Origin of the sequence: Cupriavidus sp. 2TAF22 (genome assembly GCF_052115045.1) — a bacterium.
Taxonomy (GTDB): Bacteria; Pseudomonadota; Gammaproteobacteria; order Burkholderiales; family Burkholderiaceae; genus Cupriavidus.
This window is the reverse complement of the sequence record NZ_JBFRFX010000001.1, coordinates 226,589-340,206: the sequence shown is the minus strand read 5'-3', so window position 1 is coordinate 340,206 and position 113,618 is coordinate 226,589. Positions and strand designations below refer to the sequence as shown.

Genomic DNA, 113,618 nt, shown 5'->3' with positions numbered 1-113,618 from the left:
ACCCAGGCGCCCGCCACCAGTTGCGGGTGCATCAGGATGAACCAGCCGTCGGCGTTGTCCTGCGTGGTGCCGGTCTTGCCCGCCACGTCGGCGCGGATGCCAAAGCGCGTGCGGATGCTGCTGCCGGTGCCGCGATCGATCACGCCGCGCATGACATCGAGCAGCGTCTGCACGGTGGCGACCGGCAGCGCCTGCTCGGGCGAAGCGTGGCGGAAGGTCTCGAGCACTTCGCCCTTGCGGTCTTCGATGCGGGTGACCATCACCGGCTCTAGATAGGCGCCCTGGTTGGCGATGGTGCCGTAGGCCGCGACCATTTCCTTGAGCGTGACGGGGCTGGTACCGAGCGCCAGCGACGGCACGGTTTCGAGCCGGCTTTGCCGCACGCCCATGGCGCGCGCGAGCCTGGCCACCTTGTCCGGCCCGACGGTCTGCATCAGTTGCGCGGTGATGGTGTTCTTGGAGTACACCAGGCCGTCGCGCAGGCTCATGGCGCGCCCGCTCGGCGGGCCGTCGTCGGAGGGCCGCCACACTTCGCCGCCGGCCAGCGGGATTGCCACGGCCTGGTCGACAAAGGTGTCGTCGGGGCTGGCGCCCTGCTGGAAGGCTGCGCCGTAGACGAAGGGCTTGAAGGTGGAGCCCGGCTGGCGCTGGGCCTGCTGCACGTGGTCGAAGGCGTCCTGGCTGAAATCGCGGCTGCCCACCCAGGCCTTGATCTCGCCGCTGCGCGGGTCCAGCGCCAGGAAACCGGCCTGGACGCGGGTCTTGGTCTGGCGCAGCGCCTGCATGAACGCGCTGTCCGCCAACAGGGTCTTCATGGCCGCGTCGGCGGGCTGCCCGGCCTCGCGCGCGGCGCGGTATTCCGGCGTTTCGCGCACGAAGGCCTGCACCAGCTCGCGGTTGGCGGCCCAGCCCGAGCGGGGCGCCCAGGCGGCATCGGCGATGCCCTGCAGCTGGTTGCCCTGGCGCGTCACGGCCTGGCTGGCCAGCGCCTGCAGGCGCGAATCGATGGTGGTGCGCACCACCAGCCCGTCGGTATAGATGTTGTAGTCGTTGCGGTCGGCCCAGTTGATCAGCCATTTGCGCAGCTGCTGGGCGAAGTGCGGGGCCGGGCCGGGCGGCTCGGTCTGCCGTTCGAAATCGATGCGCAGCGGCCGCTTCTTCAGCTGCTCGAACCGGGCCGGCTCCAGCTTCTCGTACTTGACCATCTGCGCCAGCACGATATTGCGCCGCTGCAGCGCCCGCTCGGGATTGATGACCGGGTTGTAGTAGCTATTGCCCTTGAGCATGCCGATCAGCGTGGCGCTTTCCAGCACGTCGAGCTTGCCCGCCGACTTGTCGAAATACGTGCGCGCCGCCATCTCGATGCCGTAGGCGTTGTAGAGAAACGGCACGGTGTTGAGATAGGTCTCGAGGATCTCGTCCTTGGTATAGAGGGCTTCGATCTTCAGCGCGGTGACGGCTTCCTTGAGCTTGCGCGTGAGCGTGGGGGCACGGCCGATCTCGTCGGGATAGAGATTGCGCGCGAGCTGCTGGGTGATGGTGGAGCCGCCCTGGCGGTCGCCGGAGAACGTGTGCAGCGCGGCCGAGCCGAGCCGCCGCCAGTCCAGCCCGAAATGCTGGTAGAAGCGATGATCCTCGGTGGCGATCAGCGCGGTGGTCACATTGGGCGAGATATCGGCCAGGCGGACCCATTCGCGGTTGGCCCACCGGTACACGGCCAGCTCCTTGCCATCGGCGGACAGCACCTGCGCGGGCTGGTCGGACTTGGCCTTGCGGATATCGCTGATGCCCGGCGTGAACGGCACCAGCACCAGCACGTACAACAGGAACAGCAGCGGCACGGCGGCAATTGCCTTGAGCACGCCGCGCCGCGTGGGGCGGCGCAGTCGGGCAAGGCGCTCGGCGGCAAAGGTTTTGATCTGGTCCGGATTCATGAAGCAAGCAGCATTGGACGGCGGCGCGGCCCGGCGCGCGGCCGGCCCGCCGTCAATGGAAAGGCCTGCATCCTACCAAAAACGCATGGCGCCGCAGCGGCGTGGCGTTGGCGGCGCATGGCGCCGGCGTGCCGCTCAGTCGAAACGATGATCGAGCAGCACCAGGCTTTCGTCCACCTTGTCCCAGCGCGCCACGTAGCTGGCATCGAAGCGCACCACGCGCTTGAGCTCGGGCGCATACCACGCCACCGCCGTGTAGGGCACCGAACTTTGCGAGCCGCCGCCGGAGAAACCGTAGAAGGGGCGCATCACGTACCCCTTGTAATCAATGCGCAGCACGCGGAAGCTGCCCGCGGGCACGGTGATGGTGGACTCGCCGGTGGCTTCGCCGCTGAGCTCCGTGGGCAGGTCGGTGCCGGGCTGCTTGTAGCTGTACTTCCAGCGCATGCCCGGCTTGACGTTCTCCGGCACCCAGCCGCGCGGCGGCGAGACGGCATCGAAGTCGCCGCCGGCAGGCGTGGCGATCTCGACGCGGCCATCCCGGCTCTCGATGCGCGCGCCCTGGTTGAAGCTCACGCGCTCGGCCTCGACCTTGTCGACGCGGTAGACCACCGGGCGGCGCTTGTGGGTCAGCTTGTCGACCAGCTCGTAGCGCCAGACCTCGCCCACCGCCGGCGACTRTTTCCCGGCTGCGATCCCACCTGCCTCGTCGGTGGCAACGGGAGCCGCGGCTGCGGGCGCGGGTGCGGCTGCCGGCGCCAGCAGCGATGGCTTGTAGCTGGCCATCGCCGCCGTGCCGCGTTCCCTGGCTGCCGCGATCCAGTTCGCGGGCACAGCCTTGAGCAGCTTGTCGCCCGCATCGGCGCGTCCCGCCAGCACGCCCACCAGCCGGCCGCTGTCGTCGAAGACGCCGCCGCCGCTGGCCGCGCTCGGCATCTGCACCGTGATCTCGATGCGGTCCAGCTTGCCGTCCGCGCCGGCGCGCAGGCCCGCCACGCTGCCTTCCTGCAGCGCGACGCCCGCGGCTTCCGGGCTGGCGGCGGCCACGATCTTCTGGCCGAAGGATGGCGCCGCCGCGGCGGTTATGACCACCGCCGGCGCGCTGAAATTGGCCACGCGCAGCAGGCACAGGTCGCGCTCGACGTCGGGCGCTTCCAGCGTGGCGTCATAGCTCACGTTGTCGCGCCGCACGGCGATGCCGCTCGCGCCGGCCAGCACGTGGCAGGCCGTGACGAGCTGCCCGCGGCCCCGACCACTACGGCCGAGCCCGAAGACAGCGGCGCGTTGTTCTGGCCCATCGTGCGCACGCCGTAGACGCTGGGCGTGATCTTGGCGAGCAGCTGTGCGCTGTCGAGCGCGTGGGCGCTGGCGGCGGCGAGTGCAAAGGCCGCGGGAAACGCGGACAGCACGGTACGGCGCATGCGGTGCGATGGCGTGGTCATAGGGTGGGACTGGAAGTGGAAAGCAGGGATACCCGGATGCGGGAAAGCCGGGATGCACGGACAGGGAGCGTGGCGATTGCCTCGGCGCGGCCGCATCGGACAGCGTGCGGCTGCAACCGGGCGCCGCACCGCTGCGCCTGCAAGGCAGCCGCAAGCCCGGCCGGCAAGCCCTGTGATTCCCATCCCTGTAACCCCGCCCGTTCTTGTTGTCTGTCTTCGTTGTGGCCGTATTCTGCAGTGGCCATGCGGATTGGACAAGGGCGCGGTGCCGGCGGCCTTCAGCCGCCCTGTTGCTCCCGCGCATCCGCGAACGCGGCTTCGGCGCGCTGCCGGAGATAATCGCGCAGGTCGGCCGGCCACAAGGCGACCAGTTCGTCGAAGCGCGCGCGCTCTCCCGCGAACAAGGCACGTGCCACCTCTTCGAAGTTGGCGCCGCCGCCGGCCGCCGCCGCCATGAAGCGGTAGCTTGCCTCCTGCGCCCTGCGGATACGGTCCTTGCCCGCGCCGGCCCTGCGCGCGTCCTCCACCAGCTTGCGCAGCGCCACCGACGCCCCGCCGGGTTGCGCGGCAAGCCAGTCCCAGTGGCGCGGCAGCAGCGTGACCTCGCGCGCCACCACGCCCAGCCGCGGCCGGCCGGGACCGCGCGGCGTTTCGGCTTCGGGCGCCTGCTGCGCGTCGGGGAAGGGCGCGGCCTGCTCCATGGCGGCGATGCGCGCGGCCACCTCGTCGGCCGTGCCGCGGAAATCGACCTCCACCTGATGGCAGTCGTCATCGCCGAAGATCAGCACGCCGGCGACGGGCTCGTCGGCAAAGCGCTCCCTGACCTGCCGCGCCACCAGCGCGAGCGCGCCCGCGGCGATGCGCCTGCTGCCTTCGAAGGCGGTGTATTGCGCTGGCTGGATCTCACTCATGACGGTCTGGCGTTGCCGCGAAAGATGAACAATGACGCCGATAATACCCGGGTAAAATAGCCCAGTCAATATTACCCGGGTAAAAATGCGGCGGCCCGTCCGGGACCGGCGGACGAAACATCACAGGCGGCGGAGCGCCCGCTGTGGCCTTACCTATACTGGAAGCCTCGGTCCTGGCGCCGGCTTGCATCCCGGAGCCCGCCGCGAGGCCACGTAACCGAAGACCTGAAGATCCGCTGGGGGGACTGCCATGCAACGTTCCATCGTCGTCGCGCTCTTGCTGCCGCTTATGCTGGCCGGTTGCATATCGTTCAGCAGCAGCGACCCCAATCCGCCCAACAAGACGCCCGTGGTAGTGCCGCCGCCCGGCTCCTCCGTCTACTGCAGCCCCGCGCCCTGCTAACGGCGCGCGGCCGGCTACGGCGCGTCCCTGCCCTGCGCGGCAGCGGCTGCGCGCGCCTGCCGCATGATGCCGCCCGCGAATAACGCGCCGCCCACGGGCAACCCGGCGGACCGCAAGGCGTCCGCCGTCCACGTATTGCAGGTATAGAGGCCGTCGTAGGAGCCGGTCGCGCCGAAGAACAGGCTGCCCGGATAGGGCCCCTGGCCGAGCCTCACAGGCAAGCCCGCGCCGTCCTTCTCCACCGCATCGCGCAGATAGCCGCGCAGGCCCCGCAGGCCGGCTTCGTCCACCCCGAGGCTGACCACGTCGCCGGCGCCGAACGCGGCCGCCGGCGTGTCGCGCAGCACCGTCATCAACAGCGCGCCCGGGCCCGGGAACATGGCCGAGAACATCGCTGTCCAGCTATGGTCGTGCGTGATGACGTAGCGCCGGTCGCCAAAGCCGAAGCAGAGGAAGCGCGCGCCATCGAAACCCCGCGCCAGCGCGCCCACCCACTCGCCGGCATCCTCGCTGCGCAGGCAGATATCGGTATGCCAGCCGCGCGCCACCACGGCGATGGCGGTAACGGCCGGACCCGGCGGCTTGCCCGCGGGCGCGGGCGTGGTGGCGCAGCCGGCCAGCACGAACGGCAAGAGCAGCGCCGCGGCGCGGGCCGGGATACTTGATCGGGGGCAGGGCAAGGGCGGATACCGGGACTCACTGGATCCGCGCCGCGGCGTGCGGCGAGGAAATCGCACTCTTGATGGTAGGCGACGGCCGGCGTGGCGCCGGCCGCATAGACGCGCAAGCGCACAAAACCGGCACCGCGCGTGACGCGCACTGCCTTTGGCCGCGCTGCTGTGTGCTCGCCGCCAGTTGCCGGCAGCGATATTCAAAATAATTCAACAACTTATTGATTTTGCGGCCACTCGCGCGCGCTCGCACTGCCTAAACTTGCTTTCACAGGCAGGCACTGAAGCCAACCAAAGCAAGACTCCCAAGATTCAAAATTTCGCAATCATCGAGGAAAACATCATGCACGCCACCGCCACCCAGCTCGCCATCGTCTACCACAGCGGCTACGGCCACACCGCCAGGCAAGCGCAGGCCGTCGCCCGCGGCGCCGCCAGCGTGGACGGCGTGGAAAGCCTGCTGATCAGCGTCGACGAGATCGATCAGCACTGGGACACGCTGGAAAACGTCGACGGCATCATCTTCGGCGCGCCCACCTACATGGGCAGCGCGTCGGCGCAGTTCAAGGGCTTCATGGATGCCACCTCGCGCAACGTCTTCGCCAAGGGCGGCAAGTGGGCCAACAAGGTGGCGGCAGGCTTCACCAACGCCGCCTCGCGCTCCGGCGACAAGCTGGCCACCCTGCAGCAGATGGCGATCTTCGCCGCGCAGCACGGCATGCACTGGGTGAACCTGGGCCTGCCCCCGGGCCACAACAACTCCAAGTCGACCGAAGACTCGCTGAACCGCCACGGCTTCTTCCTGGGCGCGGCCGCGCAATCGAACGCCGATGAAAGCGCCGAGGTGGTGCCGCCGCTGGCCGATCTGCGCACCGCCGAACACCTGGGCGCGCGCGTGGCCGAAGTCGCGCACCAGCTGGCCGCCGGGCGCCGCGCGCTGGCTACGCTCAAGCAGGCGGCCTGAGGCCGGGCAAGCCCGGCTGCCCCGCATCCGGGGCAGCTGGCCCGAGGCAACCATGCAACGACGCAGCCGCGAGGCTGCGTCATCGCATTTCAGCGCACCAGGAAGCCCGCGCCGACCGGGTCGTCGCGGTCGATCATCCAGCGCGCCGTGCCCAGGATGCTGGCGGTGCCCTTGACGGTCGGGCGCACCGCGCGCGTGCCGTTCAGGTCCACCTCGCCCAGCAGGCAGCCTTCGAAGGTACCGCTGCCCAGCAGCCCTTCGGACAGGATGGGCTGGTTCAGGCCCAGCTTCCCGCGCGCCTCGAACATCGCCATCATGGCGCTGGTGCCGGTGCCGCCGGGCGAGCGGTCGAGCTGCCCCGCGCTGAACACGTGCACGTTCTTGTAGAACGCGCCCTCGATGGTGGGCTGGTGCCAGAACGTGATGAAGTTCAGGTTGTTGATATGCGCCTCGGTCGGATGCTGGATGCGCATCTGCTGCCTGATCTGGTCGCGCACCATCACGCCGAGCCGCGACAGCTCACTGCCGTTGTCCGGCGAGATGCGCAGCGCGCAATCGCTCAGGTCGACGATGCCGAAGTAGTTGCCGCCCCACACCAGGTCGGCCTTGAGGTCGCCGTAGCCGGGCAGATGCACCGGGATATCGCGCGCGGCAACGTAGGCCGGCACGTTCTCGAAGCGCGTCCACAGCACGTTGTCGCCTTCGGAGGCCACTTCCGAGACCACCAGGCCCGCGGTGGTCTCGAAGCGGATGCGGGTCATGCCGTTGCTGCCTCGCGGCACCAGGCCCAGCGCCACCATCGCCATGCTCACGGCAATCGTGCCATGGCCGCACATATGCGAATACTCGGTGCCGTCGATGTAGATCAGGCCGGCATCGTATTCCGGGCTGGACGGCGGCGTGAGGAACACCCCGAACATGTCCTTGTGGCCACGCGGCTCGCGCATCAGCGCCATGCGCAGCCAGTCATAGTGCTGCTCCAGAAAGGCGCGCTTCTCCAGGATGGTGGACCCGGGGGGATAGGGAATCCCGCTGTGCACGATGCAAAGCGGCTCCCCTTCGGTGTGGGTGTAGATGACGTCGAACGCGTCTTGCTTGCGCATGGCTGGAGCTCCTTGCTGAAGGGTTGCGGAGTGGGTCATTTGCGGTCGGACAGCATGTCCAGGCCGATGGTCAAATCGAGGATCGCGATGGCCACCACGGCCACCACGATGGTCGCGCCCGAGACTGCGGCGATGGTCGGGTCGATGGTGTACTGCACGTAGTTGAAGAGCTTGACCGGGATTGTGTTGAGGTCCGCCGTGGTGTTGAAGATGGACAGCTCGACATTGATCCACGAGGAAATGAAGGCAAAGATGGCGCCCGTGACGATGCCCGGGCGGATCTGCGGCAGCACCACCAGGAAGAACGTGGTCCAGGGATTGGCGCCGAGGTCGTAGGACGCTTCTTCCAGCGCGCGCTGCTCGGGCGTCATCAGCGACAGCGTCGACCTCAGCACGAAGGGCGCGATGATGACGGTGTGCCCGATCAGCAGGGACAGGAAGCTGCGCGTGAGGCCGAAATAGCCGCCGAACTGCAGCAGCGCCGCGCCCAGCACGATGTGCGGCAGCACCAGCGGCGACATCAGCACGGCCGCGATGGCGCGCTTGCCGGGAAAGTCATGGCGCCCCAACGCCAGTGCCGCGGGCACGGTCAGCAGCAGCGCGCCGAGCGTGGCGGCCAGCGCGAGCGCCGTGCTGGTCGAGAACGCCGACACGTAGCTCGGATCGGACAGCATCGTGCGGTACCACTGCAGCGTCCAGCCCTGCGGCGGGAAGGCGAGGAAAGAGGAGGCCGTCAGCGAGCTGCCCAGGATCACCGCCAGCGGCAGCACCAGGTAGGCGAGCACGGCCCACGACACCAGCCGGATCAGGGTCCTGGCGATCATCGCCCACCTCCGCGGATTTCCCCGGCGCGGCCGGCAAGCGCGACCATGGCGAGGGTGAAGACCAGCAGGACGATGCTGAGCGCGCCGCCGTAGTGGACATCGAAGGTCGAGCTGTATTGCTGGAAGATCAGCATGGAGAGCACCGAGATGCGGCCGCCGGACAGCAGCGCCGGCGTGACGTAGGCGCTGACCGCCAGCGTGAAGACCATGATCGCGCCGGCCACCACGCCCGGCAGCGTGAGCGGGAAGGTGACATGGCGGAAGGTCGCGGCGGGGCCTGCGCCGAGGTCCGCCGAGGCCTGTTCGCAGCCGGGATCGACCCGCGCCAGCGCGTTGCCCACCGCCAGCACCACGAACGGCAGCAGCACATAGACCATGCCGATGATGATGCCGAGCTCGGTGCCGAGAAAACGCACCGGACGCTCCGCCAGGCCCGTCGCCAGCAGGCTCTGGTTGACCAGCCCGTTGCGCCCGAGCAGCACCATCCAGCCAAATGAACGCACGATATTGCTGGTGAACATCGGCACCACCAGCAGGATCACGCACACCCGGCGCCACGCACGCCAGCGCACCATGCGCACCAGGTACCAGGCCAGCGGATAGCCCAGCGCGACGCAGGCAAGCGTGGTCACGCAGGCAATGCGGAAGGTGACCAGGATCACGTCCCAGTGGTAGCTGTCCGCCAGCACGCGCACATAGTTGGCCAGCGTCCAGGCGTGAGGCTCGCCACTGGCAAGGCTCGCGGTCAGCACCACGGCCAGGGGCGCAAGGAAGAATGCCGCGAAGAACGCCAGCGGCGCCGCCAGCATCAGCCCGAGCATCGCGTGCGGGTGCCTCATGCCGGCTCCCCGATCAGATGCAGGTGCGCGGGATGAAAGCCCAGCCGCACCTCGCCGCCCGGGCGCAGGCCCGCGGCGGGCAAGCCCGCTGCGCGCGCCACCATGAGATGCCCGCCCACATCGGCGCGGATCATGGTGTGGCTGCCCACGCTGGCGACATCGGCCAGCACGCCGGACCAGGCGCACAGTTGCGCATCGCCGGCGCCGGTGCCGTCCAGCAATTGCAGATGCTCGGGGCGCAGCACGGCCACGCCGCGCGGCGCCATGCCCGGCTGCATGGCGGGCACGGTGCGCCCGGCCACGGCAAGCCGGATCTCCTGGCTGCCGGAGGCCTCGTAGCCGATCAGGTTGGCGTCGCCGATGAACTCGGCGACGAAGCGCGTGGCGGGCGCGCGGTAGATCTCGGTGCCGGCGCCGATCTGCTCGATGCGCCCCGCGTGCATGACCACGATGCGGTCGGCCATGGTCATGGCTTCTTCCTGGTCATGCGTGACGAACACGAAGGCGATGCCCAGCTTTTCCTGGAGCTGCTTGAGCTCCAGCTGCATATGCTTGCGCAGCTTCATGTCCAGCGCGGAGAGCGGCTCGTCGAGCAGCAGCAGCTTGGGCCGGTTGACGATGGCGCGCGCCAGCGCCACGCGTTGCTGCTGCCCGCCGGACATCTCGCGCGGATAGCGCTCGCCGAGCGCCGCCAGGCCCACCATCTCCAGGGCCTGCATGGCGCGCGTGCGCGCCTCGGCGCGCGGCGCGCCCTGGCGGCGCGGGCCGTAGGCCACGTTGTCCAGCACGCTCATGTGCGGGAACAGCGCATAGTTCTGGAACACCGTGTTGAGCGGGCGCCGGTAAGGCGGCAGCTGCGTGACGTCCTGGCCATCGATCAGGATGCGCCCGCTGTCCGGCGCCAGGAAGCCCGCGATGGAGCGCAGCAGCGTGGTCTTGCCGCAGCCGCTGGGGCCCAGCAGGGCGACGAACTCGCCCTGCCGGATATCCAGGCGGATATGGTCCAGCGCCGTATAGGCGCCGAAGCGCTTGCAGACGGCATCGATGCTCAGCAGATCAGACATCACTCGCTCCCACCCTAGCGCTTGCGCGCGACCTGCCGGTTCCACGCATCGGTGATCTCGGCGCGCCGCGCGTTGATGACGCTCCAGTCGAACAGGCTCAGGCTGTCCACCGAACCGTTGACGCCCCACGGCAGCTTGCGCGCCACGTCGGCCGGTACCGTGACGCCCTGCACGGCCGGTCCCAGATAGAGCTTGGTCGCCAGGCAGGTAGCCGCTTGCGGCGTCAGCGCGGTGTCGATGAACTTCTCGGCGGCGACCTTGTTGCGCGAGCCCTTGACCAGGTGCAGGCGCGCATCGGTTGCCCATGCGCCCTCCTTCGGCACCACGAAGCCGATGGGCACGCCCTTGTCGATCAGGTCCCAGGCGCCTACGTTGAAATGCGCGCCGATCACGGCTTCGCCGCTCTGGAAGGCATTGGTGGCCGCGCCCGAGCTGTCGAAGAACAGGGCGGTATCGAGCGCCGCCAGCTTGGCGTAGACCGGCGCCAGGTTGGCCGCGTCCGCGCCCCACACCTTCGCCATGAACACCACGAACGGCACCCCGGACGAATTGGCCGGCGACGGCACGGCCACCGCGCCCGCGTACTCCGGCTTCCACATGTCCTTCCAGCTGGTGGGTGCCGGCCTGACCGACTTGGTGCTGTAGGTCAGTCCCAGCGAGTAGTAGCCGGAGCCCACGGCATAGCTGGTGCCGCCGTTGCGATACACAGCCTTGGGCAGCACGTTCTTCAGGTTGGGGATCGCCGCGGGATCGAGGTTGTCCAGCACGCCGGCCTGGTAGGCCAGCTCACTGATGCCGCCGTCCATCCACGCGACATCGATGGCGGGCGCGGCCTTTTGCTGCTGCAGCTTGGCCAGGGTCGTGGTGGAGGTGCCGATCTCCGGCGTCACCGCGATCCCGGTGGCCTTCGTAAATGGCTCCGCCACGCAGCTGCGGAACGCGTCGCCCCAGTTGCCGCCGTACATGGCGACGGTCAGTTTCGCCGGCTGCGCGGCCGCGCCCGGCGACCACGCCGTGGCGGTTGCCGCTGCGGCGACGGCCAGCGCGGCGCGGATGGTACGGTAGGTCTCGGATCCCATGTCATGTCCCCAGAAAGGTTCTTGCGTTGCGACCACAGATGCATGTTGCGCGTTGGCAGCCCGTCCGAGCTTGCAAGCCGTGGCCATAAAGTTGAATAATTGCGTCATGCCAATCCCGCCTTCCGCCAGTACCGGCGCCAGCACCGGCGCCAGCACCGGCCCACACGAACCGGATCCCCCCGCGCCCGTCGGGCAAGGGGGTAAACCCGAGCTGAACGTCGGCTTCGTCCTGCTGCACCAGTTCACGCTCGCGGCCTTCTCCGGACTGATCGACGTGCTGCGCCTGGCCGCCGACCACGGCGGGCGCAGCCGCCAGATCCACACCAGCTGGCGCGTGATGAGCATGGACGGCCTGCCGCGCACCTCGAGCGCCGGCGTGACCGTGCAGGTCAACGGCGCCCTCAGCGCCGACCCCGGCGAGTTCGACTACGTGGCGGTATGCGGCGGCAACGACTACCCCAACACCTACATGCCGCCCGCGCTGCGCGACTGGCTGCGGCTGGCGGCGGCCAGCCGGGTGCGCATGCTGGGCATCTGTACCGGGACATTCGCGCTGGCGCAGGCCGACCTGATCGGATCGCGCTCGGTCTGCGTGCACTGGAACGTGCTCGACGCCTTTCGCGATCGCTATCCGCGCACGCGCGCCGTGGTGGACCATCTCTTCGTCGATGAGGGCGACCTGATCACCTGCGCCGGCTCGACCGCCGCGATCGATCTCGGGCTGTACCTCGTATCCCGCCATTGCGGCAGGGAGAAGACCCAGCAGGCGGTGCGCCACATGATGCTGCAGGGCATGCGGCCGGCCAAGCTGCCGCAGGCGCATTTCTATGCCGACCTGGCGCACATCAAGGACATCCGCGTACGCCAGGCCGCCCACTATATCGAGCAGCGCATCGACAACCCGCCTTCGCTGGATGCCATCGCCCGCTACGTGGGCGTGGGGCGGCGGCAGCTCGAACGCGCCTTCCACGAGGCCATCGGCGTCTCGCCGATGGCGTTCCAGCGCACGCTGCGGCTGGAGTATGGCAGCTGGCTGCTGCGCAACAACCCGGCCAGCATCACGCAGATCGCACTGGATTGCGGCTTCGCCGACGGCGCGCATTTCTCGCGCGACTTCCGCGCGCGGTTTGGCGTCTCGCCGCGCCAGTTCCTGCAGCAGGGGCAGGACGGCGCAGCGCCGGCGCCGGCGCTCGCCGAGCCCGGCATATGAAACGTTTCAGGCGAGTGCCGCACTGTCGCGGGCAGGACACCGGCCGCGCGATTCGCGTGCGCATGGCGGCGCCCTTCGTGTGCGCGCCGGGCAGGGGCAAGATCCTCCGCGGGCGGGCGTGTTTCGGCCAGGGCGCGAAGCCGCGTTCGCCGGGCCTGGCGACGGCCTGAGATTCCCGCGGCCCCTCGCCGCTGGCGGGCGAGGGGCAGCCAGCATCAGCGATGCGGGCGTTGCGGGCAGGCCGGGCGCGCGCGCCGCAATGGCTTTCAGAACAGCTTGGTAAACACCCAGAACAAAGACCCCGACAGCAAGATCGCCGCCGGCAGCGTCAGCACCCAGGCCATCGCCAGGTTGCGGATGGTGGACATCTGCAAACCCGAGCGGTTTGCCGCCATGGTGCCGGCCACGCCTGACGAAAGCACGTGAGTGGTGGACACCGGCAGGCCGAAGGCGTCGGCCGCGCCGATGGTGGCCATGGCCACGAGTTCGGCGCAAGCCCCCTGCGCATAGGTCAGGTGGGTCTTGCCGATCTTCTCGCCCACGGTGACCACGATGCGCTTCCACCCGACCATGGTGCCGAGGCCGAGCGCGATGGCCACGGCCACCTTGACCCACAGCGGGATGAACTTGGTGGCGGTGTCGATTTCCCGCTTGAAGGCGCCCAGGTTTTCCCTGGTGGCGGCATCGAACCTCACCGTGCTTTCCTTCTCCAGCAGACGGATGGCTTCGGACGCGAGGTACATTTCGTTGCGGACGTTGGCCACCGAGGTCGCCGGCACGCCAGCCAGGCTGTCGTGCGCGCGCACCTGGTCGCCGATCTTGCCGGCGATGCTGGCGAGGGCGGGCACCACGTCGGCGTTGAATGCGCGCGTACGCAGGTAGTCCGACAGCACGCCATGCGGATCGGCGGGTGCCGCCACCGGTGCCGGCAAGCTGCGTTGCAGGGCGTCGCTGGTGACCTGCGCCACTGCCGCGAAACGGGTGGTCTCGTCCACGGGCATGGCGCGGTTCAGGGCATAGGAGATCGGCACGGTGCCGACCAGGATCAGCATGATCAGGCCCATGCCCTTCTGTCCATCGTTGGAGCCGTGCGCGAACGACACGCCGGTGCAGGTGAGCACCAGCAAGCCACGGATCCACCAGGGCGGAGCCTTGTTGCCCTGGGGCTCGGCGTACAACTCAGGGCGCCTGACCAGCGCGCGCAGCAGCAGCAACAGCAGTGCCGCGCAGCCGAAGCCGACCAGCGGCGAGAGCAGCAACGAATAGCCTACCTTGATGGCCTGCGGCCAGTCCACGCCGCTGGTGCCGTCCCGCCCGTGCATCAGCGCATTGGCCACGCCCACGCCGATGATGGAGCCGATCAGCGTATGGGACGACGAAGCCGGCAGGCCGAGCCACCATGTGCCGAGGTTCCAGATGATGGCGGCGATCAGTAACGCGAACACCATCGCGAAACCGGCCGAGGAACCCACCTGCAATATCAGTTCCACCGGCAGCAGCGAGATGATGCCGAACGCCACCGCGCCGCTCGACACCAGCACGCCGAGGAAATTGAACAAGCCGGACCACACCACCGCGAAGTGCGGCGGCAGGGAGTTGGTGTAGATCACGGTGGCCACGGCGTTGGCCGTGTCGTGGAAGCCGTTGACGAACTCGAAGCCCAGGGCGATCAGCAAGGCCACGCCGAGCAGCAGGATAGGCAGCCAGGTCGACGGCATGGACTGCGCCGAGGACACATCGTGCACCAGGCTCACGCCCGTGTAGGCGATGCCTCCCGCCAGCAGCAACAGGAAAGCCAGGCCGGCGAGCTTGCCGGGGCGGTGGTCCAGGTTGGGGCGCAGGCGCCGGGCGCCGGCATCGGGCGTCGCTTCGATGTTGTTCATGTTCCGCTCCCTCAAGGACGAAGCGCCATCGTCCTGCCGGAACATGACATTTCCGTGACACGAGTCACGCACGAATCACAAAGCCACCGGACAATTTCGCGCCACGCCGGGCACGCGGATGCCAGCGCGGGCGCCTAGGATTCCAGCGCCAGGCGCAGACGCTCCAGCGCGTGATCCCATTGGCGCGCGATCAGTTCGAGCGAGCGGCGCGCGGCTTCGATCTGTGCCGGATCGAAGGCCCACTGGCGCTCGCGCCCGACCTTGATGTCGTGGACCAGGCCCACCTGCGCCAGCGCGTGCAGGTGCTTGGTGATGGCCTGCCGCGAGATGTCGCTGCCGGCGGTCAGCTGGGCGATGGACATGGCGCCGCCGGCACACRGCGCGGCCACTAGGCGCAGGCGGGTTTCGTCGCCGAGCGCGGCGAAGACCGACGCGGACTTGCGCAAGTCCGCGCCCACCGCGCCCACCGCGCTGACGTCACTGCGCGGCAACATGCTTTTCGATATTGCGCATCTGTCCCTCCCAGCCGTTGCTGTTCATACGGAACGCTTCCAGGCGGCGCCCCGGCGGCACGTTATCGAAGCCCGATTCCACCACGCGCAGCAGCGTGCCACCTGGCACGGGCTCCAGTTCGAAGACGACCAGCGTGGTCGGCTCCGCCGAGTAATCGCGCCCCGCTTCCACCGCGGCCGGATGCCAGCGCCAGGCAAACAGGCGCTCAGGCTCCATGCGCTCGATCCAGGCTTCGAACACCACATGCTCGAAGCCCGGGTAAGTGATCTGGCCCCGCACCGGCTGCCCGACGACAAAGGACTTGCCGCGCAGGTCCACGCAGAACCACTTGCCGAATTCCTCGGCATCGGACAAGGCTTGCCAGACGCGCGCGGGCGACGCCTTGAGCAGGATCTGACGTTCAATGCGATCAGTGGATGAGTCCATCATGCAATCTCCGATTGGGCCGGCCCGGGCGCCAGGYGGACATCCGCCGTATCCGCGAATGGTTGCGGATAACCGCCCTCATGCAACCCAGTGGTTGCATATTAGGTGACGCCCACGCAAAGCGCAATCGAACGGCTGCATTTCTCGCAGCGTGGACTTACATCGGCTCGAGCACCGACAGGATATTGCCGGCCGGGTCCTTGAACCAGGCGATGACCGGGCCGCCCTCGCCACGCGAGATGCCGCGCGCGTCGGTCTTGACGCCGGGCAGGTCGTAGCTCTCGAACCGCACGCCGCGCTGGGCGAGCTTGTCCACTGCGCGCTCCACGCTCTCCACGGGGAAGTTGAGCACGGTGAAGGTCGCCGCCACATGGCCGGGCTTCGGGTAGAGCAGCACGGAGTTGCCACCCGCCAGGTTCAAGGTCAGCAGGCCGCCGGATTGGGACACCTCGAGTCCGAGCACGCCACCGTAGAAATCCACGGCCTTGGCAATGTCGTCGACGGAATACCCGCTGAATGCATGGCTGTCTCGCAGCATGGTCCGCTCCTTGGAGAACACCCTTGGCCCAGTATTGTTCAATGCGGCAGCGGACTCAAGGCGCGCCGGTGGCGCGAAGGCGGCGATAGAATGCGGCTTCTCAACGAAGGGACGCGAGGAGCGCGACGATGTCATCTGCCCTGCTGGTAATCGACGTTCAGGAAGGCCTGTTCGGGCCTGCGCCGCAGCCGGCGTCGGCCGACGCTGTCATCGGCAATATCAACGCGCTGATCGCGCGTGCGCGCGGCAAGGACGTCCCGGTCATATTCATCCAGCACGAAACCCGCGAGGACGAGCTGCGCTTCGATACGCCGGGGTGGCAGCTTGTGGCGGCGCTCGATGCGCGGGCTCACGATCATTTCATCCGCAAGACCACGCCGGATTCCTTCCTTCGCACCGAACTGGGCGCCTTGCTGTCCACGCTGGCGGTTTCGCACGTGGTGCTGTGCGGCTATGCCACGGAGTTCTGCGTCGACACCACGGCGCGACGCGCCGCGGCGCTGGGTCTCGATGTCACGCTGGCGGCGGACGCGCACACGACCCACGACAAGCCGCATGCGAGCGCGGAGATGATCCGCGTGCACCACAACGCCACGCTACCGTCGATTTCCAGCTTCGGCAGCAAGATCGCCGCGCACGCGGCGGCGCAAGTGGATCTTCGCGCCTGAGCGGCGGCGCGCCGCCGCTCAGGGTTTTGCCAGCAACCGGATCAGCGCGTCGATCTCGCCCGCGCAGGCCTTGGCGGCGAGCGTCTCGGCGGCCCGGTAGAGGCGGACCACGTCCTCTCCCACGGGAGTCAGCACCGTGCCGCCGCCCTGCGAGCCGCCGTGCTCGGAATCCACGGCGGGCTGCGCCAGCGCGCGGTTGATCTCGTTGAGCAGGTCCCAGGCCCGCTTGTAGGACATGTCCAGGCGCCTGGCGGCGGCGGAGATGGAGCCGCATTCGCGGATCGCCTCGAGCAAGGCGATCTTGCCGGGGCCGATGGCGATGGTGTCGCCCAGCATGATGCGCATGCGCAGGAGTGCCTGCGGTTTGTCCGGGCTGACGGATGTGCGGGAGCGGGCAAGTTTGACCATGGCGGCATGGTAACTCGCCCGGGCCTTGCGGCGAAACAGGCGCGTGGCGCGAGTCCATCCGCTCGCGCCCCCCGGACTGCCTTCGCCGCAACCAGCCGGACCTGATCGCCTATGAGATGGATGGCGCGCCGCTGGGCGCCAGCGGCTTTGCCCGACTGGTGGTGCCTAATGCCTAATGACGGCAAGGCCGGCCGCTACGTCTCCAGGCTGACCAGCCTGGAGGTGTTCGCGGCGCCGCCCGCCCGCTGACGCTGCGCGCCGGCGGTCTCAGGCGCGCGTGGCCAGCAGCACGCTGGAAGCCTTGAAGATGGCGACGGCTGCGCCGCCCTGCTTCAGGCCGAGGCTGGTGACGCTGTCGTTGGTGATGATGGCCACGATCTCGCCGCCCTGCGGCAGGCCGATGGCAACCTCGGAATTGACGGCGCCGGTCTTGATGCCCGACACCGTGCCCGCGAGCTGGTTGCGGGCGGACAGCAGCATGCCCGGATCGGCCACGCCGACGATCACGGACGAAGCCTTGATCAGGGCGATGGCCTCCTTGCCGACGGCCAGGCCCAGCCGCTTGGTGCTCGCCCCGGTGATGGTGGCGACGATGCGTACCCCGCCGGCGACCTCCAGTTCGATTTCGTCGTTGACCGCACCATTGTGAATGGCGCTGACCTTGCCGCTCAGCTGGTTTCTTGCGCTGGTGTTCATATTCACCTCTCTCTTCGCATTGTTATGACGGCCGCGCCGGGGCGCTGGCGGGGAGCGCGCACTCCACCTTGCCGATCATACCGCCTTTGCAAACGCGATCTGCCGCCACGCAATGCTCGTTATATTCAATGGTATATTTCGCCGATACGGCAGTGTTTCCGCGCCTGGCTGGCGGCGCGGCACCCGGCCTTTCTTCTTCCACGCGAGGTTCCGCATGCACGCTCCCCCGTTTCGCCTGGCCCGCGCCAATGGCATCGAGGCGGCGCTCGGCAACAAGCCAGCCGCCGCCTGCTGCACGCCGTCGGCGCCGCACGCGGCTGGCGGAACTGGACTCGCACCTGCACTGCTCGATCATCGGCACCTGCATGACCACCGGCGAGCTGCGCAAGCTGGTGCCGCGCTTTGCCGCGCTGGAGCGCCAGCGCACGACCGACCTGGAGATCCATCACGAGGCGGTCAAGCTCGCCGGCGCCGGCGGCGAGGGCTGCAAGGCCCTGCAAAAGGCACTGGACGAGCGCTATGCGCTGGCGCTGCGCCGCTTCAGCGCCGCCAGGGGTGCCCAGGCCGTGCTGGGACTCTGGCAGGATGCGGTGGCCAGCGGCGATATTCCGCCGGCCTACTGGGCCGTGATGACCCATCCGGAGGCCAGCGTCGCGGTGCGCCAGGCCGCCTTCGGCGAGGTGCATATGCTGTCGCACCTGGTGGGCGCCGCCAACCGCGCCGATATCCGGCGGCTGATGGCGCTGGAAGCGGAGAACGGGGCGCTGCGCGACAAGCTCGAGCGCCAGCAGGAACGCCTGCAGGAGATGAGCGCACGGCACGATGCGGCAACGCGCCAGACCGCCGAGCTTGGCGACAGGCTCACCCAGCTGGCCGCGCGCGAGCCGGCGCATGCCGAACTCCACGCGCTGCGTGAAACGCTGGCCGCGCGCGCAGACGATGCCGCGCTGCAGGCCAGCCGCCGCGAAGCCGCGGAGCAACGCGTGCTGCAAGAGCAGGACGCGGCGCGGGAGCTGCGCGCGCAGCTCGAAGACGCGCTGGCCCAGCTCAAGATCAGCCGCGCCGAGGCGCTGGCCATGGAACATGCCGTGCTGTCGGCCGATGGCAACGGCGAGCAGGCGCAGGATCGCCATCCGGGACTGCGCCTGCTGCAAGGCAAGCGCATCGTCTACGTGGGCGGGCGCCCCGGCTCCAACAACACACTGAAATCGCTGGTGGAATCGACCGGCGGCCAGCTGGTGCTGCACGACGGCGGCATCGAAGACCGCAAGGGCCTGCTGGCCGCGACGGTAGCGCGCGCCGACATGGTGGTGTTCCCGGTCGACTGTATCGACCACGATTCCATGAGCACGATCAAGCGTGTCTGCGACCGCCATCAGGTCGCCTACTATCCCCTGCGCACCGCCAGCGTCGCCAGCTTCGTGGAACTGGCGAGCCGCGTGGCAATGCCGCCATCCGGCCTTCCGGATGCGGCCGCCACCGCGCGCATGCCGTCGCCGGTGCCAGAGCGGGCAGCGTAGCCGCGGCCGCCTGCCGGCGGCACCGCCTTCCTGCGTTCCTAAGCCTTGCGCTTCCTGCCTTGCGCGGCAGATCCCATGTCGAGTTCCACCCAGGCCGGCGCATGGTCGCTTGCCTGCGGCTCGCCGCGCACCCAGCGGTCTACGCCCGCCGCGCGCAAGCGCGGCGCGAGGCCGGCACTGAGCAAGAGATGATCGATGCGCAGTCCCGAGTCGGTCTGCCAGTGCTGGCGAAAGTAATCCCAGAACGTATAGACCCGCGTCTCGCCGAAGTACGCGCGCAGGGCGTCGGTCCAGCCTTGCTCCAGCAGGCGCTGGTAGCAGGCGCGGGTCTGCGGCTGCAGCAAGGCATCCTTGCGCCATGAGCGCGGATTGTAGATGTCCGCGTCGGTCGGCACCACGTTGAAGTCGCCGGCGATGACCACCGGCAGGCCGCTCTCATGGAGGCTGGCCGCATGGGTGATCAGGCGCTCGAACCAGGCGAGCTTGTAGTCGAACTTCGGTCCAGGCTGCGGGTTGCCGTTGGGCAGGTACAGACAGGCCACCAGTACGCCCTGCACCGCGGCTTCCAGGTAGCGGCTGTGGGCGTCGTCAGCATCGCCGGGCAAGCCGCGCCGGCATTCGACGGGATCTACGCCCCTGGCAAGGATCGCTACGCCGTTCCACGATTTCTGGCCATGCCAGACCGCGCCGTACCCCGCCGCATGGATCTCGCCGACCGGGAATGCCGCGTCGTCCGCCTTCAGCTCCTGCAGGCAGGCCACGTCCGGCGCCTCGCGCGCCAGCCACGCCAGCAAGGCGGGGAGCCGGGCGCGGATGCCATTGATGTTGAAGGTGGCGATCGTGAGCCGGGCCATCGGATGAACCTCCGCACAGGCTGTGCAAGGGCGCGCTGCGCCATGCTTTCTTCGTGCCTGGCGGCCTCAGAAAATTCCTACGCGCGTTCGATCTGTTTGGGAAATTTCCCCACTTACATTGGGAAATTTCCCAAAATCATGCGGGAAAAGGCGGGATAAAGTCCAGCCTGTTATCAGCAAGTTCCACCCAGAATCGTTCGCGCTTTTTGTTGGCGCCTCCCCGCATGACAACCCACCCACGCCTGACCGCGCCAGGCCGCCGCAAGGCACGGCGCGGGTCTCCGGCATGCCCGTCCGCCCAGGCCCGGCCGGATGGGCAAGCCAGCCTCGCATGATCAACCGGGGGCGCGCCAGGGACCGCCCCGGAATTTCGCCAGCACCTTGTACCGTCCCGGCCACGTCATTGCCGCCGGCTGTGACGCGATTGCCCGGATGCGCCGTCGACACGAGCACATAACCGCACCTGAAACAACACAATGCGAATAGATCGACGCTTCCGGCTGCTTGCCGCCTTTATCTTCGCCACCACGGTAGGGCTCGCGGGTTACCTGCTGCTGCTGGGATGGCAGAGCTATAACGCCGCGCAAGAGACCGAACCGGTGCTGAACCTGTTCAACTCGGTGCTGGTCGCGGCAGAAAAGGCTTCTGCGGAGCGCGGGCCTTCGAACGCCGTGATGGGCAGCGATTCGCCCGTGCCGGCCAGCAAGCAGGAAGCGCTCACCCGTGCACGCGCGGAGACCGACCGCGCGCTGGGCGCCGCGGTCTCGCATCTCGACGCCATGCCGTGCGCGCACTGCCCGGCCAGCGCCAAGCTCCTGAGGGAGATCCACGCGCAACTGCGCGACGCGCGCGCGGGTGTCGACCGGATTGCGCAGACGCCGCGCCCGGGACGCACCACCGACGGACTGTGCACCGTGCTGGGCACCATGTTCACCGCCACCGCCGACATCATGCGGATTTCCGACGAAGTCATGTTCGACCTGATCCGCGCGGAGCCGCTGACCGCCGAGCACGCAGGCATTGCGCGCCTGTCCGCCGAGCTGCGCGAGCAGGCCGGACGCGCCGGCTCCGTGTTCACTCCGGCACTCACCGCGCACCGGGCGCTGTCCGCGGAGGAGCGGCGCGAACTGTGGACCGAGACTGGCAGGATTCGCGCGCTGGGCGAGCTGATCACGATGCGCGCCCGCGACGACAAGGCCACGCGCCGCCCCTCCGTGATGGCCATCCACGAAATGGCATCGAGCTACTTCACCGACGGCGTTGCCTATCTCAACGAGGTCGCCGCGCTGCCGCCGCACGACCTGCGCTACCCGTCGACCGCGGCCTTTGCCGAGCGCTACGTCCCGACCATGGCCGCCATCATCCGCGTGCGCGATGCGGAGATCGCCTCCGCCATGCATATCGTGCGCCAGCAGGAAGCCGCCGCCGGCGCCAAGCTGCGCCTGCTGTGCGGCATCATCGGCATGGCGCTGCTGGCGCTCGGCGTCATCATCGTCATGTTCGCGCGCCGCATCATCCGCCCGCTGTCCGGGGCCACGGAGGCCATACGAAGCATCGCCGGGGGCGACTACAACCTCACGCTGCCGTCGGCGCGGCGCGGCACCCAGATCGGCGCCCTGCTGCATTCCGTGCAGGTGCTGCGGCGCGCGGCGATCGCCAGGGAGGAACTGGAGGCCGACCGCAACCTGCTGATCAGGCAGTTGCAGGACGCCGCCGCGCAGGAGCGCGCCCAGGCCGAGGCCCTGATGCAGGCCAGGGATGCCGCGGAGGCGGCGCTACACGCCAAGGACAGTTTCCTGGCCATGATGAGCCATGAGATCCGCACGCCGATGCACGGCATGCTGGGCCTGCTGGAGATGCTGATCGATACCGGGCTGGACGACCACCAGCGGCATCTGGCCCAGGTGGCCAACAGCTCCGGCGAGGCCCTGCTGCAGATCCTCAACGACATCCTCGACTATGCCAAGATCGGCGCCGGCAAGATGAAGATCGTCGAGACCGGGACCGATCTGCGCGAGCTGATCGAGGGCGCGGTATTCCTGCTGTCCGGCAACGCCTGCGAGAAGGGCCTGCGGATGAACATCTGCATCGATTCCGGCATCGCGGCACGCTATCTCGCCGATGCCGTGCGCATCCGCCAGATCCTGCTCAACCTGATCTCCAACGCCATCAAGTTCACGGTGCAAGGCAGCATCAGCGTGAGCGCCGCGCAGGTGGAAAGCGCGCACGGGCACGAGATGATCGAGATCACCGTGAGCGACACCGGCATCGGCATCCCGGCCGGGGCGCTGCACATGCTGTTCGAGCCGTTCGAGCAGGTCGACGGCCACTCGACCCGGCGCTTCAGCGGCACCGGGCTCGGGCTGACGATCTGCCGGCAACTGGCCGAACTCATGGGCGGCCAGCTCGAGATCAGCAGCACCGAAGGCAACGGCACCTCGGTGACGCTGCGGCTGACGATGCAGGTGGATTGCGACAACTACGAGTTCCCGCAACTGGCCAACAGGAAGATTGCGATTGCCGTGGACGAGCCCGCCGCGGTGATGGCGCTCAAGCACTACGCCCGCGCCGCCGGCATGCGCCCCTTCGTGGTGGGCGCCCAGGACGAATACCATGCGCCGCTGCGCATCGTGGGGGCGGCCGGAGCGCATCATCCCGGCGATATCCTGCTGGTGCGCAAGGGCGGCCGGCCGGCCGGCACGGGTAGCGGCAGCCCGGTCGTGCTGCACGACAATCCCATCGCCTGGAGCGCCTTCATCGGCGCCTGCCAGGAGGCGCTGCCGAGCGGCCACGGCGGCAATCCCGGCGCGGAGGTCGCACCGTCCGGCGAGCCGGCGCCGGCGGACAGGAAGGCGGCGCGCATCGTGGTGGCGGAGGATCACCGCGTCAACCAGCTGCTGCTCAAGACCCAGCTGCGGCAGCTCGGCTACGACAACGTGGTGATCTGCGACAACGGCGAAGGCGCCTGGAAGGCGCTGCACGCGGCGCCGACGGACCTGCTGATCACCGACCTCTACATGCCGGGCATGGATGGCTTTGCCCTGGCCAGGCAGTTGCGCGCGAGCAAGGATGGCAGGCACACCCCGATCATCGCGGTGTCGGCATCGACGCTCGCCGAAGAGGAGCATCGCAGCCGCGCCGCGGGCATCGACGTCTTCCTGGGCAAGCCCGCGTCGATGCAGGAGCTCAAGCAGGCACTGCGGCAGGTCCTGGCGCAGCGCTGAGGCCCGCGCCTCCGTGCGGCCGGCCTACTCCTGCTGCGTCGCGGTGCCGGACAGGCTTGCCGGCCGGATCCAGCGTTCCAGGCACGCCTGCAATATGTGCAGCTGCGCGGGCTTGAACAGGCATTCGTCCATGCCGGCGTCCAGGCAACGCTGCATTTCCGCGGCTTCGGTGCTTGCGGTGATGGCGACGATCGGCAGATGGGGCCGCCCCTTGCCGGCTTCGCCCGCTCTCGCGGCCTCCCGCGCACGCACTTGCGCAGCCAGTTCGTAGCCGTTCATCACCGGCATGTGGCAATCCGTGATCAGCAGGGCGTAGTCCGTCTCGCCCAGCGCCGCCAGCGCCTGGCCGCCATCGACGACAGCGTCGCTGGCATAGCCGAGCACCTTGAGCTGGCGCTGCAGCAGGATGCGGTTGGTGGGATGATCCTCGGCGACCAGGATCAGCCGTCCTTGGGCAAGCGCCGCCTCGCGCGAGAGCGCCGGCACGCCGGCCGGCCCTGTGGTGGCGCGCTCGGCGCCGCGCGCGGCGCTCCCGCCCGGCGCGGCCAGCGAGGCCGCCTTGAGGCCCCGCCAGGTCAGCGGATTGACGCTCAGGCGCACATCGCCTCGCGTCAGGCGGTAGCCGGCCAGCTTGGGCTTGTCGGTGATGTGGATCACCGCGGGCGCGGCGGCGCCAGCCTGTACGGGTAGCGGCGCGCCGTCGTCGAGGAAGAGCAGGTCAAAACCCGCGCGCGCTTGCCTGCCCGTCGGTTGCGCGCCGCTAACCGGGTCGCTATCCGGGCCGCTATCCGGGTCGCTATCCGGGCCGCTATCAGCGCTGTTATCCGCACCGTTATCCGCATCCGCGCCGGCCGCCCGCAGCAGATGCGCCAGGGCATGCGCGACCCCGGCATCGCTCACCCGGATCGCGGCGCGGCGCCCGGCCAGCGGGCGGTCCGCATAGGCCTTTTCCCTGACCGGCAGCGTCAGCCGGACTTCCACCTGCGTGCCGACGCCCGGCTCGCTCTCCAGCGTGATCTCGCCGTGCATCAGCACCAGCAGCCTGCGGCAGATCGACAGCCCCAGGCCGGTGCCGCCGAAACGCCGCGTGGTGGAGGAGTCCGCCTGCATGAAGGGCTCGAACAGCCGCGCCCGCTGGTCCGGCGCGATGCCGACGCCGGTGTCGCTGATGCGGCAGACGATGGTCTGCGCGCCATTGCGCTCGCCGGCTACCTCGACGGCGAAACTGACCGTGCCGCGCTCGGTGAACTTGATCGCATTGCTGAGCAGGTTGAAGAATATCTGGCGCAGGCGCACGCTGTCGCCGAGCACCACGGCGGCCACATCCTCGCTAACATCGAGCCGCATCAGCAGGCCCTTGTCGTGCGCGCGCGTGGCAAGCAGTCCCAGCGCATTGTCGCAAAGCTCGCGCAGGTCCAGCGGCAGCCACTCGATGTCGATGCGGCCGGCTTCGATCTTGGAGTAGTCGAGGATATCGTCCAGGATCTGCAGCAAGGCCCCGGCCGAGTCCTCGATCATGCCGACGGTGGACGCCTGTTCACGGCTCAGCTCGGTATGGCCGAGCAGTTCGACCAGCCCCAGCACCCCGCTCATGGGCGTGCGGATCTCGTGGCTCATCATGGCCAGGAAGTTGTCCTTGGCGCGGGAAGCCGCCTCGGCGGTGTCGCGCGCGCTGCCCAGCGCGGCGGCGCGCGCGTGTTCTTCGGTGGTGTCGGTCCAGTAGCCGTTCCACAACGTGCTGCCGTCGTCCTCGCGGCGTGGCACCGCGTGCAGCCGCGCCCACTGCAAGCCGCCCCTGCCAAGCAGGCGCACCTCGTGATTGACCGGCTGCAGGATCTCGCCCGCGCGGGTGACCGCTTCGCGCAGGGGCCCGGCGTGCTCCGGATGGATGCAGGCCCGCACGCGCGCGGTGTCGGCAACGATTTCCTCGGCATCGAGCCCGAACAGCTCCTGCGTATTGCCGCTGACCCACACGAAGGCAAAGTCCTCGCCCTGTGCCTGGCGCATCTGGAACACCGTGGCCGGCAGGTGCCGCGTGACGTCGATCAGCCGCGCTTCGGCCTTGCGCGCCTTGAGCTCGGCCAGGCGGATCTCCGAAACCTCCACCGCCGAGCAGATGATGCCGCCGGCATCCGCCTCGTTCGGGGCGAATGGCTGCAGCCAGCAAATAAAGTGCCGCGCGTGCCCGGCCGTGCCCTGGAAATCGAGCGCGATATGGCGCATCTCCCCGGCCAGCAATGCTTCGCGGATCGCGCGGTCCAGCGTCGCGCTGATCTCGGCGCCCCACACCTCGGCCTCGTTCTGCAGGCGGCCGACCAGATCCTCCTGCTTCACGTCCAGCAAGGACGCAAACGCCGCATTGACCGCCAGGTAGCGGCCCTGCTTGTCCATCACCGCAAGGGGCACGGGCACGGCATCGATCAGCGTCGACTGGAAGCGCTGCTGCACGGAGACCTTGCGCTCGACTTCGCGCCGGCCCGCCACCTCCCTGCGCAACAGGTACTGCGAGCGCAGGAGGATGGCGACAACGCACAGCAGCGCCGCGAACGGCAGCCCGGCACGCTCCAGTATCTGCCGCCACGATGGCTCGAGCACGTAGCTGGCCGCCATGTAGCGCTGCTGGATATCGAGCCGGCGCTGGTCCGGCAGCGCCGAGAGGGCCCGGTTGACCAGCGGCAGCAGGCGTGCCGACAGCGCCGGCGACACGGCGAAGCCGATATCCAGCAGACGCTCCCCGGAGCCGATGACGCGCAACTTGCCGGCGAAACTGCGCTGCAGCTCGACATCGGCCGAGGCCAGGTCGTCGACATAGACATCGGCATTGCCGCTCGCCACGCTGTCCAGGGCCGCATGGACGCTCGCGGCCGTCGACAGGCGCGCGCCGGGGACTTCCGTGCGGACCATGTCGCCCACGCCGCCCGCGGCGGTGACGACAACGCGCAGCCCTTCGATGTCCTTGAGATGCCCGATCGCCGGCGCCGACTGCCGGCCCACGATCACCACGGGAAATGCCGCATACGGACGCGAAACCGGCAGAGCGCGCAAGCCGGAATCGTGCGGGGCGGCCACGGCCATCAGGTCCAGGCCACCGCTGTGCATGGCCTCCACGGTCTTGCCGAAGCTCGCCGAAGGCACACGCTGGAAGCGCAGGCCAAGCGCCTCGCCCAGGTAGCCCAGGTAGTCGAGCGCAATCCCGCTTGGACGGCCGCTTTCATCGAGATAACTGTACGGCGCCAGCCCGACGTCGAAGCCTACCCGCAGGGGCGGCAGCGCGCTCAGGAAGGCGCGTTCCTCGGGCGCCAGGAAAAACTGTTCCGCGGGCTCCTGCTGCACCAGCCGCGCATTGATCCATCTGGCCAGCAGCGCCAGGCGGCGCTCGCTGCTTATCCGCGCCAGCCCAGCATTCACCTGGGCCCGGAAGGCGGTGGATGCGGGCGGGAATGCGAAATACACCTCGCTGCCGGGCTCGCGGTAGGTATTGACCACCGAGAGCGTGTCGAACTCGCGCCTGGCAAGCGTGTATTCCGCCACCGGCTGCAATGCCGAATAGAAATCCGCCCTGCCCGTTGCGACGGCGCGCAGGCCGTCCGTGACGTCGCCCGCCGGCACCAGCGTGGCGCGGGGATACCTGGCACGCACCACGCCTTCCATATAGAAGCCCGGTTCGACGGCGAAGCGGGCGCCCGTGGAGCCGGGCGACAGCGTCCCGGCCACCTGATCCGCGCGGCGCCCCACCACGACCGTGTCGCCGTTGAAGTAGGGCTCGGAATAGATCAGGCAATTCTTGCGCGCATCCGTCTTCGCCATGCTGATCAGGATGTCGATCTCGCCCTTGCAGGTGGCCGCGATCAAGGCAGGAATGTCGGGATACTCGCGCTCCGTGAAGCGCGTCGTCGCGCCGCCGAGCGCTTCGCGCAGCATGTCGATGCCGTATCCGCTAGGCTGCGGCCCCCGCGCGAACAGAAATGGCGGCAACCCCTGCTTCACGATGCCGATCCTGATGACGACCGGTGCGGACGCCGCCGCCACAGGTGACGCCTGCCCCGCCCCGGCAGGCAGCGCGCCGGCGCAAAAGAGCAGCAATGCGAGATGAACCAGCCACCCTTGCCAGGCCTCGCGCGAGGTCCAGGTTTTGCTCATGAGTCGGTTGTCCTATGTCGCTGCGATACGTTGCGTTCCGGCGCGGCCGCCCGCTGCCTGCGTTCGGTGCCGGCGCATTGTGCAACGCGCGCTGGCTGCCGGGCGCCCGGTGTTCGATGGCTGAGCATGATAGCGCCTCCACGGCCAGGCTGGCTGTCCTCTGCCGCACCGCGCGGCGTGTCGTCGTGCCGCTTGCGCAACGCCGGCGCGGGTGCCCCCCCCTCCCGCCAATTGATCTGGCGCAAAACGCGGGGGCGAAACCGAAGTATTCCGTCTTTCTTGGGGAATTTTCCCGGTTCCGGCAGGGGGCGTTGGGGCTATGTTGTATTTCCGCTCGCCAGGCGTCGTCACGCATCGATGCCACTTGCGCGCGGACAGACTCTGAGGTCGATCTATGAAAGTCGCATTACTGGATGCCAACCCGGCGAGTTCCCTGTCGGTCGCCGATCTCGTCACCGGCGCCGGGTTCCCTTGCCATCGTTACGCCGCGCGCGCCGGGCTGCTGCGCGACCTGCGCGAGCAGGTCTTCGACATGATCCTGATTGCCGGCGACCAGCCGGACGGACAAGGCGCCGAGGTAGTCAGGATGATCCGCTGCACGTTCGCATTCCAGACCCCCGTCATCGTGGTGTCCGCCAAGGCAAATCACCATGAAATCATGGAGGCGTTCGCCGCGGGCGCCGACGACCATTGCTCGACGTTGCGCCCGGCCGAACTGCTGGCGCGGATGGTGTCGCATTGCCGCCGTCACGACACTGCCCCGACCGCACGCCGGCGCCTGATCCACCTCGGCGCCTATGTGCTGAACGTCGACAGGTACTGCGCCAGCCTGCACGGCAGGGATATCCATCTTACGCCCAAGGAATTCAGCCTGGCCTGGCTGCTGTTCTCGTCGCCGTCGCAGGTACTGCCCCGCAACCATATCGAAATCATGGTGTGGGGCCGGGTGCTGCCCGCCATGTCGCGCGCGCTCGCCGCGCTGATTGCCCGCCTGCGGCGCGTGCTGGAGCTGCGGCCCGTCAATGGCATCACCATCGCGTCGATCCACGCGCTTGGCTATCGCCTGGACGTCCAGGAGACGCCGCGCGCCGACTGGCCCGCGGAGGCACGCACAGAACGGCTCCCGGCCGACGGGGTGCCGCTGCGGATGCACCTTCCGGCAATCGCCGCCGACGAGTGCGCGGTCCCCGCGGACCTCGGCATGTCCCGGTAGCGGGCGGGCGCTCGCCAGGTTTCACCCTGGGCGAGGGAAAGACCAGAATTTCTTAACCGAGGAAATCAGATATGAAGAAGACAATGGTTGCATCAGCTGCCCTGATCCTGGCGAGCGGCGCCTGGGCGCAAAGCGCCGTCACCCTGTACGGCGTGGCGGATGCCGGACTGGAATTCGTCAACAGGCAGCCCGGCAACGGCGACAAGGTCTATCGCATGCAGTCCGGTGGCGGGCTGACCGGCTCGCGCTGGGGCCTGCGCGGCGTCGAGGACCTCGGCGGCGGGCTGAAAGGCATCTTTGTGCTGGAAAGCGGATTTTCCATCGACGATGGCAAGACCGATGGGCGCCTGTTCGGCCGGCAGTCATACGTCGGGCTGGAAACGCCGGGAGGTACCGTGACGCTTGGCCGCCAACAGACGCCGATGTACGATTTCGCGCTGCGGTATGATCCGATGGCCACCGCGAGCAGCTACTCCATCTATGCAATGGACAATGATTTCGGCTCGCGCGCCGACAACGCCATCAAGTACCGCGGAAGCTTCGGCGGCCTGACCGCGTCCGGGCTCTACAGCTTCGGTCATGACGGTGTCAGCGGAACGAATGGAGAAGTCCCGGGACAATGGAAGGTCGGCCGCGAATATGCATTCGGCCTGAACTACGCCACGGGCGCATTCGCGGTCGGTGCTGTCTTCGACCAGAAGAACGGCGACACCATTGCCAGCCGCAACCGCCATGACCAGCGCGCCAGCATCGCCGGCAGCTACGCCTTCGGACCCGCCAAGGTCTTCGGCGGCTATCGCTGGCAACACCTGGGCTTCACGCCCGCCACGGGCAGCGGCATCGCTCACCTGGGCTGGGCCGGCATTAGCTATCAGCTGACGGCCGCGACCTCGTTCAGTGGCGCCCTGTACTACCAGGACTACCGGGGCACCAGCGCGGATCCGTGGCTGTTCTCGCTCGGCGCCAACTACGCCGTGTCCAAGCGCACCGAACTCTATATGAACATGGCCTATGCGCTGAACAAGACCGACAACGCGCGCGGTTTCATGTCGCAGACCAGCGTGAACGGCGATGGCCAGGTGTTGCCCGGCGAAAACCAGTTTGGCGCCAGCGTCGGCATGCGTCACCGCTTCTGACAATCCCTGCCCGGCCGGCACTTTCCGGCTTGTCGGGCTTGCCGCGGATGTCCCGGTGCAAGGTGCAAGCCTGCACCGGGGCATCCGCTTTTTATTCCCGGCCGGGCCCGCTATCGGGCCTCCAGGCAATTGTTCAGACGCTCCACGGTCGGCTCGAACAGCGCCAGCAGCGCGCTGACACCGTCGGCGTCGCGCGCGCGGGCCGCCGCTTCCAGGCGCGCGCAGAGCGCAACCACCGAACTGCACTCCAGGATCCTGGCCGCGCCCTTGAAACGGTGTGCCAGCGAGGCCGCCTCGTCCCAGTCGGCGGCAGCACAGGCATTGCGCAGGAGCACGAGATCCGCGCGGTTGGTATCGACCAGGCTGGCAACCAGTTCCGCGATCATGTCGGGATCGCCATCGGACAGTGTTTCGATGGCCGGCCAGAATGCCGCTTCCTCCTGCGCGCTGATCGGCAGGACGCCATGCCGAGCAAGCTCCCGCGCCAGGTCATGCTCGCGTACCGGCTCCGTCAGCATGCCACCGAAGCGCGTGTCCACGGAAGCCGCGGTAGCGGATGAAACCGCGAGCCACAGCGTCGGCCCGGCGCCGTCGGAATCCGGCACCACCCTGGCCGGCAGTGCGCCGTCTGCCGGAAGCCGCACAAGCACCAGGCGCCAGCCTCGCCCCGGCGCCCCGGGCGATTCCACCGCATGTGCCGTCGCCTCGAAGCCCAGGCCCTCCAGCAGCGCGGCGACGCCGCTGTCTTCGGCCCAGTCCGCGGTGTCACCGATGATCAATGCGCGATGCATGATTGTTGTCCTCCGGACGATTCACAATGAAGATTCTGCCGCCGTCACGGCGCGATATGGCAGCGACGGGCAAAGTCTACCAACTCCACCAGCGTGGCGACGCCGAGCTTGGCCATGATGTGGATCTTATGACTACTCACCGTCTTGTTGCTGATGAATTGCAGCTTGCCGATGGCTGCATTGGACATCCCTCTGGCCAGCATCTGCAGGATAACGATCTCCCTGTCGGTCAGCCGCCGGAGCCGGTCTCTGTCGTCGCGCATGTCAGGAGGCACCGACTCGGCGTCGCCGACTTCGGGCGGGAACAGCGTGTAGCCGGCCATCACCGCGTCCACGCAGCGCATGATCTCGCCCATTTCCTGCTGCTTGCTTACGAAGCCCCGCGCGCCAAGCTGCATGGCACGGGGCGCGAACGTCAGCGTATCCTGGCCGGACAGCACCAGGATCCGCACTTGCGGCTGCATCATCCGCAGCCGGGGAATGACTTCCAGTCCATTGACCTTGGGCAGGTCGAGGTCCAGGATGACCAGGTCGGCCGGACACTCGTTCATGATGTCCAGCGCTGACTGACCATTGCCGGCTTCGAGGACGCGGCTTACGCCGAGCACCTGCAACAACCGCGTGCGCATGACCATGCGCATCGCCGGATGATCGTCAACTATCAACACCGTTGTCATTTTTGCGCAGCCTCCATCTGAAAATATTGCGCCATTTGCTGCTAGCGCGCGCGGGGCGCGATTTCTGTTCCGGGATTCTCCGATAGTTCCCTCGTGGCGCGCATGGGAAAGCCCTGAATTGGCCGCGGAAAGGTCGCCATTACCGATGGCGCCATGGCATTCGTCCTGCCGACCCGGGACGCCACCGGCGCAAGTCAGGATGCGGGCAATGCCATCACGGCCGCCGCGCAGAATCCGCCGCAATCGGCTCGGGAAAAGTCCGCATCCGCCCGGGCGCGCACGGCGCCATACTTCTTGCCTCTACTTTTCACCGCTACGGCGTCGCCCTGCCCCGGCACCACCACCGGGCGTCCGCCGGCCAACAGGATCAGGAGCGAGATGAAAAAGAACAAACGCATCATGCCGGCAAGCTCTGGCGCCGATCCGCTCCATGCCGTCAGCGACAGCCTTTCCCACCCGCGCATGGTGGTGACGCTGCGTGCCGATCAGGAAATGACCATAAACAGCCTGGCCGACGCCCTGCGGCACAACGGCGAATGGCTGGCGCGCGCCAATATCTGCCTGGCCGCGCTGCGCGATGAGGGCGCCACTCCGGTCCGGGCGGTGGTTTCGGATGTCAGGAAAAGCGCGGTCGCGCTCGACTTCTATATCAGCGACGATATCGCGAGCTGTGCCCGGCTCACGCACACGATCCACGCCGTGCTTGCCAGGGAATTCAACCGGGTGCTGCCGCCATCGCTGCTGGTCGCGGTGCGGCCGCTGCAGGCGGCCGCACCCGAGCGGCGGCGTACGCGCAGCCGCCCGGACGAGCTCGCGGCATCCGCGGTCATGCTGGCCGAATCGGCCTCCGAGGCCAACCGGCGCATGTCGGCCATCTGCGCCTACCTGGTGGCGTTTCATGAAGCCAGGCAGGTCGGCGAGATCGCCTGCCCGCCGCACCAGAACCTGCTCGCCGACCATCACGAAGCGGTGGACTGGCGGCTACGCCTGCATCAGTCCGAACAGGCACGCTCGCTGGCCGAGTCGCTGGCATTCCTGCAACGCACCTACAACGATGCGGCCTTCGATCTCGACACGCCGTTCCGCGAGTATCAGTCCTTGCTGCAGAAGGAGGTCATGCTGACCTTCCGCCAGGAACTCGCGACGTTCTGCGCAGAGCACGAGGCGTAACGCGTATCGGCCTGGCCGTGCAAGCGGCTTCGATCGCCGCAATCCGATCGCTGGCGGCCACCCGCCCTTCCAGCCCGTCGACGACGCCACCGCCAGTGCCGACTTCGGCGAGCAGCGCCTCGAGATGACGCGGTTCATCCAGCGCCAGCCTCACGGCGGATTCCCTGGCGTCTCCTCCTGCCTGCGCCGGAAGCAGATGCCCCCTCGCCGCGCCACTCCCGCGCCCGGATTTTACTGGCCACGCCCGCGATCGCACTTGCGCCGCACGAGCCACTACGACGCGCCCGCACGGTACCTGCATCACTTTCGTACTTGTCCTATCTATTCGCCATGAATTTCGTTCAGGTCAGATAGAAACAAAAAAGGGTTTACCCGAAACTTGCTTCTGAAGCCTGCATCAACACAGCAGCACTTCGAAAGTAGCAACCCCCTCCAACTACTGCTATCTGAATCATGAAAAAGAACCTGATCGCTTCCGCCATCGCCACCGCTGCCTGCGCTGCCGCTTTCGCGCCCGCCGCGCACGCCGCTGACGGCACCATCGAATTCACCGGCAGCGTGGTCGCCACGACCTGCACGATCAATGGCGGCGGTGGCGCCAACATGATGACCGTGGCGCTGCCGCCGGTCTCGACGTCGGCCCTGAGCCAACCAGGCGCCGTCGCGGGTCGCACGCCCTTCACCATCAAGCTGGACGGCTGCGCGGGTTCGAGCACCAAGGTTGCCACCGCATTCGAGGCCGGCTCGACCGTCAATTCCGAAGGTCGCCTGACCGTGGACGCCGGCGGCGCCTCGGGCGTCGATATCCGCCTGCTGAACGCCAGCTACAACCCGATCAAGGCCGGCGCCGCGCAGAACGACCAGAACTCGCCCGCCGTGGATCTCGTCACGGGCGGTATCACCACCCTGCACTACTACGCTGAGTACGTGTCGACCGGCACGGTCCAGGCCGGCGCCGCCAACTCGCGCGTCCAGTACTCGCTGGTCTATCAATAAGCGCTTCGCGGGAGACGGCTCCGCCCGAGCCGCTCCCGCAGCGATGCGCAGCCTTCCAAGCCGTTTCTGCGTTTTCGAGACGGCTTCCGAGGAAACGCAATCTCCCAGGAATCCAACGCATCGGAAGTGAAGATGAAACACACCATTCTCAAGCCGCTCATGGCGGTGGCCTTCGTGGCCAGTCTGCTTGCGGCCCAGGCACACGCGAGCGTCGTCATCGCCGGCACCCGGATCATCTTTCCGGCGCAGGAGCGCGAAGTCACGGTCAGCCTCACCAACGACGGCCAGACGCCGGCGCTGGTCCAGACCTGGCTCGACAAGGGCGACGCCAACGAGTCGCCCGAGAAGATCGACGTGCCGTTCACGCTGACGCCCGCGATGTTCCGCCTCGAACCCGGCAAGGGCCAGATGCTGCGCGTGATCTATAGCAAGGAGCCGATGCCACAGGACAAGGAATCCCTGTTCTGGCTCAATGTGCTCGAAGTCCCGCCGAAGGCCGAGATCGGTGAAGATGCCAACCGCCTGCAACTCGCCTTCCGTACCCGCATCAAGATGATGTTCCGCCCGCCAGCCCTGCCCGGCCGCGCCGACGAAGCGCCCGCGAAGATCGTGTGGGAAATCGTCCAGGCCGACAGCGGCAAGGGATATGCGCTGAAGGCAAGCAACCCTACCCCCTTTGTCGTGAACCTGGGCAGCATCGCGCTGAAGGTCGAAGGCAAGAACTTCAATGCCGGCATGGGCTACGTACTGCCCGGCACCTCGCATCTGTTCCCGATCGAAGGCCTCGCGTCCGCGCCGGCATCGGCCGCGCAAGTCGACTTCAGCAGCATCAACGACTGGGGCGGCATCGTGCAAGGCAAGCCTGTCGCCCCCTTCAAGCCGGGAGGCTGATCGTAGCAACAGGGTAGCAGCGCCATGGCCCCTGAGCGCGGCACCCTGGGCAATCACCCGCCCCCACGCCGTTCCTTCCCGAATCCAGTACAGGTCCCCATCCGCTTCGCCAGCCTGAGGCTTTCCTGAAAAGCCTTGCGCCGGGAAGCGTGTGGCCAGGTCCCCCGGCGGGACGCTGGAGGACCCCGTTCGGCCTCGCATCCGCCATGCGCGGATGTCCCGGCAGCCCATAACAAGGAGCAACCCGCAATGACCCCGGCCCAACGTCCGGCCCAGGATGGCAACCCTCTTTTCCGCCTCAAGCCGTTGTGTGCGCTGGTGCTGTCGAGCCTGGCCGCCTGGCAGTCCGAGGCATTGGCCGAGGCGGCCGCGCCCGCAACCAGGCAGGTCGCGCAAGTCGAGTTCGACAGCGGATTCCTGGCAACGGGCAGCAGCCGGCGCGTGGACCTGTCGCGTTTCGAGCGGGGCAATGTCGTTCTGCCCGGCACCTACAACATCGATATGTACGTCAATGGCAACCGGGTCAGCCGCACCGACGTGCCGTTCCGGGCTCTCGGCGCGGATGACAGCGACGCACAGGCGTGCTTCGACGCCGGACTGCTGCAAAAGGCCGGCGTCGATCTCCGGAAGCTGGCACCCGGGATGGCTACGCGGCTTGCGGCCTCAGGCGAATGCCTGCCCATCACCGAGGTGATTCCCGGGGCAAGCGCGAGTTTCGATTTCGGCGACCAGCGCCTGGAACTTGGCATCCCGCAGGTTTCCCTGAGCCGCAGCGCACGCGGCTCCGTGAGTCCCGAACTGCTGGACTCCGGCGTGACGACGGGCATCCTCGGCTACCAGTTCAATGTCTACAGCTTCAAGGGCCACGGCAGCAATGGCGTGCAGACGCAGGGCTACCTTGGCCTGAACGCCGGCTTCAACGCGGGCGACTGGCATTTCCGCCACAACGGCTCGTACAACTGGAGCGGGAGCGGCCACAGCGATTACCAGAACATCTCGACTTACGTTCAGCGCGACCTGCTCAAGCTGGCTTCTCAGCTAACCCTGGGCGAAGCGTACACAAGCGGTGAACTGTTCGATTCGACGGCCTTCCGCGGCGTGCGCCTGGCCACCGACGACCGCATGCTTCCCGATTCGCTGCGCGGCTATGCGCCCACGGTGCGCGGCGTCGCCACCAGCAACGCAAGGGTGACGATCCGCCAGGCCGGCATGACGATCTACGAGACCACGGTGGCGCCCGGGGCGTTCGAGATCGACGACCTCTACGCCACCGGATATGGCGGCGACCTGAACGTCACGGTAACCGAGGCGGATGGCACCGTGCGCTCGTTCTCGGTGCCGTATGCCGCCGTGCCGCTGTCCCTGCGGCCCGGCGTCAACCGCTACAGCGTCGTGGCCGGCGCGGTGCGCGATGCCCAGAACAGCAAGAACCCGCTGTTCGTCCAGGGTACCTGGCAGCGCGGCCTCAACAACCTGGTCACCGGCTATGGTGGCGTGACGCTGGCGCAAGGCTATGCTTCGGCCATGCTCGGCGGCGCCTTCAACACGCCGGTCGGCGCGGTCGGCGCGGACGTGACGCAGGCCCACACCTCGGTGTCGGGCGTCGGGACCTTCAACGGCACCAGTACGCGGCTCAGCTACTCCAAGTCGGTCCTGCAAACCGGAACCGATCTGTCGATCGCCGCCTACCGCTATTCCACCGGCGGCTACTTCGGTCTCAACGAAGCCATGCGCGCACGCGCACAGGCGGATCAAGGCCACACCATCGACAGCGTATGGCGCCAGCGCAACCGCGCATCGGTCACGCTCGGCCAGCGGCTCGGCGAACGGGGCGGGCGGCTCAACGTCACCGCCTCCACGGCCAACTACTGGAACCGCGACGGCTCGGACATCAACTATTCGGTCGGCTACAACAACGTCTACAAGAATATTTCCTTCGGTGTCTCGGCCACGCGCCAGCGCGGCGCCGACGGCCGTATGGGCACGATGTACTTCGCGAGCGTCACGATCCCGCTGGGCAAGCAGAACCCGCTGACCCTGACCGGCAACGTCTCGCGCAACAGCAATGGCAGCATGCAGGCGCAGACCACCTTGTCGGGCTCCGCGGGGGCCGACAACGAACTCTCCTACAGCCTGAGCGCGAACCACACCTCGGGTGCCGGACAAAGCAGCACCGACGGCGGCGCCAACGTGCTGTACCGCAGCCCGTATGCGGATCTCAACGCCAGCGTGAGCGGCGGCTCCGACTACCAGCAAGCCGCGATCGGCGTGCGCGGCGCGGCGGTCTTGCACCGCGGCGGCGTCACGCTGTCGCAGCCGCTGTCCGACACCTTCGCGATTGTCGAGGCGCCCAACGCCGAGGGCGCGCGCGTGACCAATGCGTCGGGCGTGCGTATCGACAGCCGCGGCTATGCGGTCGTGCCGTACCTGACGCCGTACAGCATGAATACGGTGTCGCTGGATCCCAAGGGCCTGTCCACCGACGTGGAACTGCGCGAGACCAGCCAGCAAGTCGCCCCGCGCGCCGGCTCGGTGCCGATGCTCAAGTTCGAGACCGTCTCGGGACGCTCGGCAATGATCCGGGCGCGCCGGTCCAACGACATGGCGCTGCCGTTCGGCGCGGCGGTCCACGACGAGGGTGGGCAGGAAGTCGGCGTGGTCGGCCAGGCCAGCAAGATCTTTGCGCGCGGCCTCCAGGACAAGGGCGAACTGAAGGTGACCTGGGGCAACGACGAAGCCTCGGCCTGCCGCATCGCGTACGAGTTGCCGGAACGCAAGAAGGCAGGAAAGGGCAGCGGCTATCAACAGATCGAGGCCATCTGCGCGCCCGTCACGAACGTGACCACCGGCTTGCCGCAGGCCCCGGGGATGAGCATGCAGAGATCTCCCTCCCCCGGTCCGGTGCATATCGGGCCGGGCTTGTGAACGGTTCACCATCTTCCCGGCTTGTCATATTCCAAACCTTGGCAAAATGATCATGCGAAAACTAATCCTGTTATTGGCGTTGCTGGCTTCCACTCCGGCGCTGGCCAGTTGCGACCAGTTCCCGACCACCGACGGCAAGCCGTTCCGCTACAGGCTGACCGGCTTCAACCCACCAACGTTCAATCCGCTTGTGGCAGACGGCACCGTTCTCTACTCCGGGGATTTCATCTTTCACGCCGAAAACAGCGGGCCCGTAGACTACCAGTGCCAGCCCTTCATGCTGATCGTTGGCAGGCTCGAGGCGCCGGGTCCGTACCACACCATGTCAACTCCCATCAACGGCGTGGGGATCAGGATGCAATACACCGACAACCCGGGCTGGTGGCCGTGGAGCCATTTCAGTATGGCTGTTTCGGTCCAGGAAGCCACGGAGCTGCGGCTGACCATTCAACTCGTCAAGACCGGACCGATTACCGCAGGTGGCATCCTGAGCGGCGAGGTGGCCGCCAAATGGTATCGGGGCGGCGAGCTGAAATCCACGCAGTACATGATCGACGGCATGTTGGCCATCAAGCCGCTTGTTCCTACCTGCAAGCTGTCGAGCGCCCACATCTCGGTGCCGATGAGGAATGTCCCCATCGGCGACTTCAAGGGGGTGGGGTCGACAGCGAACGAAAACCCGTTCGAAGTCGCGCTTTCCTGCGCGGACGGGATCTCGGGCGCCACGACCAACGTCTATGCGACCTTGACCGACATGACAGATCCGGCCAATCGCGGGGACGTACTCACGCTTTCGCCGGGTTCGACCGCCCAAGGCGTCGGGATCCAGGTGCTCAAGGATTCGACACCGCTCAGGTACGGTGCCGATTCCAGTGCTGCCGGCAACCTGAACCAGTGGTTTGCCGGTTCCGCGTCAAATGGCTTGTTCAATATTCCACTGCGCGCGCGGTATGTGCAGACCCTGCCTGACGTCGCGGCAGGCACGGCGAACGGGCGCGCGACGATCACGATGAGTTACCAATGAACCCAGCAGGGCTGGCGAGGTCCCCCGGTGCGCGCCGCCCGGGGCGCCGGCTTGCCGGTGCGCAACGACACCGCGGTGGCCCGGCGCGGCGGCTCTCCCGGATCGCCTGGCATGCCGGCCTGACAGTCAACGGCATACGCCCTGCTCCCCTGGCCGCGCGCTGAGTGCAAGGGCTTGCGCCATTGCACCCGGCGACGAGCACACGCGCACGACATTCACTATGAGCCCCCAATAGCTGCGATGTCACCATGAAGAAACCCGATACGAACACACGTTCTTCACGCCAGGCCCGCCGGCTCTTGCTTGAATTCGCTGAGCTGAGCCACATGGATCAACAATGCTTCATTGCATTGATGAACGACTTCCTGCTGACATCGCCCCAGCAGCGGCGGCGCCTTCTCGCGCAATGGGAAAGCGCGCTCGACTCCGCGTCCGACCCCGTTGCGGCGATGCCGGGAAGCAGGCCTGCCGGCTGAATGCAGAAGCGCCCGAACAACAGTGCCACACAAAGCACATTTCCATGAATAGGACGGCGCGCGCGGCGACACCTTTCTGCGCGCAGGCGAGGACTCCCACCCCAACTGAAGCCAGATTGTTTCTGCTCCGATCTGTCGGTATGATTTTCCATCCGGAATCCAGAATTCTCTGTTTCTTGCAAGGCATTCGCTTAAGATTTTTCCTGGTTGCTCACCCCCTTGTCGAGCGCCAACCCTGCGCCTGAATTCAAGCCCGTTCTTCTGCCGCGTTTCCGCGCCGTGCCCGGCCGGGCCAAGGAGTGAAGCAAGATGAAAGAGTTTTCGATGCGCGTGATCGTTGCCGACGACCACCCGGCCGTCGCGCTGGGCATCACCTACGAACTGCGCAAGCTCGACGCCGCGGAAATCGTCGCCACGGTCGGCAATTCGACGGAACTGATCGCGGCGCTCGACACGCACGCCTGCGACGTGCTGGTATCGGACTATGTGATGCCGGGGGGGCAATACGGCGACGGGCTGACGCTGGTGTCGTTCCTGCAGCGGCGCTATCCCGGGCTGCGGCTCGTGATTCTCACCATGATGGACAATCCCGGCGTCGTCCGCGCGATCCATCAGCAAGGCGTGAACTCCATCCTGAGCAAGTCGGATGCCATGTCGCACCTGCTGGCGGCTGTCCACGCTGCCTATGCGAACGGCAAGTATTTCTCGCCCACCATCAAGCGCATCCTGGACGAGAGCAAGCCCGCCGCGTCCATCCGGCCGCTGACCGCGCGCGAGGCCGAAGTCGTGCGGCTGTTCGGCTCGGGACAAACGGTCAACGAGATCGCCGCGCAATTGCATCGCAGCAAGCAGACGGTCAGTTCGCAAAAGGCCAGTGCGATGCGAAAGCTCGGCATCACGCGCGATGCCGACCTGATCCTCTATGCCTCCGACGGCAGCCTGGCCGGCCCGGGGAGCGCACTGGCGGGATAGACGGCACTGGCACGCCGGCGCTTTGCCCGCCCGGCGCGTGGCACTGCAACGCTCTAGTCCGCGGCCGGCTTGCCGGGCTTGTCGCGGAATCTGAAGGCAGGCTTGGCCGCCGCGGTGCAACGGCTCAGCGTGCTGGCGAAGGAAGCCGGAGCCGGGATACTGTTGGCCGCCGGGAATGGCGCGGGCGAGTGAGGGCCCGCGCCGCCGGGGCGGCGCGCCGTGACCGGGACTAGCCCGCCAGGGCCCGCCCGACGATCAGCGGATCGGTCGTGCCGATGGCCTCGACTTCACGGTTGGCGTAGGGAAAGCGCAGCAACACGTGCCGCATCGCGTTCAGGCGCGCCCGTTTCTTGCAATCGGAGCGGATCACGGTCCAGGGCGAATCGGCGGTGTCCGTGCGCGCGAACATCGTTTCCTTGGCCCGCGTATAGGCGTCCCACTTGTCGAGCGATGCGACGTCGACCGGGCTGAGCTTCCATTGCTTGAGTGGATGGATCTCGCGCTCGCGGAAACGCCGGCGCTGCTCCTTCTGGCTGACCGAGAACCAGAACTTGAACAGGTGGATGCCGCTGCGCACCAGGTGCCGCTCGAATTCCGGCACCTGCTGCAGGAAGTCCTGGTACTCCTGCGGCGTGCAGAACCCCATCACATGCTCCACCCCGGCGCGGTTGTACCAGGAGCGGTCGAACAGCACGATCTCGCCGGCCGAGGGCAGATGCTGGATATAGCGCTGGAAGTACCACTGGCCGCGCTCGGATTCGGTGGGCTTCTCCAGCGCCACCACGCGCGCGCCGCGCGGGTTCAGGTGCTCCATGAAGCGTTTGATGGCGCCGCCCTTGCCGGCCGCGTCGCGGCCTTCGAAGAGGATCACCACGCGCTGGCCGGTGTCCTTCACCCAGGCCTGCAGCTTGAGGAACTCCACCTGGAGCCGGTATTTCTGCTTCTCGTAATTGCGCCGCGACATCAGGTTCTGGTACGGATACTGGCCTTCGCGCCAGCCCTGCGACAGCTCATGGTCCGGATGCCTGCGCCTGCCCACCTGCCAGGCCGCCGGATCGCCTTCGAGGATGAGGCGGCGCAGCTGCGCCGCCTCGTCGGGAGACATGCCGTCCATCAAGGTCCTGACCACGCCGAGCATGCCTTCCTCGCCATCGGCGGCGCCGCTCGCCAGGATGTCCTGCATGCTGCTTGCCGCCAGCTGCGCGGCGGCGTCCACGGCGCTCTCCACGGTATTGCGTTCGGCCGAGCGTGGCGTATTGGTCGGCACCACGTCGCCCCTGGCGACGGGACGGCCGCCGCCTTGCTGCGGGCCGGTAGCGTGGTCAGACTGGGACGAACCGAGGTTATGCACGTGTGCTGCCATGTCGGATTTCGGAAAGGTTGCGCTGAACGTTGCGCGATCTCCCGTGAACCTGACGCCAGCGCCGGCGGGAATCGCGGATTTCATTATGCGCAGGCGCCTTCCGTCCACCCTTGATGCAGATCATCATCGCCCTAAGGGGTCCAGGGGTCCAGGGGGCCAGGGGTCCAGGGGGCCAGGGGTCTAAGGCATTTGCCGGCCCGCCACCGGCAGCTCGAAGCGGAACGCCGCGCCCGTGCCTTCGCGCTCGAGCAGGCGGATCTGGCTGCGATGCAGTTGCAGCATGCGCTGCACGATCAGCAGGCCGAGCCCGCCACCGCGATGCGCGCCGGCGCTGAACGGCCGCTGGAACAGGCGCTCGCGCAGCGCCGGCGCAATGCCGGGGCCGGTATCGCTGACCGTGACCGACACCTTGCCGTCGCCAACGGCAAGGTCGACGTCGACGGCGCCATGCGCCGGCGTATGGCGGATGGCGTTGTCCAGCAGGTTGGTCAGCACGCGCTCGATCATTCCCAGGTCCGCCGTCACGGCTGGCAGCCGCTGCGGGATACCCGCGCGCAGCTGCACCTGCCGCGCCTCGGCGGGCAGCTCGAACTTCTGGAATACATCCTGCACCAGGTCGACCAGCGAGAAGGCTTCCAGCGCGGGCTGCACGATGCCGTGCTCCAGCCGCGCCAGCTCGAACAGCGACTGGGCCAGACGGCCCACCTTCACGCTCTGCGCCAGCGCGATGGCAAGGTAGCGCTTGCGTTCAGCCTCGCCGAGCGTATCCGCCTTGAGCGACAGCGTTTCCAGGTAGCCCTGCAGCGAAGTCAGCGGCGTGCGCAGGTCATGCGAGATATTGGCCACCAGCTCGCGCCGCTCCTGGTCCTGCTTGGTCAGCGCGCGCCATTGCTCGGCGATGCGGTCGGCCATCTGGGCGAAGGCGGCCTCGAGCGCGGCGATCTCGTCGTGGCTGCCCGCGCTCGATACGCGCGGCAAGCGCGGCTGCGCCGCGGGCGCGGTCTCCGGGTCCGCGTCGGCGTTGAAGCGCCGCATGGCCTCGGTCAGGCGGCGCAGGGGCCGCGTGATCAGCCCGAACGCCACCAGCCCCGCCAGCAGACCCAGCAGCGCCACCAGCGCCATTGACCACAGCGTGGTGCGCAGCACCGAACTGGCCGATGCCCGCGCCGCCAGCTCGTCGTGGGTCTCGCCCAGCAGCACCACGTAGATATAGCCGCCCGAGCGCAGCGGCGCGGCGCTGAAAACCTTGCGGCCCGAGGCGCTGCGCGGGTCGTCGCCCAGGATCGGCAACGCATCGCCGGCCAGCAGGCGGCGCACCGGCTGCAGGTCCACCTGCTCGCGCTGCAGTCGCCCGGCGGGCGCGTCGTGGCCCATCACGCGCCCCTGGTTGTCCAGCAGGTACACCTCCACGCTCGGGTTCACCACCATCAGCTGGCCGAACAGCTGGCGCAGGGCTTCCGGCTTGAGGCCGTTGGCGTCCATCAGCACGGCGTTGCGCGCGATATGCGCGGCAAGCCCGCGGGAGAGATCCTGGATGACCTCCTTCTCGTGCATGTCGTTCGAGCGGACCTGCAGCCATGCCGAGGCGCCGCAGCAGGCCAGCAGCAGCACCGAGAACACCAGCGACAGGCGCTGCGTGAGCGTAAGCCCGAAGCGCGGCGCCCGGCGCGCGGGGCGGTCCTGCATGGCTTCGGTGCCAGCCTCGGTGCGGGCGTTCATGTCGCATCTCCCGGCGCGCCGGATGTTCCGGCCGCCAGCTTGTAGCCATGTCCCCAGACCGTGAGGATGCGGCTGGGTTGCGCCGGATCGGCCTCGATCTTGGTGCGCAGCCGGTTGATATGGGTGTTGACGGTGTGCTCGTAGCCCTCGTGCTGGTAACCCCAGACGGCATTGAGCAGGTCCATGCGCGAGAACACCTTGCCGGGGTGGCGGGCGAAGAAATAGAGCAGGTCGAACTCGCGCGGGGTCAGTTCGATGCGGCGCCCGTCCACGCTGGCCTCGCGCGTGATCGGGTCGATCGACAGCCCGCCCAGCACCAGGCTGCCGGCATCCACGCGCAGGTCCCTGGCCAGCGCGTCCACGCGCCGCAGCAGCGCCTTCACGCGCGCCACCAGTTCCAGCACCGAGAACGGCTTGGCGAGGTAGTCGTCGGCGCCCAGTTCCAGCCCCAGGATGCGGTGCACCTCGCTGGAGCGCGCGCTGGTGATGATGATGGGCGTGTAGCGCGCCATGGCGCGGGCGCGCCGGCAGATCTCCAGTCCGTCCACGCCGGGCAGCATCAGGTCCAGGATCAGCGCGTCCCAGCTGCCTTGCTCCAGCAGGCGCAGGCCTTCGTTGCCGTCCGCGCTGTGCACGACTTCATAGCGCTCGTCGCGCAGGTGCAGGCTCAGCACATTGGCGATGTCGACGTCGTCTTCGACGATCAGGATGCGCTTGGGATGGTCCGTTGGCATGGGCGATGGGGACGGTGGAGTGAGGACGGTGGAGTGAGGGTCGGGGCCCGCGCAGTCATTGTGCAGAATTCTGCGCCGCCGAGTTATCACATTTAATTTAACCTTTCGTGAGGACTCCGGGATCGCACCGGCCATACGATGCGCCCATTGATTCGTGGAACCCACGCAAGGAGCACATCATGCGGAGCAGAAGGCGCTTTCTGATCTCGGGCGGCGCGGCCGTGGCGGCCATTGCCACGGTGAGCGGCTGGCGCGCGCTGGCGGCCGGGCCGTCCGGCGGCGGCAAGCCCGCCGAGGTCTTCGAGGTGGTGAAGTCCGACGAACAGTGGCGCCAGCTGCTGACCCCCGCCCAGTACAACGTGCTGCGCCAGGAAGGCACCGAACGGCCCTACAGCAGCCCGCTGAACGACGAACACCGCGCCGGCGTGTTCGCCTGCGCCGGCTGCCAGCTCGACCTGTTCTCCTCGCGCACCAAGTTCGACAGCCGCACCGGCTGGCCCAGCTTCTGGGCGCCGCTGGAGCGGGCCGTGGGCACGACGCAAGACCGCAGCTTCGGCATGACGCGCACGGAAGTGCACTGCCGGCGCTGTGGCGGCCACCTGGGCCATGTGTTCGACGACGGCCCCAAGCCCACCGGCCTGCGCTACTGCATGAACGGCCTGGCGATGACCTTCCGCCCGCAGGCCGCCTGACGACCGCGGGCCCGCGCCCGGCAGACAACCATACCAAGACAACGCCATGCTCCTTATCGTACTCGCCTACCTGGGCGGCGCGCTCACCATCCTGAGCCCGTGCATCCTGCCCGTGCTCCCGTTCGTGTTCTCGCGCGCGGACCAGCCCTTCGTGCGCAGCGGCCTGCCACTGCTGGCCGGGATGGCGCTGACCTTCGCCGGCGTGGCCACGCTGGCGGCGGTGGGCGGCGGCTGGGTGGCGCAGGCCAACCAGTACGGCCGCTGGCTGGCCATCGCCCTGCTTGCCGTGTTCGGCCTGACGCTGCTGCTGCCGCGCCTGGCTGAGCGCCTCATGCATCCGCTGGTGAGCGCGGGCAGCCGTCTCTCCGCCTTCGCGCAAGCCGACGGGCAGGTGCGGCCTGGCTCCTCCTTCCTGCTCGGCATCGCCACCGGCCTGCTGTGGGCGCCGTGCGCGGGCCCCATCCTCGGCCTGGTGCTGACCGGTGCCGCGCTGCGCGGCGCCAGCGTGGGCACCACCTTGCTGCTGGTGGCCTATGCCGCCGGCGCCGCCACCTCGCTGGCGGTGGCCCTGCTGATCGGCGGGCGCGTGTTCACCGCGATGAAGCGCTCGCTGGGCGCCGGCGAATGGGTGCGGCGCGGCATCGGCGCGGCCATGCTGGCCGGCGTCGCCGCGATCGCGCTGGGGCTGGACACGGGTGTGCTGGCGCGGGTCTCGACGGTCGCCACCGGCGGCATCGAGCAGCACCTGCTGGACCGCCTGGGAGGCAATGCCGCGAACGCCACGCCCACGCCTGCCGCGGCCAGTGGCACGACAGAGGCCAATGGCGACGGCCCGGCCATGATGGCGGCATCCGGCTCGATGATGCGCGCCGTCAATGCCGGCGCCCCCGCCGCGCTGCCGGTCGAAGGCCAGCTGCCCGCGCTGGCCGGCGCGGTGCAGTGGCTGAACTCGCCGCCGCTCACCGCCGAAGGCCTGCGCGGCAAGGTGGTGCTGGTGGATTTCTGGACCTACTCCTGCATCAACTGCCTGCGTGCCCTGCCTTATGTGAAAGCATGGGCGCAGAAATACCGTGACCAGGGCCTGGTGGTGATCGGCGTGCACGCGCCGGAATTTGCCTTCGAACGCAATGTGGACAATGTGCAGAAGGCCGTGCGTGACCTCGGCATCGACTACCCGGTGGCGGTCGACAATAACTACGCGATCTGGCGCGCCTTCAACAACCAGTACTGGCCGGCGCACTATTTCATCGATGCCAGGGGCCAGATCCGCTTCCACCATTTCGGCGAAGGCGAATACGCCCACTCCGAGCAGGTGATCCAGCAACTGCTGGCCGAGGCCGGCCACGCCGGCGCGGCCAAGGTTGCCACCGGCCTGGGCACGGCCACGGAGCAGGGCGTGCAGATGGCCTCCGACAACGCCGACGTGCAGTCAGGCGAGACCTACCTCGGCTACGAGCGCGCGGAGAACTTTGCCTCGCCGGGCGGCCAGGCGCAGGACAAGGTCCGCAGCTATGCGGCACCGGCCACGCCCGCGCTCAATGACTGGGCCCTGGCCGGCAACTGGAAAGTCGGCGCGGAGCACGCCACGCTCGAGAGCAAGGACGGACGCATCGTCTACCGCTTCCATGCCCGCGACCTGCACCTCGTGCTGGGCCCGGGCAAGGACGGCAAGCCGGTACGTTTCCGCGTCAGCATCGACGGCGCAGCCCCTGGCGACGCGCACGGCACCGACGTGGATGCCGACGGCAGCGGCACCGTCACCGGACAGCGCCTGTACCAGCTCGTGCGCCAGGCCGGCAAGATCGCGGACCACACCTTCGCCATCGAATTCCTTGACCCCGGCGTGGAGGCCTATGCCTTCACCTTCGGCTGATCTTCCGCGGCACGCATCCACGCAACGCCGCCTCACTTCATTGCAGCTATCCAAGGACAGGCAATCATGAGCATCCAATCGACAACCCTCTTCTCCCGGCTGACGCGCTCGAGCGCCGCCAGGATCGCCGGCGCGGCCATGGTGGCGGTGAGCCTGCTGGCATGGCAGAGCGCCAATTCGGCCGAGCAGGCCGTCAAGATCCCGCCGCCCGCGCAGGACGAAAAGAACGCGGCGCAAACCGAGACCGCGGTCTTCGCCGGCGGCTGCTTCTGGGGCGTGCAGGGCGTATTCCAGCATGTCCGCGGCGTCAAGCAGGTCACCTCGGGCTATGCCGGCGGCGCGGCGAACACCGCGCAGTACGAAGCCGTAAGCGGCGGCGACACGGGACACGCGGAATCGGTGCAGGTCACCTTCGATCCGTCGCAGGTCAGCTACGGCCGCCTGCTGCAGGTCTTCTTCTCGGTGGCGCACAACCCGACCCAGCTCAACTTCCAGGGCCCTGACCACGGCACGCAATACCGCTCGGCCGTGTTCCCGCTCACGGCCGAGCAGCGCAGCGTGGCGCAGGCCTATATCGCGCAGCTCGGCAAGGCGCATGTCTTCTCCGGCCCGATCGTCACCCGCGTGGAAGACTACAAGGCCTTCTACCCGGCCGAGGCCTACCACCAGAATTTCCTCACGCGGCATCCGGCCCACCCGTACATCGTCGTCAACGACCTGCCCAAGATCGGCTACCTCAAGGAGATCTTCCCCGACCTGTACCGCAACGACCCGGTGCTGCTGAAGGTGGCGGGCACCTGATGCGCCCCTGATCCGCGGCGCCGCCCGCTCAGCCTGCTGGCTTGACGACGGCGGCGCCCGCATAGCGCGCCCGCGCGCCCAGCGCGCGCTCGATGCGGATCAGCCGGTTGTACTTGGCGGTGCGGTCCGAGCGCGAGACCGAGCCGGTCTTGATCTGTCCGCAGCCGGTCGCCACCGCCAGGTCGGCGATGCTGGTGTCCTCGGTCTCGCCGGAACGATGCGACATCACCGCGGCATAGCCGGCCGCGTGCGCCACGTCCACGGTGTCCAGCGTCTCGCTCAGGGTGCCGATCTGGTTGGCCTTGACCAGGATCGAATTGGCGATCCCTTGCTCGATGCCTAACCGCAGCAGCGCGGGGTTGGTGCAGAACACATCGTCGCCCACCAGCTGGCACCGGCGCCCGAGCCGCGCCGTCAGCAGCTGCCACCCGTGCGCGTCATCCTCGGCCATGCCGTCCTCGATGGAGACGATGGGGTAGCGCGACACCAGAGCGGCCAGGTAGTCCACCTGGGCCTCCGCGCTGCGCGTCACGCCCTCGCCGCGATAGACGTAGCTGCCGTTCTCGTGGAACTCGCTGGCGGCGGGGTCGATGGCCAGCACCACGTCCGTGCCGGCGCGGTAGCCGGCGCGCTCCACCGCGCGCAGGATGAACGCCAGCGCCTCGTCGGCGCAGCGCAGGTCCGGCGCGAAGCCGCCCTCGTCACCCACATTGGTGTTGAAGCCCGCCGCCTTCAGGTCCACCCGCAACGTATGGAAGATCTCCGATGCCATGCGCACGCCTTCGGCAAAGCCCGGCGCGCCCACCGGCATGATCATGAATTCCTGGAAATCGATGGCGTTGTCCGCGTGCGCGCCGCCGTTGATGATGTTGATCATCGGCACCGGCAGCACGACCGCTTGCGCCCCGCCAAGGTGGGCGAACAGCGTGGTGCCGCCCGAAGCCGCCGCCGCATGCGCCACCGCCAGCGACACGCCCAGCAATGCGTTGGCGCCGAGCCTGCCCTTGTCCGGCGTGCCGTCCAGTTCGATCATGATGCCGTCCACCCGCCGCTGGTCGCGCGCGTCCACGCCAGCCAGCGCGGCGCGCAGCCCGGTGTTCACGGCCGCAACCGCGCGGCTGACGCCCCTGCCGAGATAGCGCGCGGGATCGCCATCGCGCAACTCCACCGCCTCGCGCGCACCGGTGGATGCGCCCGACGGCACCGTGGCCCGGCCCACCGCGCCATCGGCCAGCGTGACCTCCACCTCCACGGTGGGATTGCCGCGGCTGTCCAGCACTTCATATCCCTGCACCTGCCTGATCTCGCTCATCCTGCCGCTCCGTTTGCTCGCTTGAAAACGCTTCCCGTCGCCGCGCCTTCGTGAATATTCTTCACGCCGAAGGCAATCCGCCCTGCGGGAAAGATTTCCTGTCCCGGCCACGACGCGCTTGACGTAGGGAATAGTAGAGCCCGCTCGCCGTCGGCAAAACCGAGTTATTCTTCCGGCTTCGTCAGTTTTTTGCACATTTGCGCATCTGCAGCGAAGGAAGGATCGCCATGCGGACCCTGCCCCCGATGTCCACGCTGCGCGCCTTCGAGGCCACCGCGCGCACCGGCTCCATTACCCGCGCCGCCGAGGAGCTTTGCCGCACGCACGGCGCGGTCAGCCGGCAATTGCGGCAATTGCAGGAGCACGCGGGCACCGCGCTGTTCGAGAAGGACGGCACCGGCGTGCGCCTCAACGAGCGTGGCCAGGCCATGTACGACGTGGTGCGCGCCGTGTTCGACCAGCTCGAACAGGGCTATGGCCGCCTGCTGGACCAGGCGCGCGGGCCAAGCCTGCATGTGGCCTGCAGCGCCACCTTCGCCATGCGCTGGCTGGTGCCGCACATGGTGGACTTCTATCGCCTGCGGTCCGATATCCGCATCCGGCTGTCCATGACCTCCGCCCGCGAAATGCGCACCGAAGGGGCCGACGTGGTGATTGCCTGGGATCTCAGTTCGTACGCGGAGGCTGATCGCAAGCGCGCGCTGTACCTGGCGCCGGTGGCCTTCGGGCCGGTGTGCGCACCGGCGTACGCGGGCTCGGTGCGCAACGGCGTGCGCATCGCGCATGACTTCACCTCCAGCGCCTGGGACCAGTGGCAGGCACTGTCCGGCAAGCCGGTCGCGCGCGGTGGCGAGCTGACCTTCCCGCATACCCACCTGTGCATCGAGGCGGCGCTCTCGGGCGCCGGCGTGGCGCTGGTCGAGCAGCGCCTGATCCGCAAGGAACTGCGGGACGGGCAACTCGTTGCGCCGCACGGCTTCGTGCGCTTCCAGGGCGGGCTGATGGCGTTGCCGGCCGCCCGCGAACTGCCCGCCGATACCGAAGTGTTCATCGGCTGGCTGCGGCAGACGCTGGCCGGCGAAGCAGGGCTGCCTGCCTAGGACGCAGGAGTGAGACAATGGAGGCCGCATTCTCCTGCTGTCACTGGAATCCGCCATGTTCGAACTTTCCACCGGCCCCGCCCCGCAGTCCAAGGCCGCGCAATACCAGGAGCTGGCCGCGCAGGCCCGCTCGCTGCTGGCCGGCGAGACCGACCGCATCGCCAACGCCGCCAACTTCTCGGCGCTGGTCTACCACTCGCTGCCGGACCTGAACTGGGCGGGTTTCTATTTCCACGACGGCACGGAACTGGTGGTCGGGCCGTTCCAGGGCAAGCCGGCCTGCGTGCGCATCGCCCTGGGCCGGGGCGTGTGCGGCACCGCCGCGCAGACCCGCGCCACCCAGGTCGTGCCTGACGTGCATGCGTTCCCGGGGCATATCGCCTGCGATGCCGCCTCGCAATCGGAAGTCGTGGTGCCGCTCATCGCCGCCGACGGCAGCCTGATCGGCGTGTGGGACGTGGACAGCCCCGTGGCCGGACGCTTCGACGACGAAGACGCCGCCGGCATGGAAGCCCTGTGCAAGGTGTTCGTGGAACTGGGCTGGCCGCGCGGCTGACCAGCCGCGCCGGCGCGGCGGGCGGTACGGGCCGCGCCATCACCAATAACAAGAACCTCTCCGGCATCCACCCGTGACCACCGCCTTTGGCGCCCGCCGCGCCGTCGCTTCGTTCTACCTCTACTACATCGCGCTGTATGCGCCCGTCGCCATCGCCATCAGCTTTTTTCCGCTGTGGATCCGCGCGCAGGGCCTGGACGAACAGCAGACCGGGCTGGTGATGGCGCTCGGCGCCGCGCTGGCCGTGCTGGTCAATCCGGCGGTGGGCGCCATCGCCGACCAGTATCGCAGCCGCAAGGCCATCCTGCTGGCACTGGTGGGCGGCTCGGTCCTCAGCGCCGGGCTGCTGTTCAGCGCCGAGGGCTTCGTCGGCGTGCTGCTGGTGTTCCTGGCGACCAAGGCGTTCTCGGCCAGCCTGATTCCCCTGAGCGAATCGATGGCGCTGGCGGGCGTGCCGCGCTATGGCTTCGATTTCGGGCGGCTGCGCAGCGCGGGCTCGATGTCGGTGGTGGCAGTGTCGGTGGCGCTGGGCTGGCTGGTGGACCGCGCCGGCACCGGGGTGATCGCGGTGGCCTTCCTGGTGGCGTACCTCGGGCAAGGGATGCTTGCGCTGATGCTGCCCAACGACAGCGTGGCCGTGCGCCACGCGGTGAAGGCGCCGCTGTTGCAGGTATTGCAAGTGCCCGGTTTTTCCCTGTTCCTGGCCAGCGCGGCGGTATCGCAGGCGTGCCACGGCTTCTTCTACAGCTACAGCGCGCTCTACTGGAAGAGCGTGGGATTCTCCGCCTCGACCATCGGCTACCTGTGGGCGCTGGGCGTGCTGGCCGAGATCACGGCGTTCGCCTTCGGCTCGCTGCTGGCGGCGCGCATCTCGGCGCCGGCGCTGATCGCGCTGGCCTGCGCGGCGGGCATCCTGCGCTGGTCGCTGATCGGACTGGCGCCGACGCCCGGGGTGGCCATGCTGGCTCAGCTGCTGCAAGGGGCCACCCTCGGCTTTACCCAGCTTGGCGCGGCCCAGTATGTTCGCACGCGGGTGCCGGCGCCGGTGCTCTCCAGCGGCACCGGCCTGTATTCCGCCTGTGCCGGCTTGCTGACGGCGGCCAGCGTGTTCCTGGGGAGCTACCTGTTCGCCCGCGTGGGCGGGCGCGCCTTCCTGCTGACGGCCGTGCTGTGCGTGCTCGGCCTGGGCGCCGCGCTGGCCCTGCAGGCACAGGAAGCGCGCCGGGCGAAAGTGCCGGGCCTGCGCTAATTCCGGCAAGCCAGGGTCGGTCGGCGGATCTGACCCTCTCCGCGCGGGAACGCCGCCGCGACATGGGCCCGAATGGCCAGGCCAGAGAGGCCCGAACCTCGCGGCCCGCCGTCACCAGGCCATCACGCAGCCCGCTGAGGCGCCGGCGAAAAGACAGCAACGTCGTTACGCCACCAGCCCCTGCCAGAGCAGCGCGCCGTTGAGGAACAGGATCACGCCGGCGCTCAGCCAGGCCAGCGCCAGGGGCACGCCGCGCACGCGCCACGCGCCCATCAGCTCGCGGCTGGAGCCGAACAGGATCAGCGGCACCACCGCGAGCGGCAGGCTCAGGCTCAGCACCACCTGGCTGGCCACCAGCAGCTCGGCCGAGCCGTGCTGGCCGAACACGCCGACCGCCGCCAGCGCCGGCACGATGGCCAGGCCGCGCGTGAGCAGCGCGCGCCGGGTGCGGGAGATGCGCAGCTTGAGGAAGCCTTCCATCACCGCCTGGCCGGCCAGCGTGCCGGTCAGCGTGGAATTGAGGCCGCATGCCAGCAGCGCGCCGGCGAACAACAGGCTGGCCCAGTTCGAGTGGAGCAGCGGGTCCAGCAGGCGGTGGGCATCGGCCAGGTCGGTGACCTCGGTCCTGCCGCTGGCGTGGAACACGGCCGCCGCCAGGATCAGCAGTGCGGCGTTGATGAGAAAGGCGAAGGCCAGCGAGCCGAAGGTGTCCAGGTTGACGCCGCGCAGCGCGGCGGCCACGTCCGGCGTGCCGGCCTGGGGCACAGGCGCCGTCCTTGCCTGCGCCGCCTGCGGGCCAGGCCCGAACTTGCGCACCAGCGCCGAATGCAGGTAGAGGTTGTGCGGCATCACGGTGGCGCCCACGATCCCCGCGGCCAGCCACAGCATGCCCGCGTCGCGCACCAGTTGCGCCGAGGGCGCGAAGCCGCCCGCTACCGCCGCCCAGTCGGGCTGCGCCATGGCCAGCTGCGCGGCGAAGCACAACGCCACCATCAGTATCAGGGCGGCCACCAGCGCTTCGAGCGTGCGCCGGCCCTGGCGCTGCACGGCCAGCATCGCCACCGTGCCGACTGCCGAGAGCAGCACGCCTACCCACAGGTTCACATGCAGCAGCAATTGCAGCGCCACGGCGGTGCCGACCACTTCGGCCACGTCGCAGGCGATGATGGCGATCTCGCTGGCAATCCACAGCCCGATCACCGTGCGCCGCCCGAAGCGTTCGCGGCTCAGCTGCGCCAGGTCGCGCCCGGTGACCACGCCGATGCGCGCCGCGATCCACTGCAGGAGCATGGCAACGACACTGGCCGCGGCCACCACCGCGAGCAAGCCATAACCGTACTTGGCGCCGCCGGAAATCGCGGTAGCCCAGTTGCCCGGGTCCATGTAGCCGACCGCCACCAGGGCGCCGGCGCCGAGGAAAGCCAGGCGCCGCGGCTGGGCAGCCTGCGCGGACGGGGCCGGCCGCGTTGCTTCGACCGCGGCGAGCGGGGCGGGCGGGCCGGGCAGGGTGAGCTGGTCGAGAGGCGGTGGCATGGCTGGTGCTCGGGTGATACAGCGTGAAGCCGGCGGCCCGCGAATGGTGGTGCCGCGCGACGGATGATTCATTGTCGGCAATACGATGAGGAGCCGCCAATTGTAAATGCCAATCACTCTCATTTGCCGAATGAAATGTGCGGCAAATAACGCGCGTAAAGTGCGTCATGGGATTCTTTGAGCGGTCGCCATACGACCCGCCAGTCCGACACGACAGCATCCGGCGCCATGGATCATGCCGATGCGCCATCCGTGCGCAGTTGGACCACCGGCGCCGTGCCACAGCGGCCGCGCCGCGAATGCCCCGCGGCCGCATGCCGGCAGCCCGGCGTGCCGGTCATGGACGAGCAGTTGCCGGGCCTTGCCTGTGCCTATTGCCTGTGCCTATTGCCTGTGCCTATTGCCTGTACCTATTGCCTGATAAAGGCGAGCAGGTCTTCGTTGATGATGTCCGGGTGGGTGGTGCACATGCCGTGCGGGAAGCCCTTGTAGACCTTGAGGGTGCCGTTGCGGACCAGCTTGATGGACAGCAGCGCCGCATCGGCGATGGGCACGATCTGGTCGTCATCGCCGTGCATGATCAGGACCGGCACTTCGATCTGCTTGAGGTCTTCGGTGAAATCCGTCTCGGAGAACGCCTTGATGCAGTCGTAGTGGGCCTTTGTCCCGCCCATCATGCCCTGGCGCCACCAGTTCTCCTTGATGCCTTCCGAAACCGCCGCACCGTCGCGGTTATAGCCATAGAAGGGAATCGGCACATCCTTGTAGAACTGGGCGCGGTTGGCGGCGACCTGGGCGCGGAAGCCGTCGAATACCTCGAGCGGCAGGCCACCGGGATTGGCGTCGCTCTTGACCATGATGGGCGGTACCGCGCCGATCAGCACCGCCTTGGCGACACGGCCGGTGCCGTGCCTGGCCACGTAGCGGGCGACTTCGCCGCCACCGGTGGAATGGCCGACATGCACGGCGTTGCGCAGGTCGAGGTGGGCCGCCAGCGCCGCCACGTCGGCTGCGTAGGTGTCCATGTCATTACCCGTCGCGGTCTGGGTGGAGCGGCCGTGCCCGCGGCGATCGTGCGCGATCACGCGGTATCCCCTGGACAGGAAGAAGAGCATCTGTGCATCCCAGTCGTCGGCGCTGAGCGGCCAGCCATGATGGAACACGACAGGCTGGCCCGTGCCCCAGTCCTTGTAGTAGATCTTGGTTCCGTCCCTGGTGGTGATGGTGTTCATGAGATGACTCCTTGCGGCGGGGTCATGCCGGCTGCGCGAGGAAGGCGGACCCCTGCGTTCATGGCGACCGACGTGCTGCGGCCGGCGAGAGTGACATCGTGGACAACCTTAGGAGAATAGACGGCGAAACCGGCCGGCGCGAGGCCGGCCTGCACGGGGAACGCTCCGGCACTGTCCTGTGCCGCTCCCGCACCGAAGCCGGCCGCCCTACTGCTTGCGCGGCACCAGCAGCAGTGCGCCCTCCGGCTGCCCGTAGTAGCGCCGGCCGCTGCCTGCGCCGGGACCGGGAGGCTTTGGGCGCGCCGCGCCGGTAATCGAACAAATAGAAGCACTGAAACGGCGCAAGCCCGGCCGCGCCCGCCGCACCGGGCGAGAGGCGGCGTAGAATTGGCCGCTTCCGGGCCTCGCCGCCGCGGTCGCGGGCCCGGGCCCTGCGGGAGGCTGCGCACAAGAAAGAGGCGCTATCGAGAACAGGCGAAGCGGTCCTGGCCAGACGCGCGGCTGCGGACAGTGCGCCAGGTACGGCAAGACCGCGCACCGACGCCAGGATCCCTTCGATAGATAGTGCCGCCAGAAAAACGGACCTGGTTCCATCGTGAAGAAATCCCAAGCCGCGCATGGCGGCGAGTTGTCGGCGCAATTGCACGCTTCCCCGGACACATCGAATCCCTCCAGCCGCGCGCTGCACGGCATCCTGCTGCTGACGTTCGCCTTTGCGCTCAGCCAGTTCTACCGCAGTTGCCTTGCCGTGATGGCGCCGGAACTCCAGCACGACTTCGGGCTTTCGGCCGCCGGCTTCGGCACCCTGTCCTCGAGCTTCTTCCTGGCCTTCGCGGTGGCGCAGATCCCGTGTGGCATTGCCTTTGACCGCTACGGCGTGGGCAGGCCCACCGCCTTGCTGCTGGCCATCGGCGCGGTGTCTTCCCTGCTGTTCATCGTGGCGCCGAACGGCACCGTGGCCATGCTTGCGCAGGCAGGCCTGGGCCTGGCCTGCGCGCCGGTATTCATGGGGCTGCTGCATTTCGCCTCGGAGCAGTTGTCCGAGCGGGACTACACGCGCGTGGTCAGCAAATCCAACGCGACCGGCATGATCGGCGCGCTGTGTGCCACGGCGCCGCTGGGATGGGCCTCGCAGTGGCTCGGCTGGCGCGTGGCGATGGCCTTTGCGGCCCTGTGCATGGGGGCCGCCTGCTACGGCGTATGGCGCTTCGTGCGCGACGAAGGGCATGTCGAGGCGCGCAACACGCCATGGGGCTCGATGCTGCTGCAAAGCGCCCGGCTGCTGGGCCTTGCCCCCTTGTGGACGCTGATCCCGCTGTGCGTGGCGATGGCCGCCGGCACCGCCTTCCGCAATGCCTGGAGCGGCCCCTACCTGGCCAGCGTCTACCACCTGCAGGCCGGTCCGCGCGGCGTGGCGCTGACGCTGCTGAGCCTGGCCGGTTTCGCCACCGCGTTCTTCCTGCCGGTGCTGGTGCGCCACAGCACGCTCAAGGCCACCATCGGCGGCTGGTCCTGCTTCGCGCTGGCGGGGGCGGTGCTCCTGGCCATCTGGCCCGATAGCGGCGTGGCGTCGGGCGTGGCCATGATGGCCTTGTTGTCCACCATCGGCATGCTGCATCCGCTGGTCATGGCGCAGGGCCGCGGCCTGATCCCGCCGGCGGCGCGCGGGCGCGGCCTGGGCCTGCTCAACACCTTTGTCTTCCTCGGTTCCGCGCTGACGTCCTGGGGCTACGGCATGATCGCCAGCCTGGGCGATGCCGCGCACTGGCCGGTGTCGCGTACCTACGCGGCCATCTTCCTCGCGGCAGGGGTGCTGGTGGCGGCGGCCGTGGTGGTGTATCTGTTCAGCCCGCCGGCGGAGAAAAGCTGAAGCGTGACCGGCGCGTGGCGGCTATCGGCTATCCTCCATAACGCAGCAGGCGCGACTTGCACCGCACACCAGGGGGCCCCGATGCAGATGGACTGGAAGACGATCCGGAACGGCAGTGCCGATGCGCACGACGGCGCAACGGTGGAACTCAGCGGCTGGATGATCCCCCTCGATGCCGGGGCGGGCTGTGCCGACTACTTCCTGCTGGCGGCCGAATCTCCCTGTTGCGGCGGCTGCGTGCCGCGCGATCCGCTGGCCTGCGTCGAGGTCTATGCGGCGCAGCCTGTCCCCTTGCCAGCGCAGGCGGCCAGCCTGCGCGGCCGGCTGGTCCGCCTGCGGGACGATCCTGCCGGATGGCGCTACCAGCTGGTGGACGCCCGGCCCCTGACGGCGCCCGCGGCGGGCACGGCGGCTACGATGAGCCGACGCGTATTCCTGGCATCCGGCGCGGCGCTCGGGCTGGCGGCCTGCGCGCCGGGACGGTTCGCGGGCTATACCGAAAGCCCGCAGGAGGCCGAGAGCGGAGCCGGCGGCGCGCAGCCCGAGGAGGCCCCGATCAAGTGGAAGCCGGCCGCGGATGCCATGACGATCGACATGCACAGCCACGCGGGCCGCGTGATCGTCTCGCGCGACCCCGCCATCGGCGCCAGGCGGCCGTTCCTGCCGCTGGCCGCGCCGATGCGCGCCGGCGGCATGAACGTGATCTGCCTGGCCATCGTCACCGACACCACGGTGACGCGCGTCTCCGCCAACCGCACCCGCTTCGAAGCCTGGCGCACGCCGCAGGAGGGCGAGCTGTATGCGCTGGGCCGCACCGAATTCGCGCGCGCCCACGAACTGGTCGCGCGCGAGCAGATGCAGGTGGTCACCAGCGCGGCCACGCTGGCGGCGCAGGGCCACGCCGGGCCGTGCGCGATCATCGCGGCGGAAGGCGCGGATTTTCTCGAAGGCCGGCTGGACCGCGTGGACGAGGCCTTCAACCTGCACCAGTTGCGCCACTTGCAGCTCACGCACTACCGCATCAACGAGCTCGGCGACATCCAGACCGAAACCCCGGTGCACGGGGGCCTCACGGACTTCGGCGCGGCGGTGGTGCGGCGCTGCAATGCGCTGGGGATCGTGGTGGACGTGGCGCACGGCACCTATGACCTGGTCAAGCGCGCGGCGGCGGCATCCAGCAAGCCGCTGGTCATCTCGCATTCCGCGCTGGCTGCCCGCCCCGGCGCGCGCAGCCGGCTGATCTCTCCTGACCATGCGCGCGCGATCGCCGCCACCGGCGGCGTGATCGGCGTGTGGCCGAGTTCCGGCACGTTCCACACCCTCCAGGCGATGGCCGAGGGCATCAAGCGCATGGCCGACGTGGTGGGCGTGGAGCACGTCGGCCTGGGCACCGACATGCTCGGCTTTATCTCGCCGCCGGTGTTCACCGGCTACGAGCAACTGCCGTCGCTGGGCGACGCGCTGGTCGCCGCCGGCTTCACGCAGGACGAGACGGGCATGATCCTGGGCGGCAACTACCGCCGGGTGTTCGAGGCCTGCGTCGGCTAGCGCCGGCGCTGCCGCATCACGCTCACGATCCCTTGCGCCGCCGGTACTCCTGCCGGCCGACGAGGAACGCGCCCAGCGCCACCATCAGGGCCAGCCCATACCAGGTGATGGCATAGCCGAGGTGGCTGTTGTGGAAGGAAATCACGGTCAGCCCGCCAACCGGCCACACGCGCTGGGCGCCCTGCTGCTGCGGCACCGTGCCTTCGGGATCGGCCGCGGCGGCATTGACGGCAACGTTGGCGGCAGGCGAGCCGCCGGCCGCCGCGTCGGCATCGATGAAGTACGGCGCCACGTCCTGCAGGCCGCGCGCGGCGGCAATCGCCGGCACATCGCGGTTGTACCAGCGATTGGCCGCCGGGTCGTTGTGGCGCAGGAAGGCGTCGCCGGCCTCGCTCATGCGCAGCAGCCCGGTGACGGTGGTCTCGCCGGCCGGATCGTACTGGCTGCGCGTGGTCCGGTCGGCGCGCTCGGGCGACACGAAGCCGCGGTTGACCAGCACCACGCTGCCGTCCGCGGTGCGCAGCGGGGTGATCACCCAGAAGCCGCCGCCCAGGTCCGTCACCGCCTGGACCAGCGTTTCGCGGTCGTTGAGGAAAGTGCCGGACACGCGCACGTGCTTGTATTCGTCGGTGGCCGCGGCGACCTGCGGCCACTGCGCGCGACCGGGCGCCGCGACGGGCGGGGCATGCACGCGCGAGTTGACGCGCTCGATCAGGTCTAGCTTCCAGGCGCGGCGCTGGACCTGCCAGGTGCCGAGCCCGACCAGGACGGAAAAGGCGAAGGCGGCCAGGACGGCGAAGACGACGAGCGCGGCGATGCCACGTCGGGGAGCGGGTTGCGGATGGCGCGCGGCGCCGGCATTTTGCTGTTGCTGGGGGTGTCGGGGAGCGATCAAGGTAGGTTCTTCGTGTCGTGCATAGCCGGCATCATATTCTGATCCAGGTGGAACATCACCCAGAGCGAGCCGCTCAGCGCGATCACGACGAGCACGATGGTGAAGATCAGCGCCAGCATGGTCCACCCACCCTCGGATTTGAAGTTCATGTGCAGGAAGTAGATCATGTGCACGACGATCTGCACGGCGGCGCAGGCAAGCAGCACCAGCGCGGTGGTGCTGGACTTGTCGAACACCTTCGCCATCACCAGCCAGAACGGGATGGCGGTCAGGATGACGGCGAGCACGAAGCCCGTCATGTAGCCGCCGAAGGTGGCGTGCATGGCGTCGTCGCCATGGCCGTCGTGGCCATGGTGCCCGTCGTGGCCGTGCGCGCCGCCGCCGCCCGCCATCGTGTTGTCATGCGCGTTCATGGCAGCGCTCCCATCAGGTAGACGAAGGTGAACACCCCGATCCAGACCACGTCCAGGAAGTGCCAGAACATGGACAGGCACATCAGGCGGCGCCGGTTCTCCGGGATCAGCCCGCGCTGGCCGACCTGCACCATCAGCGTGATGAGCCATACGATGCCCACCGTCACGTGCAGGCCGTGCGTGCCGACCAGCGTGAAGAACGAGGACAGGAAGGCGCTGCGCTGCGGCCCCGCGCCCTCGTGGACCAGGTGCGCGAACTCATACAGCTCGAGCCCGAGGAAGCACGCGCCCAGCAGGCCGGTGATGGCCAGCCAGAGCTGCGTCTGGCTCACCCTGGAGCGCTGCATCTCCAGCATGGCGAAGCCATAGGTGATGGACGACAGCAGCAGGAAGGTGGTGTTGAGCGCCACCAGCGGCAGCTCGAACAGCTCCGCCCCGGTGGGTCCGCCGGCATAGTGCCGTCCCACCACGCCGTACACGGCGAACAGGCTGGCGAAGATGAGACAGTCGCTCATCAGGTAGAGCCAGAAGCCGAGCAGGGTGCCGTTCTGGGCATGCACCTCGGCGGTCTCGTAGAAGCGCAGTTGCGCCGCGCGCGGGGCTTCCGGCGCGCTCATGCGTTCCGGGCCGTAGGGAGTGGCGATATCAACCATGGCTGGCAAGCAGGCGCGAGCGCTCTGCCTCCGTGTGGACGACGGTATCGGCCGGGATGTAGTAGTCGCGCTTGTAGTTGAAGGTGTGCCCGATCGCGACCACCAGAAGGGTGACGAAGGTCAGCACCACGATCAGCCACATATGCCAGATCAGCGCAAAGCCCAGCAGCGTGCTCAGCCCCGCGAGAATGATGCCCGCGCTGGTGTTCTTCGGCATGTGGATGGGGATGAAGCCCTGCTGCGGGCGCTCGTAGCCGAGCTGCTTCATCTGCCACCAGGCATCGTTGTCGTGGATCACGGGCGTGAAGGCGAAGTTGTAGGCCGGCGGCGGCGAGGAAGTGGACCACTCCAGCGTGCGGCCGTTCCACGGGTCGCCGGTGGTGTCGCGCAGCGCTTCGCGGCGGCGGAAGCTGACGAACAGCTGGATCAGGAAGCAGCCGATGCCGCAGGCGATCAGCAGCGCGCCGAAGGCCGCGGCCTGGAACCAGATCTGCAGCGAGGCATCCTGGAAATGGTTCATGCGCCGGGTCACGCCCATCAGGCCGAGCACRTASAGCGGCATGAAGGCGACGTAGAAGCCGAYCASCCAGAACCAGAACGAGCACTTGCCCCAGAACGGGTCGAGCTTGAAGCCGAAGGCCTTGGGGAACCAGTAGCTGATCCCGGCCATCAGCCCGAACAGCACGCCGCCGATGATGACGTTGTGGAAGTGGGCGATCAGGAACAGGCTGTTGTGCAGCACGAAGTCGGCCGGCGGCACCGCCAGCAGCACGCCGGTCATGCCGCCGATCACGAAGGTCACCATGAAGCCGACCGTCCACAGCATCGGCACCTCGAAGCGGATGCGCCCGTGGTACATGGTGAACAGCCAGTTGAAGATCTTCGCCCCGGTCGGGATCGAGATGATCATGGTGGTGATGCCGAAGAACGAGTTGACGCTTGCCCCCGATCCCATGGTGAAGAAATGGTGCAGCCAGACCAGGTAGGACAGCACCGTGATCACCACCGTGGCGTACACCATCGACGCGTAGCCGAACAGGCGCTTGCCGCAGAAGGTGGACACCACCTCCGAGAAGATGCCGAAGGCGGGCAGCACCAGGATGTAGACCTCGGGGTGGCCCCAGATCCAGATCAGGTTGATATACATCATGGCGTTGCCGCCGAGGTCCGCCGTGAAGAAGTTGGTGCCGGTGTAGCGATCCAGCGCCAGCAGCGCCAGCACGGCGGTGAGCACCGGGAAGGCGGCGATGATCAGCACGTTGGTGCACAGCGAGGTCCAGGTGAAGATCGGCATCTTCATCAGCGTCATGCCGGGCGCGCGCATCTTGACGATGGTCACCAGCAGGTTGATGCCCGACAGCAGCGTGCCCAGCCCCGCCACCTGCAGCGACCATATGTAGTAGTCCACGCCCACGTCCGGGCTTTGCAGGATGCCGGACAGCGGCGGATAGGCCAGCCAGCCGGTGCGCGCGAACTCGCCGACGAACAGCGACATCATCACCAGCACGGCGCCGCCCACCGTCATCCAGAAACTGAAGTTGTTGAGGAAGGGGAAGGCCACGTCGCGCGCGCCGATCTGCAGCGGCACGACGAAGTTCATGAAGCCGGTGACCAGCGGCATGGCCACGAAGAAGATCATGATCACGCCGTGCGCGGTGAAGATCTGGTCGTAGTGATGCGGAGGCAGGTAGCCCAGCGTGTCGCCGAAGGCAACGGACTGCTGCAGCCGCATCATGACCGCATCGGCGAAGCCGCGCAGCAGCATGACGATGCCGAGCACGATATACATGATGCCGATCTTCTTGTGGTCGATGCTGGTGAACCACTCATGCCACAGGTAGCCCCAGGCGCGGAAGTAGGTCAGCGCGCCGACCAGCGCCAGCCCGCCGATCGCCACCGCCGCGAAGGTGGCCAGCAGGATGGGCTCGTGGTAGGGAATCGCCTCCCAGGTCAGGCGGCCGAATACCAACTGGGTCAGGTCGTGCTCGGGCATTGTCATCACCAGGCCCGCAGGGGCGTTGTTGCAGGATTCTTCTTCGGCGGGCGCGCCATGGCGTCAGCGCGTCACCGCGGCTGCGTTTTCGCCGGGCCCGCGCCGGTGGGATCGCCGGCGGTGCAGATCGCGCCAAGGGTCTCGCCGGAGCGCGTCAGCGACGCCAGGGCGTACCCCGAGGCGGGCCCCTGCTGCTCGCGGCGGGCATGCTTCGCGCTGTCGGGCATCATGTCCTTGATGCACGGCTTGCCCGCTTCCACGCAGCGGTTCAGGATGGCGCCATACAGGGCCGGGTCCACGCTGGCATAGCGGCGCACCGGTTCGCGCTCGCTGGGCTGCTCGAGCTTGAGGTAGGCATCCCGCGTGAGCGCGCCGCCGCCGGCCTTGGCTGCCTTGACCCAGCGGTCGAATTCCTCGTTGCTGACGCCGTGGAACTTGAAGTACATGCCGGAGAAGCCCGCGCCGCTGTAGTTGGCGGAGATGCCTTCGTACACGCCGGGCGCGTTGATCACGGCATGAAGCTTGGTCTCCATGCCCGGCATGGCATAGACCTGCCCGGCCAGCGCGGGAATGAAGAAGGAGTTCATCACCGTGGCGGCCGTGAGCTTGAAGCGGATGGGCTGGTCCACCGGCGCCACCAGTTCGTTGACCGTGGCAATGCCTTGGTCCGGATACAGGAACAGCCACTTCCAGTCCAGCGCCACCACTTCGACGGTGAGCGGTTCCAGGCCGGTGGGCACGCCGCGCTCGGCGTCGATGCGGGACAGGGGCTGGTACGGGTCGAGCTTGTGCGTGCTGACCCAGGTGATCGCGCCCAGCGCGATGATGATGAGCAGCGGCGCGGACCAGATCACCAGTTCCAGCAAGGTGGAATGGTCCCAGTCCGGTTCGTAGGTGGCTGCGCGGTTGGAGGCGCGGTAGCGCCAGGCGAACAGCAGCGTCAGGATGATCACCGGCACGATGATCAGCAGCATCAGGCCGGTTGAGATGATGATTAAATCACGCTGCCGGACCGCAAGGTCACCCGACGGGGCCAGCAGCACGGCATTGCAACCTGTCAACAGCAAGGCAGCCGAAAGTAGCAAGATCCCGCGCATGACGTAGCGGGATGGCACTATCCGATTACGCAAATGCATAGCCGTCCAAGTGATCGTTGGAACGCCGGTGGGCTGGCATGGGCACCATCATACTGCTAGAACTAAACTTTCGAGAACTGCATATTTTCCTATGGCACTGTAGTCAAAGAAGTGCCATTCTTAAAGGAGTGTGGCACTACGACAAGGCCTGATGATGTCCGGCATCACTCAACAGCACGACCCGTCGTCAGCACCCTCGGCCCGTGAGGCCGCGCACCACGCCCATGTCGCGCCCGGCGAGATCGCCACGGGGGTGGTCATCGGCAGGGCTTCCGAATACTTCGATTTCTTCGTCTACGGCATCGCCTCGGTGCTGGTCTTCCCGGCGGTATTCTTCCCCTTCGTCGGGCGCCTCGAAGGCCTGTTGCTTTCCTTCACCGTTTTCTCCTTCGCGTTTATCGCGCGCCCCTTCGGCACCACGCTGTTCATGGTGATACAGCGGCGCTGGGGCCGCGGTGTCAAGCTCACCGCCGCCCTGTTCGCGCTCGGCACGGCGACGGCCGGCATCGCCTTCCTGCCCGGCTACGACACCCTCGGGCGCGAGTCCATCATCCTGCTGGCGTTCTTCCGCATCCTCCAGGGCATCGGCTTCGGCGGCTCGTGGGATGGCCTGCCTTCGCTGCTGGCGCTCAACGCGCCGCCGCAGCGGCGCGGCTGGTATTCGATGATGGGCCAGCTCGGCGCGCCGATCGGCTTCCTGATCGCGGGATCGCTGTTCCTGTTCCTGCGCGCGAACCTGGAGATCGAGGAATTCCTCGAATGGGGCTGGCGCTATCCGTTCTACGTGGCCTTCGCCATCAACGTGGTGGCGCTGTTCGCGCGGCTGCGCCTGGTGGTGACGCAGGAGTACACGGAACTCCTCGACGAAGGCGAGCTGGAGCCGATCAGCCCCATCGAGATCGCGCGTGACCAGGGCTACAACCTCTTCCTCGGCGCCTTCGCCGCGCTGGCGAGCTATGCGTTGTTCCACCTGGTGACGGTGTTCCCGCTGTCGTGGGTGGCCTTGCATGGCACGCAGGATGTCAACGACGTGCTGGTCGTGCAGATCATCGGCGCGGGCATCGCCATGCTGGGCACCATTGCCTCGGGGGTGATCGCCGACCGCATCGGCCGGCGCACCACGCTCGGGCTGATGGCCACGCTGATCGCCATCTTCAGCCTGTTCGCGCCGTTCCTGATGGGCGGCGGCGCGGGGCGGCAGGATATCTTCATCCTGGTCGGCTTCGGGTTGCTGGGGCTGTCCTACGGGCAGGCCGCGGGCGCGGTCACCTCGAACTTCGAAAGGCGCTTCCGCTATACCGGCGCGGCGCTCACCTCGGACTTCGCGTGGCTGTTCGGTGCCGCCTTCGCGCCGCTGGTGGCGCTGGGGCTGTCGGTCGAATTCGGCCTGGTGGCCGTGAGCGTCTACCTGCTGTCCGGCGCCGCGTGCACGCTGCTGGCACTGCGCGTCAACCGCTCGCTCGCCTCGCGCGACTGACGGCCGGGGCCGCCCCCCAGCCACCATGCCTGCGCGCAGCTACTGCTGAACCCGGAATCCCAGCCCGGGCGACAATACGGTCGTCTCGCCATCGCGCAGCTCGACCGTCGACAGCGCGCCGTTCGACATCGATTCCCTGGCGAACTCGGCGATATTGCGCACGCGCGCGGCCGGCACGCCACAGGCGCTCAGCCGCGCTTCGACTTGCACCGCATCCGCATCGGCCAGCACCGCGCATAGCGCCGCCTTGAGCGCGGCCGGATCGCGCGAGCGTACGAACGCCGGCAGGCCGTCGCGTTGCAGCGGCGGGTCGAACAGCGCCGGATCGCAGGCCAGGTGCCCGAGTTCGAGCGCTTCGAGCAATGCCAGCAATTGCCCCGGCGTGTTCGCCCCGATCGCCAGCCAGCCGTCCCGCGTGCGGAAGAAATCCGCCGACGGGCTGCCCGAGTATCCCTGGTTGCCCACGCGCGGCGGCGTCGTGCCGCGCGTGAGCGCGTCGCAGCTCATCGGGTACATCAGCTGCATGCCCGCGCTGGCCATCGAGATATCGAGCAGCATGCCGCGGCCCGTGCGTTCGCTCTCGCGCACGCCCGCGAGGATGGCGAACGCCGCCAGCAGCCCCGTGGCGGAATCGATGACGGGAAAGCCGGTCTTGATGGGCGGATCGCCCTCGCTGCCCGCCATGCAGGCCATGCCGGTGGCCGCCTGCACCACGTGATCGTAGGCCGGCCTGCCACTCCACCCTGTCGCGCCGCGCCCGAATCCGGAGATGCTGCAATAGACCACGCGCGGATTGAGCGCGCGCACGGCCTCGAAGCCCAGGCCGAAACGCTCGAGCACGCCGGGCCGCAGGTTGTCGACGAACACATCGCAGCGGGCGGCGCGCGCCAGCGCCTCGCGCTTGCCCGCCTCGCTGGCGAGGTCGAGGCTGAGCGATGCCTTGCCCGCGTTGAGCGCGACGAAGGCCTCGCGACCGCGCTCGGTGCGGCGCATGACATCGCCGCCGTTGGTGTTCTCCACCTTGGTCACGTCGGCCCCGAGACGGGCCAGCAGGAAGGTGGCGAAGGGGCCCGCGATGACGTGCGAAAAGTCGAGTACGCCGATGCCGGCGAGCGGGGTGAAACCGGTGCCGGCGGTGCTGGAATTGGCGGAATTGCTGGAATTGCCGGAATTGCTGGTGGTGTCGGGCATGTCTGGTCTCACTGGAGGGTGATGCGGTTCTTGTCGATCACCTGCCGCATGCGTGCGGTTTCCTCGGCGACCAGGCGGGAGAACGATGCAGGCGTGGGGCTCGGCTCGACGCTCGCGCCGGTGTCCACGTAGAAGCGCCGCAGGCCGGGATCCGCGAGCGCGCGCAGCGTCGCCGCGTGCAGGCGCGCCACCAGCGGCGCGGGAAGGCCCGCTGGCGCCCAGATGCCGGTCCATGCATCGAGCGCGAGATCGCCACGGCCCAGCGCTTCATTCAGCGTGGGCACCTGCGGCAGGGCCGCGCTGCGCTGCGCCGAGGTCAGCGCGAGCGCGCGCACCTTGCCGTTGGCGATCTGCGGCACCGCGGTGGTCGCCACCGGAAAGCCGAACTGCGTATCGCCCTTGACCAGCGACGGCACGATCTCCACCGAGCCCTTGTAGGGGATGTGGAGCACGTCGATGCCGGTGGCCGCCGCGAACGCCGCGCCGCAGATATGCGCGGCCGAGCCGACGCCGCCCGAAGCGTAGTTCAGCGTGCCCGGCGCGCGCCGCGCGGCGGCGACGAGGTCCCCGACCGTGCGATAGGGCGAGGCCGCGCTGACGATCAGCACCGCCGGGCTCGAGCCCGTGCGCGTGACATGGGTGAACGCCGCCGGATCGAATTTCGCGCCCGGCTGCAGCAGCTTCTGCGCCACGTGGGTGGAGGCGCCCAGCAGCAGGGTATAGCCGTCGGGCTGCTGCTGCGCCACGAACTCCGCCGCCAGGATGCCGCCCGCGCCGACGCGGTTCTCCACCACGATGGGCCGTCCAAGCTCCCGGCCCAGCACCTCGGCCAGCTTGCGGGCCTGGATATCGGGGCCGCCGCCGGCGGCGTACGGCACCACCAGCCGCACCGGGCGGGATGGATAGCTGTCGGCGGCAAGCGCGCCGGCAGGCCTGCCGGCGGCCGCCGCGAGGGGCAGCGCCAGCAGGGACTTCAGCAGCAGGCGGCGCGGCCGGCGTGGGGGCTCTTGCATCTCGGGTCTCCTTCATGGTTTTGCCCGATTGTGGCCGTGCCGAGTCATTCTGGACAATTATCCAGATTTGAAGATCCCATCACGAATGGTTATGGCCACGATTCCCCGCAACACCGCTCCGTCCGCCGCCCAGCCCAACCGTATCGACCGCCTGCGCATCCGCCATCTGCGGCTGCTGGACCTGGTCGCGCGCTCCGGCTCGCTGACGGCCGCCGCCGGATCGCTGCATATCAGCCAGCCGGCCGTGACCAAGATGCTGCAGGAACTGGAACAGGCATTCGGCTGCACCCTGATCGAACGCACCACGCGTGGCGGCCGCCTGAGCGCCGCCGGCGAACGCGCGCTTGAACGCCTGCGCATCGCGCTGGGCGCGCTGGACGCCGCCGGCGAAGCGCTCGCCACGCGCCCGGAGCTGCCACTGGTCAGGATCGGCGTGCTGCCGCTGGTCGGTGTCAACGTGCTGCCGCGGCTGGTCGCCAAGCTCAGCCGGCAAGGCACACTGCCGCGCCTGCAGGTGCGCGAGCACACCGTCAGCGGCCTGCTCGCCATGCTCGCGCGCGGCGAACTCGACTGCGCGGTCGGGCGGCTCGGCACCGGCGACGCGGAACACGCGCAGGCGCAGGGCGCGCAAGGGCTGGACATCGCCCCGCTGTGGGACGAACACCTGGCCATCGCCTGCGCGCCCGACCATCCGCTCGCAAGGCGGCGCGAGGTCAGCCTGGCCGCGCTGCACGAAAGCCCGTGGATCCTGCCGCCGCGCGGCACCCATACACGCGAGATCTTCGAGCAGCCGTTCCTCGACGACGGACAACTGCCGCCGGTGCCGCATATCGAGTCGATGTCTTTCCACACCAGCCTGTCGATGGTCGCCGGTAGCGGCTTCCTGGCGGTGGTGCCGGACAGCGCGGCGCGGCACTACGGCGCCATGTCGATGGTGCGCAAGGTGCGCCTGCGCGCACCGTTCCCGTCCGGCCGGATGGTCTTCATCACGCCGCGCCATGCCGCGGCGGCATCATCCGCGTCCCCCGCCATCACGCCGGCCGTGGCACTGATCGCCAGGGCCCTGCGCGAAGACGCGGCGGCGTAGTACACGCGCGCATAGCCGCGGCAGGCCCGTGCGACTATCATATGCCTCGCAAACCACCCGCTCCCGGCCCGCAACGCGTATCCGCCCGCCAGGCCCGAAGCAGCCTCACCTAGCGACGCCATCCATGGACACAAACCCCGACACCCCCTCGCGCCCCCCCATGCGCGCCCTCACCCAGCTCGAGGGACGCGTGCTGGCCGTGCTGCTGGAAAAGCAGCACACCGTGCCCGACACCTACCCGCTCTCGCTCAACGCGCTTACCGCCGGCTGCAACCAGAAGACCGCGCGCGCGCCGGTGATGAACGCCAGCGAAGACGAAGTGCTTACCGCCATCGACGGCCTCAAGCGCCTGAGCCTGGTGATGGAAGGCAGCAGCAGCCGCGTGCCGCGCTTCGAGCAGAACATGAAGCGCGTGCTCAATATTCCCAGCCAGTCCGTCGCGCTGCTTGCCACGCTGCTGCTGCGCGGCCCGCAGACCGCAGCCGAGTTGCGCCTGAACAGCGCGCGCCTGCACGCCTTCGCCGATATCTCGTCGGTCGAGGTCTTCCTCGACGAACTCGCCAGCGCCGAGCCGCCGCGCGTAGTCAGGCTGGCTCGCGCGCCCGGCGGACGCGAGCACCGCTGGATGCATCTGCTGTGCGGCGAGGTCAGCGTGGACGATGCCGCCGGCGCGCAGGGCGCCACCGAGGAAGCCATCCCGCCCTCCGAGTTCGAGGCGATGAAGGCCGAGCAGAAGGAACTGGCCGGAAAGGTGGCTCGCCTGCAGGCCATGCTCGAGCAGATGGCGGGCGAACTTGGCATTACGCTCGACAAGAACGGCCTTTGACGCAGTCCCGATCGCGGAGCCCTTGCACATGACCGACCCCAAGGCAGCAGACCTTTCCCAGCCACGCTTCGAAACCGGCCGCCCTCTGCTGATCGCAGGCCAGGCAGGACGCTTCACGCTGGAGACCAACGGCGGCATCCCGGCACTCTGGCAGCGCTTCATTCCGCAGATCGGCAAGGTGCCGGGCCAGGTGGGCTACGTGACCTACGGCGTTTGCTGCAATCCGGACGGACACGGCGGCTTTGAATACATTGCCGGCGTGGAAGTGGGCAGCCTGGACGGCCTGCAGGAGGCGTACCGCTGCATCGAGCTCGCGGCGCAGCACTACGCGGTGTTCACGCATGCGGGGCCGCTTTCGACGCTGGTCCAGACCTGCCTGGCAATCTGGCAGAAGTGGCTGCCAGCGTCCGGACTGGAGACGGCATGCGCACCGGACTTCGAGCGCTACAGCGCGGATTTCGATCCGGCCGCGGGCACCGGCGTGGTGGAGGTCTGGGTGCCGCTCAAAGCGCGGCCGGCGGCGGCGGCCTGACCCGCGGATGCGCGGCGCGCGCCCTCGGGTCCTGCTGCCTCCTTGCCCCTGTAATGTAGAGACTAATGTAGAGACAACTGTCCTTTCGCCACGGATCTGGACGCGGTGGCCGTGACATTGCGCTGCGGAGTGCGGAAAACGCCCCCGCGGCAGGTATCGCATGCGGCGCGTGCGCAACACACGCGCAATCCGGCCTGCAGACGAAGTAGACTAGAAGTCCCTGAGTTTCGCGGACATTGCGCTGTCACGATACTGTCTTGCGGAACCGGACATAATCTGGCGACCAGAAACGTGGAGGATCCCGACAATGCGCGTGACGATTCGCACCATTACGATTCCGGGAGGCAAGGGCCGCGCGGCCCTGCACAAGGCTGTCGTGTACATGACCACGGAGCAGGAAGCGGCGCCGCTGATGACGAGCGAGTGGAGCCAGCGCGAGCCCGAAGCCTTCATGGCGGCCCAGACCTGGGCCCGGCGCAACACCTATATCGTGTCCAACCCCCGCACCGGCACGTTCTACGGCAGTCCCGCCGGCCGCTAGCCAGGCACCGGCCGAATCCCCCCGCCGCCGGCTGATGCGCCCCGCAGGGCGCGGTAAAGGCAGCCCGTGGCATGACGGCTGCTCGTCGTTCCGACGCAAGCGCCTTCCCTGCGCTTAGCCCTTCTCCCCCCGCCCCCGACTTGATACGCACCGAAGGCCATCTGCTTTCCCGCGTCCGTATCGGTGATCCGCCAGCCCGCGGATCGCGCCGGATCTTGCGGGCAAGGCAGGCTTGGCGTACGCTGCCAGCCCCGCATCCCGCCAGGAATTCCGTCATGCCCGCCCCCAAGTCCGCCAGTTCGCTCGTCTATTCCACCGAGCACGGCCGCATGTGCCCGGGCTGCGGCAATGCGCTGGCGGCCTGCACCTGCGGCAAGGCGCAAACGGTCGCGCAGGGCGACGGCATCGTGCGGGTATCGCGGGAAACCAAGGGCCGCAAGGGCAAGGGAGTGACGCTGGTGCGCGGCGTGGTGCTGGCGCCGCTGGCGCTGGCCCAGCTCGGCAAGGAGCTGAAGGCCGCTTGCGGATCGGGCGGCACCGTCAAGGACGGCGTGATCGAGATCCAGGGCGATCACTGCGACACCGTGATCGCGAAACTGCGCCAGCAAGGCATGACCGTCAAGCGCGCGGGCGGCTGAGCCCGCCGGTCCTGCCGCCGGCCTTAGCGGTTGCGCTGCTGGTAGCGGATGCTGCCGTCCGGCTGGCGCTGCGGCACCACCGGGTTGCGCGAATTGCACACCGGGCAGCGGAACAGCAGGCCCTGGCCTTCATCCTTGATCGTCACATCCGCCTCTTCCCAGCGCGTGCGGCACGATTGGTTCTGGCAAGTAAAAGACATCTTCATTCTCCGAGATAGGCGCGGATCGTAGCATGCTCGCAGCGGCTCGCCGCGCGCGGGTCTCCCATCGATCTCTCATGGGCCTGTCACGCAGGGCGCCGATATGACAGACTGGCGCCGGTACACGCACACCCAGGCACGAGGAACCAGACCATGCAATTCCCCGAAGGCAATGCAGGCAGCGTCGAGCGCATCGATCCCATCGTGGCCATGCCGGCCCTGCAGCTATCGCGCGAGCTACATGCGCGCAGGCTCTCCAGCCGCGAAGTCATGCACGCCTACCTGGAGCATATCGCGCGGGTGAACCCGGCGGTCAATGCCATCGTGGCGCTGCGCGAGCGCGAGGTGCTCCTGCAGGAAGCCGACGCCTGCGACCAGGCGCTCGCGCAAGGGCGCTCCGCCGGCTGGATGCACGGCATGCCGCAGGCCCCCAAGGACCTGGCGGCCACGCGCGGCATCCGCACCACCTTCGGCTCGCCCATCTTCCGCGACAACGTGCCCACGGCCGATGCCATCGTGGTCGAACGCGCGCGCGCCGCCGGCGCGGTGCTGATCGGCAAGACCAACACCCCCGAGTTCGGCCTGGGCTCGCACACCTTCAACCCGGTCTACGGGGCCACCCGCAACCCCTACGACACCAGCCGCAGCGCCGGTGGCAGCAGCGGCGGCGCCGCGGCCGCCCTCGCCATGCGCATGCTGCCGGTGGCCGACGGCAGCGACTTCGGCGGCTCGCTGCGCAACCCGGCCGGCTTCTGCAACGTGTACGGCATGCGCCCCTCGGCCGGGCGCGTGCCCTACGGCCCCGGCCCCGAGCTTTTCCTGCCGCAGCTTGGCACCGAAGGCCCGATGGCACGCACCGTGGCCGATCTCGCGCTGCTGCTCGCCACCCAGTCCGGCGCGGACGCGCGCACGCCGCAGGCGCTGCCGCAAGACCCCGAACTGGCCGCGCTGACGCCGGACAACGTCGCCGGCGCCCTGTCGGCGGACCTCAAAGGCAAGCGCGTGGCCTGGCTCGGCGACTGGGACGGCTACCTGCCGATGGAGGCCGGCATCCTGGCGCTGTGCGAAGACGCGCTCAAGGCCTTCCCCGCGTTCGGCGTGGCGGTGGAGGCCATCGCCGCGCCGTTCCCGCCCGCGCAGCTGTGGCAGGTCTGGCTGGCGCACCGTCACTTCCTGGTGGGCCACGGCCTGCTTCCCCACTACCAGGACCCGGCCCGGCGCGCCTTGCTCAAGCCCGAGGCAATCTGGGAAATCGAAGGCGCGCTCAAGCTCGGCGCCGCCGATATCCATGCCGCCAGCGTGGCGCGCAGCGCCTGGTACCAGGCGCTGCTCGGCGTGTTCGGGACGTTCGACTACATCGCGGTGCCAACGGCACAAGTGTTTCCCTTCGACGTAAACGCGACCTGGCCGAAGCAGATAGCGGGACGCGCGATGGATACGTATCACCGCTGGATGGAGGTGGTCTGTCCCTGGACGCTGTCGGGATGCCCGGTGGTCAGCTTGCCGGTGGGATTCGGCGCCGAGGGATTGCCGATGGGCATGCAGCTGATCGGCAGGCCGCGCGGCGATCTCTCCGTGCTGCGCGCCGCGCGCGCCTACGAGCAGGAGCGGGACTGGGTCGGCGGGCACTTGCCGCGCGCCTTGCTGGGGTAAGGGACACTGTCGAGACGATCGAAGTCATCGAAGCGAAGCTACCGAAGCGAAGTTATCGAAATGATCGACACCATCGGACGGCCGGCGGCTTCCCGCCCTTGCATTTGTTGACATTGCCCTCGTGCATCGCGCCTAGAATCCTGCGCTAATCACGAAGGGCATCCCTATGCGAACCGACCGAACCAGACTGCTGGGCTATCTCGCGCTGTGCATGGTGGCGTTCGCGCTGCTCACCGTGCTGTGCGTCACGCTGCAGGACGAAAACGAACGGCGCGCCGCGCGCAAGGTCCGGCAGATGGATGGCCGCGTTGCCGCACAGGCCGCGCAGGCCTCGCAGGGGCAGGAGCCGCGCACCGGCATGGCCACGGCGGCGCGCTGAGCCTGTCCCCCGAAGCCCGGCGGCTCAGGCGGGCAGCACGATCGTAAACGTCGCGCCCGCCCCGGCCGCGCTGGCCAGGCGCACCTCGCCGCCGTGCCGCTCCACCACCGTCTTCACGAACACCAGCCCCAGCCCGCTGCCAGCGGGCGCATCGCGCTCGTTGTCGCGCAGCCGCGCGAAGGGCTGGAACAGGCGGCCCTGGTCTTCCACGGCAATACCCCGGCCCTGGTCGGCCACGTCGATCGCCAGGCCCTGCGGCACGCGGTACAGCCTGACCGTGACCGTGCTGCGCGGCGGGCTGAACTTGATGGCGTTGCTCACCAGGTTGGCGATCGCGCGCACCAGCAGCACGGGCTCGGCCGTCACGATGGCCTGCTCTTCCTCCAACGCCAGGCGCAGCTCGATGCGCGCGGTGCTGGCCAGCGCCCACAACTCGTCGGTGGCGTCCAGCACCACGCCGGCGAGGTCGACCTCGATGAAGTTCAGGTGCGGCGCCTCGGCCCGGGCCAGGCGGATGAAGTCGTCGGCCAGCTCCAGCGTGCGGCTGGCGTAGTCACCGATGCGGGCCAGCAGCGCCGCTTGCGGCAGCGCGCGGCCGGCTTCGTGCTGCAGCTCGATCAGGGCGAGGATGGAGGCTTGCGGCGAGCGCATGTCGTGCGAGATGAAGCGCAGCGATTCCTCGCGGCGGCGCTCGGCCATGCGTACCTGGGTGATGTCGATTACGCTGATGATGAGGCCGGCCACGCCACCGGTGTCGCTGCGCAGCGGCGCGCCGCGCAGCAGCATGGGATGCTGGTCGCGCGCTTCCAGCTCCACGCCGGGCGGGGCCTGGACCGGCTGGGCCGGCGCGCTGTCGCCGCCGGGCCAGGCGCTGCGCAACTGTTCCCAGTAGTCGTGGCCGGCCTTGGGCTGCGCGAACACCTCGTCGATCATCTCGCCGATGCGCGGGCGCGGCGCCGCCGCATCGGCCAGCGTCGCAAGCGTGCGCGGCGCCAGCAGCAAGCCACGCCGGTTGGCCAGCAGCACGCGTCCGGCCGGATCGCAGATCACGGTGGCCTCGGGCAGGCCTTCCAGCCCGTCGGAGAGGAACTGCCGCAGGTCGCGCAGGCGCGTGGTCATGCGATAGACCGCCCGCATGCGCGTATCGAGGTTGCGGCCCCGCGCCCCGGCGGCCTCGCCCTCGTCCGTCTCCATCGCCAGCAGGCCGGGTTCCCGCTCCAGCTGCGCCAGTTCATCGGTGAGGAATTGCAGCGCCGCTTCCTGCCGGCGCCAGCTCCACAGCGGGTACAGCAGGGCGCAGCCCGCCATGGCGCTGACCGGCGCGAACCACAGGTGGCCGAGCACCACCAGCAGCAGGCTCGCACCCAGCGTGCCACCGAGCAGCCCCGCGGTCACCAGCAGCGCATTGCGCGGGGTAAGCATCAGCGCGGCCAGCGCCGCCAGCAGCACCGGCAGCAGCGTGCCGAGCCAGAACCATGGCGCCGGCAGGGCCACGATGGCGCTGTCGCGCTGGAGCGTCTGCATGGCATTGGCGATGATCTCCACGCCGCTCATGCCGTGGCCGTCGCGCGAGGCAGGAGTGGGGTACACATCGCCGAGTCCGCTGGCGGTGGCACCGACCAGCACGGCCTTGCCGTGGAAGAAGCCGGGCGGCAGCTTGCCGTCGAGCACCGGCACCTGGCGGAACGTGCCGGGCGGGCCGGCGAAAGGAATGCGCAAGCGATAGCGATGCAGCCAGCCATCGGCGTCCGGCGCATCCTGCTGCTGATCATGCCGGTAGCCGGACACGGGCCGCGGCGGACGGCCGAAGCCGACCATCGCGGCGGAAAAGTGATCGAGCAACTGGCCCGGCAGCCCTTCCTGAAGGAATACCTGGCGCGCGACGCCGTCCAGGTCCACCGCGATATTGATATGGCCCACCGCGCTGCCCAGGCCGGTCAGCGGATAGCGCACCTGCAGGCCGCCCTGCCCGGGCTCCGCCAGCGCGGGCAGCACCACGTTGCCGGCGCGCGCCATGCTCAGCGCCAGCGCGCGGTCGTCCCCGGGGTGCAGCAGGTCGGGCTCGGAGAGGATCACGTCGACACCGATCACGCGCGGCACGCCGGCGGCGATATGGTCGATCAGGCTGGCCAGCACGTGGCGCCGCCACGGCCAGCGGCCGATGGCGGAGATCCCGGGATCGTCGATGGCGACGATGACGATGTCGTCGCCGGGCGCGTGGTGCTGGGCCGCGACGGCAAGGTCGTAGACCGCCTTGTCGGCGCGCTCGCTCCAGCCGCGCACGGCGCAGGCCACCACCAGCGCCAGCACCGCCGCGCCCAGCAAGGCCCACTCGACCAGCGTGCGGCGCTGGTAGCCGGCCAGCAGACGCGCCTGCAGGCGGCCCAGCGTGCGGGCGCGCGCCGCCGGTTGCGCCAGTTCAGTCGGCACGGTTGAGCAGGCCTGCGCCGGTGCTCACCGGCTGGCCTTGTGCGTCGCGCACGTACTGCATCACTTCGATGCGCTGGGGCGGGGAAAAATGCGGCCCGGCGGCAGTGGCGGAAGTGGTGGCTGTGGCGGCGCCAGGGCTCTCGCGTCCCACGCGCACGAAGTAGCTGCCGCTGCCCGGGCGCGGCAGGCGCGCCTCGTTGGTCTCGCTGCGCACGTCCGCCACGATGCGGGTGAAAGCCGCGTCGGACGCCATCTGCAGCCGGTAGGCCTGGGCCGCGCCGCCTGCGCCACCGGCGGCCGCGGCCGGCCATGCGATGCGCAGGGTGTCGCCGCCATCGTCTTCCAGGCGCGGCTGCGGCGGCGACGGCTCCTGCGCGAACGCCACCGGCTCGCCCCAGGGCCCCGGCTGGCCGGCCGCATCGACGGACCGCACGCGCCACCACCAGCGCCCCGGCGCCAGCGGCCGGCTGGCCGCGGGCGCGGCCGCGCGCGCCTGCACGGCGCCCTGGCTGAAGTCCGCGTCGGCGGCCACCTCGAATTCGTACTGCGCGGCGCCGGCGACCTCGGCCCAGCTGAAGCGGGTTTCTTCGCCGTAGGCCGTGCCGTCGCGCTCGGGCGCGAGCGTGAACGGCGCCGGCGGACTGAGCCGCACCACCAGCGGCGCCACCGTGGCGGCACCGCCGAGCTGGCGCGCGTCCAGCGCGCTGACGCCCAGGTAGAGCGTGCCTTCGGGCAGGTCCTGCAGCCCGGCCTCGGCGCGACGCACCAGCTGCGAGGACAGCAGTTCCGTTTGCTCGGCATCGCGCGAGACCACCACCCGATAGGCAGCTGCCTTGTCCACCGGCGTCCAGCCAACCGTGACGCGGCTCGCCAGCAACGGCGACGGCAATGGCGACAGCGCCGGCGCGGGCAACAGCGCGGCCGGCCGCGCCAGCACGCCGGCGGCCGATACGCTGACGCCGTAGCCGGCCACCACGGCGGCCTGCTGGCCGCGCCGCGAGCGGGCCTGCACGCGGCCCTCCAGCACCGCGCCCTGGCTGGCGCCGTCCGCCGTGCCGACGCGAAAGCGCGTGCCACGCACGCCGGTCACCAGCGACGGCGTGCGGATCTCGTAGCGTCCCACGCCGGTGCCGCGCGGCGCCACGCGGGAATCCACCTCGCCCCGCCCGACGCCGATCACGGTGTCGGTCAGCCCGCTGCGTGCGAACACGCGCAGGCGCCGGACCTCCACCGCGGAGCCCGGCGGCACGCTGATACGCGAGCCATCGGCCAGTTCGATGGTGAGCGCGGCGCCGGCATCGGTTTCCAGGCGCGCGCCCTCGGCCAGCGTCATGCCGGCCTGCAGCGCGCGGCCATCGGCGCGCGCCGCGCCGGTGACGAACACCACGCGCGCGCTGCCGGCGGCAACCGGAATGCGCGCCAGCGGAATGCGCAGGCGCATGCCGGGCGGCAGGCGGTACGGGTCCGCCACCCGGTTCAGCGCCTGCAGCTCATGCCAGCCGCCGGGACTGTCCATGAACTGCCCGGCCACGCCGATCAGGGTGTCGCCCGGGCGCACCAGGTAGATGAAATCCGCGCCGTCCGCGCCCGCGGCCTGCGCCGCCACGCCGCCCGGCCAGCCCGCGGCGACAATCGCAAGCAAGCCGGCCAGCCCGGCCGCGCCCGTCGCCCCGAGCGCCTTGCCCACGCGCGGCATGCGATGGCCTTCCATGCCGCGCCCGATACTGCGCCGCGCACCGCCCGGCATGCCGCCGGCTACCATGTCTGACCACTTCATAGACTCAGTCTTCCTGCTTGTCGCCATCTGCCGTGGCCTCGAAGCGATAGCCATGCGAATACACCGAGGTCAGGCGCACGCCGTTCTCCGGCCGCAGCGCCAGCTTGATGCGCAGGCGCGAGATATGCGTGTCGAGCGTGCGCGAGCCCGCGCCGATGGCGCGGCCCCACACGGCCTGCTCCGCCACCTCGCGCGATACCAGGCGCCCCAGGTTGCGGAACAGGAACAGGGCCAGGTCGAACTCGCGCGGCGAGACCTCGGCCTTGGCGCCGCCCACTTCCACCGTGCGCGCCTGCGTGTCGACCCGGTAGCTGCCCACGTGGAGCACCGCGTTGTCCTGCTCTGCCTGCGGATAGGTGCGGCGCAGCAGCGCGGATACGCGCGCCACCAGTTCGGCGCGGCGGATCGGCTTGATCATGTAGTCGTCGGCACCCGCGCCCAGTCCCGCGACGATGTCCTCCTCCAGCGAGCGGCTGGTGAGAAACAGGATGGGCGGATTGCGCCCGGAGTTCTGCCGCACCCAGGTGACCACCTCGAAGCCGCTGGTATCGGGCAGTTGCCAGTCCACCACCAGCAGGTCGAACGACTTCTCGCGCAGCGCCCGCAGGAAACTGCCGCCACTGGCGAAGCATTCGCACTGATGGCCGGCCGAGTTCAGGATCTGCTGGATCAGCTCGGCCTGGCTCTTGTCGTCTTCCACCGAAGCTATTTTCATACCTACCTCTATACGCGCCGCGTGCGCCCGGCGCCGCAGCGGCAAACATACGAACCGGCGTCCCCCTGCGCGCCCGGGCCAAGACCGGCCAGGCACGTGCTTGAAGGGTACAGCTTCGGGGGAAGCCGCGCCAGCCAAGGCGCGGCGGGCTGCCGGGGCCCTCTGGTCATTGCAGCATGTAGGTCTCGTACTCGAGCCGGTCCAGCTTGCGGTCGAGCAGGTAGATCGCCAGCGCCACCACCACCAGCAGCGAGACCGCGAAGCCGTAGCCGTACCACGCCGGCCCGAACTGCAACGTCAGCGAAGTCAGTGCGAGATTGAGCACCACGAACAGTCCCGACAGCAGCAGTACCTCGCGGCGGCGGTCGAGGTAGAAGTAGATGTTCAGCACGCCGAGCAGCACCACCTGCAGGCTGGCGCCGATCACGTCCACGTACAGCAGCGGCAGGTACAGCTCGGAGATGCCCAGGAGCGCCAGCACGTAGCGGCCCACCACGAACAGCAGCAGCGCGGCGATGGCCTGCACCTTCACGATCTCGTACAAGCCCAGGCGGATCGTCTGCACCATGGTGTTGCGCATGTCCTCGATATGCTCGAGCGAACTGCCGCCGCGCACGGCGTTGTAGAACGCGTCGTAGTATTCGACGAAGTCGGTCTCGATGCGCACCAGGAACACCGCCATGCCGGGGATGATCGCCAGGTAGGCCAGGAACACCGGGATGTCGTAGATGATCGATGCGTGCAGCGGCCCGATCACCTGCTGTCCGGTGGATGGCGCGTACCAGAACATGAACTTGTCGAGCCAGATGCCGAGGTTGTAGAGCAGGCCGATGGCCATCAGGCTCGGATAGGCGTTGCGGCGCTGGAACACCTCGAACGACATGAAGCGCTGGCTGGTGTAGTTGCGATAGATCAGCACCACCATCGCCGTGAGCAGGCTCAGCTGGCCGGCGACGAAACCGGACAGCAGGCCTTCGAGCCCGTAGTTGCGCAGCGCCAGCGCAGCCGCCACGGTCAGCGTGTAGCCGAGCAGGAAGGTCCATACGATGGCCTTGTACTGCTTCATGCCCGACAGGAAGATCACCGCGATCCAGATATTGCTCATGACCACGAAGCCCGCGATCATCAGCAGCCGGTACAGCACCGATTGCTGCCGGAACGCAAACAGCGCGCACGCCAGGCCGATCGCGCCGGCCAGCACCGTCACCAGCAAGGCCACCGCGTGGAAATTCGACAGCACGAGGTGGGACCGCTTCTCGAACAGCCGGTCCGACGTGAAGCGCGTGAAGGCCAGCTGCATCGGCCCGGTGAGTATCAGGCTGACCGCGATCAGGTAGGTCACCGACACCTGGAATTGCGTCACCAGGCTGCCCGGCACCACGAAGGGCAGGCTCAGCACGCCGATCAGCAGGATGCCGACGATCGACAGCACCCACGGGCCGGAACTGATGATGCCGGCGTAGGCATAGGCGCCGAGCATGCCCGACAGGCTGTCCCGCCGCAGCATCTTGCGCAGTTCGAAACCAATCCCCGCCATCTCAGCGACCTCCCTTCATGGGGCAGCCCGCGGCCTGGGCCGCCGTCATGGGCGAGCCGGCCGTTGCGCCCGGGACGCCCGCGGGCGCCCCGGGCGGCTGCGCCATCAGGCGCGTGTACAGCTCGCGGTAGCTGCCAACCATCATCTCCTGCGTGTAGTAGCGCTCCACGCGCTGGATACCGGCCTGCTGGGCGGCGTGCCAGGCCTCGGGCGAGCCCAGCAGGTCGATGGCCTTCTGCGCCAGCGCGGCCGGATCGGCAATGCGCACCACCGCGCCCGCGGCGCCCAGCCCGGCGTCCTCGCCGGGCTGGCCGAAGATCAGTTGCCGGCACGAGCCCACATCGGTGGTCACGCACGGCACGCCGGCGGCGAAGCCTTCGAGCACCACCAGCGGCAGCGCCTCGGAGATCGAGCTCAGCACCAGCACGCCCACCTTGGGCAGCAGGTCGTCGATGCGCTGGAAGCCGAGGAACCTGACGCGATCGCCCAGCCCCAGGCTCTCGGCCAGGCTGCGGCACTCGCGCGCGTACTCCGGATCCTCGTCCTCCGGGCCGGCAATCCAGCCTTCGGCATCCGGGTACTGGCGAACCACCGTGAGCATGGCGCGGATAAAGGTCTTGATGTCCTTGATCGGCACCACCCGCCCGATCAGGCACAGCACCGGCGGCACGCCGGGCGCGCGCTGCGCGCGCAGCGCCGCCAGCCGCGGCAGGTTGATGCCATTGGGAATATTGCGCGTGCGCGCGGCGCTGGCCCCGTCGGTGACCTGGCGCTGGCGGTTGCCTTCGTAGAGCGCCACGATGGTGTCGCCGGCGTCGTAGCACACGCGGCCAAGCGTTTCGAAAAAGCGCACCCACAGCTCGCGGAAATAGCTGATCTGCGAGATGTCGCGCTCGAACACATTGCGGTTGTCGCGGATCCACTGGCTCTGGAACAGGTCGATCTTGCGTTCCTTGGTGTAGATACCGTGCTCGGACACCAGCAGCGGGCGGCCCGTGCGGTAATGCAGCATGGCGCCGAGGAAGCCGGCATAGCCGGTCGACACGGTATGGTAGACCTTGGCCGGCAGCAGGTTCGTGGCGACGCGGGCAAGCTGCCACAGCGGCTTGTGCATGATGCGCACGGTCCAGAAGTAGTCCGTGAAGGACGGGTCCGTGCAGTACCGCCGGTACTGTTCCGTGATGGTCTGCCAGGCGTTGCGGCTGTACAGGAAGGCGTCCTCCGACAGCCTGCCGCCGTCGCTGAGTTCAGGCATCAGCGCGCGGATCAGTTCTCCGGCCGCGGCCTCCTGCCCCGGCTTGCGCAACACCTCGTGCAGGCGCGCCGAGGCGGCAAAGGCGGTGGCGTCGCCAGCGCTGCCGTGCACCAGCGGCGGCGGCGCGAAGTCGTACAGGAAGTGGGTTTCCAGGTGCACCACGTTCTCGGGCAGCGCGTAGACCATGTTGCCGTAGTCTTCGCGGCGGCTGCCGATGAAGACGATGGCGAAGCGGATTTCCGGGAAGGCCCGGATCATCTGGTTGACCCAGCTCGACACCCCGCCGCTGACATACGGGAAAGTGCCTTCGAGCAGCAGGCAGACGTCGGCCGAGTCGGCGCGGGGCAAAGGGGTATCGCTCATGATTGCCAGTAACGCAGCATGGGCCGCACCAGGGGCAGCGGCGATGGGCTGTCGAACGACAGCAGGAGGGCGCGCACCGCGGCATAGTCGCGTTCGAGGTAGGCGGCTTCGGCCAGCAGCGGCAGCGTGCGCTCGCGCGAGAAGCCCAGCCGCTCGGCGCGCTGCAGCCACTCGCGCGCCTGCGCGGGTTCGTTGCGGGTCAGCGCCAGGCGCCCGCGCATGTACCACAGGCCCGCCTGGCTGCCGTCCACCTCCAGCGCGGCGCGGGCGTGGCGCTCGACCTGGTCGGCGGTGTAGCGATAGACGTCGCCCTGCACCAGGTTCTGGTAGATCAGTTCCCAGTACAGGTCGGCCACGCGCTTGTGTATCTCGGCGCGCCCGGCGTCGTCGCCGGCGTCTTCGAGACGCGGCAGCTCGGCCAGGATCCGCTGCGTGAGGTGCTTCTCGGCGCCGTCGAGCATGCCATAGGCCAGCAGGCGCACGTCGTCGGCGCTGTCGGCCAGCAGGTCGCGCAGCACCGGGCTGGAGGTGCGCGCCGGCATCGACTGCATGGCCACCAGCGCGGTCATGCGCTCGGGCAGCGGTGCGCGCGTGTTGCCCAGCTGGGCGCGCAGGCGGGCGCCGCCGCCGTGCGTGACGCGCGAGATCAGGTGGGTGACGAACACCGGCAGCCCGACCAGGCCGATGCCGCCCGCTTCGTTGCGCCCGGGGAACAGCCGCGCGATCAACAGGCTGCCCACGCAGACGACGGAACCCGCCAGCGGCACCAGCAGGCAGAACGCGAACAGGTAGCCGTAGCTCCATGCGAACGGCACGCGAAAGCGGCGCGGCAGCAGGCGCCACAACACCATGGCGATCATCGCGGCGGACAGGGCTTGCATGCCCAGGAAGGTCAGCAGCAGCGCGGTGCTGTTGCCGGCGCGCGCCAGCAACGCCAGGGCGGCGATTTGCGCGGCGACGCCGCCGATGCCGAGCTTACCCACGGCCAGCCTCGCCCAGTGCCACCGGCACCGGCACCGGCGCCGGCTGTACATCCACCTGGCAGCGGTGCAGCAACCGCACCAGTGGCTCGACCGGCGCGCTGGCGGGCACGGCCAGCGTGTGCACGCCGATGCGCGCGGCCTCGAAATCGGTGCCGAACTGGGCGCGCAGCATGTCCTCGATGCGCACCAGGTAGGCCGAGGCGGCCTCGCTGCCGGACAGCGGCATCAGCGTGAGCAGCGCGCGCTGGTGCGCGCTGCTCAGCGGCCATGCCACGTCGAGCGCGCGGCGGCTGCGGATCACCTGTTCGAACAAGGCATCGCGCGATTCGTCCAGGTCGAACACCAGCGCCACGATCGTGCTTTCGATGCCGCTGTCGCGGCGCAGGCGCGACAAGCGCGCGTAGTCCAGCGCGAAGTCGTACGGGCAGCCGGGAATCGCCGCCGCGATGGCGCGCGTGGAGACCGCATGCTCGACGCCATCGGCGTAGTAGCCCATCAGCACCATGAGCAATTGCAGGTTCTCGTAGCTGAGCGACAGGAACGGCATGCGCTCGACTACCAGCAGGCCGACCAGCTTGTCGGCGCCGGACAGTACCGGCGCCACCGCCACGTAGCGGGTCTGCGGGTGATCGGCCGGCTGGCGCGCCACGCCGCCGCTCTGGAGGTGCGCGAGCTGCCGCGTCTCCAGGCAATGGCGCACCAGCACGTCGTCGCGATCGAACTCGAAGTCCGGGCCGATCCGCGCCGATGCCTCGGCGTCAACCGTATCGCCACGCACCGCGTAGAGCGCGGCCGCCTCGAGCTGGCAGGCCTGCGCCACCACCTGCAGCATCGGGCGCGCGCCCACCAGGAGGCCGCCACCGCCGCCACTGTCCTCGAGCGATACCGCGCGCATCTGCGACAGCGTGTCGCGCAGCGTGGTCGGCTTGGCCAGCAGGTCGTTCTCCAGGCGCGCATGGGACACGCGCAGCAGGTAGTGGTTCTTGGTGAGCGCGGCCAGGCGCTCCTCCAGGTAGCGGTTGAGGGCGCGTGCGCGTGCCAGCCGCGTGCCCCAGACATCGCCGAACTGCCCGGCCACCAGCACCGTCAGCAGGCCGCCGAGGAAGAACAGGCGCGGGAACTCGCCCGGCTGCGCCCCCATCTGGTGGAAGAAGAACCAGCCACCCAGCATCATCAGCACGCTGCCCACGCCGATGAGCGTGCCATAGCGCAGCGCCAGGATCAACGGCAGCAGCCAGGCCCAGGGAAAGCCGAGCCCCAGCAGCAGGGGGTTGCCCGGCAGCACCAGGTAGCCCGCGCCCAGCGCCAGGACCATCGTCACCACCAGCTCGACCAGCGCGACCGGTCCGCTCGTGGCAGGCGCGATCAGCCGCAGATAACGGCCGCCCGCGCCAATGCCCTGTCCTTCCCGTATCTTGTCGGCTGTATTGGCCACGATCGCGCTCTCCCGCGTCTCAACCCTGGCGCAGCGGCGCCAGCAAGCGGCGCAGCAGCTTCTGCGCGGTGCCGGACAGCGATTCGCGGCTCCAGCCGCTGTCGCTGCCGGTGGCGGACCACACCACTTCGCCCGTGCTCACGTCGAGCAGTTGCAGCGAGATGCCCACCGCCGGCTCGCCGTCCACGCCGACCTTGTAGCGCCATTCCTGCACGGCGCCGGTCAGGGCGTAGCGCACCTTCTGCGTACGCGCCCATTCCAGTGCCTTGCCCACCGCTTCGCGCTCGGCCGGCTCGAACAGCGTTTCCGGGTTCAGGCTGGCCGGGTAGCGGCGCACGCTGGCGATGCCGCCGGTCTTGAGCAGGCTCTCGGCGATGGCCTCGGCGCGCAGGCCGGCCTGCGGCGTCTCGGTGTAGTTGACGATAGGCAGGACCGCCAGTGCTTCGCCGGCGCTCAGCGCAGGTGCGCGGCCCACATCGGTCACCGCGCAGCCGGCCAGGCACAGGGCCGCGCCCATTGCGCCGCACCAGCCCAGCAGGCGTGCCACGCGATGCTGCTTCTTGCTAGTTGTTTCCATGACGCTTTTCCCCTAAACGATTGAATCCCGATTGCATGCGGTGAACCGGCGCGGCGTGGTGCCCGCCCGGACTAGAACAGCCATCTGTAGCGCACGCCGACTTCGGTCAGCGGCGTGCCGCCATTGCGCGCGGCGGTTTCGTGCTGCACATACATGGACAGGTGATCGTTGCCGAAGACCGTGCCCGCGATGCCCAGCTGCGCGCGGAAGTTCTGCCCCGCGCGGGTGTCGTGCAGCAGCCCGAGCTCGGCGAACGGCCGCCATTTGTGCGTGTAGTCGTCGAGCAGCTCGGTGCCGAAGCCGACCGTGACGCCGGCCTGCGTGAAGCCTCCGGGCATGTAGAACGCCGGCGTGGCGGCGTCGCCGGCGGGCACCAGCGTGGCCAGCTTGCCGCTCAGCGTGCCGCCGCGCGTGTTGTAGCTGGCATGGGTGCCGACCATCCGCACGGTGTAGTCCGGGTAGGCGGTGCGGATGCGGTAGCCCAGCTCGACGTCGTACACCACGCCGTTGCCCAGCGACGAGCCATCCTGCCCGCGGAAGCGGTTGTACTCGACGCGCGCGCCGGCGAACTCGCGCAGGCCGAAGTTATAGCTTGCGCCCAGCCCCAGCACGTCCTTGGCGCCGCCGACGCGCAGCGCGGCCGATTCGTCCGCGTTCTGGTTCAGGCCGGCCACGGTGGTAAAGCTCACGCGGTTTTCCTCGCGCCACGCGCCGGTGAAGCGCGCGGTGGTCATGCTGTCGAGGCCGTCGCGCCGTCCCACGGCGAGCCGCCAGCGCTTGTGCAGATCGCGGTAGCCCAGCGAGAGCTCGCCACGCTGGTCGGAGCCGGGCACGCCGGTGAGCTGGGCCTGGTCGACGCTGCGCTGGCTGCGCCAGACGCCGCGCAGGTTGAGGTCATAGCCATCCCACAGGCGCACGCCGCCGGCCAGGCTGTAGTCGAAGTAGGCGAGCGGGCTCTGGCGCTGGTAGGTCACGCGCGGCTCGATGGCCTGCGCATTGAACAGCAGCGTGTCCTGCAGGGTTTCCTGCAGCTTGTCGTCGGCGCGGGCGATGTCCTGCGCATCGAAGGCCTGGGTCTGCGCGGCGCCGAGGCGGCCGAGCTGCACGTTGGCCTCGATCTGGTTGTCCACCGGCACCCGGCCGGCCTGGCGCTCCAGCACGCGGTCGAGCGCGTCCAGGTCGCCGCCGGCCAGCGCCAGCGTGACTTCGGCATAGGCCGGGCGCAGCAGCTGGCGTGCGTACTGGCGGGCCAGCCAGGCACGCGCGAGCGCGTTGGACTCGTTCGACAGCGCCCACGCCAGCGCCACTTCCCTGGCCGCGGCGGAGACCACCGCCTGCTGGCGCGCCTCGCGCTGCGCCATGTCCTGCGGCAACCTGAGTTCCAGCGGCGGCAGGCCCGGGATCTCGCCCAGGCGCGACTTCGGCGCGGCCGGGCCGGTCCAGTCGGCGGCGCGGGCGCCGGCCATCACGCTGCGGTCGGCGCCCAGCATCTCCATCACCAGCCGCCGCGAGACGTCGCCCGAGGCGAAGATCTGGCCCAGCGCCACGGTCTGGCGCCGCAGCTCGGCCGGGGCCGGGCCGCCTTGCGCGTCCGCTTCCTCGGAGGCGGGGCCGAGCGCGCGCGGGTCGGAGGCGCGGCGGCCCTGCGGGCTCTTGTCGCTGTGCAGGTCGATCCAGGCCTGCCGGCGCAGGCGCCAGCCGGTGTCGGTCTGGCCGATGGCGTCGCAGGCATCGGCGGCGAGTCCCAGCCAGAGCGGGTCGGCGCTCTTGCCGCTGGCCATCTTGCGCAGGTAGTGCAGCGCGCCGCGGCCGTCATGGAAGCGCATGCTGCCGGCGGCGAAGGCGCCCCACAGGTCCGGGTTGTCTTCGGCCTCGCCCCTGAGGCGCAGCATCATGGCGCGCACCTCGGTATCCGGGCCCAGGTCCACCAGCGACCACATCAGCGCGGCCAGCGTCTCGCTGCCGGCGTCGGGCAGGCTGGCGGCGCGGCGCAGGTCGGCCAGGGCCTGGTCGCGTTCGCCGCGCGCGCGCAGGTATTCGGCGCGCATGGCGAGGAAGCGGCTGGCCTGCTCGGCCTGCCTGAGCTGCGCGGGCGTCATGGCCTGCAGCAGGCTGGCGATGCGGTCGTAGGCGCGCGCGCGGGTGTAGTAATTGATGGCAAGCTCGAGCGACTCGAGCTTGCCGCCCTTGCGCCAGCCGGCTTCGGCGATGCGCCCGGCATCGATGGGCGAGCTGTCGTAGAAATCGATCAGGTTGGAGAAATCCGATTCCTCGCTGTCGCGCACGTCCTCCAGGCAGTGGTTGCGCCCGGCGCCGGGCGGCATCTTCAGGCAGTGGTCGTCATGTGTCCCGGCCATGGCCAGCGTCAGTTGCCGGTAGCCCTGCTCGAGCAGGTCCTCGCGCTGGTTCAGGCGCGCCAGTTCCGTGAGCGTGCGCCAGAAGTCGATGTCGGTGGGGCCGGCGGCGGGCATGGACGGCACCATCGCCTCCAGCGCCTGGCGCAGCGCGCCGCGCACGTAGAGCAGGTTGGCCCGCTTGAGCGCGTATCCCGGGCGCGGGCCGAAGCGTTCCTGCAGGGACGTGTACAGCGCGAAGGCGCGGGCGTCCTTGCCGGCGCGCTCGGCCAGCTCCGCCTGCCGCTCCGTCACCTGGCGCGCGTTGGGGCCGCGGCTGAGGCTCTCCAGGAAGGCCATGCCTTCCTCCGGCTCGCCCAGCCGCTCGTAGGTAGCGACCACCTCGTCCACGGTGGCGAGGTCGCCGGTGCCGGCTCGATGGCGCAGCGCGGCCAGATAGGCGCGGTCGTCGTTCAGGGCCGGGGCCAAGCGCAGCACCGCCTTCCAGGCGGTCTCGTCGTTGCTGGCCTGCGCATACTCGAGCCAGCTCTTGAGCGCGACCGTGGGCTGGCGGTTCCACTCGGCCACCTGGGCCAGGCGCTCGCGCCAGCGCGCCGAGCCGGGCAGGTGCTTGACCGCGGTCTCGGCCACGCGCTGCGCGTCGTTCAGCTTGCCGGCCGCCAGGAAGACCTGGAAGGCGAGTTCGTAGTCGTCCGCGTTGAAGGCGCGGTCGGCCGTGTCCGGGTCTGCGGCGGCGGGCGCCGCGACGGCGGCCGGGGCGGCCGGCCTGCCCTGTACATCGGCCACGCGCCGCAGGCGTGGCATGCCGGCTTCGCCCATGGCGCGGCGCAACGCCAGCCCGCGCGGTCCGTCGAGGAATACCACGCCTTGCGCGGCCCACGGCTGGCTGCCGGCGATGCCCCGAATCCCCGCCCGCTGCGCGGCGGCGCCCGCGGGCATGCCTTGCACGCTCGGCGGCTGGCGCAGCAGCCGCTCGACGTAGCGCGCGGCCTGCTCGGGGCGGTTGGCGGCCAGCGCCAGCCTGGTCAGGTAGCGCAGGACTTCCGCGTTGTCGAGCAGCTTGCCGCCGCGTTGTTCGGCCTGGGCCAGCRCCTGGTCCAGCAGGTTGCCGGATTGCAGCGTCTTCAGCCCGGCCAGGAACAGCCTGCGCTGCTCGGCCGGATCGGTGGCGCGCGCCTGCGCGCTGAACAGCGCTTCGGCCGCCTGCTGGTAGTCGCCGCCGGCAAGCGCCGCCGAGGCGGCCTGCGCGTTCCACAGGTCGGCGCGGGCGGGATCGCTCCTGGCCAGCGCGCGGTAGAACACCTGGGCGGACTTGAGCGCATTGATCGCGCGGGCGGTGGTCGCCAGGTCTTCGAGGTCGGCGCGCGTCCATGTCATCAGCGCGGCCTGGCCGAGCAGGCCGGCAAGGTGCTCCACGTGCTGGTTGCGCTCGGGCGTGTCCGGCGGCGCGGCAAAGGCGCGCTGCTGCGTGATCTCGATGCGGGTGCGCAGGATCTGGCCGGGCAGGTCGGCGTCGGCGGGATTGCGCACAGGGCCCTGGCGCGCGGCGTTGTAGCGCGCTTCGAGGTGACTGAGCATGCGTTCGGCCTCGTCCAGCCGGCCGGTGCGCGCGTATTGCTCGGCCAGCACCGCCATGAAGCCGTTGTCGTCCGGCGTGGCACGCCACCAGGCCTCCAGGTAGGCCATGCTCAGGCCATCGACCGCGCGGCCTTCGCCCAGCAGGCGTTCGCGCAAGGTCTCGCGCGGGAACATCAGCGCCAGGCCGATCCCCACCATGGCGGTGAAGGTCAGCACGAACGCAGGCGGCAGCAGCCGCTCGCGCTCAGGCGCCGCAGGTGATTTCAACGCTTTGCTTGGCATTGCCGGGATTGGAGACGGGCGTGGTGTCGAAACGCAGCGTGCCACGCTCCCGCACGCCCGCTACCGCCTTGCCGTCGATGGCAACCCGGCAACGGTCTGCGCCGGCGAGGCGGAAAAATGGCCTGGTGTAGCCGCTGAAGTCAAAACGGATCTGTTGCGCGCTGCCCTGGCCACCGCGCCGCCAGCCGCGCACGAAGCCGCTGGCCTCGACGATCTCCGGCACCGCCGGCATCCTGGCCGCGTCGTCGCGCATCACGATGCGCGAAGCGCCGTCGACGAGGTGCACGTAGACGCCGCCGCCGGGCGCCGGCGAGGTGCCGGTCACATTGTGCGAGCCGGCCACGTCGGGTACGCCGGCGCCGGTCCAGCGCACATTGCGCAGGTTGCCGTCGCCGCGCACGATCCACGCGGCGGGCTGCCTGCCGTCGCCGCCGGCGCCGATCTCGCGCGCCACCGCCATGCCCTGCCAGTCGATCACCTTGCGCGCGTAGTCGCTGGCGTGCACCGGCATCAGCGGCTGGTTCAGCGCGTAGTCGTAGACCTTGCGCAGCGCCTTGAGGGAAGCCGCCTTGGTACCCGAGTAGCTGTGATAGTAGATGTTGACCGACTTGAAGCGGTACGGCCGGTCGGTCAGCTCATAGGTCTCGATCACGCGCTCGAAGCCATAGAACGGGCCGTGCCACAGGTTGGTGTAGACGTTTTCGTTCTGGTTGGGCGCAAAGACCTGGAAGGTGCCGTCGGCCTTGTTCACGCCGATCGGCGAGATCGCCGTCCAGCTAGGGTTGCTGCGCGTGATCAGCGTGTCGCCGCCGTTCATGTTGAGCACGCCAGCCTGGTCGGCCAGCTTGATGGCCTCGGGCGGGGGCTGGCAGTCGCCCGACCACAGCAGCATGCTGACCGGCTTGCTGGCGGGCGCGAGCGTGCGGTTGATATAGTCGATCGAGCCGCCGATCTCGCGCCGCAGGTCCATCTGGTAACCGGGGATCGCGAGGTGGTAGTCGTCGTCGCCCTCGGTGGGGTTCTGCGCGTGGGTGCCGTCGGGCACGGTGCGGCCCCATTCGAACGGGTGCGAGTAGGTGTGGCTGGCCACCTCGACGTACGGCTGCGCGAAGATCTTGCGCGCGATCGGCTCGAGCTGCGCGGTCAGCTTGGGGTACATGCCGTCGCTGGCGACTTCGCCCTGGATGATGGACATCGTCATCGGCAGGCGATAGCGGTCCCAGATCTCGCGGAACAGCACTTCGCCGGAGAAGCCGCCGCCGGGGATCTCGGCACGCGAGGCAAAGCCGTCGCCGTCGACGTGGATGGTCAGCAGGCGGCGAGCGTTCTCGGTGGTGACGTCCGGCACCGGCATGGCCGGCAGGCGCAGCGCCTCGCGCAAGAAATCCAGCGGCTGCACGACCCAGCGGTTCTGGTCGTTGGCGCTGCGGCGCACGGCGTAGGGGCCGAGCACGTAGCCGCCCCAGGGCGTGATGGCGGCGGCGTCGTAGGTCAGCGTGCCCGAACGCAGGCGCAGTAGCGAGCGAAAGCCCGGGCCGTCGCCCACCTGCACGGCAGCGGCCTGGGTGCGGTCCGGCGCCACCGGCATCTCGAAGCCCATCATGGGATCCTTCGATACGACCTCGGCGGTCTTGCCGACCTTGCCCTTGACCGCATTGAGCTGCAGCGACGAAGCCAGCGAGCCGCCGATGCGCGCGCCGAAATCGTTCAGGAACACGACGGGGATGCCCTGGCCGACCATGCGCTGGATCCAGCCGGAGAAACGGCCGGGCTGGTCGCGCACATTGCCGCCCATCCAGACCACGACGCCGGCGTAGCGGTCCGGGCCGATCTCCGGCAACGGCTGGCTGGCTTCGGCGAAGTCCACGCGATAGCCCAGGTAGTTCAGCGGCATCGCGACGAAGCGCACGCCGGCGGAGTCGTCGATCGAGACGCCGGCCTCGCGGTCCTGCACCACCAGCACGCGGCGCGGCATGACCTCGATGGCGCCGATGCCGACGGCCTGCAAGCCCGGGTCGGCCACGTAGGGAATGATGTCCAGCGCGCGGATGCGTGCGGCGGTGTCGCGCGCGCACTTGCGGTCGGCTGGCGGGCAGTAGTCGATGGAAATCACCGGCAGGCGGTATTGCTCGCGGATGATGCGGGCCTGGCCGAGCAGCCAGTTGCGGTCGGCTTCGCTCACTTCGGTGTAGCGCTTGTTGCCCTGGTCCCAGCCGCGGTACAGCGACTCGAACGCGACCGCGTAGGCGAGCTGGTGGACCTGCGGCAGGATCTCGAAGCCGCGGTTGAAGATCAGGCGGGCGTCGGGGTAGCGCGCCTTGATGGCGCGGATCACGGCGACCATGCCGGCTTCCTGGCTGGCGCGCGCCGCGTCGGTCTTGGCCACCAGCTGGTAGGAGTCGAGCGTGTCGAGGAAGAAGCCGCGGTAACCGCGCTCCCACAGCGGCGCAATGACCTTGTCCACGTAGAACGGGGGCCAGCCCGGCGCGGCCTGGTCCACCACGCGGGCGCCCCAGGCATCGTTGTTGCCGGTCAGCCAGGCCTTGGGAAGGTCCTTGAGGTAGGAGCGCGACGGCTCGACCTCGCCCACGCTGACGTAGGCGAACCAATCGGTACCGGGGGTAGCGGCGCGGCGCGGGTCGAAACCGCTGTCGGGCTCGACCACCGCGATATCGAAGGCCTGCAGGGCATCCACCGGCGGCTTGCTGCCGTAATGGAAGGCGATATTGGGCGCGCGCGCGCCGGGGACTGCAACCGCTCGTGCGGCCGCTTGTCCGCCCGCTTGTCCGGCCACCTGTCCGGCCACCTGCGCCTGCGCCGGGCCAAGCCAGGCTGTGAATACGGTCAGCAACGCAGCAAGCCAGGCCCACGTCATCGTCGTGCCCGCACTCGCGCCGCACAAGCCGGCCATGCGACGCATGAGGCCGTCCAATCGCAACAATTTCACCTACTGACCCCTGTTGTTCTTCATTCTTATGCCCGTCCCGGAAGAACCCGCCTGTCTGACTTGCGGCACCGTCCTTGCGGTGCCCGGCAAGCGATGCGTTCCAGGCGTGAATGTTCCGTTGCACCCGCGCTGCCCGAGTCCCGGGCAGTCCCCTGCGGTTCATTTTTATGTGCTTATTTAAGCACTAAATCGGCAGATTCTGAAGCATGTGGATGGTCATGCCTATAAGTATTTAGGACTAGGGAGATGCGTAATGACGTAATGACGCAATGACGCATGCAATCTCCTGTCGCACCCGGGCAGCATGCCCGGTCCTGCGAAAGCCGCCGGCACGGAAGGACGCCAGGCAAACCCGCGCTCCGCGGCTGCAATGCGTTGATGACCCTGAGCACGCAGGCGAACGGGCTTGCTGTCCGTCCGACCCCGCGCGGCAGTCTTCCGATACGGAAATGCAAAATGCCGGATCACCGTTTTCTGCATTTTTATTGTTTTGCGCACTGACGACCATAGCACGGCGTGGTTCAGGCAAATCGCCGGGTAGCCGCATAAACAACAGAAACGGGCTGCGCGCCGGAACGCGCAGTGCTGCCTTGGCCGGCACGACAGCGAAGCGAATGGTAGGTCACTCGTTTCAAACCTAATGTCAACAATTGTCACGCCGGGCGACGACGCGGTTTTTGCAGGCTGCCGCTGTGTAGAATTTTCCCAAACAAGAAGACATCTGCTCGGCGGCCACCTCGCACCGGACCACGCTCCGGCCGCGCGCCGCATTCGGAAATGTCGAAAGCCAGCTCGTGGCGCAGACGGGCCGCGCGCATGCGCATGGCTACCTTCGAAGGCAAACAACGGCGCGTCGCCGACGCGCCGCACCCCATGGGGAACGCATGCTGTCAGATGAGAGCACTGCCGTGATGGCACTGCTGGTCCTGTTCACCGCCATGCAATGCATTCTCTCGGCCCTGATGCTGGCCCTGCGCCGCAGCGCGGCGGGCCGCGCCTGGGGCGCAGGACTGGTACTGGCTTGCGCCGCTGGCCTGCTGGTGATCGACGCGCGCAGCGGGCCCGCGTGGTTCCTGCTGGTGGCGCCGGCGCTGGGGCTGGTAGCCCAGTTGCTGATCCAGCGCGGCATCACCCTGACCGATGGCCGCACGCCGGCCGCGCCGGGGTCGCTGACGGCCGGGGCGGCCGCCACGCTGGCGGTGCTGGCCGCTGCCGCGCTGGGCGCGGGCAGCCGCCAGGCCGAAGTCGCCGGCTACATCGCCGCGGCCGTCGCCGCGGCCTGCACGCTAGCCTGGCTGCTGCAGCGGCCGCAGGCGCCGACCCGCCGCAGCCGCCCGCTGGTCCTGGCCGCCAGCGGCCTGCAAGTGGTGGCGCAGTGCTGCGGCCTCTATGCGGCGGCCGCGCCGGGCAGCCCGGTGGCGGACCCGAACGCCGAGGCATTGCTGCTGCTGCGCCTGTTGCCCGCGTTCGTGGCCATCCTCGCGGGTCTGGCCGCCTTCACCCTGATGACCATGGAAGGCATGCTGGCGGCACAGGAGAAACAATCCCGGCTCGACGCCCTTACCGGCCTGCTCAACCGCGGCGCCATCGACGCCGCGGCCATGGTGCTGTCGGCCGAATACGCCCGCCACGGCCATCCGCTGAGCTGCCTGGTGATCGACATCGACCGCTTCAAGCGCATCAACGACAGCAGCGGCCACCGCGCCGGCGACTTGGTCCTCCAGCAGATCGCCAGGGTCCTGGCCGAGACCCCTCGCGCCACCGACCTGGCCGGCCGCTACGGTGGCGAGGAATTCTGCGTGCTGTGCCCGCATACCACCGAAGCCGACGCCGTGCTGCTGGCCAACCGCATCCTGCGCGGCATCCGCGCCATTGCCCTGCCGCCGGAAATCGGGGGCTTCGCCAGCGCCAGCATCGGCATCGCCCAGATCCACGACGGCCAGGGCGGCGGCGCGGCGGCGTGGGACTGCCTGTTCGGCTGCGCCGACCGCGCCTTGTACGAGGCCAAGCGGCGCGGCCGGGGCCGCGTGCTGAGCGCGTCGTCGCTGGAAGCCCCTCCATCGGGCTGCGGGCCCGAACTGCGCCTGCCGGCGCGCCGAAGCCTGTCATTGAGCCTTGCCATGCGTGGCCACCGGCACTTGCGGAAATCGCAAGACTGCCGGTCCGCCGGCTAGAATCCTTCCCTGCATGCGCGTACGGACCCGCCCGCGGTCCGTATCGAAACCATCCAAGGAGATCCCGAATGAAGGCTGACAACATCCTGCAGACGATTGGCAACACACCGCATATCCGCGTCCAGCGGCTGTTCGGCGATACGCATCAGGTCTGGATCAAGTCCGAGCGCGCCAATCCGGGCGGGTCGATCAAGGACCGTATCGCGCTGTCCATGGTCGAGGCGGCCGAACAGGCGGGCCTGCTCAAGCCCGGCGGCACCATCGTCGAGCCGACCTCGGGCAACACCGGCATCGGCCTGGCCATGGTCGCCGCGGTCAAGGGCTACAAGCTGGTGCTGGTGATGCCCGACAGCATGTCGGTGGAACGCCGCCGGCTGATGCTGGCCTACGGCGCCACCTTCGAGCTGACCCCGCGCGAAAAAGGCATGAAGGGCTCGATCGCCCGCGCCGAGGAGCTGGTGGCAGCCACGCCGGGCGCGTGGATGCCGCAGCAGTTCGAGAATCCCGCCAATATCGAGGTCCACGCCAGGACCACCGCGCAGGAGATCCTGGCGGATTTCCCGCAGGGCATCGACGCGCTCATCACCGGCGTGGGCACGGGCGGCCACATCACCGGCTGCGCGCGCGTGCTCAAGCAAAAGTGGCCCCAACTGAAGGTATATGCGGTTGAACCGGTGGCTTCGCCGGTCATTTCCGGCGGCGCGCCCGCCCCGCACCCGATCCAGGGCATCGGCGCCGGCTTTATCCCGCGCAATCTCGATACCGCGCTGCTCGATGGCGTGATCCAGGTGGACGCCGAGCCGGCACGCGAGATGGCGCGCCGCGCCGCGCGCGAGGAGGGCATGCTGGTGGGCATCTCCTCCGGCGCCACCCTGGCCGCCATCGCACAAAAGCTGCCCGGGTTGCCGGCCGGTGCCACCGTGCTTGGCTTCAACTACGACACCGGCGAGCGCTACCTGACGGTAGAGGGATTTCTGCCGGCCTGAGCGGAATCTTCCGCCGGCGGCATCGCGCCCGGTGAACCATACTAAGACGGACCGGCAGCCGCGCGCAGGCATGCGCTGCCACTTCATCGGCCTGACTGATTCGCCGACGATCCAATACAGGCGGCAACGCCGGCTTGCCAGTGCAGGCCGGTGCCGCCGCCGGCACAAGGAGCAGAAATGACCATACCTAGTTATGACGTTGCCCGCCTGGCGTCCCTTGCGGTACGGCTGGCCTTGTCATCGGGGCTGTCGCACGAGGAGATGCAGGCCGCACTCAGCCTCGCTGCCACGATGATCGAGCAGGACGAAGACGCCACCCCCGACGACAGCGCGGCGGCCAAGGCCATGCATGCCAAGGTGACGCGCACGATCCACTGAAGGCTTGCGCCGGCAGGCCCCCTCACTCAAGCCAGCGCTCCCGCCCAGTAGAGTTCGGCCGCCGCCAGCACTGCGTGCATCTGCGTGGTGTGAGCCAGGCGGAAGGCGTCGTCGTAGACGGTCTGGTCCGGGAACTCCGTGACCAGCATGAACGGCACCGTGGAGCGATGGTCCTCGACGATCATGCAGGGAATGCCGTTGAGCACCGGGAACGGCACCGCGCCCGCGTGCGCGGCCCAGGTGGCGAGCTGCCGCGCGTTGAACGCGGCCAGCTCGGGCGACGTCGCCAGCTGCGCGGTGAGCGCCTGCATGAACGCCAGCGCCTTGTCCTCGCATCCGCCATGGTGGCGCAGGATCAGGAAGAATCCCTTGGGAATGGTCCAGGTTTCGAACCCCGGAGGGACGTAGCCGGTCAGCGGGCGCGTCCACTCGTGGGCAGGATAGCCGTGCAGGCTCATGTGCAGCCCGGCGCCGGTGCGCTCGGCCGCCTCCAGCCGGACCGCCTTCTCGCCGAACGGCTCCGCCGTGCGCGCCTCGAGGTCGTCGCCCAGCGCGGTGTAGCGGGCGGCGTGCGACATATGGCGCGGATTGTCCTCGCGCAATTGCATATGCAGGGCCGCGCCATCCGGGTTCTCCAGCCCGATCACGGCGAAGTTCGCCTGCTCGCGCCGCCTGAGCACATGCGCCGCGCGCAGCGCGCCGACCACGCCGGAGCTCTCGTTGGCGTGCTGGCCCCCGGAGATCACCAGCCCGGGCAGCGTACCTTCGATATGCGTGCCGTGGACCGCGCGCCCCTGCGCGGATTCCACGCTGAAGCGATGGCCGCCCAGCGCATGCATCTCGACGGCAACCTCGTCCGGTGCGAGCGGGCGGGCGAGCGCGGCCAGCGCTTCGGCGGACATCGGCTTGCGGCCAGGCCCGGGCAGGGGCAGCTGGTGCGGCAGCACTTCCACGCGCACGCGCGTGGCGCCCTCGCCCGCGTGCACATCGGGGACGATCTGGCCCGGCTGCAGGGTACGGTCGCCACGCGGCAGGCCGGCGCAGTCCTGGAAATACTCCAGCACCGAGAAATAGAGATCCTCATGCAGCGCCTCGCGCGTGCTGATGCATTCGTCCTGGTATGCCAGGCGGCGTTCGATGCCGCCGGTGGCGATGGCGACGTGCAGCACGTCGAAGTACGGCGCCTGCGCGCGCCAGCCGTGCGCGCGGATCGCATCCATGGCCGCGGCGAATGCGAGCTCGTATTCCGTCGCCAGCGGCGTGTCCTCGACCAGCTCGTCGCCCCGCCACACGCGCAGCCATCCGCACGGCGCGCCCGAGGTCGCGCGCGGCACGAACACGCGGTGCCGCCCGCCGCCGGATTCGACCACATAGTGTCCTTCGTCATCGCCATCGACCAGGCGCAGCTTGTCTTCGGGCAGCAGGCCGGCCAGCGGATAGGCTTCGAGACGCAAGCGCTGCGCGTCCTTCGGCGTGGCGGCCGCGGGCAGCCGCACCGTCACCGTGCGCGCGGCGCCCGCCAGTGCGTCCAGGTCCTGTTCGTCGAGAAAGAAATGCAGCAGCGGCTTGTACGCGCTGCGGATCTCCGCCACCACGCCGGCGGCGGCAAGTTGCCGCACGGCCTCGAGACGCGCGGGGGCGTCCTCGAACACCCAGGCCTGCACGCGCGCGCCCGGCGTGGCCGCGAAGCGTTCGACCAGCGCATCGAGAGTGCGCGCGAAGGAAGTGTTGAGCAGGAGGATAGTCATGGCGTGACCGGGGCCCGAGGGCGATTGGTGTGCGGTTGGAATGCGACCGGGCCGCGGCGGGGATGAGACCTCGTCACGCGCCGCACGGCCGGCTGGAAGCAGGAACGGGTCACATTATAGAAAAGGCGGCGCGAACGCGCCGGGGAGCCTCCGCTTCGCATCGGCTCGTGCACATTTCCTTACAACCCGGACACACGCCCGCGCCGCACCATGGCTAAGCTGCACCGTTGTGCAAGCGCTGCCTTGCCTGTCAGAAGGAAAGTCCGCATGAACCACACCCGTTCGAAGCCGCCCGCGTGGCACCGCGCGCCGGCGTGCGCCCGCTGCCGCATCGGTCCCGCCGCGCCGCGCACGGCCTTTGCAGCGCGGCGACGGCAACTGCAATGAAGTGGTCCACCATCGTGCTGGTCCTGCTGGGCTGGCTTGGGACCTGCGCCGCGGCGGGATGGCTGGTGATGGCGTTCTCCGGGCTGTTGGCGCGATGAATTCGTGACGCAAGCCTGCCGCGCATGCCACCGCGCGCGCCCTGCCAGCACCATTACACCGTTTCCGCCCGCCATTTCCGCCCGCCATTTCGTAACCGCGTATTTCAGCCGATACGCGTGGACCGCCCGGGATCGTCTCCCGGGATCGTCCCCGGAGATCCCCTCCGTACCTGACCACCGCCGGCCCGTTTGCGCCAGGCAAGGAGAGAACATGTACGATCGCACCGCCGCCCTCCGGCGCCCCCCCGCCGCTGCCCATGCAAGCCACGCCGCGCACGCCGCCCGTGCCGCGGGCGAGTTGCTGATGTCCGATATCGGCCCCCTCAAGCTTTGCCGCAACTGCGACGAATACTGGCCCGCCGACGGCGAGTTCTTTTCGCGCGACGCGCGGCGCCGCGATGGCCTGGAGCATGTGTGCAAGGCCTGCCGCAAGGAACAACGCATTGCGCGCTAAGGGGCGCCGCCCTTGTGCATGTATGCGCCCTCGTGCATGTATGAAAACTGAAGGCCGCAGACAGCCAGGACCCGGCCTGCACGCGACTGGATGGCACCGAGAGCGGCCTTATATCCCCTTGTTATGACTGCGTTTTTCAGCCTTACCCTAGGGTTTTCCCGGGCAATAACGCAAAAATGCCACCGGAGCACGATGTTCGTTTTGTCCTTTTGATGGTTCGTTCTGTCTATTCCCTGTGCGTCGCGGCGCCGCTATCGTTGTGCCCAACAACAACCAGCCCCCCGCACAGGAGACAACACGATGCGCACACAAGTCGCCATCATCGGCGCGGGCCCTGCGGGCCTGCTGCTCGGGCAATTGCTGGCCAAGGCCGGTATCGAAGCTGTCATCGTCGAACAGCGCAGCCCCGACTACATCCTCGGCCGCATCCGCGCCGGCATCCTCGAGAGCGTGACCGCCGATGCGCTGGAACGCGCGGGCGTGGCCGGGCGCCTGCATCATGACGGCCTGGTCCACCACGGCATCGAACTGTCCTTCGGCGGGCAGCGCCACCGGATCGACTTCCACGAGCTGATCGGGCGCTCCGTCACCGTGTACGGCCAGACCGAAGTGACGCGCGACCTGATGGCTTCGCGCGAAGCCTGCGGCGCGCGCACCATCTACGACGCCGAAGACGTGAGCGTGCACGACTTCGATACGGCCACGCCCGTGGTGCGCTACCGCAAGGACGGCCAGCTGCACGAACTGCGCTGCGATTTCATCGCCGGCTGCGACGGCTTCCACGGCGTCACGCGGCGCAGCGTACCCGATTCTTCCAGGCGCATCTTCGAGCGGGTCTATCCGTTCGGCTGGCTCGGCGTCCTCACCGATACCCCGCCGGTGGCAGACGAGCTGATCTACGCCAGCCATGAACGCGGCTTTGCCCTGTGCAGCATGCGCTCGCTCACGCGCAGCCGCTACTACGTGCAGGTGGGCGCCGCCGAGCGCGTCGAAGACTGGTCCGACCAGCGCTTCTGGGACGAGCTGCGCGGCCGCCTCGACGCGAGCGCCGCCGAGGCCCTGGTCACCGGCGACAGCATCGAGAAGAGCATCGCGCCGCTGCGCAGCTTCGTGTGCGAGCCGATGCGCTTCGGCAACCTGTTCCTGGCCGGCGACGCCGCGCATATCGTGCCGCCCACCGGCGCCAAGGGCCTGAACCTGGCCGCCAGCGACGTGCTCTGCCTGGCCGACGGCCTGATCGCCCGCTACCTGCACGACGACGCCGGCGAGCTCGATGCGTACTCGCAGAAATGCCTGCGCCGCGTCTGGAAGGCCGAGCGCTTCTCATGGTGGATGACCTCGCTGCTGCACCGCTTCCCCGACGCGGACGACTTCGCCGTGCGCATCCAGCAGGCCGAACTGGACTACCTGACCGGTTCGCGCGCGGCCTGCATGTCGCTGGCCGAGAACTACGTCGGCCTGCCGTTCTGACAGCAGTCCAGAGGCTGGACCAAGCAAATCGAAGCTAGTCGAAGCAAACCGAAGCAGGACGAAGGCAGGGCGAGGTCCGCGCGGGCCTGCCGCGCGCCTTCGCACAGCCAGCAGACAGATACACAGAATCCGCCGCCAACGAGCGGCCCCCGTGGAGACAAAGCATGACGCCCCCAGACAGCGGCCGCCCGGCCGCAACCCATGATTCCGCGCGCCGGCCCGGCGCATCCGTCGACGTCCAGCAGTTCATCGACAGCCAGCCGTTTTCGCGCTTCCAGTGGATGATCCTGGTGCTGTGCTTCCTGATCGTCGCGGCCGATGGCTTCGATACGGCCGCGATCGGCTTTATCGCGCCGGTGCTGGCCAAGGAGTGGGGCATCGCGCGCGCCCATCTCGGACCGGTGCTGAGCGCGGCCCTGTTCGGGCTGGCCGCGGGCGCGCTGGTGGCGGGGCCGCTGGCCGACCGCTTCGGCCGCAAGCGCGTGCTGGTGGGATCGGTGCTGTGCTTCGGCGCATGGAGCGCGGCCTCGGCCTTCGCGGGCTCCATCGAGGCACTGACCGCGCTGCGCTTTCTCACCGGGCTCGGGCTCGGCGCGGCCATGCCCAACGCGGTCACCCTGATGTCGGAGTACGCGCCCGCGCGGCGCCGCTCGCTGGCGGTCAACGCCATGTTCTGCGGCTTCACGCTGGGCTCGTCGGCGGGCGGCTTTATCGCGGCCTGGCTGATTCCGCATCACGGCTGGCATTCGGTGCTGCTGGTGGGCGGCGTCGCACCGCTGATGCTGGCCGTGCTGCTGATGCTGTGCCTGCCGGAATCGGTCCGCTTCATGGTGGCGCGCCGGGCGGACGCGGCGCGCATTGCCGCCGCGCTGTCGCGCATCCGCCCCGGCGCACTGCGCGGCGACGAGCGCTTCCACATCCAGGAGCAGGCGCCCGGCGACGGTGCGGCGGCGACCTCGTCGCTGCGGGCCATCCTGATGCCGCGCTTCGCCATCGGCACGGTGCTGCTCTGGACCACCTACTTCATGGGCCTGCTGATCTTCTACCTGCTGACGAGCTGGCTGCCGACGCTGATCTCGGATGCTGGCTTCCCCATCGAGAAGGCCGCGCTGGTAACCGCGCTGTTCCCGCTCGGCGGCGGTATCGGCACGCTGGCGGTGGGGTGGCTGATGGACCGCGGGCATCCGTGGCGCATCGTGGCGGGCACCTATGCGCTGACCGGCGCGCTGGTCTACGCGGTGGGCCACGGCGCCGGCGACCTGTTCCTGCTGAGCCTGCTGGTGTTTGCCGCGGGCACCTGCATGAACGGCGCGCAATCGTCGATGCCGACGCTGGCCGCGGGCTTCTATCCCACCCAGTGCCGCGCCACCGGCGTGGCGTGGATGCTGGGCATCGGCCGCTTCGGCGGCATCGCCGGCGCGCTGCTGGGCGCGCAGATCCTGAGCATGGGATGGAGCTTCGGCAAGATCTTCGGGCTGCTCTCGCTGCCGGCCTTCGTCGCCACCATCGCGCTGCTGGCCGCTTCGGCGCGGTACTCTGGCGCCCACACCACCGCCAGCGCCATCGCCTCGAAAACGACATCGTGACCGCATGCCCGCACGCGGGCCGCGACCCGACGAAAATCTGAGCCCGCCGCCGCCGCCGCCCCGTCCCCGCCCCCCTTGCCGGATCCCGGGGCCGCCGCGCGGCTCGCCCTGCCGTTGCGCGGAGGGCCGCTGCGCATCTGTGCGCCTTCGGCATCAAATATGAGCCCGCTTGGTTCGCTGGCCCACATACCCTGCATGGCTACAGGCAGTAATCGCCACTACCGGCTTTGCCTGGCGCGGATGCGGGGCTTACCATGCAGAAACAGCCCGACTACAGGGCGGATGCACAGAGAGAAATCGTGGTGAGGCGGGGACATTTTGGCCAACTATCTGGAAGAGTACTGCTCGCGCATCCGGCGCGGGGCGGCTGCGTCCGTGATCGACAAGCCTGTACTGGTTGATCGCGATCGCATTTATTCAATGACCTACGTGCCGTTCGAGCACACGCATGCGGACGCACGGCTGGTGCTGGTAAGCACCACGCCCGGACATACCCATGTACAGCTCGCCGCGGAGCTGACCGAGCGCCTGCTGCAAAGGCACGCGCCCGGACGCACCATCCAGCGCGAGAACAAGCGACAGGTGGAGCTCGGCGGTCGGCTGGTACGGCCCAACCTGATACGCATGCTGGACCATTTCGGCATTGCGCAGCTGGTCGGCCTGCCGGGCGCCGCGGCGCTTTGGGGCGACGGCTTCGCGCAGCTGCAGCCGCTGGCCTTGCTGCCCTACGCCACCACGCGGCGTGGCCTGGCCTTCGATGGCGACCTGGAAGAACTGATGGCGGTGCCGATGCTGCGCGGCGTGTTCGAGGCGCTCTTCCTCGGACGGATCGGCCAGGCAGATCACGAAGTCCTGTATGTGGCGCTGGGGCGCACGGCGTGGTCCGCGCTGGGGCATGCCGTCGACCAGGGCCTGCTGCAGCGGCGGCAGTTGCTCGGCATGATGCCGGTGCCAGCGCGCGCCGGCAGCATGGTGAAGTATTTCCTGCGGCAGGTCAGCGCGGCCTCGCTTTCGCCGCGCGACCCGGTGCGCCACCGCACCGCCTGGCTCGACACGGCGCATGCCGAAATGACCCTGGCCGTGCGCCGGCAGCGCCAGCGCACGGCCGAAGCCGGCGCGGGTTCGCAGCACGCGACGGTGATCTGCCTGGAGGCCTGAAATCGGCCCGTATGCCGGACAAGTCACCCCACCTCGGTGGGGTGCATATGGCACTTTTGGCGGCCGTTAGTCTTCCGGGAGGGAATTGCCTCCCTCGTATTCCCGATCGGCGGCCCCTTGTGGCCGCCTCTTTTTTTCTTGCGCCTTTTCTTGGCCCTTTCTTGCGCCTTTTCTTGCGCCACAAGCCTCAGGCGCGCAGGTGCCAGACCCGCAGGTAGTGGAGCAGGTCCAGGCCATGCGTGCCATGGAACCACACATGGCGCGACAGCGACAACGCGCCGGCCCACGAAGCCGCCACCACCAGCAGGTCGCAGCGTCCGCTCTTCCACCAGTTCAGCGAATGCCGCCCGTAGATCCAGGGCACGCCCAGCGGGTTGGGCCAGTCAGCGAGCAAATGCATGATCCCGCCGCAGGCAAAGCCGAATGCCGGCGCGGCCAGCACGTGGCTGCCGAGCGCGCGGTGCGCGAACACCAGCAACGCGATCCAGGCAATGCCCCAGTGCGTCCACGTGCGATGCGTGATCCACAGGCGGCGCGACCTCGACCACCACGCCACCTCGAGCCAGTCCGGCGCGCCGCCGCCGGCCACGCCCGCCATGAAGGCCAGCGCGGCGCCCAGTTGATAGGCGCCGCCGGCGCCGGACTTGGCGACGACCGCGGCGGCGATCAGGCCCGCCGCCCATCCGGTGGCATGGTGTGCTTTGCTCGAAGCCATTGCGTGGGGCGCTTTGTGAAGCCATGAAAACGAAGGGGCGCAATGGTGGCAGATCGTCACGCAAAAGACCAGCGCGCCTTGCCTGCGGCCCGCCTGCGCGCTAAGTTGAAAGCGCTGGCGGCAGCGCCGCAGCAAATGCTCGCGAACGCTTGCGAATGCTTGCGATTGCTTTTGCAGGAGTTCACATGAAACAGCAGGCCAGGCAACTGCGCGCCACGCGGGTGGCCATGGGCTTCGCCGCGGCCCTGTGGCTCGCGCCGCCGCCCCAGGCCCAGCCGGTGGAATCCGGCCCGATGACGGTCGGCGGATCGCTGGTGGTGGAAGGCCCGCTCACCGTGCACGGGTCGCTCACCGCCGATGGCGGCGTGCTGGCGCATGGCCCGCTCAGCGCGGCGTGGTTCGCCACGCGGCCGCCCGTCTATGCCTTGCCGCCGGGCGCGCGCCCGCAGCGGGTCTTCCATGGCCCGCTCACCGTGCACGGCCCGCTGGTGGTGCAGGGCAATGTGCTGGTCAACGGCCCGCTCAATGTGGACGGGCCGATTTCCGCGTCGGGCGGAATCGAGGCGGACGGGCCCATGCGCGAACGCCGCGGCGGACGCTGACGCCGCCGCACGATCGCGGCGCAAGGTGGCCGGCAAACCCGCTCTTCTGCATTCCGATAAATAAATACTTCACAGCGGCGATGAAGGGCGCTACAATTGCGCCCCTCGCGACATGAAACAGCAAGGTGTTGCAAGCAGGTTTATGTCCCCTTCGTCTAGAGGCCTAGGACATCACCCTTTCACGGTGAGTACAGGGGTTCGAATCCCCTAGGGGACGCCAGTTTCGAAGGCATGCCGGCATGGCATGCCCCGACAAGCGCGTCGGAGACCGGTTTCGCCGGTTTCCACAAGCCAGTGTGGAGCGGTAGTTCAGTTGGTTAGAATACCGGCCTGTCACGCCGGGGGTCGCGGGTTCGAGCCCCGTCCGCTCCGCCACAGAAAACAGCCCGCCGTCAGGCGGGTTTTTTTCGTCTTCAGTTTTCAGTCTTCAGCTTTCGGCTTTTGCGTCTCGCGCGGCTTCGCGCGCCCCGCCCTTCAGGGCTGTGCCGCCGCGCGCGGCAGCCGGACCTGGAAACACGAGCCCCGCCCTTCCTCGCTGGTCACGCGGACCTCGCCTCCGTGCAGGTCGACCACCAGCCTGACCAGATAGAGCCCGACCCCCGCGCCCGCCGTGCCGGCCACGTTGCCGCCGCGCACGAAGCGCTCGAAGATATGGTCGCGGTCCTTGTCGGGGATGCCCATGCCGCGGTCCGACACCGACACGCTGAGCGCATCGGCGTCGCCTCGCACATACACGACGACCGGCGTGCCCGCGGGCGAGTACTTGATGGCATTGCCGATCAGGTTGCTGAAGGCCTGGAACAGCAGCCTGGCATCGCCATGGATTACCTCGCTGACGCCCGGGTCGACGATCTCCTCGATGCTCGCCGCCGGCGAGCTCTCGCGGTGCATGTCGCAGACTTCATGCACCAGCAGGCCCAGCGAAAAATCGACGCTGCGCAGCGTGGCCAGGCGCCCGCCGTCCAGCAGTTGCGAAGAGTCGAGCAGATGGTCGATGAGGGAGGTCATGCGGCGCACGGCGCCGCGGATGCGCCCGCAGCGCTCGGCCAGCACCTCGGCCGAAGGTGCTTCCTTCATGCGCATGAGACGCTGGGCATGGCCGTCGATGACGTTGAGCGGCGTGCGGAATTCGTGCGAGGCCATCGAGACGAAATTGCGCTGGAGCATGGCCATGCGCCGCTCGTTCTCCAGCGTGTCCTGCAGCATGGTGGTCTGCGCGGCCAGCGCGGCCTTGCTGCCCTCCAGCTCCAGCGTGTTGTCGCGAAAGCGCACCACCGCGCGCGCGATCTCGCCGATCTCGTCCTTGCGGCCGGCGCCCGGTATGTCCACATGCGGATCGTTGTCGGTGATGCGGTGCATGCGCTCGACCAGCGCCGCGATCGGGTTGGATACCGCCATGACCAGGTAGGCCACCGCGGCGATCACCAGGCAACAGGACACCAGGATGGCGCCGGCGATCAGCCGCCGCGCCTCCTGATAGGCATCGGCCTCGCGCGCGGTCGCATCGGCCGCGCCCGCCACGTTGCGCTCGGTCAGCACGCCGAGCGTGCCGTTGGCCCGCTCGAATGCGCGCCGCGACTCGCCGCGGTACAGCGCCACCGCCTGCGTGGTGTCTTTCTGGTGGGCCAGCGACACCACCTCGTCCACGCGCTGGCGGTAGGCCGACCACTGCGCGATGAACTGCTCGTAGAGCGCCCGTTCGGCCGGGTCGTGCGCGATCTTGCCGTAGCGCCCCTCCACTTCCTTGATTACGTCGTCGAGCTTGCCGATCTGCTCCTGCGCGGCGCGCAGGTCGGCGCGCGTGGTGGCGATCAGCGCGTCGCCCTCGAACGCGCGGTAGTCGGAAATATAATTATTGAGGTCGCCGAGGATGCGGTTGCTCTGCAGCCAGCGCCCGCTGATCTGCGCCGATACGCTGTGGAAGCTGCTCAGGCGATTGATGCCGAACAGCCCCACGCCTACCACCAGCAGCAGGAACAGCACGAAGACAAGCGAAAGCCGCACGCGTATCGGCCTGAGCATCGGCACCGAATCGGGCAGCCGGGCAAGCCGCCGCCCGAGCCCGCGGCGCACGCGGCGGCGGCCAGATGCCGGATGAAGCGAGTGATTCATGAGACTTTTATCCTGAAATTCGCTACGCTCTGCGCGTCCACCCCAGTCAATCAAGGATCGCCATGCCAGACGCCAGCCGCAAGATACTCTGCATCGAGGACGATGCGGAAACGGCCGCCCTGATTGCCGAGGAGCTGGTCGAGCGCGGCTTTGCCGTCAGCATCGCGCATGACGGCGAACAGGGATTTGCCGCCATCCTGCGCGATACGCCGGACCTGGTCCTGTGCGACGTGAGTATGCCAGTGATGACCGGCTTCGAACTGCTGGAGAAAATCGTCTCGCTGGCCCCGCGCTTCGCCGACATGCCGTTTGTCTTTCTCACCGCGCTGGCCCAGCGCGAAGCCGAACTCAAGGGCCGCAGGCTCGGCGCCGACGACTACGTGACCAAACCCGTGGATTTCGACATCCTCACCAGCATCGTCGATGCCAGGCTGGCCCGCGCGGCGCGCACGCGCCCGGGGCTGCACGCGGTGCAGTTGAGCGAGCGCGAGGTGGAGACGCTGGTATGGTCCGCGCGGGGCAAGACCTCCGGGGAGATCGCCAGCATCCTGGGCTTGTCCAAGCGCACCGTGGACTTTCACATCGACAATGCCCGCCAGAAGCTGGGCGTGGCCACGCGCATCGAAGCGGTGGTGAAGGCGGCTTCGGCCGGGATCATCAAGCCGTAAGGTGCGCGCAAGCCACGCGCGCGTCACACCGGGCGGCACGGACCCGCTCCCGGGCGGCCGCCCACTGTGATCAATCACAGTTTCGACCGCTCCCCATCCCAAATAGAATCTGCGCACTTTCACCGCTCCCGGAGCATGGGCCGGTTCGCCCGTGCCGACGTAATGAGCAGATTCCACCCGTCCCAACCTACGGCGACAGGCCACGACCTCGTCAGCGCGCATGCCCTTGTCCAGGAGCCGCGCCGCGCGACCACGCTGATCCATATCGGCGCGCGCGCGACGGGTGCGGGCGGCGACGCCGACCTTGCCACCTTCCTGCTGTCCGCCTGGCGCCGCCTGCACACGGCGAGCCGCCGTCCGCCGCGCTGCCCGCGCTGCGGCGAGCGCGCGGCCTTCCACAGCACGGACGAGGGCGGCCTGCCCCAGTTCCAGTGCACCGGTTGCCGCCAGCCGTTTACCCGCCTGACCGGCACGCCGGTGGGACGCCTGCGGCTGGGCGACAAGGCCGAGGCATTCTTTGGCCTGGCGTCGCGCCAGATCACCGTGGCGGAAGCCGCGCGGCGGCTCCTGATCAAGAGCGAGACCGTCAGGCACTGGTCGCTGCAGACCCGCCTGTGGCTGCTGTCGCTCGATCCGAAAGGCGACTGGGAGCGACGCATGCTGCTGGGCGTGCGCTACGCGGTGCTGCCGGAAGGCGGCCAGGTGAAGACGCTGGCCGCCACGCGCGAGTGCCGCTGCGCCGTGGCATCCGACGATAGCGATGCGCTCGCCGAAATCGAAAACCCGCCCCTGCTGGTGCGGGTGTGCCCTGTCTGCGAGCTGAAGGCGCACTAGCTCCGCACGAGGCCGCACCCCGCTGCGGCGGGACGCCGTCCCTGCGGCATTGCCCCGGCAGTCACGGCGCGGGCGTGGCGAGGTCCTCCTCCACGAAGCGCAGCAGCGCTTCCGCCAGGGCTTCGCGCGGGTAGGCATTCTGGGTGACGAACAGCGAGCCGACCGTGGGATGCGTGCGGGCGACCGGCACCGCCATGGCCCAGTGATCGGCATTCACATACCCCATCAAGGTGCTCGCGGGCACCACCTGGTCATAGAAGATGACCTGGCTGTCGTTGCGCGGATCCACCCGCGCGAGCTTGTCGTAGCTCGATGACAGGATCGACGAAATGCGCTCCGGCCGGGGGAACGTGACCAGCGAGTAGTAGTGCAGCTCGCGTGGCAGCGGATTGCGTGCCAGCCAGGCCTTGCGCACGGCGGGCCGCAGGCTTTGCACCGCGCCGCCGTCGCCGGACTGGCAGGTCGCGCCCGGGAAATGGCGCAACAGGTCCGCCTGGTATTGCTCGGCGTCGTTGGCCAGCGGCGAGCCGCCGACCGCCCCGGCCACGCTGACCACCGCCGCCAGCCGGCTGCGGATCTCCGGATACGCGACCACCGCTTCGAGGATGTCGGGCGCCCCTTTCGAGTAGCCAACCAGCACCAGGCGCGGCGCGCCCTCGGTCTGCGGCATGGCCATGATTGCATCGCGCACCTCGCGCGCATTGGTTTCGATGCCGGACAGGGCGTCGACCTCGAGCAGCCTGGCGTCATAGCCGAACTGCTGCACGTGCGTGGCGACCGTGCCGGGCGTCTTGAGCCACGGCGCGAAGCACTGGTAGCCGATGCCGGGCACCAGCAGCGCGACCAGGCCCCGCCTGGACTGGCCCAGGTCCACGGGCCGGCCGGTGCCGGCGGGCTCGTCGCCCACGCGGGTCAGGGCGTCGTCGCAGGGCCGCGCATCGGGCACGGCAGCGCCGCGCGCCTGCAGCACCGCGCAGTAGATCTCGCGAAAACGGGCCCGCCCGTCGCGCACGCCGGCCTGTGCCGCGGGCACGAGCGCAAGCGGCGGCGTATCCGCCGAGTAGGGCGTGAGCGGCTGGCCGGCGCATGCGCCAAGCGCGAGACAGGCGGCGATGACCGCGTTACTTGTGCGCATTGCCCTTCTCCCCGCCGGCGGCAGCGGCGGCGTCGCGCCGCTCCAGGTACGGCACCCAGTCCAGCAATTCCACGTCGGAGAGGCTCAGCGGGCGCGTGGCGAAGAACATCACCGCCCGCAGGCCATCGGTATGGTAGGCGGCGCCGGCCAGCGTCGCCCTGGGCTGTGCCCTGGGTGCCTGGCCCACGCCCTCGACGAAGCCCAGCTTGTCGAGGCCGCCCGAGTAGATCATGTCCTGCACCAGCAGGTTGCGCGCTTCGTCCACGTCCGGGTGCAGGACGAGGCTTGCCTGGTCCGGGGGCGCGAAGCGTCCGCCGAGCGGCCGACCGACCTGCACGAGATAGACCGGCTGGCCCTGGAAGCTGACCGGCGCGAGCCACACGCGCATCCACGTTGCCGGCGCGCCCTCCTGCGCCTGCTTGCGCAGCACCGTGTCCGGCGCGCGGCCGAAGACGTACTGCGCGGAATCGGCTTCGCGCGGGTCGCGCCGATAGTTGCGCCGCACCGCCGCCGTGCCGAGGTCGGCCAGCGCGCCGATGATCACGACATTGATCGGGTCACCCCGGGTGTTCCTGCTCGCATCCGTGGCGCAGGACGGCTGCCGCTCGAGCGCGCCGCGCAGCGCGGCGAGATCGCTGTAGTCCGTGACCCCGCCAGCCGGGTATTGGAACATGGTCTGCGAGAAGCGCGGGCTGGCCGCGTCGTCCGGCACGATGAGGAACAGGGAGAACGGCACGAGCGTCCTGGCCCCGAGCAGGTCGATGTTCACGAGCTTGGTGCCGCGGTCCGGATTGGTGAAGACGATGCCCGAGCGGGTCCCTCCCGGCGGAATCGGGTTCTTGAAACCGAGCCCGTTGAAGTGGGCGTCGATGCGTGCATTGGTGGCCCCGCCGAGCGGCGAGTGCATGGACCACGCCACTTCGAGCGGCGAGAAGTAATCCGGGTCGGTGCCCGAGCGCAGCAGCCACAGCACCTGCGGGCCACCGTTGTGCACTTCGACCCAGATCGGCTGCACATTGGTCTTGTTGACGTCGGCGCCGAACATGCGCTTGCTGTCGTCGGTGCCCAGCACCGCCGCGCTCACGCGTACGTCCTGCCTGTCGGCGCTGACGGCGCGCGCGCGCAGCGGGGCATCGTCCACGTCCTGCGGCGCCTGCCAGGTGGCACAGCCGGCCAGGCCGAGCAAGAGGCTCGCCATGCGCGCCGTGCGATACCACCGCCCCGGCCCGCTCATGGCCGCGCGCCGCCGCTCGCGGTTGCGGTTGCGGACGTGTCTCCCACGCGCCACGGGAAGTACTCGATATCGGACAGCGACGTGGGCTTGCGATCGAATATCAGCAAGGTACGGTACCCGTTGGTGTAGTAAGGATCAGTGGTCAGGTTTTCCCGCGGCTTGTCTTGCGGGGCGGCACCCACGCCCCCCACGAAGCCGAGCTTTGCGAGATTCTGCGAGTAGGCCATGTCTTCGGTCAGCGCCGTGCGCGCCTCGTCGACGTCCGGGTCGATCTTGTGCGTCGTCAGCGTGGGCGAGTGGATGGTGAGGCGGCTGCCGATATCGCGGCTGATCTGGCCCACCCACACCGGCTTGCCGTGGTAGCGCATGGGACTCAGCCAGAGCCGCAGGTGATTGCGCTGGTGAATGGTGCCGCGGCCCTTCTGCAATGCCAGGTCCTGGGCCCGCCCGTACAGGAAGAGGTCGCTCACCGGCGCATTGAGGTAGCGCTCGCCGGACAGCGCGGAAGTCACCATCCGCGTGATCGCGCCCGCCCACCTGGCCTCGGTCGGGCGCCAGCCGCGGCGCACCAACGCCGGGAAGGCATCGTCGAGACCGCCCACGACCACCAGGTTCAGCGGATCGCCCAGTTTCGTGCCGTCCTTGTTGCCTGCGCAGCAAGGCAGGGCCTCGAGCGCGGCACGAAAGGCGTCGTCGTCCGTGTAGTCCACGATCTGGTCCGGCGCATAGATCTGGCGCCGGAAGACATCGCTGGCCTTGTAGTCGGCGCGAAAGCCCGGTACCACCATAAGGATCGAGAAAGTCGTTGCGCGCCCGCTCGCGACCAGGTCAAGCTGCACGAGCCGTGCCCCCTCGCTGGCGTTGGTCAGCACGAACCCCGTCACGGACTGGCCAGGCGCCACCGGATTGTGGAAGGCGAGCTGGTCAAAGCGCCGGGCGAGGTCGGCGCGCGTGGTCTGGGCGTCGGCCGGGGCAAACGCTTCGGCCGCCTCGGAGGCGGGGAAGAATGCCGGATCGAGGCCCGGCGACAGCAAGTAGTAGCTCTGGGAACCGCTGTTGCGTACCTCGACCCAGACCGGCTGCACGCCTTTTTGCGCCAGCGGAACGCCATACACCTCCGCGCTCTCCGCATCGGAGAGCACCGCCGCCGATACCTGCAGGCCATTCTCGCTGCGCGTCAGGGCGCGGCTCTTGTAGTCGCCTTCCGGCGCGGGCGGTGCCGCCGGCATGCAGCCGGCGAGCGCGCCGGCCACGGCGACTGCGCCCAGCGCTCGAATCACGATGCGGTCCATCGCGTCACCTCACTGCGGCGGGTAAGGGCAGAGGTCTTGCCGGCAGGGCCGGCGCATGCACCGGTCGGTGTCGCGCGGATGCCTGGAAAAGTATATGTCTCGCCGGGCGGCGCGGCGGGCCCCTTCAGGCCGCTTTGCGCGCGGTGCCTCAGCCGCCGGCGCGCTCGAACACTTCCCGCAGCCATTGCACGAACACGCGCACGCGGGAGGAGAGCTGGCGGTTCTGCGAATACAGCACCGAGACCGGCATCGGCGGGGGCGGAAATGCACCCAGCACCACCTGCAGGCGGCCCAGCCGCAGTTCTTCGGCCACGCGGTAGCGCGGCACCTGCACCAGCCCGAGCCCGGCCACCGAGGCACCTGTGTAGAGATCGGCGCCGGTGACCGAAACGGTGGCCGCCAGTTGCACCGCCGTCACGCGGCCATCCACGGTGAACTCCAGCGGTACCGCCTTGCCCGTGCCGCTGGAAATGTAATTGACCGCGCGATGCGCCGCGAGCGCCTCCGGGTGGTGCGGTTCGCCGTGCCCGGCCAGGTAGGCGGGGCTGGCCACGGTGACCTGCTCGAGCAGCGCCACGCGCCTGCCCACCATCGACGAGTCCTGCAGGTTGCCTGCGCGCAGCACGCAGTCCACGCCTTCGCGCACCAGGTCGACCAGGCGATCGTCCTCGCCGATATGCACCTCGAGGTCCGGGAACTGCGCCAGGAAGCCCGGCAGCGCCGGCACCACGAAGTGCCGCGCCAGCGTGCCCTGGAGGTTGACCCGCAGCAGCCCCTTCGGCGCCGTGTTGCGGAACGAACCTTCGGCTTCCTCCAGGTCCGCTATCAGGCGCACGCAGCGGCGGTAGTAGGCGTCACCGTCGTGCGTGAGGCGTACCGTGCGCGTGGTGCGCTCCAGCAGGCGCGCGCCCAGGCGCAGTTCCATGCGCTTGATCAGGTTGGTGATGGTGGCGCGCGGGATGCGCAGATCTTCCGCGGCCTGGGTGAAGCTCTGGCGCTCGGCGATGCGTACGAAGGCCTGCATTTCCTGAAAGCGGTCCATACGGCCTCATTGTTAAAGCAAACGGAGCAATGATATCAATTTAACGCCGATTATCTGCAGACCGGAATAGTCCATGATTCATTTCACCAACCCACCACTGCAAGGAAATGCATCATGAACACCACTGCAAGCACCGCGACCACCGCCACCACCAACGGCAAGGTCGCCATCGTCACCGGCGCCTCGCGTGGCATCGGCGCCGCCATCGCGCGACGGCTTGCCCGCGACGGCTTCGCAGTAGCCGTCAACTACGCCTCCGGCGCGGCGCCGGCCGAAGCGCTCGTGGCCGAACTCAAGGCTGCGGGCGCCACCGCCATCGCCGTGCGGGCGGATGTGTCGGATGCCGGGGAGGTGCGCCGCATGTTCGAGATCACCGAGCAGCAGCTGGGCAAGGTCGACGTGCTGGTCAACAACGCCGGCGTGCTCAAGACCGTTCCGCTCGCCGACACCAGCGACGCGCTCTACGACCAGACCTTCGACATCAATGTGCGCGGCACCTTCAACACCCTGCGCGAGGCCGCCGCCCGCATGGGCGAAGGCGGGCGCATCGTCAACTTCTCCAGCACCACGCTGGCGCTGAACATGCCCGGCTATGCGGTCTACAACGCCACCAAGGCAGCGGTGGAAGCGTTCACGCACGTGTTCGCCAAGGAACTGCGCGGCCGCAATATCACCGTGAACGCCGTCGCCCCCGGCCCGATCGCCACCGCGTTGTTCCTCGACGGCAAGACCGACGAGCAAATCCGGGCCTTCGCCGGGATGGCGCCGCTGCAACGCCTCGGCCAGCCGGAAGACATCGCCTCGGTCGTCGCCTTCCTCGCCGGCCCGGATGCCGGCTGGGTGAACGGCCAGATCCTGCGCGCCAACGGCGGCATTGCCTGATCCCTGCCGCGCCACGACAGGCCACCACGCCGACGCTCACCATATCCAGGGAGAACCACCATGCAGAACGCCAGCCGGCAAGTCATCCTCGTCACCGGTGCGGGCACCGGCATCGGCAAGCTCAGCGCCCGGGCGCTGGCCGAAGCGGGGCATATCGTCTACGCCACCATGCGCGACACGGACGGCCGCAACCGCGAGCACGCCCAGGCACTGCGCGCGCTCGCCACGTCCAGGAAGCTCGCGCTCCATCCGCTTGAACTCGATGTGCTGTCGCAGGAATCGGCCGATGCCGCCGCCGCGGCCATCGTGCGCGAGCAGGGCCGCCTCGACGTGGTGATGCAGAACGCCGGGCATCTGGTAGTCGGTCCCACCGAGGCGTTCACGCCCGAGGAAATGATGCGCGTGTTCGACACCAACCTGTTCGGTGCGCAGCGCGTGAACCGCGCGGTGCTGCCTTACCTGCGCCGGCAGGAAGCCGGGCTGATGCTGTGGATCAGCAGCACCACGACCAAGGGCGGTTTCCCGCCGTTCATGGGCCCCTATGGCGCGGCCAAGGCGGCCATGGATTCGCTGGCGGTGACGCTGGCCTACGAGCTGGCGCGCTTCGGCATCGAGACTTCCATCGTGGTGCCGGGCGCCTTCACCCGGGGCACCGCGCACTTCCCCAGCGCAGGCAAGCCGGCCGATGCCGCCACGGCCGCCGCCTACAGCCGCTACGACGGCGTGATGGACCAGATCGGCGAACGCCTCGGCGCGCTCACGCCCGAGGACGCCGATCCCCAGGCCGTGGCCGACGAGATCGTGCGCATCGTGGGCCTGGCCGCCGGCACGCGCCCGATGCGCTCGGTGATCGATTTCGTCGGCGACGGCGCGCGCGAAGTGCTGGAAGTGTCGGAACGCGTGCGGATCAGCTTCGCGCAACGCATCGGCATGGGCGACCTGCTCGAGGCCCGGATCTCGCGCTGAGCCCCGCGCGCCAACCATCAGGCGGGCCGCGCATGGCCCGCCGGCACACCCCCGGAGGGGCCATGAACCGATGGATCCGACTCGCATTCAACCTGCTGCTGCCGGCCCTGCTCGCCTCGTGCGAAGCCGGTCCCGCGGCGCACGCCGATGCCGCTCTCACCCAGGGCAAACCCATGAAAGCCTCGAAGACCTATCTGTACCTGCTGCGCAAGACGCCGTTCTTCACCAGCCTGGACAGCGAGCAGTTGCGCTGGACCATCGACCATTCGCGCGAATGGGAGGCGCAAGCCGGCACCGTGATCGCACAGTGCGAGCGCACCGGCGCGGCCGGCGGCGCGGACAATGCCGACGTCTGGATCCTGCTCGACGGGGGCTGGCAACTCGAGCACGCAGGCAAGGCCTATCCCGCCGGCCATGCCGACCCGGGCAACTGGTTCAGCGCGCGCCAGGCCACGGGCGACTGCCGCCTGGTCGCCACCGGGCACAGCTACGTCATGCGCATCGCACGGGCAGAGTTCGACGACATGGTGGCGCGGGGCTTTGCCTTCGGCCGGCACCTGGATGCAGGGATGCGCCACTACCGCGCGATCTTCGGCGCCGCGGCGCAGGCCGCCGGCAGCCCCGGCGCGCAGGCCGCGCCGTAGCGCACCAGGCCGCCGCGCGGGCAAACGCGGTGGCCCCTGCCTACAATGGGAGTTACCCTCCACGACCGACAATCACCCACACATGACCATGCATCGGGCTTCAAGGCGGCCTTCCTGGATCAAGCGACTGGCGGGCCTGCTGGCCTGCAGCGTCCCGCTGTGGGCAGCCGCGCCGGCGCATGCACAGTCCGCGCAGCCTGGCGTGGCATTCTCCGCGGGCCAGCCCGGCGGTACGCTGCCGGCGGGCTGGAAGAACCTGCCGGTTGCGCAAGGCAAGGCATCGACCCGCTACAGCCTGGTGGCCGACGGCCGCACCACCGTGCTGCAGGCGGACGCCACCGCCTCGGCCTCGGCGCTGATGCATGAGGGCGACATCGACCTCGTCGCCACGCCCCAGCTGAGCTGGCGCTGGAAGATCGATCAGCCCATCGCCAACGCCGACAACCGCGTGGCCGCCCAGGAGGACGCGCCGGCACGGCTGGTCTTCATGTTCGACGGCGACAAGGGAAAACTCTCGCTGGGCGACCGTACCGCCATGCGGCTGGCCAAGACGCTGGCCGGCGAGGAATTGCCCTATGCCACGCTGATGTACGTCTGGTCCGACAGCGCGCCGGCCGGCACCATCATCGACAACCCGCATACCTCGCGGGTCAAGATGATCGTGGTGTCGGGCAGCCCGGACGGCGCAGGCAAATGGCTGTCGCTGAGCCGCAACGTGGCGCAGGATTACAAACGCGCCTTCAACGAAGCGCCCGGCAAGCTCACCGCCTACGGCCTGCTCACCGACACCGACAACACCGGCGCGACCGCGCGCGCATGGTACGGCGATCTCCGCTTTTCGGCGGGGAAATGACGCCGGACGGGGACAGCGGGCGGATGGCCGGCCTGTACTTCCTCAATCCGCGTGGATTCCCCGCTCGCGGATCAGCTTGCCCCACTTCTGGGTCTCGTCGGCCAGGTGCTTGCCCAGTTGCGCCGGCGTGCTGCCGATCGGCTCGGCGCCGATGCCGGCCAGGCGGGTGCRCA

The 113,618-nt window shown here is 68.8% G+C and carries 98 protein-coding genes and 2 tRNA genes (2 of these 100 running past the window's edge); 47 read left to right on the top strand and 53 right to left on the bottom strand.

Translation table 11 applies throughout. The features are described 5' to 3' along the window. The 4 genes from AB4Z48_RS01475 to AB4Z48_RS01460 form a co-directional block, all read right to left on the bottom strand. Positions 1–1,934, bottom strand: partial view of a penicillin-binding protein 1A gene (locus tag AB4Z48_RS01475; RefSeq protein ID WP_441612049.1) — the 5' portion only. Its footprint begins 520 nt before the window's first position; 1,934 of the gene's 2,454 nt are visible here — the first part of the coding sequence; the start codon lies at positions 1,932–1,934; its stop codon lies beyond the left edge, outside the window. A gap of 135 nt (positions 1,935–2,069) precedes the next feature. Continuing rightward, positions 2,070–3,152, bottom strand: coding sequence for a S1 family peptidase (locus tag AB4Z48_RS01470; protein ID WP_441612048.1), 1,083 nt, complete (start codon positions 3,150–3,152; stop codon positions 2,070–2,072). After that, positions 3,107–3,376: a hypothetical protein gene (locus AB4Z48_RS01465; RefSeq protein WP_441612047.1), complete on the bottom strand. Its 270-nt coding sequence runs from the start codon at positions 3,374–3,376 to the stop codon at positions 3,107–3,109. The genes AB4Z48_RS01470 and AB4Z48_RS01465 overlap by 46 nt, the downstream gene beginning before the upstream one ends. Positions 3,377–3,654: 278 nt before the next feature. Next, positions 3,655–4,287, bottom strand: a complete 633-nt coding sequence (locus AB4Z48_RS01460) for a DUF2239 family protein (RefSeq protein ID WP_441612046.1) — start codon at positions 4,285–4,287, stop codon at positions 3,655–3,657. 250 nt (positions 4,288–4,537) lie between these two features. Between AB4Z48_RS01460 and AB4Z48_RS01455 the strand changes: the two genes are divergently transcribed. After that, positions 4,538–4,690, top strand: a complete 153-nt coding sequence (locus AB4Z48_RS01455; protein WP_441612045.1) for a hypothetical protein — start codon at positions 4,538–4,540, stop codon at positions 4,688–4,690. 14 nt (positions 4,691–4,704) lie between these two features. On the opposite strand, the gene AB4Z48_RS01450 is transcribed toward AB4Z48_RS01455, so the two are convergent. Beyond that, the gene (locus tag AB4Z48_RS01450; RefSeq protein ID WP_441612274.1) at positions 4,705–5,313 is read right to left on the bottom strand and encodes a DUF2459 domain-containing protein; all 609 of its coding nucleotides are present in this window, start codon (positions 5,311–5,313) and stop codon (positions 4,705–4,707) included. A 391-nt stretch (positions 5,314–5,704) separates the two neighbouring features. On the opposite strand from AB4Z48_RS01450, the gene AB4Z48_RS01445 reads away from it, so the two are divergent. Continuing rightward, a complete protein-coding gene (locus tag AB4Z48_RS01445; RefSeq protein WP_441612044.1) occupies positions 5,705–6,325 on the top strand; it encodes a flavodoxin family protein in 621 nt (206 codons plus the stop codon). An 89-nt stretch (positions 6,326–6,414) separates the two neighbouring features. Here the strand turns inward: AB4Z48_RS01445 and AB4Z48_RS01440 are convergent, their stop codons facing one another. From AB4Z48_RS01440 to AB4Z48_RS01420, 5 genes are read right to left on the bottom strand one after another with little or no spacing between them, the layout of a single operon-like run. Then, on the bottom strand, positions 6,415–7,428 hold the full coding sequence (locus tag AB4Z48_RS01440) for a proline racemase family protein (protein WP_441612043.1): 1,014 nt from the start codon (positions 7,426–7,428) through the stop codon (positions 6,415–6,417). A gap of 35 nt (positions 7,429–7,463) precedes the next feature. Next, positions 7,464–8,252, bottom strand: coding sequence for an ABC transporter permease (locus AB4Z48_RS01435; RefSeq protein WP_441612042.1), 789 nt, complete (start codon positions 8,250–8,252; stop codon positions 7,464–7,466). Beyond that, entirely contained in the window at positions 8,249–9,091 is an 843-nt protein-coding gene (locus tag AB4Z48_RS01430) for an ABC transporter permease (RefSeq protein ID WP_441612041.1), read from the bottom strand. Before AB4Z48_RS01430 ends, AB4Z48_RS01435 begins: the two co-directional genes overlap by 4 nt. Beyond that, positions 9,088–10,155, bottom strand: a complete 1,068-nt coding sequence (locus AB4Z48_RS01425) for an ABC transporter ATP-binding protein (RefSeq protein WP_441612040.1) — start codon at positions 10,153–10,155, stop codon at positions 9,088–9,090. Before AB4Z48_RS01425 ends, AB4Z48_RS01430 begins: the two co-directional genes overlap by 4 nt. Before the next feature lie 14 nt (positions 10,156–10,169). Next, positions 10,170–11,234, bottom strand: coding sequence for an ABC transporter substrate-binding protein (locus AB4Z48_RS01420; RefSeq protein ID WP_441612039.1), 1,065 nt, complete (start codon positions 11,232–11,234; stop codon positions 10,170–10,172). Positions 11,235–11,340: 106 nt separating this feature from the next. On the opposite strand from AB4Z48_RS01420, the gene AB4Z48_RS01415 reads away from it, so the two are divergent. Further along, positions 11,341–12,444 (top strand): GlxA family transcriptional regulator, encoded by a 1,104-nt coding sequence (locus AB4Z48_RS01415; protein WP_441612037.1) that lies wholly within the window; start codon positions 11,341–11,343, stop codon positions 12,442–12,444. A 266-nt stretch (positions 12,445–12,710) separates the two neighbouring features. Here the strand turns inward: AB4Z48_RS01415 and AB4Z48_RS01410 are convergent, their stop codons facing one another. From AB4Z48_RS01410 to AB4Z48_RS01395, 4 genes are all read right to left on the bottom strand, one after another. Further along, complete coding sequence (locus tag AB4Z48_RS01410; protein WP_441612036.1) at positions 12,711–14,327, bottom strand: inorganic phosphate transporter; 1,617 nt, start codon at positions 14,325–14,327, stop codon at positions 12,711–12,713. Positions 14,328–14,461: 134 nt separating this feature from the next. Beyond that, the gene (locus tag AB4Z48_RS01405) at positions 14,462–14,821 is read right to left on the bottom strand and encodes an ArsR/SmtB family transcription factor (protein WP_441612035.1); all 360 of its coding nucleotides are present in this window, start codon (positions 14,819–14,821) and stop codon (positions 14,462–14,464) included. After that, the gene (locus AB4Z48_RS01400; protein ID WP_441612273.1) at positions 14,805–15,266 is read right to left on the bottom strand and encodes an SRPBCC family protein; all 462 of its coding nucleotides are present in this window, start codon (positions 15,264–15,266) and stop codon (positions 14,805–14,807) included. The genes AB4Z48_RS01405 and AB4Z48_RS01400 overlap by 17 nt, the downstream gene beginning before the upstream one ends. Positions 15,267–15,423: 157 nt before the next feature. Further along, positions 15,424–15,804 carry a VOC family protein gene (locus AB4Z48_RS01395; RefSeq protein ID WP_441612034.1) on the bottom strand — a complete coding sequence of 127 codons (381 nt, stop codon included), beginning with the start codon at positions 15,802–15,804 and terminating at the stop codon, positions 15,424–15,426. Positions 15,805–15,932: 128 nt separating this feature from the next. On the opposite strand from AB4Z48_RS01395, the gene AB4Z48_RS01390 reads away from it, so the two are divergent. Next, positions 15,933–16,472 (top strand): cysteine hydrolase family protein, encoded by a 540-nt coding sequence (locus AB4Z48_RS01390; RefSeq protein WP_441612033.1) that lies wholly within the window; start codon positions 15,933–15,935, stop codon positions 16,470–16,472. 18 nt (positions 16,473–16,490) lie between these two features. On the opposite strand, the gene AB4Z48_RS01385 is transcribed toward AB4Z48_RS01390, so the two are convergent. Both AB4Z48_RS01385 and AB4Z48_RS01380 read right to left on the bottom strand, forming a co-directional pair. Beyond that, entirely contained in the window at positions 16,491–16,817 is a 327-nt protein-coding gene (locus tag AB4Z48_RS01385; RefSeq protein ID WP_441612272.1) for a winged helix-turn-helix domain-containing protein, read from the bottom strand. Positions 16,818–17,147: 330 nt separating this feature from the next. Then, positions 17,148–17,576 (bottom strand): TOBE domain-containing protein, encoded by a 429-nt coding sequence (locus AB4Z48_RS01380; protein WP_441612032.1) that lies wholly within the window; start codon positions 17,574–17,576, stop codon positions 17,148–17,150. A 248-nt stretch (positions 17,577–17,824) separates the two neighbouring features. On the opposite strand from AB4Z48_RS01380, the gene AB4Z48_RS01375 reads away from it, so the two are divergent. After that, positions 17,825–19,096: a DUF2325 domain-containing protein gene (locus AB4Z48_RS01375; RefSeq protein ID WP_441612031.1), complete on the top strand. Its 1,272-nt coding sequence runs from the start codon at positions 17,825–17,827 to the stop codon at positions 19,094–19,096. A 38-nt stretch (positions 19,097–19,134) separates the two neighbouring features. Here AB4Z48_RS01375 and xth read toward each other — a convergent pair whose 3' ends face one another. After that, positions 19,135–19,950, bottom strand: a complete 816-nt coding sequence (gene xth / locus AB4Z48_RS01370; RefSeq protein WP_441612030.1) for an exodeoxyribonuclease III — start codon at positions 19,948–19,950, stop codon at positions 19,135–19,137. Positions 19,951–20,426: 476 nt separating this feature from the next. On the opposite strand from xth, the gene AB4Z48_RS01365 reads away from it, so the two are divergent. Continuing rightward, entirely contained in the window at positions 20,427–23,174 is a 2,748-nt protein-coding gene (locus tag AB4Z48_RS01365; RefSeq protein WP_441612028.1) for an ATP-binding protein, read from the top strand. 24 nt (positions 23,175–23,198) lie between these two features. Here the strand turns inward: AB4Z48_RS01365 and AB4Z48_RS01360 are convergent, their stop codons facing one another. Further along, complete coding sequence (locus AB4Z48_RS01360; RefSeq protein ID WP_441612027.1) at positions 23,199–27,314, bottom strand: ATP-binding protein; 4,116 nt, start codon at positions 27,312–27,314, stop codon at positions 23,199–23,201. Between the two features lie 394 nt (positions 27,315–27,708). On the opposite strand from AB4Z48_RS01360, the gene AB4Z48_RS01355 reads away from it, so the two are divergent. Together AB4Z48_RS01355 and AB4Z48_RS01350 are read left to right on the top strand one after the other, a co-directional pair. After that, positions 27,709–28,527: a response regulator transcription factor gene (locus tag AB4Z48_RS01355; RefSeq protein ID WP_441612026.1), complete on the top strand. Its 819-nt coding sequence runs from the start codon at positions 27,709–27,711 to the stop codon at positions 28,525–28,527. Between the two features lie 71 nt (positions 28,528–28,598). Beyond that, positions 28,599–29,663: a porin gene (locus AB4Z48_RS01350; protein WP_441612025.1), complete on the top strand. Its 1,065-nt coding sequence runs from the start codon at positions 28,599–28,601 to the stop codon at positions 29,661–29,663. Between the two features lie 110 nt (positions 29,664–29,773). Here AB4Z48_RS01350 and AB4Z48_RS01345 read toward each other — a convergent pair whose 3' ends face one another. From AB4Z48_RS01345 to AB4Z48_RS01335, 3 genes are all read right to left on the bottom strand, one after another. Further along, positions 29,774–30,454 carry an Hpt domain-containing protein gene (locus tag AB4Z48_RS01345; protein WP_441612024.1) on the bottom strand — a complete coding sequence of 227 codons (681 nt, stop codon included), beginning with the start codon at positions 30,452–30,454 and terminating at the stop codon, positions 29,774–29,776. A gap of 44 nt (positions 30,455–30,498) precedes the next feature. Beyond that, entirely contained in the window at positions 30,499–31,131 is a 633-nt protein-coding gene (locus AB4Z48_RS01340) for a response regulator (RefSeq protein WP_441612271.1), read from the bottom strand. A gap of 194 nt (positions 31,132–31,325) precedes the next feature. After that, positions 31,326–31,532: a hypothetical protein gene (locus tag AB4Z48_RS01335; protein WP_441612023.1), complete on the bottom strand. Its 207-nt coding sequence runs from the start codon at positions 31,530–31,532 to the stop codon at positions 31,326–31,328. Between AB4Z48_RS01335 and AB4Z48_RS01330 the strand changes: the two genes are divergently transcribed. The 7 genes from AB4Z48_RS01330 (at position 31,510) to AB4Z48_RS01300 (ending at position 39,585) form a co-directional block, all read left to right on the top strand. After that, the gene (locus AB4Z48_RS01330; protein ID WP_441612022.1) at positions 31,510–32,301 is read left to right on the top strand and encodes a hypothetical protein; all 792 of its coding nucleotides are present in this window, start codon (positions 31,510–31,512) and stop codon (positions 32,299–32,301) included. The genes AB4Z48_RS01335 and AB4Z48_RS01330 overlap by 23 nt on opposite strands. Positions 32,302–32,754: 453 nt before the next feature. Continuing rightward, positions 32,755–33,297: a fimbrial protein gene (locus AB4Z48_RS01325; RefSeq protein WP_441612021.1), complete on the top strand. Its 543-nt coding sequence runs from the start codon at positions 32,755–32,757 to the stop codon at positions 33,295–33,297. Between the two features lie 132 nt (positions 33,298–33,429). Next, entirely contained in the window at positions 33,430–34,188 is a 759-nt protein-coding gene (locus AB4Z48_RS01320) for a fimbrial biogenesis chaperone (RefSeq protein ID WP_441612020.1), read from the top strand. A gap of 249 nt (positions 34,189–34,437) precedes the next feature. Continuing rightward, a complete protein-coding gene (locus AB4Z48_RS01315; RefSeq protein WP_441612019.1) occupies positions 34,438–37,113 on the top strand; it encodes a fimbria/pilus outer membrane usher protein in 2,676 nt (891 codons plus the stop codon). A gap of 52 nt (positions 37,114–37,165) precedes the next feature. Next, positions 37,166–38,137 carry a fimbrial protein gene (locus tag AB4Z48_RS01310; protein WP_441612018.1) on the top strand — a complete coding sequence of 324 codons (972 nt, stop codon included), beginning with the start codon at positions 37,166–37,168 and terminating at the stop codon, positions 38,135–38,137. A gap of 248 nt (positions 38,138–38,385) precedes the next feature. Then, the gene (locus tag AB4Z48_RS01305) at positions 38,386–38,613 is read left to right on the top strand and encodes a hypothetical protein (protein WP_441612017.1); all 228 of its coding nucleotides are present in this window, start codon (positions 38,386–38,388) and stop codon (positions 38,611–38,613) included. Between the two features lie 309 nt (positions 38,614–38,922). Further along, a complete protein-coding gene (locus AB4Z48_RS01300) occupies positions 38,923–39,585 on the top strand; it encodes a response regulator (protein ID WP_441612016.1) in 663 nt (220 codons plus the stop codon). 229 nt (positions 39,586–39,814) lie between these two features. Here the strand turns inward: AB4Z48_RS01300 and ppk2 are convergent, their stop codons facing one another. From ppk2 to AB4Z48_RS01285, 3 genes are all read right to left on the bottom strand, one after another. After that, entirely contained in the window at positions 39,815–40,948 is a 1,134-nt protein-coding gene (gene ppk2, locus AB4Z48_RS01295; protein ID WP_441612015.1) for a polyphosphate kinase 2, read from the bottom strand. Positions 40,949–41,128: 180 nt separating this feature from the next. Beyond that, positions 41,129–42,634: a HAMP domain-containing sensor histidine kinase gene (locus AB4Z48_RS01290; RefSeq protein WP_441612270.1), complete on the bottom strand. Its 1,506-nt coding sequence runs from the start codon at positions 42,632–42,634 to the stop codon at positions 41,129–41,131. A gap of 29 nt (positions 42,635–42,663) precedes the next feature. Then, positions 42,664–43,401 (bottom strand): response regulator transcription factor, encoded by a 738-nt coding sequence (locus AB4Z48_RS01285; protein WP_441612013.1) that lies wholly within the window; start codon positions 43,399–43,401, stop codon positions 42,664–42,666. Positions 43,402–43,580: 179 nt separating this feature from the next. On the opposite strand from AB4Z48_RS01285, the gene msrB reads away from it, so the two are divergent. The 3 genes from msrB (at position 43,581) to msrA (ending at position 46,767) form a co-directional block, all read left to right on the top strand. Then, entirely contained in the window at positions 43,581–44,093 is a 513-nt protein-coding gene (msrB, locus tag AB4Z48_RS01280; protein WP_441612012.1) for a peptide-methionine (R)-S-oxide reductase MsrB, read from the top strand. Between the two features lie 46 nt (positions 44,094–44,139). After that, positions 44,140–45,966: a cytochrome c biogenesis protein DipZ gene (locus AB4Z48_RS01275; protein WP_441612011.1), complete on the top strand. Its 1,827-nt coding sequence runs from the start codon at positions 44,140–44,142 to the stop codon at positions 45,964–45,966. Positions 45,967–46,032: 66 nt separating this feature from the next. After that, positions 46,033–46,767, top strand: a complete 735-nt coding sequence (gene msrA / locus AB4Z48_RS01270) for a peptide-methionine (S)-S-oxide reductase MsrA (protein WP_441612010.1) — start codon at positions 46,033–46,035, stop codon at positions 46,765–46,767. Between the two features lie 28 nt (positions 46,768–46,795). On the opposite strand, the gene eno is transcribed toward msrA, so the two are convergent. Continuing rightward, positions 46,796–48,079, bottom strand: a complete 1,284-nt coding sequence (eno, locus tag AB4Z48_RS01265; RefSeq protein ID WP_441612009.1) for a phosphopyruvate hydratase — start codon at positions 48,077–48,079, stop codon at positions 46,796–46,798. A 227-nt stretch (positions 48,080–48,306) separates the two neighbouring features. On the opposite strand from eno, the gene AB4Z48_RS01260 reads away from it, so the two are divergent. The 3 genes from AB4Z48_RS01260 (at position 48,307) to AB4Z48_RS01250 (ending at position 50,984) form a co-directional block, all read left to right on the top strand. Continuing rightward, positions 48,307–49,179 (top strand): LysR family transcriptional regulator, encoded by an 873-nt coding sequence (locus AB4Z48_RS01260; protein ID WP_441612008.1) that lies wholly within the window; start codon positions 48,307–48,309, stop codon positions 49,177–49,179. Between the two features lie 55 nt (positions 49,180–49,234). Continuing rightward, positions 49,235–49,735: a GAF domain-containing protein gene (locus AB4Z48_RS01255; protein WP_441612007.1), complete on the top strand. Its 501-nt coding sequence runs from the start codon at positions 49,235–49,237 to the stop codon at positions 49,733–49,735. 73 nt (positions 49,736–49,808) lie between these two features. Next, complete coding sequence (locus AB4Z48_RS01250; protein WP_441612006.1) at positions 49,809–50,984, top strand: MFS transporter; 1,176 nt, start codon at positions 49,809–49,811, stop codon at positions 50,982–50,984. Between the two features lie 165 nt (positions 50,985–51,149). Here the strand turns inward: AB4Z48_RS01250 and AB4Z48_RS01245 are convergent, their stop codons facing one another. Beyond that, complete coding sequence (locus tag AB4Z48_RS01245; protein WP_441612004.1) at positions 51,150–52,517, bottom strand: Nramp family divalent metal transporter; 1,368 nt, start codon at positions 52,515–52,517, stop codon at positions 51,150–51,152. Positions 52,518–52,927: 410 nt separating this feature from the next. Further along, positions 52,928–53,749 (bottom strand): alpha/beta fold hydrolase, encoded by an 822-nt coding sequence (locus AB4Z48_RS01240; protein WP_441612003.1) that lies wholly within the window; start codon positions 53,747–53,749, stop codon positions 52,928–52,930. A gap of 628 nt (positions 53,750–54,377) precedes the next feature. On the opposite strand from AB4Z48_RS01240, the gene AB4Z48_RS01235 reads away from it, so the two are divergent. Beyond that, complete coding sequence (locus AB4Z48_RS01235; protein WP_441612269.1) at positions 54,378–55,619, top strand: MFS transporter; 1,242 nt, start codon at positions 54,378–54,380, stop codon at positions 55,617–55,619. Between the two features lie 81 nt (positions 55,620–55,700). Further along, positions 55,701–57,167, top strand: a complete 1,467-nt coding sequence (locus AB4Z48_RS01230) for a dipeptidase (protein WP_441612002.1) — start codon at positions 55,701–55,703, stop codon at positions 57,165–57,167. 22 nt (positions 57,168–57,189) lie between these two features. Here the strand turns inward: AB4Z48_RS01230 and AB4Z48_RS01225 are convergent, their stop codons facing one another. The 5 genes from AB4Z48_RS01225 to cyoA all read right to left on the bottom strand — a co-directional run bounded on the left by AB4Z48_RS01225 (position 57,190) and on the right by cyoA (position 62,218). Beyond that, on the bottom strand, positions 57,190–58,059 hold the full coding sequence (locus tag AB4Z48_RS01225; RefSeq protein WP_441612268.1) for an SURF1 family protein: 870 nt from the start codon (positions 58,057–58,059) through the stop codon (positions 57,190–57,192). Then, on the bottom strand, positions 58,059–58,475 hold the full coding sequence (gene cyoD, locus AB4Z48_RS01220; RefSeq protein WP_441612001.1) for a cytochrome o ubiquinol oxidase subunit IV: 417 nt from the start codon (positions 58,473–58,475) through the stop codon (positions 58,059–58,061). Before cyoD ends, AB4Z48_RS01225 begins: the two co-directional genes overlap by 1 nt. Then, positions 58,472–59,092 carry a cytochrome o ubiquinol oxidase subunit III gene (cyoC, locus tag AB4Z48_RS01215; protein ID WP_441612267.1) on the bottom strand — a complete coding sequence of 207 codons (621 nt, stop codon included), beginning with the start codon at positions 59,090–59,092 and terminating at the stop codon, positions 58,472–58,474. Before cyoC ends, cyoD begins: the two co-directional genes overlap by 4 nt. Positions 59,093–59,120: 28 nt before the next feature. Further along, entirely contained in the window at positions 59,121–61,121 is a 2,001-nt protein-coding gene (gene cyoB / locus AB4Z48_RS01210; RefSeq protein ID WP_441612000.1) for a cytochrome o ubiquinol oxidase subunit I, read from the bottom strand. 71 nt (positions 61,122–61,192) lie between these two features. Continuing rightward, positions 61,193–62,218 (bottom strand): ubiquinol oxidase subunit II, encoded by a 1,026-nt coding sequence (gene cyoA / locus AB4Z48_RS01205; protein WP_441611998.1) that lies wholly within the window; start codon positions 62,216–62,218, stop codon positions 61,193–61,195. A gap of 193 nt (positions 62,219–62,411) precedes the next feature. Here cyoA and AB4Z48_RS01200 point away from each other — a divergent pair, with 193 nt between their 5' ends. Then, complete coding sequence (locus AB4Z48_RS01200; RefSeq protein WP_441612266.1) at positions 62,412–63,734, top strand: MFS transporter; 1,323 nt, start codon at positions 62,412–62,414, stop codon at positions 63,732–63,734. Positions 63,735–63,773: 39 nt separating this feature from the next. On the opposite strand, the gene AB4Z48_RS01195 is transcribed toward AB4Z48_RS01200, so the two are convergent. Next, positions 63,774–64,925 (bottom strand): CoA transferase, encoded by a 1,152-nt coding sequence (locus tag AB4Z48_RS01195; protein ID WP_441611997.1) that lies wholly within the window; start codon positions 64,923–64,925, stop codon positions 63,774–63,776. A gap of 8 nt (positions 64,926–64,933) precedes the next feature. Beyond that, complete coding sequence (locus AB4Z48_RS01190) at positions 64,934–65,938, bottom strand: tripartite tricarboxylate transporter substrate binding protein (protein ID WP_441611996.1); 1,005 nt, start codon at positions 65,936–65,938, stop codon at positions 64,934–64,936. Positions 65,939–66,029: 91 nt separating this feature from the next. Between AB4Z48_RS01190 and AB4Z48_RS01185 the strand changes: the two genes are divergently transcribed. The 5 genes from AB4Z48_RS01185 to AB4Z48_RS01165 all read left to right on the top strand — a co-directional run bounded on the left by AB4Z48_RS01185 (position 66,030) and on the right by AB4Z48_RS01165 (position 69,562). After that, complete coding sequence (locus AB4Z48_RS01185) at positions 66,030–67,025, top strand: LysR family transcriptional regulator (RefSeq protein WP_441611995.1); 996 nt, start codon at positions 66,030–66,032, stop codon at positions 67,023–67,025. A gap of 124 nt (positions 67,026–67,149) precedes the next feature. Continuing rightward, positions 67,150–67,851, top strand: a complete 702-nt coding sequence (locus AB4Z48_RS01180; protein WP_441611994.1) for a YceH family protein — start codon at positions 67,150–67,152, stop codon at positions 67,849–67,851. Positions 67,852–67,879: 28 nt separating this feature from the next. Beyond that, the gene (locus AB4Z48_RS01175) at positions 67,880–68,383 is read left to right on the top strand and encodes a GyrI-like domain-containing protein (protein ID WP_441611993.1); all 504 of its coding nucleotides are present in this window, start codon (positions 67,880–67,882) and stop codon (positions 68,381–68,383) included. 307 nt (positions 68,384–68,690) lie between these two features. After that, positions 68,691–68,924 (top strand): CDP-diacylglycerol pyrophosphatase, encoded by a 234-nt coding sequence (locus AB4Z48_RS01170; protein WP_441611992.1) that lies wholly within the window; start codon positions 68,691–68,693, stop codon positions 68,922–68,924. Positions 68,925–69,199: 275 nt separating this feature from the next. Further along, positions 69,200–69,562, top strand: a complete 363-nt coding sequence (locus AB4Z48_RS01165) for a translation initiation factor Sui1 (protein WP_441611991.1) — start codon at positions 69,200–69,202, stop codon at positions 69,560–69,562. Positions 69,563–69,585: 23 nt separating this feature from the next. On the opposite strand, the gene AB4Z48_RS01160 is transcribed toward AB4Z48_RS01165, so the two are convergent. Further along, positions 69,586–69,762, bottom strand: coding sequence for a hypothetical protein (locus AB4Z48_RS01160; RefSeq protein ID WP_441611990.1), 177 nt, complete (start codon positions 69,760–69,762; stop codon positions 69,586–69,588). A gap of 153 nt (positions 69,763–69,915) precedes the next feature. Between AB4Z48_RS01160 and AB4Z48_RS01155 the strand changes: the two genes are divergently transcribed. Further along, entirely contained in the window at positions 69,916–71,415 is a 1,500-nt protein-coding gene (locus AB4Z48_RS01155; RefSeq protein WP_441611989.1) for an amidase, read from the top strand. A 166-nt stretch (positions 71,416–71,581) separates the two neighbouring features. Continuing rightward, positions 71,582–71,794, top strand: coding sequence for a hypothetical protein (locus AB4Z48_RS01150; RefSeq protein WP_441611988.1), 213 nt, complete (start codon positions 71,582–71,584; stop codon positions 71,792–71,794). Between the two features lie 24 nt (positions 71,795–71,818). On the opposite strand, the gene AB4Z48_RS01145 is transcribed toward AB4Z48_RS01150, so the two are convergent. From AB4Z48_RS01145 to AB4Z48_RS01100, 10 genes are all read right to left on the bottom strand, one after another. Then, positions 71,819–74,224: a CHASE2 domain-containing protein gene (locus AB4Z48_RS01145; protein WP_441611987.1), complete on the bottom strand. Its 2,406-nt coding sequence runs from the start codon at positions 74,222–74,224 to the stop codon at positions 71,819–71,821. Then, positions 74,214–76,001, bottom strand: coding sequence for a FecR domain-containing protein (locus tag AB4Z48_RS01140; RefSeq protein ID WP_441611986.1), 1,788 nt, complete (start codon positions 75,999–76,001; stop codon positions 74,214–74,216). Before AB4Z48_RS01140 ends, AB4Z48_RS01145 begins: the two co-directional genes overlap by 11 nt. A 4-nt stretch (positions 76,002–76,005) precedes the next feature. Then, positions 76,006–76,716, bottom strand: a complete 711-nt coding sequence (locus AB4Z48_RS01135) for a response regulator transcription factor (protein ID WP_441611985.1) — start codon at positions 76,714–76,716, stop codon at positions 76,006–76,008. 166 nt (positions 76,717–76,882) lie between these two features. Beyond that, on the bottom strand, positions 76,883–78,253 hold the full coding sequence (gene pelG / locus AB4Z48_RS01130; RefSeq protein WP_441611984.1) for an exopolysaccharide Pel transporter PelG: 1,371 nt from the start codon (positions 78,251–78,253) through the stop codon (positions 76,883–76,885). A gap of 1 nt (position 78,254) precedes the next feature. Next, positions 78,255–79,871 carry a GT4 family glycosyltransferase PelF gene (gene pelF, locus AB4Z48_RS01125; protein WP_441611983.1) on the bottom strand — a complete coding sequence of 539 codons (1,617 nt, stop codon included), beginning with the start codon at positions 79,869–79,871 and terminating at the stop codon, positions 78,255–78,257. Continuing rightward, positions 79,868–80,854 carry a tetratricopeptide repeat protein gene (locus AB4Z48_RS01120; protein ID WP_441611982.1) on the bottom strand — a complete coding sequence of 329 codons (987 nt, stop codon included), beginning with the start codon at positions 80,852–80,854 and terminating at the stop codon, positions 79,868–79,870. The genes pelF and AB4Z48_RS01120 overlap by 4 nt, the downstream gene beginning before the upstream one ends. Then, positions 80,847–82,289: a PelD GGDEF domain-containing protein gene (locus AB4Z48_RS01115; protein WP_441611981.1), complete on the bottom strand. Its 1,443-nt coding sequence runs from the start codon at positions 82,287–82,289 to the stop codon at positions 80,847–80,849. The genes AB4Z48_RS01120 and AB4Z48_RS01115 overlap by 8 nt, the downstream gene beginning before the upstream one ends. A 19-nt stretch (positions 82,290–82,308) precedes the next feature. Continuing rightward, entirely contained in the window at positions 82,309–82,866 is a 558-nt protein-coding gene (locus tag AB4Z48_RS01110) for a penicillin-binding protein activator LpoB (RefSeq protein ID WP_441611980.1), read from the bottom strand. 71 nt (positions 82,867–82,937) lie between these two features. After that, a complete protein-coding gene (locus AB4Z48_RS01105) occupies positions 82,938–87,080 on the bottom strand; it encodes a tetratricopeptide repeat protein (protein ID WP_441611979.1) in 4,143 nt (1,380 codons plus the stop codon). Then, on the bottom strand, positions 87,043–89,955 hold the full coding sequence (locus AB4Z48_RS01100; RefSeq protein WP_441612265.1) for a bifunctional glycoside hydrolase 114/ polysaccharide deacetylase family protein: 2,913 nt from the start codon (positions 89,953–89,955) through the stop codon (positions 87,043–87,045). The genes AB4Z48_RS01105 and AB4Z48_RS01100 overlap by 38 nt, the downstream gene beginning before the upstream one ends. A gap of 956 nt (positions 89,956–90,911) precedes the next feature. Between AB4Z48_RS01100 and AB4Z48_RS01095 the strand changes: the two genes are divergently transcribed. The 3 genes from AB4Z48_RS01095 (at position 90,912) to AB4Z48_RS01085 (ending at position 93,565) form a co-directional block, all read left to right on the top strand. Continuing rightward, positions 90,912–92,201 carry a diguanylate cyclase gene (locus AB4Z48_RS01095; protein WP_441611978.1) on the top strand — a complete coding sequence of 430 codons (1,290 nt, stop codon included), beginning with the start codon at positions 90,912–90,914 and terminating at the stop codon, positions 92,199–92,201. Between the two features lie 68 nt (positions 92,202–92,269). Further along, on the top strand, positions 92,270–93,187 hold the full coding sequence (cysK, locus tag AB4Z48_RS01090; protein WP_441611977.1) for a cysteine synthase A: 918 nt from the start codon (positions 92,270–92,272) through the stop codon (positions 93,185–93,187). A 177-nt stretch (positions 93,188–93,364) separates the two neighbouring features. Beyond that, positions 93,365–93,565 (top strand): hypothetical protein, encoded by a 201-nt coding sequence (locus tag AB4Z48_RS01085; RefSeq protein WP_441611975.1) that lies wholly within the window; start codon positions 93,365–93,367, stop codon positions 93,563–93,565. Positions 93,566–93,591: 26 nt separating this feature from the next. Here the strand turns inward: AB4Z48_RS01085 and AB4Z48_RS01080 are convergent, their stop codons facing one another. Next, the gene (locus tag AB4Z48_RS01080; RefSeq protein ID WP_441611974.1) at positions 93,592–95,313 is read right to left on the bottom strand and encodes a hypothetical protein; all 1,722 of its coding nucleotides are present in this window, start codon (positions 95,311–95,313) and stop codon (positions 93,592–93,594) included. A 696-nt stretch (positions 95,314–96,009) separates the two neighbouring features. On the opposite strand from AB4Z48_RS01080, the gene AB4Z48_RS01075 reads away from it, so the two are divergent. The 4 genes from AB4Z48_RS01075 to AB4Z48_RS01060 all read left to right on the top strand — a co-directional run bounded on the left by AB4Z48_RS01075 (position 96,010) and on the right by AB4Z48_RS01060 (position 100,466). Then, positions 96,010–96,252, top strand: a complete 243-nt coding sequence (locus tag AB4Z48_RS01075) for a hypothetical protein (protein ID WP_441611973.1) — start codon at positions 96,010–96,012, stop codon at positions 96,250–96,252. 300 nt (positions 96,253–96,552) lie between these two features. After that, a complete protein-coding gene (pobA, locus tag AB4Z48_RS01070; RefSeq protein ID WP_441611972.1) occupies positions 96,553–97,722 on the top strand; it encodes a 4-hydroxybenzoate 3-monooxygenase in 1,170 nt (389 codons plus the stop codon). Positions 97,723–97,886: 164 nt separating this feature from the next. Continuing rightward, entirely contained in the window at positions 97,887–99,308 is a 1,422-nt protein-coding gene (locus AB4Z48_RS01065) for an MFS transporter (RefSeq protein WP_441611971.1), read from the top strand. Positions 99,309–99,626: 318 nt separating this feature from the next. Beyond that, on the top strand, positions 99,627–100,466 hold the full coding sequence (locus tag AB4Z48_RS01060; protein WP_441611970.1) for a hypothetical protein: 840 nt from the start codon (positions 99,627–99,629) through the stop codon (positions 100,464–100,466). A 187-nt stretch (positions 100,467–100,653) separates the two neighbouring features. Here the strand turns inward: AB4Z48_RS01060 and AB4Z48_RS01055 are convergent, their stop codons facing one another. Then, positions 100,654–101,181: a metal-dependent hydrolase gene (locus tag AB4Z48_RS01055; RefSeq protein ID WP_441611969.1), complete on the bottom strand. Its 528-nt coding sequence runs from the start codon at positions 101,179–101,181 to the stop codon at positions 100,654–100,656. 185 nt (positions 101,182–101,366) lie between these two features. On the opposite strand from AB4Z48_RS01055, the gene AB4Z48_RS01050 reads away from it, so the two are divergent. The 3 genes from AB4Z48_RS01050 (at position 101,367) to AB4Z48_RS01040 (ending at position 102,158) form a co-directional block, all read left to right on the top strand. Next, positions 101,367–101,783 (top strand): hypothetical protein, encoded by a 417-nt coding sequence (locus AB4Z48_RS01050; RefSeq protein WP_441611968.1) that lies wholly within the window; start codon positions 101,367–101,369, stop codon positions 101,781–101,783. Positions 101,784–101,927: 144 nt separating this feature from the next. Then, positions 101,928–102,003, top strand: a tRNA-Glu gene (locus AB4Z48_RS01045). Positions 102,004–102,081: 78 nt separating this feature from the next. After that, a tRNA-Asp gene (locus AB4Z48_RS01040) sits at positions 102,082–102,158 on the top strand. A 99-nt stretch (positions 102,159–102,257) separates the two neighbouring features. On the opposite strand, the gene AB4Z48_RS01035 is transcribed toward AB4Z48_RS01040, so the two are convergent. After that, a complete protein-coding gene (locus tag AB4Z48_RS01035) occupies positions 102,258–103,895 on the bottom strand; it encodes a sensor histidine kinase (RefSeq protein WP_441611967.1) in 1,638 nt (545 codons plus the stop codon). A 62-nt stretch (positions 103,896–103,957) separates the two neighbouring features. Between AB4Z48_RS01035 and AB4Z48_RS01030 the strand changes: the two genes are divergently transcribed. Together AB4Z48_RS01030 and AB4Z48_RS01025 are read left to right on the top strand one after the other, a co-directional pair. Beyond that, the gene (locus AB4Z48_RS01030) at positions 103,958–104,563 is read left to right on the top strand and encodes a response regulator (RefSeq protein WP_441611966.1); all 606 of its coding nucleotides are present in this window, start codon (positions 103,958–103,960) and stop codon (positions 104,561–104,563) included. Between the two features lie 162 nt (positions 104,564–104,725). Next, the gene (locus tag AB4Z48_RS01025; protein ID WP_441611965.1) at positions 104,726–105,397 is read left to right on the top strand and encodes a DUF746 domain-containing protein; all 672 of its coding nucleotides are present in this window, start codon (positions 104,726–104,728) and stop codon (positions 105,395–105,397) included. A 61-nt stretch (positions 105,398–105,458) separates the two neighbouring features. On the opposite strand, the gene AB4Z48_RS01020 is transcribed toward AB4Z48_RS01025, so the two are convergent. From AB4Z48_RS01020 to AB4Z48_RS01005, 4 genes are all read right to left on the bottom strand, one after another. Continuing rightward, the gene (locus tag AB4Z48_RS01020) at positions 105,459–106,532 is read right to left on the bottom strand and encodes a hypothetical protein (protein WP_441611964.1); all 1,074 of its coding nucleotides are present in this window, start codon (positions 106,530–106,532) and stop codon (positions 105,459–105,461) included. Further along, positions 106,519–107,730 (bottom strand): LssY C-terminal domain-containing protein, encoded by a 1,212-nt coding sequence (locus AB4Z48_RS01015; protein ID WP_441611963.1) that lies wholly within the window; start codon positions 107,728–107,730, stop codon positions 106,519–106,521. Before AB4Z48_RS01015 ends, AB4Z48_RS01020 begins: the two co-directional genes overlap by 14 nt. A 32-nt stretch (positions 107,731–107,762) precedes the next feature. Continuing rightward, positions 107,763–109,058, bottom strand: a complete 1,296-nt coding sequence (locus tag AB4Z48_RS01010) for an LssY C-terminal domain-containing protein (RefSeq protein ID WP_441611962.1) — start codon at positions 109,056–109,058, stop codon at positions 107,763–107,765. Between the two features lie 148 nt (positions 109,059–109,206). Beyond that, on the bottom strand, positions 109,207–110,100 hold the full coding sequence (locus tag AB4Z48_RS01005; RefSeq protein WP_441611961.1) for a LysR family transcriptional regulator: 894 nt from the start codon (positions 110,098–110,100) through the stop codon (positions 109,207–109,209). Between the two features lie 114 nt (positions 110,101–110,214). Between AB4Z48_RS01005 and AB4Z48_RS01000 the strand changes: the two genes are divergently transcribed. The 4 genes from AB4Z48_RS01000 to AB4Z48_RS00985 all read left to right on the top strand — a co-directional run bounded on the left by AB4Z48_RS01000 (position 110,215) and on the right by AB4Z48_RS00985 (position 113,445). Continuing rightward, a complete protein-coding gene (locus AB4Z48_RS01000; protein WP_441611960.1) occupies positions 110,215–110,982 on the top strand; it encodes an SDR family oxidoreductase in 768 nt (255 codons plus the stop codon). A gap of 60 nt (positions 110,983–111,042) precedes the next feature. Next, positions 111,043–111,948 (top strand): SDR family oxidoreductase, encoded by a 906-nt coding sequence (locus tag AB4Z48_RS00995; protein WP_441611959.1) that lies wholly within the window; start codon positions 111,043–111,045, stop codon positions 111,946–111,948. A gap of 62 nt (positions 111,949–112,010) precedes the next feature. After that, positions 112,011–112,592 carry a hypothetical protein gene (locus AB4Z48_RS00990; protein ID WP_441611958.1) on the top strand — a complete coding sequence of 194 codons (582 nt, stop codon included), beginning with the start codon at positions 112,011–112,013 and terminating at the stop codon, positions 112,590–112,592. 82 nt (positions 112,593–112,674) lie between these two features. Then, positions 112,675–113,445, top strand: a complete 771-nt coding sequence (locus AB4Z48_RS00985; RefSeq protein ID WP_441611957.1) for a DUF3047 domain-containing protein — start codon at positions 112,675–112,677, stop codon at positions 113,443–113,445. Positions 113,446–113,487: 42 nt separating this feature from the next. Here the strand turns inward: AB4Z48_RS00985 and AB4Z48_RS00980 are convergent, their stop codons facing one another. After that, on the bottom strand, positions 113,488–113,618 hold the end of the coding sequence (locus AB4Z48_RS00980) for a tripartite tricarboxylate transporter substrate binding protein (RefSeq protein ID WP_441611955.1). Its footprint extends 856 nt past the window's final position; only the last 131 of its 987 coding nucleotides appear in the window; the start codon falls outside the window, past its right edge; it ends in the stop codon at positions 113,488–113,490.

Bases quoted from the DNA above. Each gene is read 5' to 3' on its own strand.
- AB4Z48_RS01465 (WP_441612047.1), bottom strand. From the start codon at position 3,376: ATGACCACGCCATCGCACCGCATGCGCCGTACCGTGCTGTCCGCGTTT.
- AB4Z48_RS01460 (WP_441612046.1), bottom strand. From the start codon at position 4,287: ATGAGTGAGATCCAGCCAGCGCAATACACCGCCTTCGAAGGCAGCAGG.
- AB4Z48_RS01455 (WP_441612045.1), top strand. From the start codon at position 4,538: ATGCAACGTTCCATCGTCGTCGCGCTCTTGCTGCCGCTTATGCTGGCC.
- AB4Z48_RS01445 (WP_441612044.1), top strand. From the start codon at position 5,705: ATGCACGCCACCGCCACCCAGCTCGCCATCGTCTACCACAGCGGCTAC.
- AB4Z48_RS01440 (WP_441612043.1), bottom strand. From the start codon at position 7,428: ATGCGCAAGCAAGACGCGTTCGACGTCATCTACACCCACACCGAAGGG.
- AB4Z48_RS01435 (WP_441612042.1), bottom strand. From the start codon at position 8,252: ATGATCGCCAGGACCCTGATCCGGCTGGTGTCGTGGGCCGTGCTCGCC.
- AB4Z48_RS01430 (WP_441612041.1), bottom strand. From the start codon at position 9,091: ATGAGGCACCCGCACGCGATGCTCGGGCTGATGCTGGCGGCGCCGCTG.
- AB4Z48_RS01425 (WP_441612040.1), bottom strand. From the start codon at position 10,155: ATGTCTGATCTGCTGAGCATCGATGCCGTCTGCAAGCGCTTCGGCGCC.
- AB4Z48_RS01420 (WP_441612039.1), bottom strand. From the start codon at position 11,234: ATGGGATCCGAGACCTACCGTACCATCCGCGCCGCGCTGGCCGTCGCC.
- AB4Z48_RS01415 (WP_441612037.1), top strand. From the start codon at position 11,341: ATGCCAATCCCGCCTTCCGCCAGTACCGGCGCCAGCACCGGCGCCAGC.
- AB4Z48_RS01410 (WP_441612036.1), bottom strand. From the start codon at position 14,327: ATGAACAACATCGAAGCGACGCCCGATGCCGGCGCCCGGCGCCTGCGC.
- AB4Z48_RS01400 (WP_441612273.1), bottom strand. From the start codon at position 15,266: ATGGACTCATCCACTGATCGCATTGAACGTCAGATCCTGCTCAAGGCG.
- AB4Z48_RS01395 (WP_441612034.1), bottom strand. From the start codon at position 15,804: ATGCTGCGAGACAGCCATGCATTCAGCGGGTATTCCGTCGACGACATT.
- AB4Z48_RS01390 (WP_441612033.1), top strand. From the start codon at position 15,933: ATGTCATCTGCCCTGCTGGTAATCGACGTTCAGGAAGGCCTGTTCGGG.
- AB4Z48_RS01385 (WP_441612272.1), bottom strand. From the start codon at position 16,817: ATGCGCATCATGCTGGGCGACACCATCGCCATCGGCCCCGGCAAGATC.
- AB4Z48_RS01380 (WP_441612032.1), bottom strand. From the start codon at position 17,576: ATGAACACCAGCGCAAGAAACCAGCTGAGCGGCAAGGTCAGCGCCATT.
- AB4Z48_RS01375 (WP_441612031.1), top strand. From the start codon at position 17,825: ATGGCATCGAGGCGGCGCTCGGCAACAAGCCAGCCGCCGCCTGCTGCA.
- xth (WP_441612030.1), bottom strand. From the start codon at position 19,950: ATGGCCCGGCTCACGATCGCCACCTTCAACATCAATGGCATCCGCGCC.
- AB4Z48_RS01365 (WP_441612028.1), top strand. From the start codon at position 20,427: ATGCGAATAGATCGACGCTTCCGGCTGCTTGCCGCCTTTATCTTCGCC.
- AB4Z48_RS01360 (WP_441612027.1), bottom strand. From the start codon at position 27,314: ATGAGCAAAACCTGGACCTCGCGCGAGGCCTGGCAAGGGTGGCTGGTT.
- AB4Z48_RS01355 (WP_441612026.1), top strand. From the start codon at position 27,709: ATGAAAGTCGCATTACTGGATGCCAACCCGGCGAGTTCCCTGTCGGTC.
- AB4Z48_RS01350 (WP_441612025.1), top strand. From the start codon at position 28,599: ATGAAGAAGACAATGGTTGCATCAGCTGCCCTGATCCTGGCGAGCGGC.
- AB4Z48_RS01345 (WP_441612024.1), bottom strand. From the start codon at position 30,454: ATGCATCGCGCATTGATCATCGGTGACACCGCGGACTGGGCCGAAGAC.
- AB4Z48_RS01340 (WP_441612271.1), bottom strand. From the start codon at position 31,131: ATGACAACGGTGTTGATAGTTGACGATCATCCGGCGATGCGCATGGTC.
- AB4Z48_RS01330 (WP_441612022.1), top strand. From the start codon at position 31,510: ATGAAAAAGAACAAACGCATCATGCCGGCAAGCTCTGGCGCCGATCCG.
- AB4Z48_RS01335 (WP_441612023.1), bottom strand. From the start codon at position 31,532: ATGATGCGTTTGTTCTTTTTCATCTCGCTCCTGATCCTGTTGGCCGGC.
- AB4Z48_RS01325 (WP_441612021.1), top strand. From the start codon at position 32,755: ATGAAAAAGAACCTGATCGCTTCCGCCATCGCCACCGCTGCCTGCGCT.
- AB4Z48_RS01320 (WP_441612020.1), top strand. From the start codon at position 33,430: ATGAAACACACCATTCTCAAGCCGCTCATGGCGGTGGCCTTCGTGGCC.
- AB4Z48_RS01315 (WP_441612019.1), top strand. From the start codon at position 34,438: ATGACCCCGGCCCAACGTCCGGCCCAGGATGGCAACCCTCTTTTCCGC.
- AB4Z48_RS01310 (WP_441612018.1), top strand. From the start codon at position 37,166: ATGCGAAAACTAATCCTGTTATTGGCGTTGCTGGCTTCCACTCCGGCG.
- AB4Z48_RS01305 (WP_441612017.1), top strand. From the start codon at position 38,386: ATGAAGAAACCCGATACGAACACACGTTCTTCACGCCAGGCCCGCCGG.
- AB4Z48_RS01300 (WP_441612016.1), top strand. From the start codon at position 38,923: ATGAAAGAGTTTTCGATGCGCGTGATCGTTGCCGACGACCACCCGGCC.
- ppk2 (WP_441612015.1), bottom strand. From the start codon at position 40,948: ATGGCAGCACACGTGCATAACCTCGGTTCGTCCCAGTCTGACCACGCT.
- AB4Z48_RS01290 (WP_441612270.1), bottom strand. From the start codon at position 42,634: ATGCAGGACCGCCCCGCGCGCCGGGCGCCGCGCTTCGGGCTTACGCTC.
- AB4Z48_RS01285 (WP_441612013.1), bottom strand. From the start codon at position 43,401: ATGCCAACGGACCATCCCAAGCGCATCCTGATCGTCGAAGACGACGTC.
- msrB (WP_441612012.1), top strand. From the start codon at position 43,581: ATGCGGAGCAGAAGGCGCTTTCTGATCTCGGGCGGCGCGGCCGTGGCG.
- AB4Z48_RS01275 (WP_441612011.1), top strand. From the start codon at position 44,140: ATGCTCCTTATCGTACTCGCCTACCTGGGCGGCGCGCTCACCATCCTG.
- msrA (WP_441612010.1), top strand. From the start codon at position 46,033: ATGAGCATCCAATCGACAACCCTCTTCTCCCGGCTGACGCGCTCGAGC.
- eno (WP_441612009.1), bottom strand. From the start codon at position 48,079: ATGAGCGAGATCAGGCAGGTGCAGGGATATGAAGTGCTGGACAGCCGC.
- AB4Z48_RS01260 (WP_441612008.1), top strand. From the start codon at position 48,307: ATGCGGACCCTGCCCCCGATGTCCACGCTGCGCGCCTTCGAGGCCACC.
- AB4Z48_RS01255 (WP_441612007.1), top strand. From the start codon at position 49,235: ATGTTCGAACTTTCCACCGGCCCCGCCCCGCAGTCCAAGGCCGCGCAA.
- AB4Z48_RS01245 (WP_441612004.1), bottom strand. From the start codon at position 52,517: ATGCCACCGCCTCTCGACCAGCTCACCCTGCCCGGCCCGCCCGCCCCG.
- AB4Z48_RS01240 (WP_441612003.1), bottom strand. From the start codon at position 53,749: ATGAACACCATCACCACCAGGGACGGAACCAAGATCTACTACAAGGAC.
- AB4Z48_RS01230 (WP_441612002.1), top strand. From the start codon at position 55,701: ATGCAGATGGACTGGAAGACGATCCGGAACGGCAGTGCCGATGCGCAC.
- cyoD (WP_441612001.1), bottom strand. From the start codon at position 58,475: ATGAACGCGCATGACAACACGATGGCGGGCGGCGGCGGCGCGCACGGC.
- cyoC (WP_441612267.1), bottom strand. From the start codon at position 59,092: ATGAGCGCGCCGGAAGCCCCGCGCGCGGCGCAACTGCGCTTCTACGAG.
- cyoA (WP_441611998.1), bottom strand. From the start codon at position 62,218: ATGCGCGGGATCTTGCTACTTTCGGCTGCCTTGCTGTTGACAGGTTGC.
- AB4Z48_RS01200 (WP_441612266.1), top strand. From the start codon at position 62,412: ATGTCCGGCATCACTCAACAGCACGACCCGTCGTCAGCACCCTCGGCC.
- AB4Z48_RS01195 (WP_441611997.1), bottom strand. From the start codon at position 64,925: ATGCCCGACACCACCAGCAATTCCGGCAATTCCAGCAATTCCGCCAAT.
- AB4Z48_RS01190 (WP_441611996.1), bottom strand. From the start codon at position 65,938: ATGCAAGAGCCCCCACGCCGGCCGCGCCGCCTGCTGCTGAAGTCCCTG.
- AB4Z48_RS01185 (WP_441611995.1), top strand. From the start codon at position 66,030: ATGGCCACGATTCCCCGCAACACCGCTCCGTCCGCCGCCCAGCCCAAC.
- AB4Z48_RS01180 (WP_441611994.1), top strand. From the start codon at position 67,150: ATGGACACAAACCCCGACACCCCCTCGCGCCCCCCCATGCGCGCCCTC.
- AB4Z48_RS01175 (WP_441611993.1), top strand. From the start codon at position 67,880: ATGACCGACCCCAAGGCAGCAGACCTTTCCCAGCCACGCTTCGAAACC.
- AB4Z48_RS01170 (WP_441611992.1), top strand. From the start codon at position 68,691: ATGCGCGTGACGATTCGCACCATTACGATTCCGGGAGGCAAGGGCCGC.
- AB4Z48_RS01165 (WP_441611991.1), top strand. From the start codon at position 69,200: ATGCCCGCCCCCAAGTCCGCCAGTTCGCTCGTCTATTCCACCGAGCAC.
- AB4Z48_RS01160 (WP_441611990.1), bottom strand. From the start codon at position 69,762: ATGTCTTTTACTTGCCAGAACCAATCGTGCCGCACGCGCTGGGAAGAG.
- AB4Z48_RS01155 (WP_441611989.1), top strand. From the start codon at position 69,916: ATGCAATTCCCCGAAGGCAATGCAGGCAGCGTCGAGCGCATCGATCCC.
- AB4Z48_RS01150 (WP_441611988.1), top strand. From the start codon at position 71,582: ATGCGAACCGACCGAACCAGACTGCTGGGCTATCTCGCGCTGTGCATG.
- AB4Z48_RS01140 (WP_441611986.1), bottom strand. From the start codon at position 76,001: ATGAAGTGGTCAGACATGGTAGCCGGCGGCATGCCGGGCGGTGCGCGG.
- AB4Z48_RS01135 (WP_441611985.1), bottom strand. From the start codon at position 76,716: ATGAAAATAGCTTCGGTGGAAGACGACAAGAGCCAGGCCGAGCTGATC.
- pelG (WP_441611984.1), bottom strand. From the start codon at position 78,253: ATGGCGGGGATTGGTTTCGAACTGCGCAAGATGCTGCGGCGGGACAGC.
- pelF (WP_441611983.1), bottom strand. From the start codon at position 79,871: ATGAGCGATACCCCTTTGCCCCGCGCCGACTCGGCCGACGTCTGCCTG.
- AB4Z48_RS01110 (WP_441611980.1), bottom strand. From the start codon at position 82,866: ATGGAAACAACTAGCAAGAAGCAGCATCGCGTGGCACGCCTGCTGGGC.
- AB4Z48_RS01100 (WP_441612265.1), bottom strand. From the start codon at position 89,955: ATGACGTGGGCCTGGCTTGCTGCGTTGCTGACCGTATTCACAGCCTGG.
- AB4Z48_RS01095 (WP_441611978.1), top strand. From the start codon at position 90,912: ATGCTGTCAGATGAGAGCACTGCCGTGATGGCACTGCTGGTCCTGTTC.
- cysK (WP_441611977.1), top strand. From the start codon at position 92,270: ATGAAGGCTGACAACATCCTGCAGACGATTGGCAACACACCGCATATC.
- AB4Z48_RS01085 (WP_441611975.1), top strand. From the start codon at position 93,365: ATGACCATACCTAGTTATGACGTTGCCCGCCTGGCGTCCCTTGCGGTA.
- AB4Z48_RS01080 (WP_441611974.1), bottom strand. From the start codon at position 95,313: ATGACTATCCTCCTGCTCAACACTTCCTTCGCGCGCACTCTCGATGCG.
- AB4Z48_RS01075 (WP_441611973.1), top strand. From the start codon at position 96,010: ATGTACGATCGCACCGCCGCCCTCCGGCGCCCCCCCGCCGCTGCCCAT.
- pobA (WP_441611972.1), top strand. From the start codon at position 96,553: ATGCGCACACAAGTCGCCATCATCGGCGCGGGCCCTGCGGGCCTGCTG.
- AB4Z48_RS01065 (WP_441611971.1), top strand. From the start codon at position 97,887: ATGACGCCCCCAGACAGCGGCCGCCCGGCCGCAACCCATGATTCCGCG.
- AB4Z48_RS01055 (WP_441611969.1), bottom strand. From the start codon at position 101,181: ATGGCTTCGAGCAAAGCACACCATGCCACCGGATGGGCGGCGGGCCTG.
- AB4Z48_RS01050 (WP_441611968.1), top strand. From the start codon at position 101,367: ATGAAACAGCAGGCCAGGCAACTGCGCGCCACGCGGGTGGCCATGGGC.
- AB4Z48_RS01035 (WP_441611967.1), bottom strand. From the start codon at position 103,895: ATGAATCACTCGCTTCATCCGGCATCTGGCCGCCGCCGCGTGCGCCGC.
- AB4Z48_RS01030 (WP_441611966.1), top strand. From the start codon at position 103,958: ATGCCAGACGCCAGCCGCAAGATACTCTGCATCGAGGACGATGCGGAA.
- AB4Z48_RS01025 (WP_441611965.1), top strand. From the start codon at position 104,726: ATGAGCAGATTCCACCCGTCCCAACCTACGGCGACAGGCCACGACCTC.
- AB4Z48_RS01020 (WP_441611964.1), bottom strand. From the start codon at position 106,532: ATGCGCACAAGTAACGCGGTCATCGCCGCCTGTCTCGCGCTTGGCGCA.
- AB4Z48_RS01015 (WP_441611963.1), bottom strand. From the start codon at position 107,730: ATGGCGAGCCTCTTGCTCGGCCTGGCCGGCTGTGCCACCTGGCAGGCG.
- AB4Z48_RS01010 (WP_441611962.1), bottom strand. From the start codon at position 109,058: ATGGACCGCATCGTGATTCGAGCGCTGGGCGCAGTCGCCGTGGCCGGC.
- AB4Z48_RS01005 (WP_441611961.1), bottom strand. From the start codon at position 110,100: ATGGACCGCTTTCAGGAAATGCAGGCCTTCGTACGCATCGCCGAGCGC.
- AB4Z48_RS01000 (WP_441611960.1), top strand. From the start codon at position 110,215: ATGAACACCACTGCAAGCACCGCGACCACCGCCACCACCAACGGCAAG.
- AB4Z48_RS00995 (WP_441611959.1), top strand. From the start codon at position 111,043: ATGCAGAACGCCAGCCGGCAAGTCATCCTCGTCACCGGTGCGGGCACC.
- AB4Z48_RS00990 (WP_441611958.1), top strand. From the start codon at position 112,011: ATGAACCGATGGATCCGACTCGCATTCAACCTGCTGCTGCCGGCCCTG.
- AB4Z48_RS00985 (WP_441611957.1), top strand. From the start codon at position 112,675: ATGACCATGCATCGGGCTTCAAGGCGGCCTTCCTGGATCAAGCGACTG.